Raw genomic sequence first — 115,343 nt, 5'->3', positions numbered from 1 at the left:
TTGTCCTAATCCAATAGAGGCTCCAATAATTCCTAAACTTTTATCTCTATCTACATCATATGTAGTAAAATCTAATTGATATTGATTTGAGGAATAGACAGAAAAAGATAATGATTTTGGTTTTTTACCACCTAACCAAGGTTCTGTAAATGAAAAACTATATGTATTATATGTTCTACTAGATTGTAGACGTAAAGATAGTTTTTGACCATCTCCCATTGGAAGAGGTTTATATGCGTCTTTATTAAATATGTTTTTAATTGAAAAGTTGTTAAAAGATAAACCTAAAGTACCAATAAAAGAGCCACCACCATAACCACCTTGCAGTTCTATTTGGCTTCCACCTTTTTCAACCACAGTAAAATCTATATCTGCAGTTTTGTTTTGGTAATCTGGAACAACGTCTGGTGTAACATTTGCATCAAAGAAACCTAATTGACCAATTTCTCTAATAGACCTAATTATTGCGCTTCTACTAAATAAGTCTCCTGGTTTTACTCTTAATTCTCTAAAAAGTACATGATCATTTGTTTTGTCATTACCAGAAACGGTTACTTTTCTAATACGTGCTTTCTCATCTTCTCTAATTCTAATTTCTACTGTAATAGAATCGTCTTCTACTTTAGTTTCTATTACATTTACAGATGAGAATAAAAATCCGCTATCTTGGTATAATGTAGATAAATCCTCAGAAGTAGGAGATCCATCACCTTTTACACGTTCTTTTAAAACAGCTCCATTATATACATCACCTTTTTCAATTTTTAAAATACGGTTTAAATATTCATCGGTGTATTCTGTATTACCTATAAATAAAATTTCTGCAAATCGGTATTGTCTTCCTTCTTCTAAACCTATATTTATATTGATAGTGTTATCGTCATTCCAAGAAATATTGTCACTTAATATACGAGCATCTCTATAGCCAAGTCTGCTATATTTATCTAAAATACTTTCTAAATCTTCTTGGTATTTTTCTTCAATATATTTTGATCCTTTCCAAAAACGACCAAAATATTTCTCCTTCGTGTTTTTCATTGTTTTTTTTAATTTCCCACTAGAAATAGCTTTATTTCCTGTAAAAACAATGTCTTTAATTTTTATTTTATTTCCTTTATCTATAAAAATAGACATGTTAACAGTGTTAACATCTGCAGTATCTTTCTTTACATCTAAACTTACTTTAGTTTTTAAGAAACCTTTGTCTGTATATTTTTTTGTAAAGTAGTTTCTTGAAGTTACAATTAAGTTGTCTGTAAGCATTGCACCTTGTTTTAACTCAGCGTCTTTTATTAATTCTTTTGCTTTAGATTTTTTCACACCAGTAATTTTAACATGGTTTAATTGTGGTAATTCTAAAACATCAAATTCAAGATAAACAGTGTTTCCATCTATTTTAGAAAGATAAACATCTACATTGCTAAACTGTTTACTTTCGTATAGTTTCTTAATTGCACTTGTTAACTTATCTCCAGGAAGTTTTATGTCTTGCCCATTTCTTAAACCGGTAAAAACTCTAACAGTTTCTTCACTAAACTTTATAAGACCAGTGACAGAGGTGCCACCTAAAGTATACTTTTTCCCTTTTTCAAAAGAAGTGTTATTAGTGGTTTTGATTGAGTCTTTTTCTATTTGTGCGTTTGCATCAAAAGTAAAAAATAGTGCTATAAACACTATTGCAGCAGAAAATAATTTCATATAAAATTTATTCTGTAATTTGTTCGCTTGTTTTTCCAAATCTTCGTTCTCTATTCTGATATTCAATGATTGCATCATAAAAATGCTCTAGTCTAAAATCTGGCCAAAGTATATCTGTAAAATATAATTCAGCATATGCCATCTGCCATAATAAGAAATTACTAATGCGTTGTTCTCCGCTAGTTCTTATCATTAAATCAACATCGGGCAAATTAAATGTATATAAATGGTTATTTATAATATTTTCGGTAATATCTTCAATTAAAAGCTCTTTATTAACAACTTTTTTAGATATGTTTTTGATTGTGTTAACAATTTCTTCTCTTGATCCATAACTTAAAGCAAAAGTTAAAGTAATTTTTGTGTTGTTACTTGTTTGGGAAATAACATTATTTAATACTTTTTGTGCTTTTTTAGGTAAACTCTCGGTGGCTCCAATTGAGTTTACTTTTACGCCATTTTTCTGAAAATCTGGTAATTCTTTTTTAAGTGAGTTTATAAGTAAGCTCATTAAAGCGTCTACTTCTAATTTTGGTCTGTTCCAATTTTCTGTAGAAAAAGCGTATAATGTTATTGCAGAAACACCAATTTGAGATGCCGCTTCTACAGATTCTCTAACAGCAGTAAGTGCGTTTTTATGGCCAAAAATTCTATTCATACCCTTACCTTTTGCCCAACGGCCATTACCATCCATAATAATGGCAACGTGTTTAGGAACTTTTTGTAAATCGATGAGTAGTTTTTTATCCATGTTTTTTTATAATCCTTTTGTATAACAAGCAGGTCTACCAAATGTGTAAATTAGAGAGAATCCTGAAAACATATACCAATCATTTCCTTTTCCTCCAAAATCTAAAGATGATATTTTATCTGTAGAATAATCTAAATCATCTTCAAATGTATATCTAAACTTAGCTTCAATAGAAAACGCTAAATTACCATATAATTTAGATTTATAACCAATTCCTATTGGTACTGCATAGGATGTTTTATTTGCGTAAATATTTTCTATTGGAGAAGTTGTAGAAGTTTGAGATTTAATATATTTATAATTAAAAGCTGCGAATTCAAACAAAATATAAGGAGTCCAAGTTTTATCAACCGATGATAAATCATATTCATAAAAATTGTATTCCATTCCTACTGCCAATTCGTTTATTGTATTAGAGAAATTTAAATTTCTATTTACTTTAAAATCTGTTTCTGCATCAGCATCATTTCCATGTATTGGTAAATAACTATACGTTGCTCTTAAAGCAATTCTAGGATTCTTATTATACTTAAAAAAAGCGGCTCCTGCTAATCTGTTTGGATATATGTAATTTGTTCTACCAATATCTCCAACATAGTTTGATCCTCCAATAAAAAGACCAACCTCATATTCTTGCCCCAACAAAAGTGAAGTGAAGCTAATAAATGCGATAAATAATATACTTTTTTTCATTCTAAAAATAGCTGGCAAATATAGGTGTTTCAGTTTGCTTTATAAGGTTAATATTCAGTCTTTTTTGAATAACAACTATTTTAAAGTTTTATTGTAGATAATGCGTTAAAGGTTGGTTTCATTTCTTGTGTCTTCTCCCCATAATAACTTACTGCGTAAGGTTTTTAAAAAAGATTGGTTATTTAGTAAAATAATTTTTATCGTAAATGCTGCTTTTTCTAAATAAACAATGGTGTTTCCTGGAACAGATGTAATTCTAGAATCTAATGAAATTAAGAAATCTTTTTCCCTAGAGTTAATTTCTAATCTAATTTTAGTGTCATCTGAAATAACCATTGGTCTTGAGTTTAAATTATGTGGCGCAATTGGTGTTATCACCAGGTTTTTAGAATCTGGCGAAATTACGGGTCCATTACAACTTAAAGAATAGCCTGTAGAGCCTGTTGGTGTTGCTATAATTAAACCATCTGCCCAATAATTTGTTAAATATTCATTATCTAAACTGGTATTAATACCAATCATAGAAGTGGTGTTTTTTCTTGCTATTGTAACTTCATTAAGCGCAAAGTTTAATTCAGAAAAACTTTCTAATTCGGGTACTGTTTTTATAGCTAATAAAGAGCGTTCTCGTATCGAATACTCGCCTTTTAGAATAAGGGCTATGCTTTCTTTAATTTCATCTTTTTGTATGGTTGCTAAAAAACCTAATCTTCCTGCATTTATTCCTAAAACAGGAATTCCTAAATCTCTAATATAAGTTACAGCTCTTAAAATTGTACCGTCTCCACCAATTGTAAACATTGCATCAAAAGTGGTGTCTAAATCTTTAAAGTGAGAAAAAGTTAAATGTTTTTTCTCTAAGTATTTACCTTCTCTAAGTAAATTGTAGAACTGTTCTTCAAAAAAATAGAGAATATTTTTTTCTTCTAATACTTCTAATAAAATCTTAATTTCTTTTTCTGCAGAAATTGAATATGATTGGCCGTAAATCGCTACTTTTTTCACACTATTGTTGTTTGATTAAAGACTTACATTTCTAAGTACTTCTGTAAGTAATCTGATCTGTTTTTTAAATCCTCTAGATAAATATCATTCTCATGAGAAGAAATTATTTTATAATCATACCTTCTAAAAGTTTGAATAATTTCGTTTATTTCTTCAGAAACTATTTTTAAGGTAATTTGAACAAAATCTGTTGTTTTATTAGAAATATATAAGCCTAATAATTTGCCACCACTTGCTTCAACAATTTGAGCAACTTTACCCATAGAGTAATCATTTATTAATTTTTCTACAATTAACGTTTCACTTTCTTCAATCATAAAAGGGCTTGTAGAAAAAACATCTAAAACATCGCATAAATCATAATAACCAATATAATTTTTATCCTTGTTTAAAACAGGAATAATGTTAGTGTCATTATCAGCGAAAATTTTTAACAATTCTAAAACAGTTGCTTTTTCATCAGCAAAAAATGAATTTAACAAATAGGCATACGCAACCAATTCACCCTCTTTATTTTCAATTGTTTGTATATCACTTTCAGCAAAAGAACCTAGTAATTTATCGTTTTCGATTACAGGGAAATGTGTAATAGGATAGTTCCTAAATATTTTTTGAGCACTCTTTACACTGTCTTTTAAGCGAAGTGCTTTTATTTCTTTTAATATGTAATCGTTCATGTTCATTCTTTACGAATATAAGATAAAATGAATTAATAATACCAGTTATATTTTTGTATTTTACACAAAGAGATTCAATTATTTTAAAGCTAGTTTAAGTAAAAAAGAGCACCATCATATATGTTGTAATTCACTCTAAAGTAACAAATGGATTTAAAAGAAACAATTTATGTACAAAATTTGAATGTGTAATTGGTATAATCTACCTTTGCAAACTAATTTTAGACAATGACAAAGTTAAGTGTAAATATTAATAAAATAGCAACTTTACGAAATTCTCGCGGAGGAAATGTGCCAAATTTATTACAAGTTGCCACAGATATTCAAGATTTTGGAGCAGAAGGAATTACCATTCACCCAAGACCAGATGAAAGACATATAAGATACCAAGATGCAAGAGATTTAAAATCTGTTGTTACTACAGAATATAATATTGAAGGAAATCCGATACAAAGTTTTATAGATTTGGTCTTAGAAGTAAAACCAACGCAAGTTACTTTAGTGCCAGATGCTGTTGATGCAATAACATCAAATGCTGGTTGGGATACAATTACGCATCAATCTTTTTTAAAAGAAGTAATTGAGGAGTTTCATAAAAACGGAATACGAACTTCAATTTTTATAGATGCTGATTTAAATTTGATAGAAGCTGCTGCAAAAACAGGAACTGATAGAATAGAATTATATACAGAACAATTTGCAAGCGAATTTGAAAAAGGAAACTTTGATGCTGTAAAACCATATACAGAAGCTGCAATTTTAGCACATGAATTAGGTTTAGGAATTAATGCTGGGCATGATTTAAGCTTAGATAATATTAAATTCTTTAAAGAAAATATTCCTAACCTTGCTGAAGTTTCTATCGGACACGCTTTAATAACAGAAAGCTTGTATTTAGGTTTAGAAAATGTAGTAAACATGTATTTACATCGACTTAAGTAGTTTTCAGTCGCAGGTTACAATTTTAAGTACAAGATTAATAACTATGATTTTCTATCTAACTATGTGGTTAGAGAATAAAAACAAAATGTATCCTTGATTGCAGTCGAGAGGTTAATTTAAATTTGGACTGCGCTCAACCTGACAAAAAATATAAAAATGCCAAATAATCCAATATTACATTCAACTATAAAAGGAGAAGGAACTCCGTTGTTAATTTTACACGGATATTTTGGAATGAGTGATAATTGGAAAACACTTGGAAATAAATTTGCAGAAAATTTTGAAGTCCATTTAATAGATCAAAGAAATCACGGAAGAAGTTTTCATTCAGATGCGTTTAATTATGAAGTTTTAGTAGTAGATTTATATACTTATATAAAACACCATCAATTAGAAAATGTGAATTTAATTGGTCATTCTATGGGAGGGAAAACAGCAATGTTATTTGCTGTAACGTATCCAGAATTATTAAATAAGTTGGTCATTGTAGACATTTCTCCAAGAATGTACAAACCACATCATAATGCAATTTTAGCAGGTTTAAATTCGGTTGATTTTTCTATTCAAAACTCTAGAAGCTTGGTTGATGAAAAATTATCAGCATTAATTTCAGACTTTGGTATTCGTCAGTTTTTAATGAAAAACCTTTATTGGAAAGAGAAAGGACAATTGGGATATCGATTCAATTTAGAATCGTTAACAAATAACAATCCAGAGGTTGGCGATGCATTGCCTTCTTTTACTCTTTTTGAAAAAGATACGTTGTTTCTAAAAGGAGAAAAATCAGATTATATTACTGAAAATGAAAGACCTATTATAGAGGCACATTTTCCGAACTCAAAAATTGTAAAAATTGCGAATGCAGGTCATTGGTTGCATGCAGAAAATGCTAAAGATTTTTATAGTGAAGTTGCTGGTTTTTTGGGCTAATTCGCAAACGGTTTTGTATCAGGTTAGTTGCGTGTTTTAAGCTACTAATTTTATATGGTGTTAGCACCTTTACTTCTCAATCCATTGAAATCCATGTAGTCTAAATTCACCTCTATTTTTTAAGTTCAGTATTAGTGGTGTAGAATATGGAAATCCACGGAAGTCTGTTCCTCTAATGATAATGTTTTTTGAATTAGTTTCTTTGCCAAATTTTTTTAATTCAAACTCGTCTTTTTCAATACTCTGAATCGCAATTATTGACGTATTAAAAGGTTCTTGAAATGTGAAATCATCTTCTTGAGGATGATTCATTATTATTATAACTTTCTGATTATTATTGGTCAATGAATCAAGTTTATTCCCAAATGTAAATTCAATATTTGCACCTGGGTTGTTTTCTAATTCATCAAAATCGTAGTCTGGGTAATCAGTAGACTCCAATTTAGATTTGGATATTCTAAAGAACTTATCAGTCCAAAAAGTACCTTTTAAGCCTAAATCAATTATAGATTGTGCTTCATTCTTCGTTAGAGAAAATTTAGTTAAATCTTTAAGTTCAGGAACTACATCTGAAGGACGATGAACAAGGCAAACAATATCAAAATTTTGTTCCTGAGCCATTTGGTCTTTTCCTTTGTTAAACAAGAATACTATTAGAAGGCCTAGACTAATCGTAACAATTGTAATCCCAAGATGTTTATTGTTGAATTTATTGTCCGAAATGATAAGTAAGTAAAAATTGGCAAATAAAGTTCCGGAAAGCCAACACAAATGTAAAGGAAAACTGAAAGCACCAATCCAAGGACCAAAAATCAGCCACATAATCAAAATGAATAGAAATGATTGCAGAATTGAGTAAACAATAGTTAGAAATAGTCCAATTCCAGCATTAACCTTGGAGAAAATTGTTTTAATAATTTTTACGAGTAATAGTGAAATTGCAGAAAGTATTAATGAATAAAATGCAAAGGCTTGAATGTCGCCTTTACCATATCCATCATTACTAATTACATTAGAAGATGCAACGAGAGTTGAGACTATTGTCAGTATTGATAAATATAGGATTTTATATTTCAAGGTATTGGTGCTAACTTAAGACGATTATGAAGTCGTTTTAACGTTTTGTAATCATAGATAGCTAAGTTATATTTTTTTACCTTCAGAAACAAACCAAATAAAACAAGAAACTTTATCTTTGAATCTTTAATTTTTCAATCTTTTAATAAAAAAAGAAAAATGAACATAGAAAACGCTCAAGTACAAGTAGACGATTGGATTAAAACGCATGGAGTTCGTTACTTTAACGAATTAACCAATATGGCGCAATTAACAGAAGAAGTTGGTGAAGTTGCACGTATTATTGCAAGGCGTTATGGAGAGCAAAGTGAAAAAGAATCTGATAAAAATAAAGATTTAGGAGAAGAATTAGCAGACGTGTTATTTGTAGTTTTGTGTTTAGCAAATCAAACAGGAATTAACTTGCAAGATGCTTTTGAAAAGAAATTAGATATTAAAACAAAACGCGATCATGATCGCCATCATAATAATCAAAAATTAAAATAATGAGTTTTTTAGAAAAAATACAACAACCCGCTTTTTGGTCTAACTTTTTAAAAATTACAATTCCTTTTTTTATAGTTGTTACTGTAATTTCTTTATTGATTAGTAGTTATAAAGAAATTTTTTCAGGAGATTTTGCAACCGTTTCAAGTATAAATTTTGATGATGGTAAATGGGTAAATTTCTTTGGATTTAAATTGATTTTCAGTGTCTTTTATGGTTTCTATTTAACCAATAAAAAAATGAAATAGTAAATTTAAATAAATAAAAAAAGCGGCTTAAGGCCGCTTTTTTTTATTATGATACAAATTCTAATCCAATTGAATCAGATCTATATCACTAGCTTTTACCTTTCTATTTAATTCTTTTACTCCATTTGTAAATAAGGCATTTAGTTTTACCAATTCAATATCGATTTCTTTTGTAATTTCATTTTTAAAATCGATTGCTTGTTGCGTAGGAGCGTAGTTCCCTATTCTAGTTAAAGAGTTTAAATGCGCTAACTTATTATTCAATCTAATTGGAAAGTTCAAAGGATCTTGTCCACTTTTAGACTTTGTTTGATATAAAGTTTCTTCTATTTTAGTTAAATCTTTTACCAAAGTATCGGCAAACGTTAACAATGCCTTGTACTTTTCTTTGTCTTTGATAGATTTTTTCAATACCCCCACTTGATTGCGAACTTTGGTTACATTTTTTAATGCTTTGTGAATTTCAGTCATTTTTGTGTTGATTTCATTAATGAAATCAAATTGCATTTTCATGTCATTTTCAGTAGCTTCTGAAGTAGGGTTGCTTAAAATATTAAAATTCTGATACACCTTCTCATCATTCACAGACAATTCAGCTTTATAAGTCCCAGGTAATGCCATAGGTCCATCTAAAGAAGCCCACCAGAGAATCATTCCTTTTACTTTCTCTGCACCGGGATACATCATGTTCCAATAGAAAATATTATTTCCATCTTTAATCTTTAATACTTCCTCTTTCTTTTCTTTGTTTGGTTTTGTTGTATATTTTTTGATGAGGTTGTCATTCAAATCATAAAAAGATAGTGCAATGGTATCTTTTTTATTTTCTTTTTTGATAAAATAATTTACGGCAACTCCACCCGCATGGTTTGTACCCGCAGTTCTCGAAGTTTTACCGTTTCCTCCACTCATATTATAGGCATCTTTTGGTTTGTATAAAACTACATTTTGTTTTAATAAAGACGAATTTAGTTGGTGTAAAGGTGTTAAATCGTCAATAATCCAAAGAGATCTACCTTGTGTTGCTGCAATTAAATTATCATTTTTAATAGCTAAATCTGTAATAGGTACAATAGGCAAGTTTTGCTGAAAGGATTCCCAGTTCTCACCATCATCAAAAGAAACATACATTCCTTTTTCTGTTCCTGCATATAACAATCCTTTTCTTTTAGGATCTGCTCTTAAGGCTCTTGTGAAACTTTCTTGACCGATTCCGTTTGTAATTTTTTTCCAAGAATCTCCGTAGTTCTCTGTTTTGTAGATATAGGGTTTGTAATCGCCAGATTTGTATTTTGTGCCAACAATATAGGCGCTTCCTTTTATAAACGGATTCACTTCAATAGCATTAATCATTGTCCATTCTGGCATTTTTTTAGGTGTTACATTGGCCCAAGTTTCGCCATTATTTTTAGAAATATGTACCAATCCATCATCAGAACCTGTCCAAATTAAACCTGGTTCTAGAGTAGATTCTGTTGCTGCGAAAATAGTTCCGTAATATTCTACACCTGTATTGTCTTTGGTAATTGGACCACCAGATGCACCTAAAGTACTGGGGTCGTTTCTTGTTAAATCTGGACTTATTAATTTCCAAGATTGCCCTTCATTTTCTGTTACATGCAAATGATTAGATGCTGCATATAATTTCTTTTTATTATTTGGTGAAAAGAAGATTGGGAAATTCCATTGAAAACGATATTTAAAATCTTCTGCTCCGTGACCCATTGGATCGTCTGGCCAAACATTTACCGCTCTTGTTTCTCCTGTTTTGTGATTCTTTCTAGTTAATAAACCACCATAACTTCCTCCATAAACAATTTCATCATTTAATGGGTCAACCGCAATATGAGCACTTTCTCCTCCAGCAGTAGTTTCCCAATCAGATGTGGTAATAAACCTTCCTGCAGTTCTGTGCGAAATACGAATAGTAGAGTTGTCTTGTTGTGCCGCTAAAATTCGGTATGGAAAATGATTGTCCGTGGTAACTCTATAAAATTGAGAAGTAGGTTGATTGTTCATGGTACTCCAATTTTCACCAGCATCAAAAGAAACTTGTGCGCCACCGTCGTCACCAATAATCATTCTTTGGTTATCCTCTGGTGCAATCCATAAATCGTGATGATCTCCGTGGGGGGCATTGTAAGTGCTAAATGATTTACCACCATCTGTAGATTTATGATAGCGAACATTTAAAACATATAAAATATCTTGATCTTGTGTATCTGCATACAAACGCGTGTAATACCACGCTCTTTGTCTTAATTTTCTTTCAGAATTAATCAGTTTAAAAGTTTTACCAGCATCTGTAGATTTGTAGATACCTCCTTTTTCATTTTCTATTAAAGCCCAAACTATATCAGAATTTACAGGAGAAACGGTTACGCCGCTAATTCCCCAAATTCCTTCTGGTAAGCCTTTATTTGCAGATATATTTGTCCAAGTTTCTCCTTCATCGGTGCTTTTCCAAAGTGCAGAACCATCGCCACCAGAAGATAAACTATAAGGAGTTCTTCGAACGTTCCAAGTAGTAGCATATAAAATTCTAGGATTATTTGGGTCGATTATTAAATCTACAACTCCTGCGTTTTCATTTGAAAACAATACTTTTTTCCAGTTTGCGCCACCATCTATAGATTTATAAACACCTCTTTCTTGAGTTGGTTTGTACAAATCGCCCATAACGCCAGCAAAAACAATATTAGGATTTTTAGGATGAACTCTCATTCTAGGAATGTGACGAGAATTTTTTAATCCAATGTGTTTCCATGTTTTTCCTGCATTTTCAGATTTCCATATTCCATCTCCAGAAGAAACATTTCCACGAACGGTTTTTTCTCCCATTCCAACATAAATAACATTGTTGTCTGATTCAGAAACTGCTACTGAGCCAACAGATCCTCCAAAAAATCCGTCTGAAATATTCTGCCAAGTATTACCAGCATCCGTTGTTTTCCAAACGCCACCGCCTGTAGCACCCATGTAAAAAAGATTCGCTTTATTGGAAACACCAGTAACTGCAGCGCTTCTTCCTCCTCTGAAAGGCCCAATATTTCGCCATTCTACAGCACTAAAATATTCGTCAGAAACTTTGGTAGATTTTTTTTGTGCAGTAACTTTGACATTTGCTGATAGAAACAAGAAAATTACTAGAAAATAGATTTTTTTCATGATGGTAGTTGTAAATTTGAAGGTTAAAAATAGGAATTAAAATCAATTTTAGGATGGACATATTGTTAAATGTTTTAGAGGATAAAAAAATAAAGGAAGAAATTACAATTTCTGGTTCTAAAAGTGAATCAAATAGATTATTAATTTTACAGAATATTTTTTCAGAAATTTCAATTAAAAACTTGTCAGATTCAGATGACTCTGTGCATTTGCAACATGCACTTTCTACAAATGAAGAAATTGTAAATATTGGTCATGCAGGAACTGCAATGCGTTTTTTGACTTCTTATTTTGCGGTTAAACAAGGTAGAGAAGTGGTGCTTACTGGTTCTGAAAGAATGCAAAACAGACCTATTGAAATTTTAGTAAATGCACTAAGAGATTTAGGCGCAGAAATATCTTATGAAGCAAAAGAGGGATATCCGCCAATTAGAATAAAAGGAAGAGAAGTTACAAAAGATAAAGTGCAGATAAACGGTAATGTTAGTAGCCAATACATCTCTTCATTGTTACTAATTGCATCTAATTTACAAAACGGATTAGAAATAGAGTTATTAGGTAAAATAACCTCAATTCCATATATTAATATGACATTGAGTTTGTTAAATCAATTAGGAATTAAAACAAGTTTTGAAGGTAATTTTATTAAAGTTTCACCTACAAAATCAATTAATAAACAAACTATTGTTGTAGAATCAGACTGGAGTTCTGCAAGTTATTTTTATTCAATTATTGCATTGGCAGAAATTGGTTCAGAAATAAAATTATCAGCATATAAAAAAGAAAGTTTACAAGGAGATTCTTGTTTGGCAGAAATCTATCAACATTTTGGCGTAGAAACTATTTTTGGAGCGCATACTATCCTATTAAAGAAAGTAAAGAAAAGTAATAAAGATACCTTAGAAATCGACTTAAAAAATGCGCCAGATATTGCACAAACGATTGCAGTAACTTGTTTTGCAGAAGGAATTTCTTGTAATTTAACAGGTTTACATACTTTAAAAATTAAAGAAACAGATAGATTAGAAGCTTTAAAAGAAGAATTAACAAATTTAGGCGCAAATATTTCTATAACTGATGAAAGTTTACATTTAGAAAATTCATCAGAAATAAACAAAAATATTTCTATTAAAACCTATAACGATCATAGAATGGCAATGGCTTTTGCGCCTTTGGCACTTAAAGTTCCTATAAAGATTTTAAAGGCAGAGGTAGTTACCAAATCATACCAGAAATTTTGGGTAGATATGAAGCAATTAGGAATTAAAATTGATGAACTGTAAATTAAACAGTTAAACACTTGACAACGCCTATTCCGATATCGTATATTTGCGGCTTTTATAGGAAAACATAGATTTATGAAATTATCACATTTTGAATATGAGTTGCCAGAAGAATTGTTAGCAAAATATCCTGCTGAACATAGAGATGAATCTCGCCTAATGGTATTAAACAGAAAAGAAGGTACTATAGAGCATAAGCTTTTTAAAGACGTTATAGATTACTTTGAAGAAGGTGATGTTATGATGTTAAATAATACCAAAGTCTTCCCTGCAAGAATGTATGGAAACAAAGAAAAGACGGGTGCTAGAATTGAAGTTTTCTTATTAAGAGAACTAAATGCAGAAAATAGATTGTGGGATGTTTTAGTAGATCCAGCAAGAAAAATTAGAATTGGAAATAAGTTGTTTTTTGGTGAAGATGATAGCTTAGTTGCAGAAGTTATAGACAATACTACTTCTAGAGGTAGAACATTACGTTTCTTATATGATGGAAGTTATGAAGAGTTTAGAGCCAAATTATTAGAATTAGGGCAAACTCCATTACCAAAAAAAATAGGTAGAGACGTAGAAGCAATTGATGATGAACGTTATCAAACTATTTTTGCAAAGAATGAAGGAGCTGTAGCAGCACCAACTGCAGGTTTGCATTTTTCTAAACATTTAATAAAACGTTTAGAAATTAAAGGAATTGATTTTGCTGAAATGACGTTACATGTTGGATTAGGAACTTTTAGTCCAGTAGAAGTAGAAGATTTATCTAAGCATAAAATGGATTCTGAGCAAATTGTTATCTCTGAAGAAACAGCAGCTAAAATTAATAAAGCTAAAATAGAAAAAAGAAGAATCTGTGCAGTTGGTACAACTGTTATGAGAACTATTGAGTCTTCAGTATCTTCAAAACAAGAATTAAATCAATTTACAGGTTGGACAAATAAATTTATTTTCCCTCCTTTTGAGTTTAGCATTGCGAATTCAATGATTACTAATTTACATGAACCAAAATCAACTTTAATGATGCAAGCAGCTGCATTTGCAGGGTATGATTTTTTAATGGAAGCATATAAAGTAGCTATTAAAGAAGGGTATAGATTCTCTACTTATGGAGATGCAATGTTAATTATATAACCTATAAAAATTCAAAAATTAAAGACTGACAGTTTCTAATTGTCAGTCTTTTTTTATTTGAACGTTACCATAAATGGTCGTGTTTGGAGTTTCTCTTTTTATGCTGAAAAAAGTTCAGTTTATAAAAGGTTAAGAATATGAACAGTTATTCGAACAGCTTCAATTGCTAACACGTGTGTACTTGCAAAGAACAGTAATAACCTCAAATTATATGTGTACTTTTGCAATTGTAATTTTTTTCAATCTTTTAATAATTTTATTTTGACTAAAAAGAAAGACATTAGGGCTTTAAGCAAAGAACAATTACGTGATTTTTTTGTAGAAAATGGTGATAAATCATTTCGTGGAAATCAAGTTTATGAATGGCTTTGGAGTAAGTCTTTACATACTTTTGAAGACATGACTAACATCTCTAAAGAAACTAGAGAAATGTTAGAAGCAAACTTTGTTATAAACCATATCAAAGTAGATTCTATGCAAAAAAGTAAAGATGGTACTATTAAAAACGGAATAAAATTACACGATGGTTTTGTTGTTGAATCTGTTTTAATACCTACAGAAAAAAGAACAACAGCTTGTGTTTCTAGTCAAGTTGGTTGTAGTTTAGATTGTCTATTCTGTGCAACTTCACGTTTAAAAAGAATGCGTAATCTAAACCCCGATGAAATTTACGATCAGGTTGTTGTTATAGACAAACAAAGTAGATTATATTATAATAAAAAATTGACCAATATTGTTTTTATGGGAATGGGAGAACCATTAATGAACTATAAAAATGTGATGAAATCGATAGAAATGATTACATCGCCAGAAGGTTTAGGGATGTCTTCAAAAAGAATTACAGTCTCTACTTCTGGAGTGCCAAAAATGATTAAAATGATGGCAGATGAAGAAGTGAAGTTTAACTTAGCAGTTTCTCTTCATTCTGCAATCGATGAAGTTAGAACTTCAATTATGCCTTTTAATACTACTTTCCCGTTAAATGATTTGCGAGAATCTTTAGAATATTGGTACGAAAAAACAAATAGAGAAATTACCTACGAATACATTGTTTGGAAAGGGATTAACGATCGTAAAGAAGATATAAAAGCATTAGTAGAATTTTGTAAAGCAGTGCCTTGTAAAGTAAATTTAATAGAATACAACCCTATTGATGATGGTGAGTTTCAGCAAGCGAGTAATTCTGCAATAAACAATTATATTTCTAATTTAGAAATGCATGATATTACTGTAAATGTAAGAAGAAGTAGAGGTAAAGATATCGATGCAGCTTGCGGGCAGTTGGCAAATAAAACTTAATTGATTCATTTTTTTATGATGATTTCCTTTTATAAAAAGAAATAGATTTTAATTAAAATATTGTTTTCTCAAAAATAAACAATTGTAATTTATTTATTACTTTTGATATCTTATGAATCTAGTTGAACACATTAAACTTCCCATTCTTAAAGAAATGGAACTCTTTGAAGAAAAGTTCAAAGAATCTATGCTTTCTAAAGTTCCTTTATTAAACAGAATTACCTATTATATAGTTCGTAGAAAAGGAAAGCAAATGCGACCAATGTTTGTTTTTTTAGTTGCAAAAATGGTTTCTAATGGTGGTTTTGATGAAAGAACTTATAGAGGAGCTTCTGTTGTAGAATTAATTCATACTGCAACTTTAGTGCATGATGATGTTGTAGATGATAGCAATATGAGAAGAGGTTTTTTCTCTGTAAATGCACTTTGGAAGAATAAAATTGCTGTACTCGTTGGAGATTTTTTATTATCTAAAGGATTATTGCTTTCTATAGATAATGAAGATTTTGATTTACTAAAGCTGATTTCAATTGCTGTTCGTGAAATGAGTGAAGGCGAGCTTTTACAAATAGAAAAAGCACGTAAACTAGATATTACTGAAGCAATTTATTTTGATATTATCCGTAAAAAAACAGCCACTTTAATTGCTGCTTGTTGTGGCATTGGAGCTGCTTCTGTTGGTGCAAATAAAGACACAGTGCAACAGATGCGAAAATTTGGAGAATACATTGGTATTGCATTTCAAATAAAAGATGACTTGTTTGATTATTCTGATGAAAAAATTGGAAAGCCTACAGGAATAGATATTAAGGAACAAAAAATGACGTTGCCTTTAATTCATACTTTAAATACGTGTTCTAAAAAAGAAAAAGCTTGGTTAATCAATTCTATAAAAAAGCACAATAAAGACAAAAAAAGAGTAAAAGAAGTAATTTCTTTTGTAAAAGAAAATGGCGGAATTGAATATACAATTACCAAAATGTATGATTACAAAAAGAGGGCAATTGCAATTTTAGAAAATTATCCAGATTCTGAATATAAGAAGTCTTTACTTGCTATGATAGAGTATGTTGTAGAACGTAAGATTTAGTATTTACAATTTACTTTTTTAGCGTTTCTTCTTTTATAATTCCAATAATTCCTCAATAAATTTTCTTGAATTAGATAATCTAGGTACTTTATGTTGACCACCTAATTTGTTATTGCTCTTTAACCAACTATAGAATAAACCTTCATTAGCTTGATGCACCTTTGGAGCCATTAATGTAATATTCAAATAACGTTTTGCTTCATAATCTGAATTAATAGATTTTAAAGCATTGTCTAAAACTTCAGAAAAATAACCCATAGATTCCGGCTTTTTACTGAATTCAATCATCCATTCATGTCCACCTTTTTCTTTTCCTTGCATAAAAATTGGGCCAACAGTATAATCAGTAATTGTAGCTTCAGTTTTTTCACAAGCGAGCTTTAAAGCATCTTCAACATTTTCAATATTTAATTCTTCACCAAAAACGTTTATATAATGTTTTGTACGACCTGTAATTTTAATGCGATAAGGATCTAAAGATGTAAAACGAATGGTATCACCAATTAAATAACGCCATAAACCACCATTTGTAGTAATAATTAAAGCATAATCTATCTCTTTTTTAACATCAGCAAGTATTACTGTTTTAGAATTTTCGCCTTTGTATTCGCTCATTGGAATAAATTCATAGAAAATTCCGTAATCTAACATTAACAATAATTCTTTTGAATTATCGATATCTTGAATCGCGAAAAAACCTTCAGAAGCATTGTAGATTTCATAGTATTTAAAATCTGCTTTTGGAATCATTTTTTTGTACTGTTCTCTATATGGATTGAAGTTTACACCTCCATGAAAATAGACTTCCAAATTTGGCCAAACTTCTAAGATATTTTCTTTTCCTGTTCTATCTAAAACACGGTTTAGTAAAACCAACATCCAACTTGGTACACCTGCTAAACTAGTAATGTTTTCATCAATAGTTTCATCAATAATTGCATCCATTTTCACCTCCCAATCGCTCATTAAAGCAACCTCTTGACTTGGAGCTGAACTAAAATCAGCCCAAAAAGGCATGTTTTCTATAATTATAGCAGATAAATCTCCAAAATAAGAGCCATTGTCTTGATACACCTCAGAGCTTCCGCCCAATCGCAAACCTTTACCCGTAAACAACTGCGTATCCGGATTGTTGTTTATGTAATTACACAACATGTCTTTACCTGCTTTCATGTGGCAATCTTCAAGCGCATCTTCAGAAACAGGAATAAATTTACTTTTTGCATTTGTGGTTCCGCTACTTTTTGCAAACCATTTTATATCTGTTGGCCAAAATAAATTTTGTTCGCCTCTTCTACAACGTTCAATTAAAGGTTCAAAAGTTTCATATTTTTGAATAGGAACATTAGCTGAGAAATCTTCATGATTTTTAATGGATGAAAACCCGTTTTCTTTACCAAATTCCGTATTCTTAGCTGTGTTTAAAAGCCTAAGCAGTACTTCGTTTTGTACATCAATAGGATATTTTAAAAACAGCTCTATTTGATGTTCTCGTTTCTTTAAAAACCAAGAAATTATAGAATTGATAATTTGAAACGCCATAGAAATTCGTAAGTTTGTTTAGTTCGATTTTAAAATGAAAATACCATTAAAATCAAATACTAAAAGTAGTAAAATATTTTATATGAAGTACCAAGGAGTTTTAAAAAAAATGCTGACTGAAAATGCAGAAGAAATTCAGTATTATTTAGATATGAAAACTGATTTTATAAATATGAATCAGTTGTTAAACAAAGAAATAGCTATCAATTTTGTAACGTACGAATGTTTAAATTGTCATTTAGAAAAAGAAATTTATAGAATGGGGTTTTGTAAATCTTGCTTTTTTGATACTCCAAATGCAGGAGATTGGATTATGAGACCTGAATTAAGTAAAGCACATTTAGGAATCGAAGATAGAGATTTAGCGTATGAACAATCGGTGCAATTAAAACCACATATTGTGTATTTGGCAAATTCTAGCAATATTAAAGTTGGAGTTACCAGAAAGCAACAAGTGCCAACACGTTGGATAGATCAAGGAGCACATGAAGCTATAGAAATTGTTGAGGTTCCTAATAGATATTTAGCAGGAATAACAGAACTGGCTTTAAAAGACCATGTTGCAGATAAAACCAATTGGCGAAAAATGCTAAAAAATGATATTGAAGATGTAGATTTGGTGGAGTGGAGAGATAAATTAAAAGCGTTTATCCCAGAGGAAGCTAAAGCGTATTTTATAGAAGATAATTCTGAAACACATTTAAATTTTCCGGTGATAAAATATCCTGTAAAACCTAAAAGCTTAAATTTGAAGAAAACACATAACTATAAAGGGAAATTAGTCGGAATTAAAGGTCAATATTTAATTTTTGAAGACGAAACCGTTTTTAATGTAAGAGCTAATGAAGGTTTGGTGGTTTCGATTGAAGTTTAAATAAATGAAACAAGTAGGTAATAAAAATAAAATTTATTCTTCGATTAAGAAACCGAGAAATATAGTTTTCATCATTTTTATGCTTGCATCTTTAATAATTGGAATATTAGATGATACTATAGAAATAATCATTATTATTTATTTTGGTTTCTTTTTACTTGGTAAAACTATAGGTTGGATAATTAATTTAATAAATCGATGAAAAATAATTTACTAAAAGTAGCATTGGCACAAATTTCACCAGTTTGGTTGAATAAAGAAAAGACACTTGAAAAAATTGAGAAATCAATAGTAGATGCTTCAAAAGAAAGTTGCGAACTCATTGTTTTTGGTGAAGCATTATTACCAGGTTATCCATTTTGGGTTGCTTTAACAAATGGCGCAGAATGGGATTCTAAAACTCAAAAAGAAATTCATGCACATTATGTTCGTAATTCTATAACGATAGAAAAAGGCGAATTAGATTCCGTTTGTAAATTAGCAAAAGAAAACAATATTGCTATTTATTTAGGAATTATAGAACGTGCACAGAATAGAGGAGGACATAGTATTTATGCATCTTTAGTCTATATAAATGAAGAAGGAGAAATAAAGTCTGTTCATAGAAAATTACAACCAACGTATGATGAACGTTTAACTTGGGCGCCAGGAGATGGAAATGGTTTGCAAGTGCATCCTCTAAAAGAATTTACAGTTGGTGGTTTAAATTGTTGGGAAAATTGGATGCCTTTACCAAGAACAGCTCTGTATGGTTTAGGAGAAAATTTGCACATTGCTGTTTGGCCTGGAAGCGACCATAATACCAAAGATATTACACGATTTATTGCAAGAGAATCTCGTTCTTTTGTTATTTCAGTTTCTAGTTTAATGGCTAAATCAGATTTTCCAAAAGAAGTTCCTCATTACGATAAAATTGTAAAAGATGCTCCAGATATTTTAACAAATGGAGGTTCTTGTATCGCATCTCCTAATGGAGAATGGTTAGTAGCACCTGTTATTAATAAAGAAGGATTAATAATTGAAACTTTAGACTTTAATAGGGTTTTAGAAGAGCGTCAAAATTTTGATTGTGTTGGACATTATTCTAGGCCAGATGTAACTAAATTACATGTAAACAGAGAAAGACAAAGTACAGTTTCTTTTGATGATGAATAATTGTTAAGACTTCGCTTTAATCAACTTTTCTAAAATTCTTTCTACACCAAAATCATTATTGCTTTCTGTGGCGTAATTAGCAATTTCGGTAATGTCTTTGTGTGCATTTTTCATAGAGAAACTAAAATGAGCTTCACTCATCATTTCTATATCATTATGATAATCGCCAAAAACAAGTGTTTCTTCTTTAGTAACTTTTAGAAGTTTTTGTACTTCTCTTAATGCAGTTCCTTTATTGGCTTTTTCATCAGAAATGTCTAACCAATTTTGTCCTGAAATTTTTAATAAGACCTCCTCTTTTAAATGTTTAATTTCTGGATAAATATATTTTTCTGAAGATTCATAATGATAAATTGCTATTTTAAGAATAGGAGTTTCTCTAGCAACTTTCATTAAATCATCAACAATATTATAACTGCGATAGTATTCTTGAAATAACGAAATAAATTTTTGATCAGTGGTTTCTATAAATGCAGTGTCTTTAGTACAAAGTACAATGTTTGCATTTTTAATATTTCTTAAAACTGGAATTATATTAATTATTTTTTCACGGTTAAGAGAATTTAATAGTAAAACAGCATCTCCATTTTTTGCAATTGCACCATTTTCTGCAATTACAAGAATATCATTTTTTATAGCAGATAATTTATCTACAATACTATTGTATTGCCTGCCGCTAGCAGCAGTAAAATAAACGTTATGTTCTTGTAATTGTTTAAATAACTTAAAAAAAAGAAGACTCACTTCTCCTTTGGAGTTTAGTAGCGTTCCATCCATATCAGAAACTACTAATTTAACTTTTGAAAGATTCATTTATTAAATTATTAAATTCTTTTTGTAGAGTTTCTAACCACTAAATCTGTTTTAACTACAATAGTTTGTGGTTTTTTCTCTTCTGTTTTTTTATCTAATCTATCAATCAACATTTTTGCAGCTGTTGCTCCCATAATTTCACCATGTTGACTTACTGTTGTCATTCTTGGGCTAGAATGTCTTGCTAAAATTCCGTTAGAGAAAGAAATTACAGAAAAGTTTTCAGGTATTTTATGTCCTTTCTTTATAGCAACTTTCATTGCTGCAATTGCAGAAGATTCATCTGTTGCAAGAACACAATCAATTTTATTATTTGCAAAAATTGGCGTTAAAATACTTTCGTAATTTTTGTAATCATCATCTATATTAATAATAAGGTTTGTGTCTACAGGTAAGTTAGCGTCTTCTAAACCTTTTAAATATCCTAAATTTCTTCTTTTACCAATTTCTAAATTACTAATTGTAGAAATAAAAGCGATATTTTTATGCCCAGATTTTACTAAGTGTGCTACAGTGCTTCTTGCACTATCAAAATTATCTGTTACAACTTTGTCACAATCAATATTTTCAGCAACTCTATCAAACATTACAATTGGAGTTCCATTATTAATTGTTTCTTCAAAATGTTTGTAATCATTTTTTACAATAGTTTCTTCTGATAGCGATAAAATAAAACCATCTATACTTCCATTAGAAAGCATTTCTATTATTTCTACTTCTTTATTAAAAGATTCATTAGAAATACAAGAAATAATTTTATATCCTTTTTCATTTGCTACTTTTTCTATACCGTTAAAAACTTGGGCAAAGAAATAATTTAGCATATTTGGAATGATAATTCCAATCGTTTTTGTTTGTCTATTTTTTAAGCTTAATGCATTAAAATTAGGTTTGTAGTTTTTCTCTTTTGCAAACTTTTGAATCTTCTCTTTTGTGCTTACACTAATTTCATAACTATCATTTAAGGCTTTTGAAACCGTAGAAATAGATACATTAAATTCTTTTGCAATGTCTTTTATGGTTAGTCTCTTCATACTTGAAAATAATATAAGTGCCTAAAATACAAAAATCTTGTCAGAAAAGAAGTTGTAACTAATTATTTTACTTTATTATAACGTTTAGAGATCGGTTTTACTTCGTAAATTAAAAATGCATATAATATAAAATACTCTAAACCAATAAACCATAAGTTTTCTTTCCAAGGGAGATTGGCATACGCTTGATAACTTAAAATCATTATAAAACTCCAAATTAGTGGAAATCGATATTTTGTAAAGACAGATAAAATTAAAGGTGTTGCCAAATACCAGGGATGAACCGTTGTGGCAGTAAAATAATAAAAACACAACCCAAATAATGACGCCGTAATTAATTGAGGTAACGTGTCATTTTTTCTAAAAAAAGTAATGATTAGAAGAAAACCAATAGTTAAAAAAGGGGTTATTTTTCCAATAATTGCAATTTCATTATACCCCGTAATTAAATAGCCAATTTTTCTAAAAATGTAATAAAAACTTGCATTGAATTCAAATTTGCCAAACCATAACCCTACAGAATTGGAGTAATTATCTATGAATTCAGTTGAATAAAAAGGAAGAAATAAAATGATTGTAGTCGTAAAAATAATAAAGTAAAAGAAGGCTAATTTTTTAATTCCAGAAAACCAAGAGGCTGTGTTTTTAATAAACCATTGATAAAATAAGGGCAAAAATAATAAAGGAATTAGTTTTACAGAAATTGAACACGCAATTAAAATTGCAGCAAAAATCCATTTTTGTTGATGTAGTTTATAGAATGCCCAAATAAGAAAGAATAACATTACAGGTTCAAAATGTAAGTTTCCTGTCATTTCTATAATGATAAAAGGATTTAAAACATACCAAAAGATATTTTTAATAGGAAGGTGTAGTCTCTCAAGTAATTTTTTTCCAAAATAAAGAATTCCAATATCTGCAAGAATTATTAAAATTCTTAAGACTACTACAGATCCAAAAATACTTTTGCTTGCAAACAACGCAGTAATTAAAAAACACAATTGGTTTATTGGTGGGTAATTGGTGTAATGGCTTGCATTCATTTCACCCATTCCATTAAATAGATTAGCTGTTTCTGCAATTGGATTTAAACCTTGTTGAATAAATGTTTCTGGTAATGATAAGTAAGGGTTAAGTCCTTCTAAAATCATTCTTCCATCCCAAATGAATCGGTAAAAATCTTGAGACAAATTAGGGATTGCAAATAAGAATACAAATCTAAAAAGGATTGTTAATCCGACTAAAGTAGAAAAATTGATGTCCTTAGATTTTATCAAAAAATAAAAACAAGAGAATAAAGAAACCCATAAAAATAAGAGGGTGCCAAATGCTGTTCTTTCTAAAAAATAGGCAAAAATAAAATAAAGTATTGTACTAACTGTAATTAAAAAAATAGACTTGTATTTATTAAAAAAAGACATTATGCTTTAGAAAATATTGATTTGAAGAACACGTAACCAAATCCAAAGAAAAGCATTAAATGAAATGGGAATAAACCAAAATCACCACCATTATCTCCAACAATAAAAGCACTATACATTCCAAATACAAAATACAAAGCTAAAAGACCTTCCAAAACAACATGAGCGGAAGGTTTTTTGGTAATGTATTTGTTGTTTTTCCAACCGTCTTTTCCTGTTTTAATATTAAATTTTGGAGTTCTTACAAATTCACTTTTTTTACCAAAATGACCTTCTAAAACGGCAATAGTATTATGTAAAGAAAAACCCATCGCAATTGAAAAGAAAGTGAGAAATGATCCAATATATTTTATGAATTTCACAAATCCTCCGCCATAAATATTTTTAAACATATGCCAATAACAAACAAAAAATATGAGAGAGCTAACTACGAAAAAACTCATTACATAAAAGTAAATTTTAAGATGCGCATATTCATTTTTAATATACAACATTGGTATACTTAACACTGCTACTAAAAATATAAATGTAAACATTGAGCTGTTTAGTAAATGTAATAAGCTATGAATCTTTGTTTTAAAAGAGACGTTTTTACTTGTAATTACGCGTCTCATCATTTTTTGAAAATTCTCTGCACCCCCTTTATTCCATCTAAATTGTTGAGACCTTGCAGCGCTAATTACAACAGGTAATTCTGCAGGAGTAACCACTCCTTCTAAATATTTAAATTTCCAATTTTTTAATTGTGCTCTGTAACTTAAATCTAAATCTTCAGTTAACGTATCTCCTTCCCAATTTCCTGCATCATAAATACATTCTTTACGCCAAAGACCAGCTGTTCCATTAAAATTAATGAAATGTCCTTTACTATTTCTACCCACTTGTTCTAGTGTAAAATGAGCGTCTAAGGCAAATGCTTGAATCTTTGTAAGTGTAGAGTAATTTCTATTTATGTGTCCCCAACGAGTTTGAACTACACCAATTTCTGAATCTTTAAAATACGGTACAGTTTGAAATAACCAATCTGTTTGTGGTAAAAAGTCGGCATCAAAAATAGCAATGAATTCTCCTTTTGCAATTTTTAACCCTTCTTTTAAAGCACCAGCTTTAAAACCTTCTCTATTGGTTCTTTGTATGTGTTTAATGTCAATTCCTAATTCTTTAATTTTTTTGATATGTTTAGAAGTTGTTTCTACAGACTCATCAGTAGAGTCATCTAAAACTTGAATTTCTAATTTATCTAAAGGATATTTTATTTTTGCTATGTTTTCAAGTAATCTTTCCATAACATACAATTCGTTATAGACGGGAAGTTGAATTGTTACATAAGGAATTTCTTCTGGGTTATTAAAATCGAATTTGATAGAATTATCAACTTTTTTATTCGCTTTTATATAATTTGTTAATAGGTTTAATTGCGCCAATGAATACATGAAAATGAGCAGCAAAGAAATTGAGTAAATGACAATGATGATGTATGTTAGTACCATTATTTAAAACTGTATTTAAAGATCCAACCTAAAATTTTTACACCAGCTAAAACACTTCCTTTAACTGTTCCAGATACTTTTGAAACGCCAATTCTATTTCTATATTTCATAGGTACCTCTGTATATGTCATTCTTTGTTTTAAAACTTTTAATTGCATTTCTACGGTCCAACCATACGTTTTATCTTGCATATTTAGTGCTAATAATTGGTTGTATTTAATTGCTCTAAACGGACCTAAATCTGTAAATTTTGCACCAAAAAATAATTTCATTAAAAAGGTTGCTAACCAATTACCAAAAATTTGCTGTGGTGTCATAGCTCCTTGTTCTCGTAATTGTTTTATTCTAGAACCTATTACTAAATCTATGTTTTCATTAATAATAGGATGAATTAATTCTGATAATTGTTCTGGGTAATCAGAATAATCGCCATCTAAAAAAACAATAATTTCAGGTTTTATTTCTTGTTTAGCAATGTATTCCATTCCTTTTAAACAAGCAAATCCATAGCCTTTTCTATTTTCTTTTAAAACAGTTGCTCCTGCATTTTTTGCGTTAATTTCTGTATCATCAGTAGAATTATTACTAATAACAATCACTTCATCTACAATTTTAGGAATATCATTTATAACTTTAGCAATTGAATCTTGCTCGTTATATGCTGGAATAATTACTTTTATTATTGAATTCATTTATCTTAAATCATTAAGACGATTCTCTTTTTTAAAAGAGGAATAGTCTGTCCATTCTTTTAACCTTTTACCGTTTTTAAATTTTGAAGCTTTTATTAATTTATGCTCTTTATGAATTAAGCTAAATTCGTTTTTTAATTGATAATGATGTTCTATTCCTAGCTATTTATTTTTTTGCAAAAATACCAATAATTGTCTTCTAAATACTCTTTAAAACGACCTTCTTTTTTATTCTTGTTTTTATTAATTTAATTTGAAATTAGAATTAAAAATGTTCTTAAAAAAGAAAGGGATAATATAATTTTATTGATTGTATATATTTACAATCAGAGTACTAAATTATACGCTGTTTTTTTCACCCAAATACAACTTAATATTGCCAACTTATTTCTTTTTAACCAACTCCATTAAATCAACATCATTTCCTAATAATATAGTTGTTGGATTAATTCTTCCTTCTTCTGGTCCATTTTCTAATTTTAAAACTCCTCTTGGGCAAACTGCAGAACAAATACCACAACCTACACAGCTAGAACGTACAATGTTTTCTCCTTTTTGTGCGTAAGCTCTAACATCTATTCCTTGTTCACAATATGTTGAGCAGTTTCCACAAGAAATACATTGTCCGCCATTTGTAGTAATTCTAAATTGAGATTTAAAACGTTGTACAAAACCTAAGTAAGCTGCTAAAGGGCAACCAAACCTGCACCAAACACGATTTCCAAAAATAGGGTAGAAGCCAGTACCAATTACACCTGCAAAAATAGAACCTATTAAAAAGCCATAAACATCTTGTATTGTTTGTGTCTTAATACCTAAAACTTGGTTTGCTCCAGAAAAGAAAGTGTACAATGCAAAACCTGTCATAACTAAAGCAAAAATTAAAACAGTATGAATTACAATTCGTTCTACTCGCCAAGAAAGTAAGGTTTTGCTAGAGTTTTGTCTGTATGGATCTCCCAGAGTTTCTGCTAATCCACCACAACCACAAACCCAAGAACAGTACCATCTTTTTCCGAAAAAATAAACCATTACAGGCACCACAACTATTGTTAAAACTACTCCCCAAACTAAAATGAATAACCCAAATGAACCACTAGAAAGTAATTCGTCTAAATTCCATTTAAAGAAAAAATCATAATCTAAAGGAAATGCATTTTTAAAATCATACCATGGTTTTTCAAAACGGACTAAAATTTCTGGAATTAAAAAGGCAAATACAATTTGGAAAAATAAGACAGATGTTGTTCTTAAAATTTGATATTTATTATTTCTATATTTTACATACATTCTAACAGCCATAACTGTCATAACTGTACAGTATAAAAAACCATACAAAAACCACTGACTTGCCAAATTACCACTAATAAATTCACTTATAGGATCTACTAAATACACCCAGTTTACAATAAAATCTGGGTAGAAATAAAGTAAAATATAAAAACTAACTAAAAAGATAAAGGCAAACCAACCAATCCAACCTCGGTTTGTTGCTGCATTTAGAAAAATACCATCGTTTTTTATTCCTGGTGGGCCTAATATTATAATGTCTGGAATGATAAACATGAGTGCACCAATAATTCCTAAACCAAAAGATAAAAACCAATATAGACCTCTGTTTTCAGGAACGCTTCCTATGCCAGAAGCTTTAATAAATTGATAAGACAAGCTATGAGGTTTGTCCCAAATAACTTTGTCCCATTCACTGTTTTTTTTGTGAACCTCATTAGCAATTTCTTGAGCTGAGATAATTTCTTTGGATAATTTAAACTGACTAGAAAACTCTTTGTCTATTACTTTATTTTTTAATGAATTAATGAACCATTCACTCTTTATGTCTTTACTTTTTATTATAGCTTCAAACGTATTTGAAGTTACTTTAAAATCTCCTATAAATAATAGGGAAGTAAATGCTAATAATCCTATTAAAAAGATAATTAAACCAGTATTTTTAATTGCTTTCATATCTAAACTCTATTAAAAATTCTTTTCCAGCTTTTCTTTTTTAACTGAATATTAGTATTGTTTTCTTTGTTGAATTTAGCTACAATTTCAGCTTCGTGAAGTTTGTAAAATTCAGGGTCAAAATTGGCATCTGCTAAATGTTCTAAAACAAAAGCGATAGATTTACTATCTGTTAACCAACTGTCAAAAATTTCATGGCGCATTCTAATTCCAAAAGTGTTAATTCCTAAAAATTGATTAGAATGGCTATCATAAGAAATGGTAATACATTTTTTATTGTTTGGGTGTTTCCATTGAAAATAAAGCTCGGTATCTTTTTTGTTTCTTTCACTAAAAACCCAACCATATGTTTGGTATTCGATGTCTAAAAACTTTGCAGAATTAAACCAGTTTCCAGGTTTATATTCCGTTTTTTTATTACAAATAGTTTGTGCTAAAGCTTCTCCCATCATTCTACCAGTGTACCAAACTGCTTCAATATTTCTTCTTTGCCCAATTGCTTGTTGTTGTTCTGCACAATCTCCAATTGCGTAAATGTCCTCTATATTAGTTTCTAAATAATGGTTTACTAAAACACCTTTTTTAGTATCAATTTTACTTTTTTTTATGAAATTTATATTTGGTGTAACACCCGCTGTTAAACCTACAACATCACAAAAAATCTCTTCACCTGTTTCTTCAATAATTATGGATGTCACTTTTCCAAATTCATCAGATTTTATCTCTTTTAAATTTGTGTTTAAGCGTAAATCAATATGATGTTCTTTAATGTGTTTGTTAATCATTTCAGATTCTTGAGCAGGTAAAACACCGTTCCAAAAACTTGCCTCGCGAACTAAGAAAGTAACAGGAATATCTCTACTTCTTAGCATTTCTGCTAATTCAATACCAATTAACCCACCACCAACAATTACAGCTCTTTGGCATACTTTTTTATTTGGTGCATATTTTTCTAACTTTTCTAGGTCTTGTTTATGATACATTCCCATAACGCCATCAGAATCTTGCCCTGGCCAACCAAATTTATTAGGTTTGGATCCTGTGGCAATAATAAGTTTATCGTAACTTAAACTAGTGCCATTTGTAAACTCAAGAATTTTATCATCCGTATTAATATTGCCAACAAAAGCCAGTATTAGTTCTATGTTGTTTTTTTGCCAAAACCAGTCTTCATAAGGTTGTGTATGTTTAAATTTCATATGGCCCATGTATACATACATGAGCGCCGTTCTTGAAAAGAAATATTTAGTTTCTGTAGAAACGATGGTAATTTTTTTGTCAGAATTTTTTCTAATATGTCTGGCAGCAGTTACGCCAGAAATTCCATTACCAATAATAACAATATGCTCCATAGTTGATTGATTGTTGCTTTTATGTCGAAGCGAAAGTTAAGAACTTAATCGCAGAAACTAATTTATAATTATTATAAATAAATAAGGGGTGCTATTTTGTAAGTATTTAATACTTATTAAGACTTAAGTTATAATTAAAAAAAACAATATAAGTCAATTTTATTTAATGAAAAAAGCACTATCTACCCTTTTGGTTCTAATCATTTTAATTAACAGTCTACAATTATTTTCTCAAGAGAAAATAGCTAACAATAAAAGTAATATTCAAAACCTATACAACCTCTAAATGGTTAGATAAAGAGCAATGGGATATTCAGTTTTTTAACAATTTATATACGCAAAATAAAAAAGCAGCTGCTAATGGTGAACATATTGCTATTAAAAGAGAAAATTACTTTACAGCAACTTTAGATGTTTTTACGGGAATATCAAAAAATAATAGATTAAATATTGGTTTGCTCTTAGAATATAGATCTAATACGATTAATGGAGAAAGTGCAACTTCTGTTTTTAGTTTAAGAAACGAAGCGAGTTCAAGAAATGGACTTTAATCTTTTGTACCCGCTTTAAAATGGCAACCCTTATAAAGTATTGGTAATTTCTCTATACAAAGTTCATTTCACACTCCTATTAATTAAGAAGAGACTGATGTAAATGGTGTTTGCTTGGATCAAACAGCGTATTTATTTCAAAATAGATTTTTTGGTAATTACACATTACCAAATGGAGTTTGCAGTTATTTACGGAGTTAAATACAGCATATAATTTTGGTGATGAAGCTAGTTTTGCAAACAAAACATTAGTAGTAGCTAGGGGTGTTTATGAGTTATTTTATAAGTGATACAGTTACCATTTTGGGATTTGTACAACATTATCAACGTTTTGGAGATTTTACTTCTTTAGGTTTTGGCGCAAAATATCAATTAAATGAAACGTTGAATCTAGAAGTACTATATAGCAAGTTTGTGAGAGGTACAGATAATGGTTTAGGACAAAGTTTTAACATTGGTTTAAGAGCATTGTTTTAGTATAATTGTATTTTGTGAGCTGATATGAAAATACAAAAATTTCTTTTACTATTTCTGCTCTTGCAATTTTCTTGCAAAAGTCAAACTAAAAAAATTAATGGAATCAGTTTTGTAGCATCTAGAGACTCTATAAAAGCCAATCATATAAAACCAGTAATAATGGCACAAGGAAATTATGTTTCTTTGATGCCTTTTGGTTTTATTAAAGATTTAACATCACCTATAATAACCCATAATTCAGACAGGCAATGGTTTGGTGAAACTCAAAATGGGTTATTACAATATGCTAAAAGTTTTCAAAAAGAGAGCTTTAAAATTATGGTAAAACCTCATATTTGGGTTTGGAGAGGTGAATTTACGGGTGATATAGAAATGGATTCTGAAGAGAAATGGGTGATTTTAGAAAACGCATACACAGAATTTATTTTAACATATGCGAAGGCTTCTCAAGAACTAAATGCTGATATTTTTTGTATTGGAACAGAATTAGAAAAATTTGTTACAAAAAGACCTTTGTATTGGCAGGAGTTAATAAAAAAAATAAAAAAAGAGTTTAAAGGGAAACTTACCTATGCTGCAAATTGGGATGAATTTAAAAGAGTTCCTTTTTGGAATCAATTAGATTTTATAGGTGTTGATGCCTATTTTCCTTTAAGTGATAAAAAAACACCTTCTGTGCTAGATTTTGAAATTGGTTGGAAACCACATAAAGATGAAATCTTAAAAATTCAAAAACAATTTAATAAACCTGTTGTTTTTACTGAATTTGGGTATAGAAGCGTAGATTTTAATGCAATAGCGCCATGGAAATCAGATCGAATAGATGGTAACATAAATCTAATGGCGCAAGCAAATGGTTTTCAGGCAATTCATAATCAATTCTGGAAAGAAGATTGGTTTGCAGGAGGTTTTATTTGGAAGTGGTTTCATAAACATGATGAAGTTGGAGGAGCAGATAACAATAGGTTTACCCCACAAAATAAGCCTGCAGAAAAATTAATGAAGAAGCTTTATAATAAATAAATTATGTTTTTAAATATGATATTAATCGTATTTTACATTTAAGATTCATGTTAAATTTGTAAAGAACTAATAACTTGAAATTCATGAAAAAAATAATTGTTCCTATAGATTTTTCAAAACACTCAGAATTTGCACTAAAAGCAGCAGCTCTTTTAGCAAAAAAACACAATGCAGAAATTTATGCATTACACATGCTAGATATTCAGTTTGTTAACTTATCAGAAAGTGAAAGTTATGGACAAGAAAAAGCCGTTTTCTTTTTAAAAATGGCAGAAAAAAGAATAAAGAGATTCTTACTTAAAGACTATTTAAAAGAGGTAAAAGTGTTTCCAATTATACAGCATTACAAAGTTTTTAGCGATATTAATTCTATTGCCAAAGATGTGAATGCAGATTTAATTATTATGAGTTCTCATGGAGTTAGTGGTTTTAAAGAATTTTTTGTTGGTTCTAACGCAGAGAAAGTAATTAGACATTCAGAATTACCTGTTTTAGTTATTAAAAATGATTTAAACGATGTTGTTTTTAAAGATGTTGTTTTTGCTACAAGTTTGTCTGATGAAACAATAGAGGCCTATAAAAAAATGCTAAAAATCGTAGCCCTTTTAGAAGCTAATTTACATATCTTATATGTAAATTTACCTAATGAAGATTTTCTTTCTACACGAGAAATGGAAAAAAAAGCGAATGAATTTTTACTTGAAGCAGAAGGGAATACAAATAGAATGAAAGATATTAGTTTTGTTTCTGATAGATCAATAGAAAAAGGAATTTTAAATTTTTCAAATTTAGTAGGTGCAGATTTAATTTCTGTAATTACACATGGTAGAAAAGGATTATCTCATATTTTTGCAGGAAGTATTTCTGAAGATATCACAAATCATTCAACACTGCCAATTTTGACTTTTAAAATTTAAAATTATAAATGAAGATTACACATTTTTTATTACTTATAAGTATTTCAATTTTATACTTTTCTTGCTCAGAAGATAATGATGTAACAGTTTCTAGAAATTTACAAGGATATTTAGATGAAAACGCTACTACTCAATTTGGTAATGTAATTGCTTGTGCAGCAAGTGCTGATGGGAATACAAGTTTAACCTATATTTTTTATTATCCAGAAGAAGGCGCTTCTGACATTAGATATTATGAAGCAGATATCTCAATAACAGATCAAAATGTTTTTTCTAATTATAAAAGACAAATTTTATCGGAAACAACTGTTTTTGGAGGGAAGTTAAATCGCATGTCTCGCTCTAGTTCTGTTGAGGGTTGGTCTATTGTAACCTATGTTTTAGATGGAGAATTACAGGTGTCAAATCCAATTAGATTAAAGAGCTTAACAAGAACCACAGAATGGGAAGAGGAGATAACCATTGAGTTTCCAGAAACATTAACTCCAAAATTTACATGGACAGATGGTACTTATGCAGAAAATAATATTTATTTTCAAGTAATAACAGCAGTAGAAGAAGCTGCTTTTATCTCAGGAACTTATACAACAGAAAAAACTTTTCAGTATTACGATACTTCAAATGTAGTTTTAGATATTAATACAGAAATGCCAGAAAAATTAGTTGAAGATATAGAATACGACTTTACACTTATGGGGGTTAGTGAAGATAATTGGGTTAATTTGATTATAGAAAAACCCTTTGTTCCAAGAAATTTAGAAGAATATATAAATGTAAATTCAACAAGAACTTTAGATCAAGTAAATGCTTTTGCAGCAAGTGCAAATGGTAATAATTCACTTTCTTATATTTATTATTATCCAGAAGATGGCGCTAGGTTAGTAAGGTATTATGAGACAGATAATACAAGTGTAGATAAAAATGATTACGCTAATTATAAAAGAAGAATTTTAACAGATGCTTCCTATTTTGGTGCAAAATTAAGAAGAATTTCACGTTCAGGTTCAGAAGAAAGTTGGTGTATTGTTGTTTATTTTACTGAAGGAAAGTTGCATCTATCTGAACCAATTAGATTAAAAAATCAATCAAAACCAACAGAATGGACAGATGATGTAACTATCAACACAGAAGAAAATTTAAAACCTAAATTTACGTGGTTGGATGGAGTCTATGCAGAAAATGCAACCTATTTTCAAGTAGTTACAGATAGTGATGTTTCTTTCTTATCAGGCACATTTACAACAGAAAAAGAGTTTCAATATTCCGTTACTGAAGGTTTTAATACACTTAATACCACAACACCAGAAAGTTTAATTTTAGATGCGGATTATAATTTTACAATGATGGGAATTAGTGAAGATCATTGGGTTAATTTATATATCAAAGAAACTTTTACTGCTGAATAATGAACCTAAGAAATCTTTTTCTGATTTTTTTAGTTTTATTTTCGATAGCTACCTTTTCACAAGAGAATACAATTGGTGAAGTAAAAATTAAGGGAGCTAAAAAAACAAATACTTTATTTTTAAAGCAATTACTAAGAACAAAAAAAGGAAGAGTTTTAGATTCTATTGCTTTACAAAAAGATGTAATAAGACTTAAAAGATTGCCCGCTATTAGTGATGCGTATTTTCAAGTTTTAAAAGCAGAAAACAATACACATACTGTTGTAATTAATTTAGAAGAAAACGGAACTTTAATCCCTACTATTAATATTTGGACCACCACTAATAAACTGTTTTCCTATAAAATAGGATTGTATGAATACAACCTCTTTGGAAAAAACATCACCTTAGGTGGTTTCTATCAAAATAATGGTTTTGATTCTTATGGTTTAAATTTTAGAGCACCTTTCCTTTTTTCTAAAAGATGGGGTTTAGCGTTGAATTTTAAAAATTGGAAAAGTGAAGAGCCTCTTTATTTTGGGAATGAAACTGCAAATTATGTATATAATAATGTTTCCTATGAAGTTTTAGGAATGCATAAATTCAATTTTAAAAACGGACTTAATTTTGGTGTTACTTTTTTTTCTGAAAAGTATCAATATTTAACGGGAGCAACAGCCCCAGAGATTCCGCAAAAACTAGATTTAAATAAAGTGCTTTATAAACTAATCTATATTCATAATAATTTAGAGCATCACTATCAATATTTAAGCGGCTTTAAAAATGTTTTACACACCCAATTTGTAACTGCTAACAATAAATTTCAAGAAAATTTCTTTATTGCTTGGTATGATGTTTTTTATTACAAAAGAATAAGAGAAAGGGGTAATTGGTCAAACAGAGTGCGTTTTGGCTTATCTTCTAATCAAAATTCTCCTTTTGCTCCCTTTGCATTAGATAACAATGTTAATTTACGAGGTGTTGGTATTTTGGTAGATAGAGGAACCGGAAGTTTTGTGTGGAATACAGAATATAGACAGACTATTTATGACAAGAAATGGTTTGCAATTCAGACCAATATTTTTACGGACCTTGGTACTTGGCGTAATCCTGGAGGTGAAATAAATGACTTTTTTCAAAGTAAAAACCTAAGAGTATATTCGGGTATTGGTATGCGCTTTATCAGCAAAAAAATATACAATGCTACTTTTAGAATCGATTATGGATTAAGGCTTTCTAATAATATAAGTAATTCTAAAGGTGGTTTTGTCTTTGGGGTTGGGCAATATTTTTAATGGTAATTTAATATTAGATTCTTTCAATTTCAAAAGAAACAATTAGTTTTGCCAAAAATGAAATTAAGATGAGAACTTTTGCAGTTGGAGATATTCATGGAGGCTTAAAAGCTTTACTTCAGGTTTTAAATAAATTGGAATTAAAAGATGGAGACACCCTAATTTTTATGGGTGATTATGTAGACGGTTGGGGTGAATCTGCACAAGTAGTTGAGTTCTTAATTGAGTTATCTAAAAAGCTTAACTGTATTTTTATCAAAGGAAACCATGATGTTTGGTGTGAAGATTGGTTAAAAAAAGGAGACGTAAACCCTTCTTGGTACATGCATGGTGGTAAAGAAACCATGGAAAGTTATGAAGGTTTTTCTCCTGAAGAAATAAAACAACATCTTCACTTTTTCGAACACTTGCCTTTATATCACTTAGATGCTCAAAACAGGTTATTCTTGCATGCAGGTTTTACCTCTTTACATGGTGTAGAAAAAGAGCAATTTCAAGAACTTTTTTATCTAGACAGATCTTTATGGGAAATGCTTTTGGTAATGGATAAAAGCATCACAAAAGACTCTTTGTTTTACCCTAAAAGAATACAGCATTATAAAGAAATTTATATTGGTCATACGCCAACCACTAATTATAATGAACCTTCACCTATAAACATTGCCAATGTTTGGAATATTGATACAGGAGCCGCTTTTAAGGGAAGGGTAACAGGAATCAATATAGATACTAAAGAATACTTTCAAAGTGATACTTTACCTGCTTTGTATCCTGATGAAAAAGGGAGAAATAACTAGGGCTTTTAGCTGTTAGCGGTTTACCTCGGAATGACATAACTATATACATTTAAAAACAAAATTTCAATTAAAATGTATAAGGTGTCAAATCATTCACTACATTTAAAGTATAATTCAAAAGAGAAATCTTAAAACAAGATCATTATGGCAAAATCGCAAGATTCAAAGAAAAATGTAAAAAAAGAACCAGCAAAAACGACAAAAGAAAAAAAGGCTGCAAAATTGGCTAAAAAAGCAAATCGTACTTAATAGCTTAACTATAAATTAAGAAAAACCACTCCTTTTAGAGTGGTTTTTTAATTAAAAGCAAGTATCTTTAGGTACTTAAAAAGAATATAATACGTTTAAAATGATGGATATAAAATTAGCAGTGCTCATAGATGGAGATAATATACCTTCTGCCTATGTAAAAGAAATGATGGAAGAAATTGCGAAGTATGGTAACCCAACCATAAAACGTATTTATGGAGATTGGACCAAGCCACATTTGTCTAAATGGAAAAACATGTTGTTAGAAAATGCCATTACACCTATACAGCAATATGGATATACAACAGGTAAAAATGCTACCGATTCTGCCATGATTATAGATGCTATGGATATTTTATATTCAGAAAAAGTAGATGGTTTTTGTTTGGTTTCTAGTGATAGTGATTTTACGCGTTTGGCAACACGTTTACGTGAAGCAGGAATGAAAGTATATGGTATTGGCGAAAAGAAAACACCAAACCCATTTATTGTAGCGTGTGATAAATTTATTTATATCGAAATTTTAAAACACCAAACTTCAGAAAACGATACTCCAACTGCCGAGACAACCACTACCACTAAAAATAGTTATGATAAAATAACGCAGAAAGAAATTCGATTTATAGCTTCAACCATAGATGATGTTTCAGATGATGATGGTTGGGCATTCTTAGGAGATGTAGGTAGTTTGCTGCAGAAGAAACAACCAAATTTTGATTCTAGAAATTATGGTTTTCAGAAACTAACACCTTTAATTAAATCAATTCCTGATTTTGAAGTAGAAAGAAGAGACACTACAAAAGGACGCATGAAACTCATTTATGTAAAGATTAAAGAGGTTAAAGCAAAGGGGAGAAAAAGGTAAAATTATAGCTGTCATTGAGAGGAGGAACGACGTGGCAATCTCATGAATAAAACTACAAACAAACAGATTACTTCGTCCTTACATCCTTGCAATACTGCTATAGCACTTCAATCACTCCTTTAAACAAGGCAATCATTTTAGGTTCTGCTTTACCAGCAATGGCAATGATTTCTGTAATATCTACAGGGTGTAAATTTTTTGGATCGCATTCATCAGTCAGCACAGAGATAGCAGCACAAGGCAAGTTCAGTTGTTTGGCAACAATAACTTCTGGCACTGTACTCATACCTACAGCATCTGTTTCTAAAATTTGCAACATTCTATATTCTGCTCTGGTTTCTAGCTGAGGTCCTAAAACACTTGTGTAAACTCCTGTGTGCAATTGTATGTTTTGCGCTTTGGCAACGGCTACCATTTTATTGTTAATTTCTTTAGAATACGGTTCAAGTAAGTCGGCAAAAATAGTACCAAAAGTATTGGCTCCTTTAAAAGCTAATGGCGAACTTCCTTGTAAATTAATATGGTCTTCAATCAACATTAAATCGCCTTTTTTATAGTTGAGGTTAATAGCGCCAGCAGCATTTGAAATCAGTAAATTTTTAATTCCTAAACCTTCTAAGGTTCGAATTCCGTAAGTTACTTCCCAAGGTGTATAGCCTTCATATAAATGAAAACGACCTGCCATTACAATCACTTTTTTACCAGATAAGGTTCCGTAAATTAATTTTCCAGAATGAAACTCTACGGTAGCTACTGGGAAATTAGGAATGTCTGCATAGGCAATTTCTGTATCTATAGAAACTTCATTTACTAATTTACCCAATCCTGTTCCTAAAACAATTCCTATTTCTGGACTTGTAATTCCTTTCGATATTAAAAAATCGATAGTTTCTTTTAGTTGCTGTTGTTTTTTCATTTGTGTCTTACTTTAAAAAATGCTGAAAGGCAGGATGATGTTCTATATCTTCAAAAACATCTACATCATTCAATTCTTGTAACAAATGTACTTTTTTATCTGTTAAATCGTCTAAAGTATCTTTTCTAACTGTTTCTGTTCCCCAATTTTTATTTTTGAAGATATTTTCTTCGAGAGATTTCATGCCTAAAAGATAATAGCCACCATCTTCTGCAGGACCTAAAACAACCTCATTTGTGTCTAATTTTTGAAAAGCGTTTTCAATATTCTCAGTTGTTAAGTCATATAAATCGCTACCAATAATCATCACTTTTTCATAGCCTGCAGCAAAACTTTGCTCGAAAGCATATTGCATCCTAATACCTAAATCTTCGCCAACTTGTTGGTGTTTTTGATAGCTATTTTCATCCCAAATATCATCCTTTCTAATTTTAACGGAATAATAGACTGCTTTGTCTGAGGTTACTTTAGCAGAAATGTTCTGTGTTTTTTGTAATAAAAACTTATAGATTTCTAGGGCAGTTTCATCGCCAACAGTTTTTGCTAAACGCGATTTTACTTTCCCTAGTTCTGGGTTTCTGGTGAAGATTAATAGTACGTTTTTGTTTTTTGTTTTCATATTTTATACCAAGTATAAAAGAGAGGTTTTAATCGTTCTTGCATCATTCATTTCGAAATTACATTTTAAATTATCGCTTTATTACGAAGGTGAAAAAGCAATCTTAGAAATTTAAGTTACCCTCTAAAACGAACCTATTTTATTATTTTTTAAAATAGAATTTGACCACATAGCATCATAGGAAATATAGTTTATGCTGCCTGTGGTTTTGTTTTCCAAATTTATATGTATTGTAATTTCTGAAACTGCCAATTGCTATTGCTTACTGAATAGCGTCTACTCATATACTTTCTTCCCTTTCTTCAACCATTTACTCCAATATTTATTAAACGTATGCACTTTTTCCGTCTCGTTTCCTAAACTATCAACGACTTGAAAGTTGTTGTTTTTCCACTCGAAAATTCCTCCGTATAAATTATACACATTGGTGTAGCCTTCTTTTATCAGTTTATCTGCAACAATTTCAGAACGAATTCCTAAAGAACAATACACTACAATTTTGGCATTTTTATCTTGTGGCAATTTGGTTAAAGTTTCTTTTAAATTAAAAGCATCATAACCAACATAGAGCGCATCTTTTAAATGACTAACGTTGTATTCTTTTGTTTCTCTAGCATCTAATAAAATTGCTTTTGTAGTTGCTAACGTGTCTACAGATATATAAGGAACGTTATTCTTGTTGAATTGGTTCAGTAATTTATCCAACTTTTTTTGACCAAAAGAAACTGAGCTTATCAGCATAAAAAGTAAAAGTATTTTTTTCATCCTTTAAAAGTTGTAATTATATATTGATATAGAGATTCCTCAATCGTTCCTTATTTCGGAATGACAAAACTTAAAACTCACAACCAATAACTAAAAACTAAACCTAACAACATCCACCACCATCATAATGAAAAGTAGATTCTGAAAAGTAAATATCATCTCTTCCTAAAGCTTGCAAAGCAGCAGTAGTTTTATCACAGATTGCTAAAGGTTGATTTTTCAATAAAGTATGTCCTAAACCATCATCAAAATAATCTTCATCACCATAATAAATTGCAGCTCTACCTGTAAAAATACAGGGTCCATCTGCAGGCATTGGGTCTTTAATGGCAGCAACTTCAATCGATTCTATATAGATTAATTCTTCTGTTGGGTAACTCTTTGGGTCTAAAATTCTGTAGGGCTTTCTTGCTCTAATTTCAATGGTTCCAAAACCAGCATCTGTTAACGCTTTTACATACTCTGCAATCGATAAACTTCCGCTTAAACACAGCGCACGTAAACGTTCGTCATTACGTAATTCATCATTCATTGGTTGCTCACAAGTAGGATCACTCATTACCAATTTTCCATGAGGCTTTAAAACTCGGTACATTTCTTCAATCGCTTTCTTTAAATCATCTGACTTAAAAATATTGAATAAACAGTTTTGAGCAGCAACATCAATAGAATTATCTTCCACTGGTAAATCCATTGCATCTCCTTTACGTAAATCAACAAAATCACTTTTAAACCAGTCATTTTGTTCTTCTGCAATAATAAAATTCTTGCGAGAAGCTTCTAACATTTCATCAACAACATCTAAACCAATTACGCCGCCTTTATTTCTATTGAAATAAGCAAACTGAAGTAATTCCATTCCACCTCCAACACCTACATACAACATTTTAGGGTTGTTGGTTAAATCTCTTGCATGCACAGTAGAACCACAACCGTAATTCATTTCTTGCATGATTCTTGGGATTTTAAGACCTGGTAATTCCCAAATAGGGTTTGTAGTGCAGCACAAACCAACATCTGGTGTTAAGGCTGCTTCTTTATATACATTGTGTGTAGTTTCTAAATAACTCATGTTTTCTATTTTTTATGTTAATGTGATAACACGTTAACTTTGTTTTTTATTGATAATTTATGCAACAACTCCCTGGCAACTACTTCCTGCACCAGCAGTACATCCATAGCAATGTTGGTTGATAATAATGTTTCTGTCTTGCAACAAATCTTCATTATAATCTGAAATGTGTTTTACTTTACTGGCAACTTTTAAATTCAACATCTGATTAAAATCGCAATCATACAGCCAACCGTCCCAACTTACAGAAAGTGTATTTGTACACATTACATTTTCTACAGCAGCAGGATTGTAAGCATCTACTAAAGAATACATATACTCTTCGTAGTTTTCTGAGGCGATTAAATAATCTAAAAAGCGACTAATAGGCAAATTTGTAATTGCAAATAAACTATGGAAATCAATATTAAATTCAGATTTTAAAGCTTTTTTGAAATCATTTTCTAAAGCCATTTGATCTCCAGGTAAAAAAGCACCTGAAGGGTTATAAACCAAATCTAGCTTTAAATCAGAGCCTTCTAAACCATAACCAACAGCATTTAATTCTTGTAAAGCTTTTATTGATTTGTCAAAAACGCCATCTCCACGTTGCTTGTCGGTTTTTCCACGTGTCCAATGAGGCATAGATGAAACTACGTGTACGTTGTGCTTTTTAAAGAATTCAGGCAAATCGTGGTATTTTTTATTAGCTCTAATAATTGTTAAGTTAGAGCGCACAATAAAATCTTTAATTCCTGCTTTGGATGCTTCTTCTACAAACCATCTAAAATTAGGATTCATTTCTGGAGCGCCACCGGTTAAATCTAACGTGTGTGCTTCTGTTTTTTTGATGACTTCTAAACACTGATTCATGGTGTCTAAAGTCATTATTTCTTTACGATCAGGACCCGCATCTACATGGCAATGCGAGCAAACTTGGTTGCACATATAGCCTAAGTTTATTTGTAAAACTTCTAATTTCTTAGGACGTAAAGGAAACTGATTGGTTTCTTTTATTTTAGCAGCAAAAGTGGGTAATTCTCCATTCGCAAAAATACCTTCAGAAAGAATTTCCATCTGACGAGACGTATTTGCAATGTCGTTATTTCTTGCTTTTAATGATTTCTTCATGCTGAACTTGTTTCAGTGTCTTTTTATTAATTCTAGCTCTTGATTTTTTATCAAGAAAAAAGATTTACGTTATTTTTTAGGTTCACAATTTATTGTGAATAAGTGACCTCTAAAGTTTGGCTTTTTTAGACACCCATTTTCGTTGGCATAAGCGATTCACACATTTTGTAAAATAGATTCCTGTTTTCACAGTAATAAGCGATCGCTAAAATTTTGCTAAAAAAAAATTAGCGTCTGCTTACATTTCTAATTTATTCACTTTATTCATCATTTGCACTCCATGAACTAAGGTTGCGCCACTTTTTATAGCTGCTCCAACATGTATTGCTTCCATCATTTGTTCTTTTGTAATTCCTCTTTGTAAACCGTCTTTTGTATAGGCATCTATACAATAAGGGCATTGCTCTGTATGTGCAACTGCTAAAGCGATTAAAGACTTTTCGCGAGCCGTTAAAGCACCTTCTTCAAACACTTTTCCATAATAGTCAAAGAACTTATTTCCAAGCTCAGGACTCCATTCTGTTATTTTACCGAATTTTCTTAAATCGGCTGCGTCATAATAGTTTTTAGACATGGTGTTTTTTTTATTTCAGATGAAAAATAAAGGTACTATTTTCCGTTTAAAGTCCAGTTATATTTTAGGTAACTAATTTTTGCTTTCGAACTAATTTCTGTGTCAGAATAGGTATTTAAAAAATCGATTACGGAACCATTTTTGGTAAAATCGTCTTTAAACCAATCGAAAATCGAAGAAACTTGTACTTTACTTGTAGAAATTTTATTTCTTGATGCATCATTAATGAATTCTTTCATTAAACGTGTTAATTCGGTTTCTATGTTTTCTTCTGTAAAAGCTTTGTTGCCTAATTTAGGACAAGAGCCCGAAGCACAATTTACCCCTACGTGAATTTTTGGATCAAACAATTTCTCACGCAAAATTTCATGTTCTATATGGTCTAATGTATACGTTTCTCCACCCACTTTAGCAAAAGGAATTTTCCAAGCAGATTTTCCTTCTTTTTTAATATCCATAATGCTTTTTAGAGGGTAATTTTCTAAAATTATTTTGATAGTATATGCGTTGTAAGCATTTATCCAAAATGCTTTTTGTTTGTTTTCTGACCAAGAACTTGCTGGAGCCGTTTTTTCTAAATAAGAAATGTAACTGTCTAATTTAGCCTCGTCATTTTTGAATGAGATATAATCTACAATTCCGTCTTTGGAAACGTGTTTTTCTAATAGACTATTAAAAATGGATGTTTGTGCATAACCTTGTGAAAAAGTAAGGAGTATTATAAATAATAAAAGTATTTTTTTCATTGTATGTAATTTCTATTTTTTTAGACGAAAGCTTTTTTGTTTAATTACAAAAAGTACACCATAAATTAGTCAGTAATTTCTTCGTTATTTTTCAGGTTGAATTTTCTTTTAAATAAATAGACAACTCCATATAAAACGGGTGTATCAAGTGCAGCGATAATTACCTTAAAAAGAAAACCACTTATAAGTAAACTAGTAAAAATAGACCAAGGTAAAATTTTAAATGAGCACAATAAAAACACGACCGTAAAAGTATCTATAAATTGAGAGGCAAACGTTGAGAAGTTATTACGCAACCATAAGTGTTTTCCTTTTGTGATTTTTTTCCAGAAATGAAAGATTTTTATATCTATAAATTGTGCAAATAAATACGCTATCATAGAAGCAAAAACGGCTAAAGGTGATAAACCAAAAACTTGATGGAAAATTTCATCATTGATAGGAGAGCTGTCTATAGCTGGTGCAAAATCTGCTACTAAAATAATTAACATTGAAAAGAAGGATGCAAAGATTCCTGCAATTACTACTTGATTTGCTTTTTTCTTACCATAGATTTCTGATAAAATATCTGTGATTAGAAACGTAATTGGATAGGGTAAAATTCCTACAGAAATTTCAAAACGATATAGACCAAAAGGTTCCCAATAAAAAAACTTTTGAAAAATTAAATTTGATGCAACCAAGGAAGCTATAAATAAAGCAGCTAGGATAAGATATATTTTGTCTGCTAATTGTTTGTCTTTTATTGTCATAGAACAAAGTTAGTTAATATTCTATCAGTTTATAAAATAGCTTTGAGTAGTTTGGTAGGTTTAGCCCCGATTGAAGCATTTGTTTGAGCTCTTTTTGTTTTTACAAAAAAGCGAGTGCGGAAAGCGGGATTAGCTTCCAATAAAAATGATTATTTTTGCGCACAATTAGACAGTTAAACAAATCAACAATTAAACAAAACTAAATGAAAGCATATATTTTTCCGGGTCAAGGAGCGCAATTTTCAGGAATGGGATTGGATTTATACGAAAAATCGCCATTGGCGCAAGAATACTTTGAAAAAGCGAATGATATTTTAGGGTTCTCTATAACAGATATAATGTTTGAAGGAACTGCGGAACAACTAAAAGAAACGAAAGTTACACAACCTGCAATTTTCTTACATTCGGTAATTTTAGCCAAAGTATTAGGGGATGCTTTTCAGCCAGAAATGGTGGCAGGACATTCTTTAGGAGAATTATCTGCTTTGGTTGCAAATGGAGTTTTAACTTTTGAAGACGGATTAAGATTGGTTTCTAAACGTGCGTTGGCAATGCAAAAAGCATGTGAAGCGCAAGCGTCTACAATGGCAGCAGTTTTAGGATTGGAAGATGCTGTAGTTGAAGAAACGTGTGCAGAAATAGAAGGAGTAGTAGTGGCAGCAAATTATAATTGTCCTGGACAATTAGTGATTTCTGGAGAAGTGGAAGCAATTAATAAGGCGTGTGATGCTTTAAAAGAAAAAGGGGCAAAAAGAGCATTGGTTTTACCAGTTGGAGGTGCATTTCATTCACCATTAATGGAGCCTGCAAGAGAGGAGTTAGCTGCTGCAATTGAAGCAACTGTTTTTAGTGAACCAACTTGCCCAGTGTATCAGAATGTTACAGCAAGTGCGGTTACAGATCCTAATGAAATTAAGAAAAATTTAATGATTCAGTTAACTGCTCCAGTAAGATGGACGCAGTCTATACAAGCAATGATTGCTGATGGAGGAACTGAGTTTGTAGAAGTTGGACCTGGTAAAGTTTTACAAGGTTTAATGCGTAAAATTGATAGAAGTGTTGCTGCAAGTGGAGCCGTATTAGCAGAATAAGAAAAGATATAGAAGTGAAAAATCCCGCTAAATTTAGCGGGATTTTTTGTTTTAAAAATGATGAACTTAATTCTTTATTGGTTCTTGTCTCTTGTTTAATAAAATGGGTTCTCCGTACCCCAACTCCTTCATCCTGTCTAGTTGTGTTTCTGCATCTCCAACAACCAACCAAATCATTTTATTAGGATTTACGTATTTGTTAGCCAACTCTTTAATTTGCTCTTTCGTCATATTATTTACCAACTCTTCTCTGTCTTTTACATAATTTTCATCTAAACCATAATTACTAATGTTTGCTAACATTCTTAATTTTGATCCAGCAGTTTCAAATGCTCTCGCATTACTTTTTATTAAGAAGCTTTTTGTAGTTTCTAGATCTTTATCAGAAAATGTAGTAGGATATTCTTCTAAAATTTTCTTCACCAATTGAGCAGATTCTAATGTAACATTAGATCTTACTCCACTAGAAATAGTAAAAGCCCCTTTTGCTTTTGTGCCAGAAAAACCAGATCTAATTCCGTATGTATATCCTTTTCCTTCTCGTAATTCTTGTGTTAATCTAGACGCAAAACCACCACCACCAAGAATGTAGTTCATTACAGAAGCAGCATAAAAATCTTTATCTGTAGCAGCTAATGCAGGTGCACCAAATTGTAAAACAGATTGTTTTGCATTTGGGATGTCATAAAAATAAACAGCCGGTTTTGTTGGTGTTTCGGGTGTTTTATATTCAGGAATTGTTACTTCTTTTGCTTTCCAATTTGTATTTAAATCAGATAAAGAAGCCATCATTTCTTTTTCAGAAATATCACCTACAACTAATATTTTAGCAACTGATGGTGAAATATAACTGTTATAAAAAGCTTTTATGTCTTCTAATGAAATTGATGCTACAGAAGAGATGGTTCCTAAATTGTTTTTAGAACGAATATTATCTTTTCCGTAAATTAATTCATTGTACGCATTTCTTGCAACTGAATTTGGGCTAGCTTGTTGTTGACGTAAATTAGCAATGGTGGCTTTTTTAAGCAAATCAAATTCTACAGCATCAAACCTAGGCTCTAATAGTATTTCTTGAGCTAATGCTAACGTTTTATTGTAGTTTTTAACTAAAGTTGTTCCGCTTAAAGTGATGTTTTCTTTGTTAGAAGATATTCTAATAGAAGCCCCTAATTCTTGAATTGCTTCTTCTAATTCTTTTACAGTCTTATTTTTTGTGCCTTTATTTAATAAGGAAGCAGTTAAATTTGCAACCCCTAATTTATCCATAGATTCTAATAATTGTCCGCCATCAATAGTTAAATTAAAACGAACTAAAGGAACTTCGTTATTTTGTATTCCGAATATTTTAAGACCATTTTCTAAACTACCTCTATATATTTTGGGAACTGCTAATGAAGGTTTTACTCCATAAGGAGGTTCTATACTTCTGTCAAATGAAGAAGGGGTTTTTTCATAGGAAGCGGAAATTTTAGGATCGAACTTTTCTTCTGCACCAACAATAATTTTTTCTTCAACAACATCTGCTAATTCAGAGCCTTTTAAAGCGAGTTCTGCACTATTTTTAGGAACAAAACTGGTTGCTATGTAATTTTTATTTTTAATGTATTTGTTATAAACACGCAATACATCTTCTGTTGTTACTGCTAAAGTTCTTTTAATATCTTCTTTTACAAAACCAGGATTACCTGTATACGTGTTGTAAGAAGCCAATCCAGTTCCTTTTCCTAAAACACTAGATAAACTACTGTAAAACTGAGTTTCTTGTCCTGCTTTAATTTTATTTAAATTTTTTTCAGAAATCCCTTCAGCTTCAAATTTCACGAATCCTTTTTCAATTCCTGTTTTAACTGCATCCAAATTTTTCTCTGTAAAAGCTCTTACAATTACTTGTGTTTGACCTGCTAATTCTGAAGTGAAATTAAACATAGTTGTAGATGAGGTTAGTTTTAAGTTGTCTACTAGCACTTGATTTAATGGAGCCGATTTGCCCTCTGTTAAATACTGTGTCAACACTTCTAAAGCATATGAATCTGGATGATATGATTCTACTGTAGGCCACACCATTGTTAATTGAGGAACTCTTGCAAAATTATCTTCATAATACAAGAACTTAGTTTCCTTAACAACTCCAGGTCTTTTTTCTAACGCAGGAATTTCATCACCTTTAGGGATTTCATCAAAATATTTATGAACCCATTTTGTAGCTTGCTCAATATCTATGTCTCCAGATAATACCAACGTAGCGTTATTAGGAACATACCATTTTTTAAAAAAGGTTTTAACATCTTTTAAAGTCGCATTTTGTAAATCTTCTAAAGAACCAATAACTTGCCAGTTATACGGATGGTCTTTTGGATATAAATTTTTACCAATTACATATTGGTTGTGTCCATAAGGTCTGTTGTCTACAGATTGTCTTTTTTCGTTTTTAACAACTTGTTTTTCTTTTGCTAAAACAGGGTCTGTAACTGTATTTATAAACCAACCTAATTTATCTGCTTCTGCCCAAATCATTTTTTCTAAAGCATCTTTTGGCACTGTTTGTAGGTAATTTGTTCTGTCTCTTGATGTAGATCCATTAGCACCAGAACCACCAATTCTAGCACTCATTTTATCTAAACCACCTTTTCCTAAATTTTCTGATTCTAAGAATAATAAATGTTCAAATAAGTGAGCGAAACCAGTTCTTCCTTCAATTTCTCTTGCAGAACCAACATGTACCATTAATTCTACAGCAACTACTGGGTCTGATTTATCTATATGAAAAACAACATTTAGTCCGTTTTCTAAGGCTATTTTTTCATAATTAATACTAAGTTCTGGGGTTTTTTCTTTGGAAGAATTTTCACAAGCAATAAAAGAAACAATTGCTAAAAAAGTAATAAAGAGTTTTTTCATAATGGTTTGATTTTCAAATACCGAAATTACTAAAATGAAATAGTTTATAATGTTGACATATTGTTAAATAAACAAAAAAAAGTCTCAAATTCTTGATTTGAGACTTCTGACTATCATTTAAAAATAGTTTTTACTTCTGTTGCAGTTGCCATTTCCAAGAAGCTTCTAAAGCTTCTTCTAAACTTTTTTCTGTCTTCCAGTTTAATTCTTTGTTAGCAATAGTAGTGTCTGCATACGCCGCAGTTATATCACCTTCTCTTCTTGCAACAATTTTATAATTTAATGTTTTTCCAGCGGCTTTTTCAAAAGCATTAATTACTTCTAAAACTGAACTTCCTGTTCCAGTACCTACATTAAAATACTCAAAAGCTTCTTTGTTGTTTTTGTTGATTAATCGCTGTAAAGCAGCAATGTGTGCTTTTGCTAAATCTACTACATGAATATAATCTCTTACGGCAGTTCCATCTACAGTATCATAATCGTCACCAAAAACAGATAATTCATCGCGCATTCCTGCAGCAGTTTGTGTAATATATGGAATTAAATTCTGAGGAACCCCTAAAGGAAGTTCTCCAATTTTTATAGATGGATGCGCACCTATAGGATTAAAATAACGCAAAGCAATACTATTTAAACCATGTGCTTTACTTGTGTCTCTTAAGATTTCTTCACCAATTTGTTTTGTGTTTCCGTAAACAGATTCAGCTTTTTTTACGGGTGCTTTTTCTGTAATTGGTAATTCATCTGCTTGACCATAAACAGTACAAGAAGAAGAGAAAATAAAGTTATCTAACTTTCTATCTCTCATTTCTTGTAATAAGTAGACAAGTGTGCCTAAGTTATTTTCATAATAATCTAAAGGCTTGCTCATGCTTTCTCCTACAGCTTTAAAGGCTGCAAAATGAATAATTCCATCTACTTTATTATTGTCAAAAAAGTTTTTCACATCACTTTTTACACGTAAATCAATTTGATGAAAGCCGGGTTTAATTCCTGTAATTTCTGTAATTTTATCTAAAACACCAATTGTTGTATTTGATAAATCATCAATAATTACAACTTCAAAGCCTTTGTTTTGAAGTTCAACAACAGTATGAGAACCTATAAAACCTAATCCACCAGTTACAAGAATTTTTTTCATGTTTTTTATTTAGTTAACGAAATCTAAAATCGTTTTTGTGATGAATTCTAATTGGTCAGTATCTAATTCTGTATGCATTGGTAATGAAATTACCGTTTTAATTAATGTATTTGTTACTTTAAAATCATCTTCATTATAACGTTCATCTTTATATGCCTTTTGAGCATGTAAAGGAACAGGGTAATAAATGGCATTTGGAATGTTATTTTCTAATAAGTGTTTATGTAATTCATCTCTTTTCCCATTTGTAATCTGTAATGTATATTGATGAAAAACATGGCAATCACAAGTGTCACAAATTTCTCCACAAGCACTTGTAGTAGGTGTAATAATATGCGTGTTTTTTGCAAATGCATTGTTGTAAAAACGTGCTGCATTTCTTCTAGCGTTACAATAAGAATCTAATAAAGGTAATTTCACTTTTAGAACAGCTGCTTGAATAGCATCTAAACGAGAATTTACACCAACTACATCATGATAATAACGCGTATACATTCCGTGATTTACAATTCCTCTAATAGTATGTGCTAATGCATCATCATTTGTGAAAATAGCACCACCATCTCCATAACAACCTAAGTTTTTTGAAGGAAAAAATGAAGTTGTACCCACGTTTCCTATGGTTCCAGCTTTCTTTTTTGTTCCGTCTTTAGAAGTGTAATTAGCTCCAATTGCCTGAGCATTATCTTCAATTACATAAAGATTATGTGCTGCAGCAATTTCCATAACAGCATCCATGTTTGCCACTTGTCCAAATAAATGAACAGGAACAATGGCTTTAGTTTTTGGAGTAATGGCTCTTTTTAAAGCATCAATATCCATATTAAAAGTGTCCGCTTCAACATCTACTAAAACCGGTGTTAATTTTAACAATGCAATAACTTCTACAGTTGCTGCAAAAGTAAAATCGGCAGTAATTACTTCATCACCTTGTTCTAATCCTAATCCCATCATTGCAATTTGCAAAGCATCTGTGCCATTTGCACAAGGAATTACGTGTTTTACATCTAAATATTTCTCTAAATCGGCTTGAAATTCATGAACCAAAGGTCCGTTTATATATGCAGAAGTATTTAATACTTCTTGAATAGAAACATCAACAGTTTCTTTTATATGTTGATATTGACCTTGTAGGTCAACCATTTGAATTTTTTTCATCAATTAAATTTTTTGCTATACAAAAATACAAATTATATTTCTGTTATCTTTGATGAAAACCAAACAGAATTTAATGAAATTTCTTAAGAAAAGCTTAAAAATTGTAACGCTGCTTCTTGTACTTGCAATAATTTGCTTATGGATTTATAGTAAAACCTTGCACCCAAATTATAACGGAGAGGTTGAAATTGAAAATTTATCAGAAAAAGTAACTGTTTATTTTGATGAAATTGGTGTTCCGCATATAAATGCAGAAAATCAAAAAGATGCGTACACTGCTTTTGGGTATTTACATGCACAAGATAGATTGTGGCAAATGGAAGTGATAAGAAGAATTTCTGCAGGAAGATTGGCTGAGGTTTTTGGGAAGAAATTAGTGCCAACAGATAAATTTTTCTCTGGTTTAGGAATTGAAGAAGCAGCGATAAAAACCATAGATAATTTAGATAAAAATTCTGAAGTGTATCAATTAACGTTGGCGTATTTAGACGGAATTAATCAATTTATAGAAAACGGGCCAACACCAGTAGAATTCTTTTTAGTTGGCGTTGAAAAAGAAAAATATACCATAAAAGATGTTTATAATGTATTTGGTTATATGGCTTTTAGTTTTGCTATAGCACATAAAACAGACCCGCTTTTAACAGAGGTAAAAGAAAAATTAGGTGAAGCTTATTTTGAAGAACTCATGGGTTCAGAGGTTGAAAACTTAACGCTTATAAAAAATGAAAAGAACCCAGAAATAAGAGCAGCGTTTTCTAAAGCGATGAATAATTTATTTGAAGAATTACCAATTTCTCCATTTATAGGAAGTAATTCTTGGGTAATTGGCGCAGAGAAAACTAAAAACGGAAAAGTAATTTTTGCAAATGACCCTCATATTGGTTTTTCTCAACCTTCAGTTTGGTATCAATCTCACATAAAAACTCCAGATTATGAAATGTATGGTTTTAACTTGGCGTTAACTCCGTTTCCGCTTTTAGGACATAATAGAAATTATGCATACGGATTAACAATGTTTGAAAACGATGATGTAGATTTTTATATCGAACAAAATAATCCTGTAAACTCAATGGAATACAAAACTGCAACAGGTTTTGAAGACTATAAATTAATTGATAAAAGAATTAAAGTAAAAGAAGAAAAAGATATTGTTTACAAAGTGAAAGTGAGTAAACATGGGCCAATTATGAATGGTTTAATAGACCATTTAAAAGAGGAGAGACCTATTGCCATGCAATGGATTTATACCAAGTTAAATAATCAATTATTAGAAGTTGGTTATGATATTTCCCACGCAACTAATTTGTCTGAATTTAAAATAGGGGCAAGTAAATTACATGCGCCAGGTTTAAATATGATGTATGGAGACGCCAAAGATAATATTGCTTGGTTTGCATCTGGAAAATTGTATAACTACAGAGATTCGTTATACACAAAAACGTATTTAAATGGCGCTTCTGGGAAAGATGAAATTGTATCCTATTTAGATTTTGAAGAGAATCCGCAAGCTATAAATCCAACTTGGAATTATGTATATTCTGCAAATAATCAACCAGATTCTATTGCAGGAAAGTTATATCCTGGGTATTATTTAAATGAAGACAGGGCAGAAAGAATTGTACAACTTTTAGAACCAAAAAATGATTGGACACAAGAAGATGTTGCAGAAATGATGTATGATGTAACATCACCAAATGCGCCAATTATTGTTGCTGATTTTGTGAAGTCAATTCATAAAAAGGATTTAACTGTTAGTGAGAAAAAAGCAATTTCAATCTTAAAAAATTGGAAAGGTAATTTTGATAAAGAAGAAGTTGGCCCCGTAATTTATAACAGAATGGTGTATGAATTTCAGAAAAACACATTTGCAGATGAAATGGGTAAAGGGTATGCTCAATTTGTGAATACGCCCTTTGTAGAAAAAATGTTGCCAGTACAAGCGAAAAGAAAAAATTCTGTTTGGTGGGATAATATTTCTACCAAAGATAAAATAGAAACTAAAGAAGAAATTGTTACAAAATCTTTTAAAAATGCGTTTTCCTTTTTAGGAGATCAATTGGGTGAAAATGTTGAAGGTTGGGCTTGGAAAAGAGTAGTTTCTGTGGAGTATAAACATGCTTTAGGTGAAGTTGCTTTATTAAGAAAGGTTTTTAATGTTGGTCCTTTTGAAACAAAAGGAGGAGATCAAGTAATAAATAATCAGATTTATGATATTGATTCAACAGGAGTTTACAAAGTAAAAGCGGGGCCTTCAACAAGAAGAATTGTAGATTTTTCTGATGTAGAAAATAGTTTAGGTATTTTGCCAACTGGCCAATCTGGAAACGTTTTTAGTAAATATTATAAAGACCAAGCGAAAAAATATTTACAAGGTAAATTTGTAAAAATGAGACTGAATCAGTCTGATATTATGAAAAGCGAAAATGTGTTAATTTTGAAGCCTAAGAATTAGAATAAATTATTTGTAGACATAAATAAATATATTAATACCTATAAAAATTATTGTAACTATTACATTGTTAAAATCATGTCCATGAGCATCATAATGATCTTTTGATTTTTCTAGACCAAAGACATATTCTTTGTATTTAAATTTTGGTTTTTTGAAAATAGTTCTCCAAACTGTTCCGTAAATCCACCTTATTGTTCCTCCAATAAGATTACAAAATAGCCATAAAATTCCTTCGGAAAAGAGTTCTTCCATAATTAAACCTCTTTATAAACTTCTTCAAAAGGAATTCTAAAACGTTCTCCATAAATTCCTTTTTCGGTTCTTATTCCGCAAGAAACAATCATGTTTATCTCTGCTCCAATTGGCAAACCTAATAATTTTTTAACGCGCCAAGTGTCAGAGCCTTCCATAGGGCAAGTGTCATAACCATTTGCTGCCATAGAAATCATGAAATTTTGTGCTGCCAAGCCACAGGTTTTGTGTGCAACAATTCTCATGTCACTTTTTCTAACTTCTCTGTACATCGGTTTAAAAATTCCGATTACTAAAATCATCAAATATTTACCGAAGCCTAAGATTCCTAAAAACTCAGCATACGCAAAAGGAATTATTTTTCCATAATAGTTTCGTGCCACTTTTTCTCTACTAGATTGTTCTGATTTCGGATTATTTTTTCCAAAATTAGCATCCATAAAAGCTAAATTGGCTTTCGCTCTTTTCTTCCATAAATCTTTTCTTGTAACAAAGACAACTAATTGTTGCGCTGTTTTTGCTGCATTTTGGTTGAAACAAAAAGGAGCAATTTTTTCAATAATATCTTTAGAAGTAATATGATAAAATTCCCATAATTGCATGTTGCTGCTATTGGGAGCTAAACTTGCTTGTTTAATGCACTTTTTCACAATAGAAGTATCAATTTGTTTATCAGCATCGTAAATTCTTACAGACCGTCTATAATTTATAGCTTCTGATACTGTTTTTTCTTTTTGAATCATTTATAGGTTTAAATTATGTCCACTTTAATAAAGTGCGTAAATTCTTTAACTTGTTTGTGTAAGGTGCATATCTAATTGGTAAATCGAGCCAATTACCTCTTTTAACAACGCCTTTGCTATGTGTAAAAGTATCAAATGTATGTTTACCGTGATATCCTCCAATTCCGCTTTCTCCAACACCACCAAAAGCCAATCTATGATTTACAAAATGGACAGTAGTATCGTTAATTGTTCCTCCTCCAAAAGAATATTTTGCAATCATTTTTTCTGCATAATTATTTTTTGTAGAGAAAATATAGAAAGCCAAAGGTTTATCATATTTAGAAATTATTTTATCTATCTTTTCTTCGCTTTCATAAGAGATTAGCGGTAAGATAGGTCCAAAAATTTCACCTTTCATTACTTCGCTATCTATAGAAGGTTCATCTATTAGAGTTGGTGAAATATAATAGTCTTCACTATTTGTTTTTCCTCCAATCAAAAAGTTTTCATTCGATAACATTGAAGTTAATCTATTAAAGTTTTTAGAATTTATAATTCTTGGGAAATCAGCAGATTTTTCAGGGTTTTCACCATACGCTTTTTCCAGCTCTTCTTTAAAAAATTGAACAAAATCTTCTTTTACAGAAGTATGAATTAATAGATAATCTGGCGCAATACAGGTTTGTCCACCATTGACAAATTTACCCCAAACAATACGTTTTGCAGCCAATTTAATGTTTGCACTTTCATCTATAACGCAAGGGCTTTTTCCTCCTAACTCTAACGTTACTGGCGTAAGATATTCTGCAGCTGCTTTTGCAATAATTTTTCCAACAGAAACACTTCCTGTAAAGAAAATATAATCCCAACGTTGTGCCAATAATTCTGTAGAAATTGCTACGCCGCCTTCGATTACTGCAACCTGTTTTTTATCAAAAACAGCTTCAAGAATTTCTTTGGTAATTGCGGTTGTATGTGGTGTTAATTCCGATGGTTTTAGTACTACCGTATTTCCTGCTGCAATTGCTCCAATTAATGGTGCAAATGCTAATTGATACGGGTAGTTCCAAGGAGATATTATTAAAACGGTTCCAAAAGGTTCTTTGTATATTTTTGCTGATGAAGGGAAGTTTAAAAGTGAAGGTAAAACGCGTTTAGCTTTTGCCCAAGAATTTAGGCTCTTAATTGTCATTTTTAACTCTCCTAAAACAATAGAAGTTTCAGTTAAAATAGCTTCATATTCCGGTTTTTTAAAGTCATTATATAGTGCTTTTATAATGTCAGATTCTCTTCTAATAAGTTCTTTTTGTAGCTTTTTTAGAATCTCTTTTCTAAAAGAAATGTCTTTAGTTTTTTGAGAAGAAAAAAAGTTTTTCTGCGCTTGTAAAAGGTTAGGGATATTCATAAAGAATTAAATTTTTTGTAGTTTCTTATTCATCAAATTAAACCATAAAGGAGGTATTAAAGCAAGAATCATCATTCCTGGATAACCAGTAGGCATTTGTGGACTTTTTGGCAATGTTTTTAAGAGTTGATAATGTTTGCTTCCGTTATAATGATGATCTGAATGTCTTGATAAATTAAATAGTAAAACCTTGCCAATTATATGGTCAGAATTCCAAGAATGAACTTGTTTTACTCTTTCATATCTTCCGTGTTCATTTTTATTTCTTAGTAAGCCATAGTGCTCAATATAGTTAACAGTTTCTAACTGAATAATACCAAAAATGGCAGCTCCAATAAAAGCGAAAAGCACAAAGGTTCCGAAGAAATAATAAATACTTCCTAATAACAGTATATTACAAATAGTATAAATAATCATCTTGTTTTGATGGTGAAACCAGTTTTTTCCATCAGTTTGTAAACGCTTATTTTCTATTTTCCAAGCTTGTAAATAACTTGAAAAATGAGAGCGAAAATAGAAGAAATAGATAGGTTCATTTTTTCTTGCAGTTGCAGCGTCTTTTGGTGTTGCAACATTAAAATGATGCCCACCATTATGGTAAGGTAAAAAGTGCGTATTTAAAGAAGTAAGTAGTAATATTTCACCAATTAATTCATCAAATCGGTTGTTTCTATGTCCTAATTCATGACCAACATTTATCCCTAAAACACCACACATTAATCCCATAGAAAAAACGCGTCCAATAATTTCTGAAGTGGTTAAACTAACTTCTTGAATTACATGAAAGAAAAGCCACAAAAAGCCAATTTGAATTGGTAAAGTGATGTATAAAATGTAGGTATATAGTTTGTTTTTTTTCTCTATTCTCTCTTCTTCTTTTGTTAAATTTTTCTTGTCTGGTTGAAATAAAAACTCCAATAAAGGTACAAAACCAAAGAAAACAATTAGCGGTAAAAAGGTAAGCCATCCTATAGAAATAAAAGAGATGTAAATGGTAATAGGTAAAATAATTATTGCAAGGTATTTTAAAGCTTTCAATGTGAGTTAGATTTCTCTAAATATACAAAAAATTAAGAACAAGCGTTCCAAATGACTTCATTGGGAACAGGAGCTTCTATGTGGATTAATTCTTTTGAAACTGGATGTGTAAAATCAATTTTTCTTGCATGTAAATGAATGCTTGCATCTTTATTGCTTCTTGGAAAACCATATTTTAAATCGCCTTTAATAGCGCTGCCAATTGCAGATAATTGGGCTCTAATTTGATGATGTCTTCCTGTTTCTAAATCAATTTCTAAAAGAGCATAGTTGTCTAATTTTTTAATTGTTTTATAATGAAGAATTGCTTCTTTACTGCCTTCAGTTTCTTTATAGAAAACTGTAGATTTATTGTTCTTCGGGTTTTTCTTCAGAAAATTAATTAAAGTATCAGTTGCTTTTTTAGGTTCATTTTTTACAACTGCCCAATATGTTTTATTGATCGTTTTATCACGGAGCATTTTGTTTAAACGTGTTAACGCTTTTGTAGTTCTTGCAAAAATGATAATTCCAGAAGTGGGTCTGTCTAGTCTATGAACAACGCCTAAAAAAACATCGCCAGGTTTGTTATATTTGTCTTTTATGTATTCTTTTACAACATCACTTAAAGGTTTGTCGCCAGTTTTATCGCCTTGCGTAATATCTCCAGAGCGTTTATTTACAATAACAATATGATTGTCTTCAAATAAAACCTGTAAGTTTTCTTTAGTAGATTGCATGTTGATTATTTAAAATCTTTAGCAACATCTTGATTAACGCCGTCTATAAAGTCTAAAAATTCTTTTCTACCAAGTCCTTTAGAGGATGAGGTTAAAAATGTCATTGGTAACGTTTCCCAGGTATTTAGTAATTTCTTTTTGTAAGAAGTAATTTGTTTGTTTAATTTAGAACTTCCTAATTTGTCTGCTTTGGTAAAAACAATACAAAAAGGAATTTGATTGTTTCCTAAAAACTGCATAAACTCAAGATCTATTTTTTGAGGATCGTGTCTAGAATCAATTAAAACAAAAGTACAAACCAATTGCTCTCTTTCTTTGAAGTAATTTTCTATAAAATATTGAAATATTGTTCTTTTCTTTTTTGAAATTTGAGCATAACCGTAACCAGGTAAATCAACTAAAAACCACTCATCATTAATCATAAAATGATTTATAAGTTGCGTTTTTCCAGGTTTCCCAGAAATTTTAGCTAAATCTTTACGCTCCATTAACATATTAATTAATGAAGATTTCCCAACATTAGATCTTCCGATAAAAGCGTATTCTGGTAATCTGTCTTTTGGAGCTTTAATAACATTACTATTGCTCATTATAAACTCTGCAGATTTTATTTTCATTTAATGTGTTCTTTTATTTTGGAAATTTCTCTCTGCGAGTGTTATATCTTTCTAGAAGTAAACCAATTTTGAAGAATTTTGTTAAATTCTTCTGGTCTTTCCATCATTGCAGCATGGCCACATTTATCAATCCAAAATAAATCTGAATTTGGTAGTAGTTTTTGGAAATCAATTGCAACTTCTGGTGGAGTAACGTTGTCTTGTTTTCCCCAAATAAGACAAACTGGAATTTTCATTTCTGGCAAATCATTTGCCATATTATGTCTAATTGCACTTTTTGCAATAGCGAGTGTTCTAATTACTGAGCTTCTGTCGTTTACAATCTCAAAAACATCATCAATCATTTCTTTTGTCCCAATTTCTGGGTCATAGAAAACAGCTTTCGTTTTTTGCTCAATGTATTCATAGTTTCCTCTTTTAGGAAAACTATCTCCCATTGCTTTTTCATACAAACCAGAACTTCCTGTAAGCACCAATGCATTTACTTTTTCTTGGTAATGTTTTGTGAAGTATAGGCCAATATGCCCACCTAAAGAGTTTCCTAATAATATAGCCGAATCAATCTTCTTGTATTCTAAGAACTCTTTTAAAAAGTCTGCTAAATTCTTAACATTTGTTTTTAGAAGTGGAAGAGAATATAGTGGTAATTCAGGGATTAAAACTTTGTAACCATTGTTAGAAAAATAATCAAAAGTAGCGCCAAAATTACTTAAAGCCCCCATCAATCCATGTAAAATAATGATTTCGGGTCCTTCTCCTGCCTCAGCATAAGTAAATTTTCCTTCAGTTTTTAACTTGTCTGTCATTGATTTTTCTTGATTTTACTCAAACGCAAATGTAGTTCTTTTTTCTTTAACTAAACATCGTTTTTGAAATTCTAAAATTCATTTTCTTGCTTATTGAGTGTCTTGAAATTGTTAATAAAAGCTATACTTATTAACAAAGTGGTAAAAAGTGGTAAAAAGTGGTAAAATTTATATATTTTTGATATCTATTAAAACCATTTTGTAAGTGATTAACCTAATTGGTACATATGAGTGTAAAGCAGATGCTAAGGGGAGATTGATGTTTTCATCAGCTTTCAAGAAGCAATTGCACCCAGTGTTGCAAGAAGGTTTTGTTGTTAAAAGAGCTGTTTTTCAACCTTGTTTGGAGTTGTATCCAATGAAAGAGTGGAATCTGATGATGGAGAAAATAAACAAACTAAACAGGTTTGTAAAAAAGAACAATGATTTTATTAGAAGGTTTACTGCAGGTGTTAAGATGGTGGAGTTAGATGTAACTGGAAGAATATTGATTCCTAAAGATTTATGTGAATTTGCAGGTATTAAGAAGCAAATAGTATTGTCTTCAGCAGTAAATATTATTGAGATTTGGGATAAAGAAAAGTACGAAAAAGCAATAGGTGATGCAGCAGTTGATTTTGCTGATTTGGCAGAAGAAGTAATGGGAAATACAGATCTAGATGAATTATCATAGTCCAGTTTTATTAAAAGAAAGTGTAGATGCATTAGCAATCAAAGAAGATGGAATTTATGTTGATGTGACTTTTGGGGGAGGAGGTCATTCAAGAGAGATTTTGAAAAGACTTGGTAAAAACGGAAAATTGTTTGGGTTTGATCAAGACCCTGATGCATTGGGTAATATAATTGATGATGCCCGTTTTGTGTTAATTCCAGAAAATTTCAGGTTTGTTTCTAGGTTTTTAAGATTTCATGGAGTTAAAAAAGTGGATGGAGTTTTAGCTGATTTAGGTGTTTCTTCTCATCAATTTGATGAAGCAGAAAGAGGTTTTTCTATTCGTTTTGATGGTGACTTAGATATGAGGATGAATCAAAAATCTAAAGTATCTGCAAAGCAAATTATTAATAGTTATTCTGAAGAGAAATTAGCAGAAATATTATTTTTGTATGGAGAGTTAAGAAACTCTAGAAACATTGCAAAGACAATTGTAGAGGAAAGAGCAAATAATAAAATTGAAACAAGTTTTCAGTTAAAGGAAGTGCTAAAAAAGTACTTGCCAAACGCAAAAGAACATAAAATATTAGCTCAGATATTTCAAGCAGTTAGAATTGAAGTGAACGAAGAGTTAGATGTTTTAAGAGAGTTTTTAGAGCAAATTCCTAATCTATTAAAAGAGGAAGGTAGATTGAGTGTAATCTCATACCACTCTTTAGAAGATAGATTGGTTAAAAGATATATAAGGACAGGATTATTTAGTGGCGAGCCCGTGAAAGATGTTTTTGGAAACACAAGAGAACCGTTACAAAAAGTTGGAAAATTAATAGTGCCTACCCCACAGGAAATTAAGCTAAACAATAGGTCTCGTAGTGCTAAATTGAGAATAGCAACCTTAAAAAAATAGCATGTCTAAGGTTAAAAAAAATGTTTACGATTTTCTGAGAGGGAGTTTTCTTACGGATGAATCGGCATTTAAAAACTGGAAGATTATAATTTTTGTAGTTGCACTTCTTTTGTTTATGATTTCAAGTGCGCATCGTGCTGATAAGAAAGTAATTAAAATATCAGAGTTAAATAAAAAGAAAAGAGAATTAAGAGCTGAGTATGTAGATATAGGAACCATATTAATGAGAATGAAAATGGAATCTAATATTAGAGAAAAAGCTAAGAAAAGAGGGTTGAAACCTTCTGAGTCCCCTCCAAAAAAAATTAAAGTAACCTATAATAAAGACTAAAATAAATTGGCAACTCATAAAAAAAGCATCCTTACAAAATTCTACTTGGTAGCTGCTTTAATGACTGTCTTTTTGTTAGCTGTAATTTTTAGAGTTGTAAATATACAATACGCTCAAGGAGAAAAGTATAGGAAATTATCTACAGAACTTACTATAAAGCAAGATACTATTTATGCTAATAAAGGAAATGTATATGCTGCAGATGGAAATTTATTAGCAACATCAATGTCTCGGTTTACTATTAGGATGGATGTTGTTGCTGTGAATGATATGGTTTTTGAAAAAAATATTGTTGCATTATCTAAAGAGCTTTCTAAAATGTTGGGTAATACCTCGGGTTATTATCAAGGTAAATTAAGAACTGCAAAAAAGAGAAGAAACAGGTATTTGTTAATTGCTAGAAATATTGGGTATACACAGTATCTAGAAATGAAGCAATTTCCAATTTTCAAAAAAGGAGTTTATAGAGGAGGTTTTATAGCAGAACATAAAACAGTAAGAGCTCATCCTATTGGTAAGATTGCAGAACGTACAATTGGCTATGATGATTTTAGAGGAGAAGCAGGAATTGAAGGAGCATTTGCAGATTATATGCAAGGCGAAAATGGTTTGCGTTGGAAGCAGAAAATTGCTAAAAATCAATGGAAGCCAATTAATGATGTAAATGAAAAGGAGCCAATTGATGGACACGATATTATTACTACAATAGATGTAAATATTCAAGATATTACGCATCATGCATTGCTAAGAAAGTTAGAGTATTTTGAGGCAGATCATGGTTGTGCAGTAGTTATGGAAACTGCAACTGGTGAGATTAAAGCAATTTCTAATTTAGGAAGAACCTCTAAAGGAACTTATTATGAGAAAAGAAATTATGCGGTTTGGGAAAGTCATGAGCCTGGTTCTACATTTAAGTTAGCAAGTTTAATGGCTGCTTTAGATGATAAAGTAATAGATACATCTACAATTGTAGATACAGAAAAAGGTAGAATTTACATTCATAATAGAAAAATTGAAGATTCAAAAAGAGGTGGTTATGGTAAGATTTCTGCAGCTAGAGTATTTGAAGTATCTTCTAATGTTGGAATTGTAAAGTTGGTAAGAAAGTATTATGATGATAAGCCACAAAAATTTATTGATAAATTAGAAAAATATGGTTTTACAAAACCAATAGGTTTTTCTATTAAAGGAGAAGGAATACCATATGTTCCAAATCCAAAAGATAAAAGCTGGAGTAAAATTTCTTTAGCATGGATGTCTTGGGGTTATGGAGTTTCTGTTACACCAATGCAAACTTTAATGTTTTACAATGCTGTTGCTAATAATGGTATAATGGTAAAACCAAGATTTATAAAAGAATTAAGAAGGCATGAAAAAATAGAAAAGGTTTTTAAAACGGAAGTTGTTAACCCTAAAATAGCTTCAGAGGAGACCTTGATTAAAATTAGAAAAGTGATGGAAAATGTTGTTGTTAAAGGGACTGCAGAGAATATTTATTCTTCTAATTTTTCAATGGCAGGAAAAACAGGAACTGCAAAAAAATACATTCCTAGACATAAAAATGAAAAAGGAGAAACAATTTATGGTCATTATTCTACCAAACATTATGTAGCTTCATTTGCTGGTTTTTTTCCAGCGGACAAACCAAAATATTCTTGCATTGTGGTTATTCATGATCCAAAGAAAGAAAAAGGATATTATGGTGCAGTAGTTGCTGCGCCAGTTTTTAAAGAAATTGCCCAAAAAATATATACAACAACACCTATCGATAACCAATCTGTAGATGATAAAACTGAATTTACTTCTATTGAAAACCAGTATTTAAGGTATGATAATTTACTAAGTAAAACCTACAATGAAGTTCCTAATGTAAAAGGAATGTCTGGTATGGATGCTTTGTCATTATTAGAAAATATTGGTTTAAAAGTAAAAGTGTCTGGTGTTGGTAAAGTGGAATTTCAATCACTAAAAAAAGGAGAAAAGTTAGTTAAAGGAGCAACAATTATTTTAAAACTTTCATAAGCTGAAAAATTTAAGAGACATATTATATCAGGTTTCAATAAATCAAGTATTTGGTGGTACCAATGTTGAGGTTCAAAATCTTGTTTTCGATTCTAGGAAAGTGGAAAACAATGATGTTTTTATCGCTCAAAAAGGATTTTCTGTTGATGGTCATCTGTATATTGATAAAGCAATAAGTTTAGGAGCTACAGCAATTATTTGTGAAGATTTTCCTGAAGAAAAAAACGAAGGAATTACCTATATCCAAGTTGCTGATGCAAATGTTGCTTTGGCAATTATGGCTTCTAATTTTTATGAAAACCCTTCTTCTAAAATTCAATTAGTTGGTGTTACAGGAACAAATGGTAAAACAACAATAGCATCACTTTTATATCAGTTATTTAAAAAAGCAGGTTATAAAGTTGGTTTACTTTCTACAGTAAAAATAGTGGTTGATGAAACTGAATTTAAGGCAACACATACTACGCCAGATTCGGTTACAATAAATCAGTATTTAGATAAAATGATTGATGCAGGAGTAGATTTTTGCTTTATGGAAGTGAGTTCTCATGGAATTCATCAAAAAAGAACAGAAGGACTAACTTTTGTTGGAGGAATTTTCACAAACCTTTCTCATGATCATTTAGATTATCATGACACGTTTGCAGAATATAGGAATGTAAAAAAATCATTTTTTGATTCTTTGCCAAAATCAGCTTTTGCTTTGGTGAATATAGATGATAAAAATGGCAACTTTATGTTGCAAAATACAAAAGCAAAAAAGAAAACATATGCTTTAAAAACACTTGCAGATTTTAAAGTAAAGATTTTAGAAAAACAACTTTCAGGTACACTTTTAAATGTAGATGGAACTGAAGTTTGGACAAAGCTAATAGGTGAGTTTAATGCGTATAATTTATTAGCAATTATTGGTACAGCAGAATTATTAGGATTAGAAAAATTAGAGGTTTTAACAATTGTTAGTGCGTTAGAAAGTGTAAGTGGAAGATTTGAATATGTAATTTCAGAAGACGGAATTACTGCAATTGTAGATTATGCACACACACCAGATGCACTTAAAAATGTGCTTGAAACGATAAGTGATATTAGAACTGGAAACGAAAAAGTGATTACAGTTGTTGGTTGTGGTGGAGATAGAGATAAAACGAAAAGACCAAAAATGGCACATATTGCTTCTCAATTAAGTAATCAAGCAATTTTTACTTCAGACAATCCAAGAAAAGAAGATCCACAAACAATTATTGATGAAATGGAGGTTGGAGTTTCTTCTGAAAATTATAAAAAAACATTGTCAGTTTTAGATAGAAAACAAGCCATTAAAACAGCTTGCAAATTCTCTAAAACAGGAGATATCATATTAATTGCGGGGAAAGGACATGAAGATTATCAAGAAATAAACGGAATTCGTACTCACTTTGATGATTTAGAAGTGGTAAAAGAATGCTTTAATCAATTAAAAAAGAACTAAAAATGCTGTATTATTTTTTTCAATATTTAGAAAGTCAGTTCAATTTACCTGGGGCAAGTTTATTTCAATTTATCACATTTAGAGCAGCAGCAGCTTTTATTTTATCCTTGTTAATTTCTACAATTTTTGGTAAGAGAATTATCAACTTTTTAAGAAATCAACAAGTTGGTGAAACTGTAAGAGATTTAGGATTAGAAGGCCAGAAGCAAAAATCTGGAACACCAACAATGGGTGGGATTATCATTATTATGGCAACCTTAATACCTGTATTGTTATTAGCAAGATTAGATAATATTTATGTTATCATTTTGCTGATTACCACTGTTTGGATGGGCTTAATTGGTTTTTTAGATGATTATATAAAGGTGTTCAAAAAAGACAAAGCAGGTTTAAAAGGAAAATTCAAAGTTTTAGGTCAAGTTGGTTTAGGATTAATTGTTGGCTCTATGTTGTATTTTAATGATGGAGTTACAATAAAAGAGCAGTTACCAGCAGAGCAACAAATTGTTCAAGCAAATGGAAGAAAAACTGTTTTTGGAGAAGCTCATAAATCTACAAAAACGACCATTCCGTTTTTAAAAGATAATGAGCTAGATTACTCTAAAGCCTTAAGTTTTTTAGGAGAAGGATATGAAAAATACGGTTGGATAGTATTCATTTTTATAGTTGTATTTATTGTTACAGGAATTTCAAATGGAGCAAATTTAACAGATGGAATTGATGGTTTAGCTGCAGGTTCATCAGCAATTATAGTAATCACTTTAGCAATATTTGCTTGGGTTTCTGGAAACATAATTTTCGCAGATTATTTGGATGTTATGTACATACCAAATTCTGGTGAAATGACTGTTTTTGTACTTGCCTTTGCTGGTTCTTTAGTTGGTTTTCTCTGGTACAACACGTATCCTGCTCAGGTTTTTATGGGAGATACAGGTAGTTTAACTATTGGAGGAATAATAGCAGTAATAGCAATAGCAATTAGAAAAGAATTATTGCTACCAATTTTAGCCGGAATATTTGTGGTTGAAAACCTTTCTGTGATTATGCAAGTTTCTTGGTTTAAGTACACAAGAAAGAAGTTTGGAGTAGGAAGACGAATTTTTAAAATGTCGCCATTACATCATCATTATCAGAAATTAAGTTACCACGAGAGTAAGATTGTAGTTCGTTTTTGGATTGTAGGAATTTTACTTGCTGTGTTAACAATTGTTACTCTAAAGTTAAGATAAATGAATCGTTTAGTAATTCTTGGTGGAGGAGAAAGTGGTGTTGGAACCGCAATTTTAGGAAAGCAAAAAGGATATGATGTTTTTGTTTCTGACAAAGGCAAAATAGCAAAAAAATACAAAGAAGTTCTTTTAAATAATGAGATAGATTTCGAGGAAAAAAAGCATACTGAGGCTAAAATTTTAAATGCTGATGTGGTAATGAAAAGTCCTGGAATCCCTGATAAAGTAGTGTTAGTTGAGAAATTGAAAGAAAGTTCAATTCCTGTGATTTCAGAAATTGAATTTGCAGCAAAATTTACAGATGCTACTATTGTTGGAATTACGGGTTCAAATGGAAAAACTACCACCACAATGCTATTGCATCATGTTTTGAAAAATGCAAAACTTAATGTTGGAGTTGCAGGTAATATTGGCGATAGTTTTGCACAACAAGTTGCTGAAAATAATTACGAAAATTACGTGTTAGAATTAAGTAGTTTTCAGTTAGATGGAATTGAGAATTTTAGTCCTCATATTGCAATAATTACCAATATTACACCAGATCATTTAGATAGGTATGAATACAGTTTTGATACATATATCGCCTCAAAATTTAGAATAACAAAAAATCAAACAGTGGTCGATTATCTCATTTATGATGCAGATGATGAAGCGATTAATAAGTGGTTAAATAATAATAAAACGCTAGCGAAATTAGTTCCGTTTTCACTTGAAAAAGAATTAGAATACGGAGCATATATCAAAGAAAACAATATTATCATCAACATAAATAAAGACAAATTTAACATGCCAATATCAACATTATCATTAAAAGGAAAACACAATACAAAAAATGCCATGGCAGCAACTATGGCAGCGCAATTGCTAAAAGTTAGAAAAGAGGCAATCAAAGAAAGTTTAGAAGATTTTGAGGGAGCTGAACATCGTTTAGAAAATGTTGCGAAAATTAGAGGTGTAGAATATATTAATGATTCAAAAGCAACAAATGTAAATGCTACATTTTATGCATTAGAATGTATGGATAAAACTACAGTTTGGATTGTTGGTGGAGTAGATAAAGGAAATGATTATAATGATTTGCTTTCTTTAGTAAGGGAAAAAGTGAAAGCTATTGTCTGTTTAGGTCTTGATAATGATAAAATTAAAAGCACTTTTGGCAATGTGGTTGATATTATTGTAGAAACTGCAGGAGCAGAAGAAGCTGTAAAAGTTTCTCATAAATTGGCAGAAAATGGAGAAGTAGTTTTATTATCTCCAGCTTGTGCAAGTTTCGATTTGTTTGATAATTATGAAGATAGAGGGCGTCAATTTAAAAAAGCAGTTAGAAGTCTTTAAAAAAAGAAGCCCATTCCAACCTTCCCAAAAAGAAGGAGTTGGCATGTTTGATAAGAAATGTTGGGTGTAGCAATATTGAAAAAAAATATTTTAATAAAATACAAATAGACACAAGAGTGTTTCTCTCCTTTGGAGAGATTAAGAGAGGCTAATGAAAACGATTTTTCAACATATAAAAGGAGATAAAACCATTTGGGCTATTGTAGCTATTTTGGCAATATTTTCATTTATGCCAGTTTATAGCGCAAGCACAAACTTGGTGTATGTTGTGGGTTCAGGTTCTACATTTGGCTATTTAGTAAAACACATGGTTCTGTTAATTATGGGTTTTGCAATTATTTATGGAGTTCATAAAATTCCATATAGATATTTTTCTGGAGGATCTGTTTTAATGATACCAGTAGTAATTGTATTATTAGTTTTTACACTCGCACAAGGAACTATAATTGGAGGCGCAAATGCAAGTAGATGGATTCGTATACCGTTTGTTGGTATTGGTTTTCAAACATCAACTTTGGCAGGTTTAGTATTAATGGTTTATGTGGCTAGATATCTAGCAAGAAATAAAGAAAAAGCAATAATTTTTAAAGAAAGTTTATGGCAACTTTGGTTGCCTGTAGCGGTTATTTTAATATTGATTTTACCAGCAAATTTTTCTACAACAGCTATCATTTTTACTATGATTTTGATGCTGGTTTTTATTGGAGGTTACCCAATAAAATACATTAGTTTTATTTTAGGCGTTGGAATTGTAGCGTTATCGTTTTTTGTTTTGATAGCGAAAGTCTTTCCAGATGCAATGCCAAATAGAGTTCAAACTTGGCAAAGTAGAATTGAAAGTTTTTCTCAAGAAGGAGGAAAAGAAGCGTATCAAGTAGAAAAAGCGAAAATAGCTATTGCTACTGGAGGTCCAATAGGTTTAGGACCAGGAAAAAGTGTTCAGAAGAACTTTTTACCACAATCGTCATCAGATTTTATTTACGCAATTATTGTTGAAGAATTTGGCTTATTGGGAGGTTTTGTAATTGTATTTATTTACTTTTTATTGCTCTTTAGAATTTTTGTTGTGATAAGAAAAACAACTACAATTTTTGCAACCTTGTTGGTTGTTGGTGTTGGATGTCCTATTATTTTTCAAGCAACGATAAATATGGCTGTTGCCACAAATTTATTTCCTGTAACTGGGCAAACGTTGCCTTTGATTAGTAGTGGTGGTACTTCTATTTGGATGACCTGTTTTGCATTGGGTATGATTTTAAGTGTAAGTGCATCAAAAGAAGAAACAGAAGAAGATATTTTAGATGATAACCCTTTAGATATTTTGCATGAAACAATCGATTAATATATTAATTTCTGGAGGAGGAACCGGAGGGCATATTTATCCTGCAATTGCGATTGCAAATGAGATAAAGTTGCGTTTTCCTGATACGAATTTTCTGTTTGTTGGTGCAAAAGATAAAATGGAAATGGAGAAAGTTCCACAAGCAGGATTTGAAATAAAAGGATTATGGATTTCAGGAATTCAGCGAAAACTAACAGTTGATAATTTATCATTTCCTTTTAAGTTGATGAGTAGTTTATGGAATGCATCAAAAATTATAAAAAAATTTAAGCCAGATATTGCAATTGGAACTGGAGGTTTTGCAAGCGGGCCAACTTTAATAATGGCAACAAGAAAAGGGATTCCAACTTTAATACAAGAACAGAATTCTTTTCCTGGAATAACGAATAAACTATTAAGTAAAAAGGTAAATAAAATTTGTGTTGCGTATGATAATTTAGAGCGTTTCTTTCCATCATCGAAAATAATAAAAACAGGAAACCCTGTACGCCAAGATTTGTTGTCTATTCATAATAAAAGAGAAGACGGAAAAGCTTTTTTTAAATTAAATAAAACTAAAAAAACAGTTTTAATACTTGGAGGCAGTTTAGGTGCAAGAAGAGTAAATCAATTAATAGAAAGTAATTTAGGGTTCTTTAAAAGTCAAGAGGTACAAGTAATTTGGCAATGTGGTAAATTATATTTTGATGAATATAAAAAATACACTGAATTAGATAACATTCAAGTGCATCAGTTTATAAATAGAATGGATTTAGCATATGCTGCTTCAGATATTATTATTTCTAGAGCAGGAGCAAGTTCTGTATCAGAATTATGTATTGTTGGTAAACCAGTAATTTTTATACCATCGCCAAATGTAGCTGAAGATCATCAAACAAAAAATGCAAAATCAATAGTAGATAAACATGCTGCAATTTTATTAAAAGAAGCCGATTTAGCCACTTTTCCTATCGTTTTTGAAACACTTTTAAAAGATGAAGGAAAGCAACAAAGTTTATCAGAAAATATAAAAGAATTAGCGTTGCCAAGTGCAACAACAGATATAGTTAACGAAGTAGAAAATTTATTAAATAAGTGAATTTAAAAAATATACATAACGTTTATTTTGTTGGAATTGGTGGTATAGGAATGAGCGCAATTGCTCGTTATTTTACTGTGAATGGGAAGCAAGTTGCTGGTTATGATAAAGCACCCACTAACATTACTGCGTCTTTAGTAGATTTAGGTGTAGAAATTCATTTTGAAGATTCCTTAAAAAATATTCCTATTTCTTTTTTGAATAAAGAAAAAACGTTGGTAGTTTTTACACCAGCAATCCCTAAAAACAATATAGAATTAAATTATTTTCTAGAGAATAATTTTACCATTTTAAAAAGAGCAGAAATTTTAGGAAAAATAACTGGAAACACTTTTTGTCTAGCAGTTTCTGGAACCCATGGTAAAACAACAACATCGGCTATTTTAGGCCATATTATGCAGCCAATTAAGGCAACTTCGTTTTTAGGCGGAATAGCAGAAAACTATAATTCAAACTTAATTCTTGGAGAAGATAAAATTTCTGTTGTAGAAGCTGATGAGTTTGATCGTTCCTTTTTGCAATTGTCACCAAATATTGCATGTGTAACTTCTATGGATGCAGATCATTTAGATATTTATGGAGAAGCCGAAGCATTAGAAGAGTCCTTTGTAGAATTTACAAATAAAGTTTCTGACACGTTAATTGTTGCAAAAGGTTTGCCTTTAAAAGGGTTAACATATGCTGTAAATGAAGATGCAGATTATAAGGCTTTTAATTTAAAAATTGAAAGCGGAAAATATATTTTTGATGTCCAAACTCCTTCAGCAATTATAACCAATATTGAATTTCATTTACCAGGAAAGCATAATGTAATGAATGCTTTAGCTGCGTTAGCAATGGCAGATGTTTATGGCATTCCTTTAGAAAGTATCAAAAAAAGTTTGTCAACTTTTAAAGGTGTAAAAAGAAGGTTTTCGTATAAAATTAAAACAGAAAATTTTGTATTAATAGATGATTATGCACATCATCCAACAGAAATAAATGCGGTAGAAAGTTCAGTGAGAGAAATGTATCCTGATGAAAAAATTTTGGTAGTTTTTCAGCCACATTTATTTTCTAGAACAAGAGATTTTATAGATGATTTTGCTTCTGCATTATCTAAGTTCGATGAAGTGTTGTTGCTGGATATTTATCCTGCAAGAGAAAGCCCTATTTCAGGAGTGAATTCTGAGTGGTTGTTTGGTAAAATAGATTGCAAGAATAAAAAATTAGCAAAAAATAATAATTTAGTAAAAGTTATTAATAATTCAGCAGCAAAAGTGGTTGTAATGTTAGGTGCAGGTGATATAGGAATGATGGTAGATGATGTAGTAAGTAAACTCATAAAAACTGAAAAACATGCAATTTAAAAGGTTTTTAAAATATTTGTTATTCCTAGTGTTAATAGTCATTTTAGGCTTTTTATATAGTTTTTCATCAAAGAGAAATGAGGAAAAAAAAGTGACTGAAATTATTGTGGAATTTGAAGCTGGAGAGAATAGTTTTTTAACCCATTCTATGGTTGATAAATTGTTAATACAAAATAACAAAACGGTGCAAAACCTAGCAAAATCTGTGATAAATTTATACGGTTTAGAGAAGAAAGTGGCCAAAAACCCTTATGTTGAAAATGCATCCGTTTTTTTAACGATTGGAGGTCAGTTAAAATCTACCATAAAACAACGAACACCTGTAGCAAGATTCATTTCTAATAAAGAATCTTATTATGTTGATAAACAAGGTGTAAAAGTACCTTTGTCAGATAATTATTCGGCAAGAGTTATGTTGGTTTCTGGTGTTGAAAATGATGAAGATATTAAAGAAATTTTGCCTTTGATATCCGTAATTTTAGCAGATAGTTTTTTGCAAAAAGAGGTGGTAGGAATTCATAAAAGTGCTGATGAAGAGTATCAATTTTCCATGAGAAGTGGAGATTATAAAATTGATTTCGGAAGATTAACGAATATCGATGTGAAATTTAAGAAGTTAAAAGCGTTTTATAACAAGACATTTTTAGACAAAACAATAGAGAATTACAAAACGATTAATGTAAAATATCACAACCAAGTTGTGTGCACAAAATAGATCAAAATGGAAAACAATAAAATAGCTGTTGGTTTAGATATTGGTACAACCAAAATTGTTGCCATGATTGGTCGTAAAAATGAATACGACAAAATTGAGGTTATTGGAATCGGAAAAGCTAAAAGTTTAGGTGTAAAACGCGGTGTAGTGAGTAATATTACACAAACCATACATTCTATTCAACAAGCTGTAGATGAAGCAGAAAGTGTTTCTGGTGTAAAAATTGAAGAAGTTGTTGTAGGTATTGCTGGACAGCATATTAGAAGTTTACATCACAGTGATTATATCACAAGAAATAATGCAGATGAAGTAATAGATGAAGATGATATTGAAAATTTAGTAAATCAAGTTCATAAGTTGGTCATGTTACCTGGAGAAGAAATTATTCATGTGTTACCACAAGAATTTAAAGTTGATTCTCAAGCTGATATTAAAGAACCAATAGGAATGTATGGTGGTCGATTAGAAGCTAATTTTCATGTTGTAGTTGGGCAAGTTTCATCAATAAGAAATATTGGACGATGTGTAAAAAGTGCAGATTTAGATTTGGCAGATATTACTTTAGAGCCTTTAGCATCAGCATCAGCAGTATTAAGTCAAGAAGAAAAAGAAGCCGGAGTTGCATTAATTGATATCGGTGGTGGAACAACAGATTTAGCCATTTTTAAAGACGGAATCATTCGTCATACTGCCGTTATTCCTTTTGGAGGAAATGTAATTACAGATGATATAAAAGAAGGTTGTTCAATTATTGAAAAGCAAGCTGAATTATTGAAAATTAAATTTGGTTCTGCATGGCCAGGAGAAAATAAAGAAACAGAAATTGTTTCTATTCCTGGGTTAAGAGGTAGAGAACCAAAAGAAATTACGTTAAAAAATCTTTCAAAAATTATACATGCAAGAGTTCAAGAAATTATTGAGCATGTGTATTTAGAGATAAAAAATTACGGACATGAAACTGCAAAAGGCAAATTAATTGCAGGTATTGTTTTAACAGGAGGTGGAGCTCAATTAAAACACTTACGCCAGTTAGTAGAATATATTACAGGCATGGATGCAAGAATTGGATATCCTAATGAGCATTTAGCAGGAGATTCTGATGATGCATTATCAAGCCCATCTTATGCAACAGCAGTTGGATTGTTAATAGAAGGTTTAAATAGTGATTCTAAAGAAGAGGAAGAGATTGAAGAATCTGTAAAAGAAATTTTAGATGAAACTCAAGAAGATGAAATTTCTGAAGTAAAACCGGTAGTTGAAGAAAAACCAAAGCCAAAAAAGAAATCATTTTTCGAGAAATTTACAGAAGGTTTAAAGGATTTTTTAGACAACGCAGAATAGAAATTTAGAAAGCAATATTGTTTAGCAAGAACAATATTCAGTGAGAATAAATAGTAAAAGGAAAAATTAAAATATAAAAGTTACGTTATTATGAGCACAGAATTTGATAACATTTCATTTGACATGCCAAAAACACAGTCTAATACCATTAAAGTAATTGGTGTTGGAGGCGGTGGAAGCAACGCTGTAAACCATATGTTTACACAACATATTAAAGGAGTAGATTTTGTAATCTGTAATACAGATTCTCAAGCTTTAGAAAACAGTCCTGTTCCAAATAAAATACAATTAGGAGTGAACTTAACTTCTGGTTTAGGAGCGGGAGCAAACCCAGAAGTGGGGGCTCAGGCTGCTAAAGAAAGTATGCAAGAGATTCAGCAAATGTTAAATACCCAAACAAAAATGGTATTTATTACAGCTGGTATGGGAGGTGGTACTGGTACTGGAGCAGCTCCAATTATTGCAAAAATTGCAAAAGATATGGATATTTTAACTGTTGGTATTGTAACAATGCCATTTCAGTTTGAAGGAAGAAGACGCTCTAAACAAGCTCAATTAGGAATCGATCAATTGCGCCAAAATGTAGATTCTTTAATTGTAATAAATAATAATAAGTTACGTGAAGTTTATGGAAACCTAGGTTTTAAAGCTGGTTTCTCTAAAGCGGATGAAGTTTTATCTACTGCTTCTAAAGGAATTGCTGAAGTTATAACACATCACTATAAACAAAATATAGATTTACATGATGCTAAAACAGTACTTTCTAATAGTGGAACTGCAATTATGGGTTCTGCTAAAGAAGAAGGTAAGAATAGAGCTAAAAATGCAATTGTAAAAGCATTAGATTCTCCTTTATTAAATGATAATAAAATTACAGGAGCAAAGAATGTTTTGTTATTAATTGTATCAGGAACCAATGAAGTTACTTTAGATGAAATCGGAGAAATTAACGATCACATTCAAGATGAAGCAGGTTATGATGCAAACATTATTATGGGTATTGGTGAAGATGATAAGTTAGGAGATGCAATCTCTGTAACAATTGTTGCAACTGGTTTTGCTGCAGATCAACAAAGTACAATTACAAATACTGAAGTAAAGAAGATTGTTCATACGTTAGAAGATGAGCAAAAAGCAACCTATGATTTTTCTGATAAAACCATTTCTAAAACGCCAACATTAGATATGCCAATTTCTAATAAAGTTGAAGAAAAGATTATTCATGTTTTAGAAGATGATGTTCAAGAAGTTTCACCAAAAATGGATTTAATTTCAACTTCAGAATTTATTACAGATATGCCAGTTTCATACGATGAAATTTCACTTGAAAAGGTATCTGAAGAAGATTTTATTATTACTAATATTACTCCTGTTGAAGAAATAGTAGAAGAAGAGCCTCAACAGATACAAGCAGATTTATTATTTGATTTACCTCTTAATTCATATACAGAAGTAATAGAAAAAAATGAAATTCGTTTTAATTTAAATGAAGAAACTGCAACAAATGCAAACGATATTGAAGTTTTTGGAGCAAAAGAAGTCGCTTCTGAGAAAAAAGAAGAAGAAACACGTTATGTTTTAGAAGATTTTGATGCCCAACCAACAATAGGTAAAAGTTCAAGAATTATTGAAACAAAAATTGTTGAAGAAGAAATTAATTTCGAGTTAAAAACGGCACAACCACAAGTAGAAATTAATGAGATTGCAACTAGAAGTGAAGAAGTTTCTCCTTTAGATTTAACGATAAGTGAATTACAAAAGAGAGCAGAAGAAAGACGTAAAAAGATGAAAGGTTTCAACTATAAGTTTAATGATCAATTAAACAAAAACATAGATGAAATAGAGCGTCAGCCTGCATATAAAAGATTGGGTGTAGATTTAGATGTAAATTCATCTATAAGTAAAACCAAAACATCTATTAATACAGATAATGACCAACTAGATTTTAAATCTAATAATTCATTTTTACATGATAATGTAGACTAGTCAGCGGCACAATAACTTTTTAAATTTCTAAAAACCACATCAATAAATGATGTGGTTTTTTTTATTTATGACTATTCGCTTATCATTATAAAAATGCCGTTTGTCTATATGTTTTCGCTAATAAACTTACTTTAATGTTTTTAAATTGATGTTTTTAATAATTTTGCCCAAAAAAATAGAAAGAAATGAAAACAACTTTACAATTACAAAAAATTAGAATTTTATTCTTTTTTAGTTTAATAGTAAGTGCTACAATTAACGCACAAAGCGAACCTTTTAATTGTGATTATAATGCCTATTTATTTCAAAGAAATGATGTATATGCTTTAGATTTAGCTTCAGGTAGCTCTTATTTGGTGTCAGAAAATCTCACGGAAGGAAGTATTAATGCAGTAGGTTACAATCCTGCTGATGGATATATTTGGGGAGCATTAAGTACACCGAGTAAAACGATTGTAAAAATTGGAAAAAACTTTCAAGTAGAAACTTTTTTTATAGATGAGTTGCCAGATTCAGGAAGATATATTGGAGATGTAAGTTCTGATGGAATTTATTATGTAAAAGGAGGAGGTACTGAATATTCTAAAATTGATTTAAACCCAGAATCTTCTTCGTATACTCAATTTATAAGTAGTGAAACTTTATCAAAAAGTATTAGTATTCATGACTGGGCCTTTAATTCAGTTGACGGTCATTTGTATACAGTTGAAAAAAAAACAAATCATTTATATAGAATTAATGCAACTACTAGTGAAGTAGTAGATTTAGGAGAAGTACCAATCTTATCAGGTTTGAATTATACATACGGAGCTGTTTATTTTGATGTATCAGGAAGGTTTTATGTGTCTGCAAACCAAACAGGAACGGTATACGTAATTCAAAATGTACAATCTTTAAATATTGGTGATACGTTAGATTCTAACCTATTTGCATATGGGCCATCAAGTAGTTTAAATGATGGAGCAAGATGTCCAACAGCACCTGTTCCTCAAGAAGATTGTATAAATGGTGTTGATGATGACGGAGACGGATTGGTAGATTGTGATGATCCTTCTTGTTCTGGTGTTGCAGCTTGTCCTGTTCTTGTACCACAAGTTTCTAGTGGTAGTGATGGAGGTTTAGAAAGTAATGACCGTCTTTCTCAAAAAATTAATCAAAGAAATTATTTAAGAATAAAAGATAATTATAAGTTTGATAAGGTAAATGCTAAAAGAGTAGAAAAATCTAAAAATTACAAAAAAACAGCAGTAAAAAGTGGTAATTTTAGTTTGATTGATTTAATTCCTTTAGATGTAATTACTGGTGCTACAGCAGTAGAGTCTTCACCATCAGATTTAATAGCAATTACAAATGCAACAGAACTATATTCTGTAGATTATGTGAAAGGCAATGAAACAGTTGCTGTTGTTTTAGCAACAAAAACTGAAAACGGTGTGTATGAGCATACAAAATTTATTTGCGATAGATTATTAGGTGCAGAATTATTATCGGTTTCTACAATAGAATTATTTGGAGAAGAAAGTGAAGAAGGCGATGGCGGTGAAGGAGGTGTACAGTTTATTAAATCTATTATAAAAAACAGCAATGGTACTAAGGAATTTGTTTTAAGTTTTTCTGGAAGATTGGCAAACAATGAAGCAAATTTTGAAATAGATAGTCACTGGAATATTGATAAATATGAGGCAGGTGCTACTTATTATAATTTTCAAATTTGGACTAATAGTATAGATGATTTACTAACTTTAGGTCAAGAAGCATTAGCTTTATTTGATGTTCAGAAACCTATTTCAAATTACAATACATCAAGTCCACCACCTGTATTTGTTAAAAAAGGTGCATATATAAATGGAACTTTAGAATTAGAGTTAATAAATGTAAGAAAAAGTAGAAGCGTAGTTATTGATGCAGGGTTTAAAAGAACAGAAACTTCAGATACAGCGTATTTTAATCAAACTGTAGCATTAACTGGAAATTACATTGAAACGTTGGTAATTGAAACAGGAAATATTTTTGATATTGGTTTTAGAATAGAAAACGAGTACAATTTAACCCCAGATGATTTATTTATGTCTGATGGTGTTTGGGGAAAAGATGATTCTGCTACAGGTACAACTGTTAATGAGTTTACAATCACTCAAAATGATAACATTTATACAGGAAGTGGTTATAGAGTAGAAAGAAATATTTCTTTAAATGCAACTACAAGTGAATATGTTTCTGCCTTTAGATCATTTACACCAAGATTTACTGCTGTAGATTTATCTGAATATGATGTTTTAGAGTTAGATGCAAATGGAACAGGAGATCTAGAAATAACAATTATTAAAGAAGGTATAGGAGCTTGGGAAAATCAATATAGAACAACAATAAAACTTAACGAAACTGAAAGTCATTATGCAATTCCTTTTGCACATTTTGTTTCTGCAACAGAAGGAGTTTTAGATTTAAATGATGCGGTAAATATTGTTTTTACAATGTCTTCTGATGGAGTAGAAGAGGTGCTAAAAGTTATGAATATAAAAGATATTCAGTTTACGCAACAAGTTTTAGGAGTAGCTTCTGAAGTTATTGCACAAAATGAGGCATTGTTAACGCCAAACCCAATGTCTTCTAATTCGCAATTAAGTTTCTATTCTGAAGTTGATGCGAATACAGGTATTGAAATTTATAGTTTAACGGGTGCATTATTAAAAAAGATAGAAGAAAATACTGTAATTGGAAATAACAAAATTACGATTCTAAAGGAAGGCTTAAGTTCTGGATTATATTTTGTTAAGATAGGAAATGATTACAGAAATTATAAAACGATAAAACTGATCGTAAACTAAGGGTAAACTCTCTTATTTTTTATAACAATATTTCATAATTTTAAATTAATTATGAAATATTGTTATTTTTTTTCTCATCGGGGTAAACCATTAATCCTGTAAAATATTGTTTTTTAAGATTTTCCTAACTTTTAGTTCTGTAACATTTTTTTTTTGTGTCGTCTATTTTATATAATCAATTAAATTAAACACCATGAAATATTTGCAAACATCAGCAATTGAAGAAAGAGGGATTTTAACTTCTATTTATAAACAACAGATAAAAAAAAGTGTAAGATTAGAGAAGTCTAAATCATTGTCTAGCATAAAATCTTTAGTTTTAAATCACCATGGAAAAATAGAAAGTCAGACCGGAACAATTTTACAAGTTTCGTTATTTGCTTTTTTGATTATTATGACAATATCTTAAAATACGACTAAATAAGAATGAATAAATTAGTTTGCAAATATACTTGCGTGAAGGATTGAAGCATTTGTTTGAGCTCTTTTTTAGGCTAAAATAAATTCAGCATAAAAAAAGCGAGTGCGAAAAGCCTGACCTAAAAGGGCACGCCAAAACAAAAAAAATCTCACATCAGCACTGTGAGATTTTAATATTTATTTGTTTACGTTTTTAACTTAAAGCTTTTTTAATTCTCTTAATTGCTTCTCGAATTTGTAATTCTGAAGCTGCGTATGATAATCTGATACAGTTTGGAGTACCAAAAGCTTCACCCGTTACCGTGGCAACATTTGCTTTTTCTAGTAAGAATAAAGAAAAATCACTTGCATTTTCTATTTTTATTCCATCAAAAGTTTTTCCGAAGAAATCAGAAACATCTGGAAATACATAAAAAGCACCTTCAGGAACATTTACTTTAAAGCCATCAATTTCTCTTAATAAACCAATTACGATGTCTCTACGAGTTTTAAACTCATCTACCATATATTGTATTTTAGAAACAGGTGCTAAAACGGCTGTAATTGCTGCTCTCTGAGCAATACAGTTAGTTCCAGAAGTAATTTGACCTTGCATTTTTGTACATGCTTTAGCAATCCATTCTGGTGCACCAATGTAACCAACTCTCCATCCTGTCATAGCAAATGCTTTTGCTAATCCATTTACAGTAATAGTTCTGTCATACATACTTTCAATTGCAGCAAAACTAAATGGTTTTGAATCGTAATTTATATGTTCATAGATTTCATCTGATAAAATGAAAATCTGTGGGTGATTTTCTAAAACTGCTGCCAATGCTCTATACTCAGCTTCACTATAAATAGTTCCACTTGGGTTGTTTGGCGAGTTAAAGAAAATCATTTTTGTTTTAGGCGTAATTGATGCTTCTAATTGTGCTGGAGTGATTTTAAAATCATTCTCTATAGAAGAAGGAATCTCTACATACGTTGCTTCACACAAAATAGCTATTGCAGAGTAACTTACCCAATAAGGAGCTGGTAATAAAACTTCGTCTCCTGGGTTTAATAATACTTGTGCAATATTTGCAATAGATTGTTTTGCACCTGTAGAAACTACTACTTGACTTGGTTTGTATACTAAATCATTATCACGTTTAAATTTTACGCAAATAGCTTCTTTTAATTCTAAGTATCCATCTACTGGAGAGTATGAATTGTAATTTTGATTGATAGCTTCAATTGCAGCATCTTTAATAAAATCAGGTGTATTAAAGTCTGGTTCTCCTAAACTTAAGCCGATAATATCTTTTCCTTCTGCTCTTAATTCTCTTGTTTTAGCAGCCATTGCTAAGGTTTGAGAAATAGGTAAACTGTTAATTCTGTCCGATAATGGATGTTTCATTTTTACTGGTAGTTGATATTGTTTATTTATGCTAATTCTGGTTTTTTTCCTAGAACACCTAAATGTCTAAAATGCTCTACAACTGCTTTACGCATTGTTTCATATTCGTTATAAGGCAAATTAAATTCTTTAGCGGTTTCTTTTACAATTTTAGCTAATTTATCATAATGGACATGAGATATATGTGGAAAAATATGATGTTCAACTTGATGATTTAAACCACCGGTATAGAAGTTTACCAACCAATTACTAGGTGCAAAGTTAGATGTTGTATATAATTGATGGACTGCCCAAGTGTGTTCTAAATTTCCATCTTTATCTGGAATTGGCATTTCTGTATTGGGTACAATATGTGCCAATTGAAAAACCAAACTTAAGATCATACCTGCAGTATAATGCATTACAAAAAATCCAACTAATACTTTCCACCATGCAATGTCTAAAACTAATAATGGTAAAACAATCCAAAGTGAATAATAGACAATTTTTGAAATTATTAATTTCGTCCATTCCATTTTTGGATTTGGAAATTTCCCGTATGATAATTTACGTTTTAAATATCCATGCATTTGTTTAACATCTGTAGTTATTGCCCAGTTTATGGTTAATAACCCATATAGAAAAATGGAATAATACTTTTGAAGTTTATGAATTTTAAGCCATTTTGTGTGCTTAGAAAAACGAATAATTCTACCTGCATCAATATCTTCATCATGGTCTTTTACATTGGTAAACGTATGGTGTAAAACATTGTGTTGTACTTTCCAATTATATACGTTACCAGCTAAAATGTAAATGCTGCTTCCCATTAATTTATTTACCCAGTTTTTGCTAGAAAATGAATCATGATTACTGTCATGCATTACATTCATTCCAACTCCAGCCATTCCAATTCCACTTAAAATAGTCAGAATTAAAAGTGCCCATTGAGGCATAGAAACGGTAAGTATTAAAATAAAAGGAACTAAAAAAAGTGAAAACATTAAAGTTGCTTTTGTGTACAATTTCCAGTTTCCTGTTCTCTTTATGTCGTTTTCTTTAAAATATGTATTCACTCTTTTATTTAAGGTTTTAAAGAACTTCGCTTTATCTACCCTCGAAAAGTTTATTGTTTTCATCTATATTGTATATAATTACAAAAATATGCTTTTTAAAATATCTTTACTTAACAAACGTTAGAATTTGTTGCTAATTGTTTGTTAACAATAACTATTTTTGCAGTTGAAACTTTTTTATGGAAATTATACAAAAATATTTTGATAACCTTACAGAGAAACAACTGGCACAGTTTTCTAAACTTCAAGAATTATACCAAGATTGGAATTTAAAAATAAATGTTGTTTCTAGAAAAGATATAGATGAGTTGTATTTACGTCATGTATTACACTCTTTAGGGATTGCAAAAATAATACAATTTAAACCAGGTTCTAGGGTAATGGACGTTGGGACTGGTGGGGGGTTTCCTGGTATTCCGTTAGCAATATTATTTCCTGAAACACAATTTCATTTGGTAGATTCTATTGGTAAGAAGATAAAAGTGGTAAACGAAGTTGTAGCAGGTTTAGGCTTAGAGAATGTAAAAACTACTCATGGAAGGGTAGAAGACGTAAATGAAACGTATGATTTTATTGTAAGTAGAGCTGTTGCACAAATGGAGACTTTTGTACGTTGGAACAAAGGGAAGATTGCTAAAAAGCAAAACCACGATATAAGAAACGGAATTTTATATTTAAAAGGTGGAGATTTAACAGAGGAGTTAAAATTATATACTTCTGCAACCATTTATGATTTACCAGATTATTTTGATGAAGATTTCTTTGAAACAAAAAAAGTGGTTCATTTAGGTATGAAGTTTAAATAATATTTTAAAAAATAGAAGAAGTTGTTTTTGAAGTAAATTTTTCTAAAAACAACATTCCTTTATAAGAGTTCCCATTTTGATTTAATTTAGGACTCCAAACAGTAATGCAATATTTGTCTGGATGAATGGCTACAATTCCGCCACCAACGCCACTTTTACCGGGTAAACCCACTTTAAAAGCAAATTCTCCAGACTCATCGTAAAAACCACAAGTAATCATAATCGCATTTATTCTCTTGGCTTGACTCATAGTAAGTACTCTATTTCCTTTATGAGTTGTATAAAAATCATCTGCTAAATAAAGAGCTATTTGAGAAAGCTCTTTGCAACTCATTTCTATAGAACAGATATGAAAGTAAAAATCTAAGACTTCATCAACATCATTTTTAATGTTTCCAAAAGACTTTATAAAATTACAAAGTGCAGCATTTCTATAACCAGATTTTTTTTCTGATTGTGCTACTTTTTCATTATAATTTAAAGTAGTATTGTTCGCAATCTCTTTACAGAAATTTAAAAAATCTACTTTCGGATTTTTTAAATGACTTAATAAAACATCACAAATTACAATTGCACCAGAATTTATAAACGGATTTCTAGGTTTACCAAGATTTGTTTCTAATTGTAGTAAAGAGTTAAAAGGGTTTCCTGAAGGCTCAACATCTACACGATTCCATAAATTTTCGCCTTCTAATTTATATGCCAAGGTTAATGAGAGAATCTTAGAGATACTTTGTATCGAAAATTTTTGATCAAAATCACCGATTCCAAAATTTTCTTTATCAATCGTTGTAATGTTTACGCCAAAACTATTGGGTGAGACGAATGCCAATTCTGGAATGTAATTAGCCACTTCACCAATATCATCAACGTTTTTTAAATCATAATAAATGTCTTCAATTATTGTTTTATAATTTTCCATCGATAATTAATAGTGTTAGTGATAACAAACTTATAATAAAAGGAGGCAACAAACAACATAAAGTCTAAATCAAAAAAAAAGGAATTACATTGCTGTAATTCCTTTTTAAATTTATAATTATAAGATTCAGAAACATACTGAAACAAGTTCAGCATAAAGGTTCAGTATTAGAAATTGCTATGCAATTTCTACAAACAAACCTTCATCTGTTTTAGAAACTTTAGCAACGTTATTTTTAGTTAAACCTTTAATTGTTTTATCCCATTTCTTGTTAGATAAACCAGATTGAGCTTTTAACTCATTTAAATCAATTTTTTCAGCTTTTTCAATAATTGCTAAAACAGCTTTCTCTTCATCATTCAATTCAACAGAAACAGTTTTCTTTTCTGGTCTCATTTGAGGGAAAAATAAAACTTCTTGTATTGATTGATTGTTTGTTAAAAACATAATAAGTCGGTCCATTCCAATACCCATTCCAGAAGTAGGAGGCATTCCGTATTCTAACGCACGTAAAAAATCTTCATCAATAAATTCTGTAGCTTCATCATCTCCTTTTTTAGCTAATTTTAATTGATGCTCAAAGCGTTCACGTTGGTCTATTGGGTCGTTTAATTCTGAATATGCATTTGCAATTTCTTTACCACAAACCATTAATTCAAAACGTTCTGTAAGTTCAGGGTTTTCTCTGTGTTCTTTACAAAGCGGAGACATTTCTTTAGGATAATCAGTAATAAAAGTTGGTTGAATGTAATTTCCTTCACATTTTTCACCAAAAATTTCATCAATTAATTTTCCTTTCCCCATTGTTTCATCAACAGGAATATTCATAGATTTTGCTGCTTCTCTAATTTCATCTTCTGTTTTTCCAATAATATCAAAACCAGTAAAATGTTTTATAGAATCTGCCATTGTTACTCTTGCATATGGCGCTTTAAAATCAATTTTATGTTCACCAAAAGTAGCTTCAGAAGTTCCATTTACTGCAATTGCACAATGCTCTAAAAGTTGCTCAGCAAAGTCCATCATCCAATTGTAATCTTTGTAAGAAACATAGATTTCCATGGCTGTAAATTCAGGATTATGGGTTCTGTCCATTCCTTCATTTCTAAAGTTTTTAGAGAATTCATAAACCCCATCAAAACCACCAACAATTAATCTTTTTAGATATAATTCGTTCGCAATTCTCATATATAAAGGAATATCTAAAGAATTATGATGTGTAATAAAAGGTCTTGCAGCTGCGCCACCAGGAATTGGTTGTAAAACCGGAGTTTCAACTTCAAAATAACCAGCGTCATTAAAGAAGTTACGCATTGCGTTAAACAATTTTGTACGCTTTACAAATACTTCTTTAACATGCGGATTTACTACTAAATCTGCATAACGTTGTCTGTAACGCATCTCAGGATCTGTAAAAGCATCAAAAGTAACACCATCTTTTACCTTAGGCATTGGTAAAGGTTTCAGTGCTTTAGAAAGCAATTTAAAACCTTTTACTTTTACTGTTTTTTCACCAACTTTAGTGGTAAATAATTCTCCTTCTACACCAATAAAATCTCCTAAATCTAATAATTTTTTAAAGACAACATTGTACAGAGATTTATCCTCACCAGTACAAATTTCATCTCTATTAAAATACAATTGAATTCTACCTTCACCATCTTGTAATTGTGCAAAAGAAGCTTTTCCTTGTATATTTATAGACATTAATCTACCAGCAATTACCACCTGTTTATTTTCAGTATACTTTTCCTTTATTTCTTTAGAATTTGTATTTAATGGGTACAAATCTGCTGGATAAGGATTAATGCCTAATTCGCGTAGTTTAGATAGCTTTTCTCTACGTACAACTTCTTGTTCTGATAATTGCATTTGATGTCTTTGTTTTCTTGTGTTTATTAAAGGTTGCAAAGATACAATCAATTGAATTAATAGACAATTGAGAATAAAATAAAAAAGCACGAGTTAATTTGCGAATACCCAAAAACGTTGTATATTTGCCAGCTGCTTTTTGTTAGAGCAGCATTTAGTTGTGTTGTTTTGGCACTTTAGTAAAAGTGTCGTGGTTTTGTTAACCAATGGAAAGCTTCCCTTAAATGGGACGCTTTTTTTTTACCCTGAATTTATTTCAGGGTCTATAAATTTATTTCAGGATCTCATATACTTTTTTTTAGAAGCTATTTCCCGCTTTTCGCACTCGCTTTTTTTATTCTAAAAAAGGAATAAAAAAGAGCTCAAACAATTGCTTCAATCGGGGCTAGACTCTTCTGCTAGTTATTTGTAAAACCTATGTTTTTCTAACTATTTATTTTGGCTTGTCATTCCTACGTAGTAAAGAATCCTAAAAAAATAAGTTTGTCTTTTAATCGTGCTATAAGTTAGCAAACAGGTGTAGCCCTGATTGAAATGACATCCTTTTTATAGCCTTTTAAACAAGCGTCATTGCGAGGCACGAAGTAATCTCTTTCTTATATAGAGATTGCCACAGTTTACAAAAAAGTAAACTTCGCAATAATAGCATAAAAAGATATAATGTAAAGCAGGAAATAGCTTCAAAATAAATTTACTTTAAGCAATCAATAAATGAAGTTTAGATTCCTGCCTGCGCAGGAATGATAAAATACTTAAAAGAAAACACTTTTATATTCCCAAAAAGTAATAAAGAATAAAACTAGATAAACAACAGCTATAGAAAACTTGATTGTTGCCGAGACTAAAAAGCCAAGAAAAGCACCAAAAGAAGCTTTAATTGCTCTGTTTGTATCTTTGCTGTCAAATAGCAATTCTCCTATTAATGCACCAAAAAAAGCACCAATAAGAATTCCAAAAGGAATTGGTATAAAGAAGAAACCGATAAAAAGTCCAATTGTAGTTCCATAAACGCCATATTTACTTCCGCCAAAACGTTTTGTTCCCATTGCAGGAATAAAATAATCGAGTACCCATATGAATAGTGCAACTGCTAAAGTTATACCTAAAAAAGTCCAATCCATTGGTATAATTTTAGTTAAATGCAATAACAATAAACCTACCCAACTTGTTAAAGGTCCAGGTAAAATTGGTAAAAATGAGCCAATGATTCCAAGACAAACAAAGACGAAGCCTAGAAGTAGTAAAAATATATCCATAGTAATTTTAATAATTATACTAGCGTAAGATTCTATAACAGCAACAGTTTTCTAAAGATAAGACGAAAATAGAATACGTTTGTTACAAGTATTATTAACTAAATAATTAGTTTAAACTAATTATTTAGTTATATTTGTATCGTAGAACTATAAATTTAGTTAAAAAAATGAGCAAACAATTAACAAAGGCAGAAGAGCAGATTATGCACCTTTTATGGGATTTTAAAGAAGCTTCTGTAAAAGAAGTAATTGATAAATTACCGGAACCAAAACCAGCATATAATACAGTTTCTACAATTATTAGAATTTTAGAAAATAAAGAATTTGTAGGTCATAAACCTGTTGGGAGAGGGTTTATTTATTATCCAATAGTTGAAAAAGAAGCCTATAGTAACCAGCGTTTACATAAATTAATGAACGGTTATTTTGATGGTTCTTTTAAAAGTATGGTTTCCTTTTTTGTAAAAGAGAATAAAATGGATGTTTCTGAATTAGAATCTATTTTAAAGGAAGTCAATAAAAAAAAGTAGATAGTAAACAGTTTTCAGTTTGCAAAATCTGTCATTCCGTTGAGTAACGAAGAGGAATCTAATTTTAGATTTCTCATTCGTCTAAAAAGACCCATTTCGTAATGAAATTAAAATAAAAGCGATGATAAATTATATTTTACAAGTCATATTATTTCAAATGTTTTTTTTGGCTATCTATGATTTATTTCTAAGTAAAGAATCATTTTTCACTAAAAACAGATGGTATTTAATTAGTACTCCAATTCTATCTTTCATTTTACCATTTATTAAAATTCCGACGTTTCAAAAAGCCGTTCCTGAAGAGTTTATTATTTATTTACCAGAAATAGTTTTATCACCGGAAAAAGTGATTCAAGAAACGAATTTGTATCAATCTATAAATTATGCAGCTATTTTATTTTGGTTAGGAGTAGGCCTTTTCTTTATGCTGTTTTTAATAAAACTATATAAGATAGCTACTTTAATTAGGAAATACGAAGTTGTTAAAAAAGCGGATCATACGTTGGTTATAATTCCGAATCATACGAAGGCGTTTTCTTTTTTTAACTTTATTTTTTTAGGAAAAGAAATTCCAATTTCTCAACAAGCACAAATTATAGAACACGAATTGGTGCACAGTAAACAAAAGCATTCTTTAGATTTATTATTCTTCGAGTTTTTAAAAATTATGATGTGGTTTAACCCAATGATTTTTATGTATCAGAAAAGAATAGCCTTATTACACGAATATATTTCTGATGAAGTAGCCGCAAAATCAGAAACAAAAGAAATTTATATCAACAATTTGCTATCCAACTTTTTTCAGGTTGAAAACATTGCGTTTGTCAATCAATTTTATAAACAAACATTTATTAAAAAAAGAATTATTATGATGAAAAAGACACAATCAAAAAAAATGAATCAGTTAAAATATTTAGTTTTGATTCCTGTATTAGCAAGTATGCTTTTTTATACTTCTTGTGCTTCAAAACAGATAAAACAAAAAGTTTCAACTCTTGAAAAAAGTTTGTCTGAAGAAAAGATTCGCAATGAAATACATATAAAAGAAATAGTTGCAGTTAATAAATTATTAAATGATTCTATAAGTAAATTAAACAAAGAAATAGAGCTTATAGAAAACATGGATAAATTTAAAATGAAAAAGCTCAATGAACTTTTAGCAAATAGGGTAAAAGAAAGAATAAATTCTGACGGTTCAGTTTCAATTATGTCCATAGATAAAGCACCAACTTTCCCTGGTTGTAAAACAGGAGATAAAGATTGTTTCTCTAAAATGGTGCAAAAACATTTTGGTGAAAATTTCAATAGTGATTTACCAAATACTCTTGGTTTAGATTCTGGTAGAAAACGAGTTTTTGTTGGTTTTTCAATTGATAAAGAAGGTAATGTTGTAGATGTAAAAGCGAGGGCACCGCACTTAAAAATTAAAAATGAAGTTATTAAAGTGATGAATACATTGCCAAAAATGATTCCAGGAGAAGACAAGGGTGAAAAAGTGAAAGTAAAATATTCGATTCCGTTTACATTGATGATAAAATAGATTTCTATGAAGTAGAAGGTTTTAATTGTATTATTATTTATTATTGTAAAAGTCGGGGCGTAAACCTCGACTTTTTTTATAACTTAAGTTTTTAAAAGTAAGAATAAAAGAAGTTAAAAAAAGCTATTTACTAAGAGGATAAAGTTTAGATTAAGAACTCAACAAATTTTAGTAAATTCACACTTTAAATTAAAATATGTTTTTTCGTGTTTTTTCTTTTTTAATCTTTATCGCTTTTTGCACTTCGTGCGATAAATTATCATTCAATAAAAATGAGAATACTCAAGTTTTAGATACAATTGTAGATTTTTCTTCTGTAGATGTTTCACCGTCTTTTAAACTGTGTGATTCTATTATTGATAAAACTAAAAAAACAGCTTGTTTTAGAGTCGCAATTCATCAAAAAATAGGAGAGGAGTTACAGCAATATTCATTTACTATTAAAGATGCTATTTCTGAAACGGTATTTGTACACCTGCTAATAAACTCTAATGGAACTATTAGCCTTGAAGAAGTTCAATCTTCAGAAAACATCAAAATACAATTGCCAGAATTAGATAGTTTGTTAAAAGTAAGTGTACTAAAATTACCTTCAATTTATCCTGCTATAAAACGAGGAATTCCTGTAACTACAAAGTATAAATTACCAATAAGAATTCATTTAAAAGAGTAAGCTTGCCAATTCCAATTAAAGTAGGAATGACAAGCTTAATATAAAGTAGTATAATTTATAGCTAAAATTAATTTAGCATTTTCCAAAGTTTATCTTTTAATTCTTGCAGTCCTTTTTGTGCTATAGATGATATAAAAATACTCTCTACGCCTTCAGGTAACTCTTTTGCAATTTCTGCTTGCAACTCATCATCTAACATATCAGATTTAGAGATAGCTAATAATCTATCTTTATCTAATAATTCTGGATTGTGCTGTTTAAGCTCATTTAAAAGAATATCATATTCTTTATTTATGTCATCACTATCTGCAGGTACTAAGAAAAGTAGCGTTGAGTTACGCTCTATATGACGTAAAAAACGATGACCTAATCCTTTTCCTTCAGCAGCACCTTCAATAATCCCAGGAATATCGGCAATTACAAAAGTTTTATGATTTCTATGTTCTACAATTCCTAAATTGGGTTTTAGCGTTGTAAAAGCGTAATCTGCAATTTTTGGTTTTGCAGCTGTTAAAACAGACAATAATGTAGACTTTCCTGCATTTGGGAATCCTACTAAACCTACATCTGCTAATAATTTTAATTCCATTCTAAACCACCCATCAGCTCCATCCATTCCTGGTTGAGAATAACGAGGTGTCTGATTTGTAGAAGATTTAAAATGCCAGTTTCCTAGTCCACCTTTTCCACCACGTAATAAAACTACTTCTTTTTGGTGTTCCGTTATTTCTAGAATAACTTGATCTGTATCTGCATCTTTAATAATTGTTCCTAAAGGAACATCAACATAAACATCTTGTCCATCTGCACCCGTACTTCTACTTGCACTTCCAGAACCACCACCATCTGCCCTAAAATGTCTTTTAAACTTTAGGTGAAATAAAGTCCACATATTTTTATCGCCACGTAGAATAATATGACCTCCACGTCCACCATCTCCACCATCTGGACCACCTTTAGTAATAAACTTCTCTCTATGTAAATGCATAGATCCTTGACCTCCTTTACCAGAAGTTGCATATACTTTTATATAGTCAACAAAATTTCCTTCTGTCATATTTTTTTTATTTAGAAATTAGATTTAAAATACTTAACAGCCAATGGCTATCCTTCTTTTAATTTTAAATCTTCAGTCATTTTTTCTGTGTATGTGTTTATCTCTTTAAACGTACTTATTAATTAATACTTAAACGTTTTATAAAGTATCAAAGACTTTAGCTAAACGTGTTGTAATTTCTTCAATAGAACCAACACCATTTAAGCCATAGTATTTACCTTGAGTTTCAAAATAATCTTTTAAAACAGCTGTTTTAGTATTGTACTCATTAAAACGATTTCTAATTTTACTTTCATCAGTATCATCTGTTCTTCCACTAGTTTTACCACGTTCTAATAAACGCTCTACTAATTTGTCTTCTGGCACTTCTAATGCAACCATTCCATTTATTTGTTCTCCTTTCTCTGCTAAGAAAGTATCTAAAGCTTCCGCTTGAGATTCTGTTCTTGGAAAACCATCAAAAATAAATCCATTTGCTTTCGCATTTTTTTCTACCTCAGCTTTTAGCATATTTATGGTTACTTCATCAGGAACTAAATCTCCTTCATCCATATATTTTTTAGCCAATAAACCTAATTTTGTTTGGTTTTTGATATTGTATCGGAATACATCTCCAGTAGAAATATGTACTAAATTATACATATCTTTTAAAAATGTTGCTTGAGTTCCTTTTCCTGCACCCGGAGGTCCAAATAATACAATGTTTTTCATTTTTGGTTGTGTTGTTAGTTGGTAAATTGCTGGGTAATTTCTTCCTAAGTTGTTGTAATCTAATCCGTAACCAACAATAAATTTATCTTCTATACTTTTACCTATATAATCTATTGGAAGTTCTTTTTTGAAAACATCGGGTTTAAAAAAGAGTGTAGCAACTTTTAGTTGTTTTACGTTTTTGTTTCTAAAGATATCATAAATTTCTTGCAAGGTTGCTCCTGTGTCTATAATATCTTCTAATATAATAACAGTTCTGCCGGTTAAATCTTCATTTATACCAACTAATTGTTTTACTTTTTCTGTTGATGTAGTTCCTTCATAAGAAGCTAGTTTTACAAAAGACACTTCGCAATTCCCATCAAATTCTCTAATAAAATCAGCAGCAAATAAAAAGCAACCATTTAATATACCTACAAAAATAGGGACTTCCTCTTTAGGTAAATCAGCTTTTACTTGCCTCGCTAAAGTTTTTACAATAGTAGCTATTTCATCCGCATTTATAAACGGTTTAAAATAGAGATCGTGAAGTTTTATTATTTTCATCAGTTTGCAAAGATAATGTCTTGTTATTGAATGAAAAAACCGTTTTGAAGATATTTCAAAACGGTTTTAATTTATTTATAAAGAGAACTATTTGTTCTTTTCTTCTTTTTTAGTAGTATCATACATAATTGGTGTTGCCACAAATAATGATGAATAAGTACCAACTGCTACACCTACAATAAGAGCAAACATAAATCCTTTAATTGAATCTCCTCCAAAGAAGAAGATGATTAACATTACTAATAATGTTGTTAAAGAGGTATTTATTGTTCTTCCTAAAGTTGAGCTTAATGCTTTGTCTACAACTTCACTGTATTTCCAATTTGGATGAGAACCCGTAAACTCTCTAATTCTATCAAAAATTACCACAGTATCATTTAATGAATAACCAACAACCGTTAAGATTGCAGCAATAAATGATTGACCTATTTCCATATCAAAAGGCATAAACTTGTAAAAGATAGAGAATACACCTAAAACAATTAATACATCATGAAAAACTGCCGCTACAGCACCAATTGAGAAAGATACTTTTCTAAAACGTAATAAGATGTATAAGAAAACTACTAATAGTGAACCTAAAACAGCCCATAATGCTGATGTTTTAATATCATCTGCAATGGTAGGTTCTACTTTCATATAACTCATTACTCCACTTCCTTCTTTTTCAAAACCTGGCTTAAAGTCTTCATAGGTAGTTGTTCCTAAATAAGATTTTAACCCTGTAAATAAACTATTTTGAACTTGGTCATCTACATTTTGTCCTTCTTCTTCAATTTTGTAAGCTGTAGTTATTTTTAATTGATTATCAGAACCATATGTTTTTACTTCTGGTGCACTACCAAATGCATCTTTTAATGTTGAAGCTACTTCTGTTGCGTTCATTGTTTGATCAAAACGGACAACATAAGAACGACCTCCTTTAAAATCTACACCTTGTTTTAATCCAATAGAAAAAATAGAAATAATTCCTGCAATAATAATTCCTCCAGAAATAACATAAGCAACCTTACGTTTCTTTAAGAATTCTACATTAATATTTTGGAACCATCCTTTAGAAATAGTAGTGTTAAAAGTTAAGTTAGCCCCTTTGTCAGTAGCTCTGTCTATTAATATACGTGTAATAAATATAGCCGTAAATAAAGAAGTTAAAATACCAATAATTAATGTTAAAGCGAAACCTTTAATTGGTCCTGTTCCAAAAACATATAAAATGATACCTGTTAATAACGTAGTAATATTTGCATCTATAATTGCAGATAGCGCTCCTTTAACAGAGAAACCTTCTTCTACAGATTGTTTTAAACCTTTAGTTTTGAATAAACCTTCTTTAATTCTTTCGAAGATAATTACGTTTGCATCAACAGACATACCAATTGTTAAGATAATACCAGCAATACCGGGTAATGTTAACACAGCGTTGAAAGACGCTAAAACACCAAAGATGAATAAAATATTTACTACTAATGCAACATTAGCATATAAACCTGCTTTACCATAGTATAAAATCATCCATGCTAAAACTAATAAAATAGCCAAACCAAATGATAAGAATGAAGCATCAATTGCTTCTTGACCTAAAGAGGGTCCAACAACCTGTGCTTGAATAATTCTTGCTGCTGCAGGTAATTTACCAGCCTTTAATACAGTTGAAATATCTTCTGCTTCTGAAATAGTCATTGTTCCTCCAGAAATTGAAGTTCTACCACCAGTGATTGATTGGTTTACAGAAGGAGCAGTATACACATAGTCATCTAAAACAACGGCTACAAAACTACCAACATTATCTGCTGTCATTTTAGCCCATTGTTTCGTTCCAGAACTATTCATGGTCATACTTACTTCAGGTTTGTTTAATTGGTCAAACACTTGAGAAGCATCAATAATTACATCACCTTCAATAGTAGCAATATCTTTTCTGTTTCCTTTTATAGCATATAAACCAATTAAGTCAGAACCATCAGCTCCTTTATTAGATTTGTAATCCCATAAAAATTTAACGTATTTTAATTCGTTTGGCAATAATGCTCTCACTTCTTTTTTACCAAGTAAGTTATTTACAGTAGCAGTATCTAAAACTCTAGCTTGTGCAACTAAAGAACTTAGTTGTTGTTGAGATTGTGCAACATTTGGATATAAATAAGTGAAAAGGTTTTTCTGAGTAACACTTGTAGAGTCTGCAGATTCTCCTAATAAATCATCAATATCGTCTGTTTTTGTAGTGTCTTTTACTTTCTCTACAAGAGAATTATCTTTTAAAAGTTCAGCAACTTTAGTATTTGCTGTAAAGAAATAATTCTGAACATCTGCATTTGTATATACTTCCCAGAATTGTAATTCAGCTTTACTAGTAATTAAACGAGTTACACGTTCAATATCTTGAGCTCCTGGTAATTCAATCTGAATTCTACCAGAATTTCCAATTCTCTGTATGTTTGGAGAAGATACTCCAAACTTATCAATTCTACTTCTTAATACTTCAAAAGCAGTACCAATAGAACTGTTAATTTCTTTTTGTAAAGTTTCTTTAACAGTAGCGTTTTCTTCGTTAAAAGTAATTTTTTCATTTAAAGCTTTCGTTCCAAAAATAGCAGGATCACTTAATTTTGTCGTTCCAGCAACTTTTTCAAACTCTTCAAAGAATAAGTCTAAATAAGTTGAATTACTGTTCTTTTGTCTGTCATCTGCAGAAGATAAAGCTTGGTTAAAAGCACTATTTTGAGAATCGTTAGAAAGGCTTTTTAAAACTTCTTTTACAGAAACTTGTAAAATTGCGTTTATACCACCTTTTAAATCTAAACCAAGATTCATTTCCTTGCTTCTAACATCATCAAAAGTGTATTTAGTAATACCTAAATCAATAACATCTTTGTTTGCAACACTGTCTAAATAATTTCTTTCTAATTTAGCTTTCTGTCTTGCATTTTTATCAATACCTTTTGTATTTGCATATACTTTTGCATCATCTTCAATCTTGTTAGCGAAAAATGTAAATGATAATTGATATAAACTCACTAATCCAAAAAGGATTGCGAATAACTTAATAAGTCCTTTGTTTTGCATGTTTTTTATTTTATTGTCAACTTTTTTTTAAAACGAGCAAATATATAGTTTCTCGTAAAACCTGACAATTATTTTTGTTGATTGTTGTTTACTATAATGAGTATGATACTCATCAATTTAAAGAGGTTGTAAAAAATGTAAATGAATACATTTTTTAGCTAATGTAGTATTTGGGCCCAGCTCTAACTTCTGGTTCTTTGTAAGAAGTTCTATCCTTTGTAAAAGGATTATTTTTGTTGATTTTGTAAGCAATTTTATAAAGTTGATCTGTTTTGTATTGTTCTGATTTTTTTACAAGAGCAAAGTAATTTACAGTTGTCAATCTATCAGAATTATACTTAATTTCAAATACAAACTTGTAATCTGAATTTGATATATCCGTTTCGTCCGTTAATTCATGGATGTCAATATTGTAATTAGAAGAATTGTTGTTTTTTTGGTTGTTTTCAGAATTCTGATTTAAAACTAATTGATTCTTCTCTACGAGTACTTCTTTAACATTATCTATATGAACAGCACTATAGTAAGAAATTTTTAAAGTGCCTTTTTTTGTTTTTTTGATTACAATATTTGCAACGCCAACTTTTAATAATTTTTCTTTTACTTCTGCAATTGTATTTTCAATATCCTTTTTGTTGATTTTATAATCAACAAATTCTAGAATAATTTCTTGATTTGGTATTGAAACTTGCTCTTGGAATGCTCCAAAATAAATCAATAATAAAAATAAAGTACTAATGTACCATTTTGCTTGCATGTGCCAAATATATAAAAAAGATTGCTTCCTGCTTCTGAAATAAACAATCTTATTTAACAATATAAGTTGTTAACTTAATTTTGATATCTGCAATTTTTTAGGGCAATAACATTATAATTTTATGGAGTTCTAAAATTGACTATATTTAATCGCTGAAATAGATAAAATAACGACACATAAATTATAAATATGGCACATTTAACAGATATTCAAATTGCACAAGCAAATAAGATTCAACATATAACAAAAATTGCTCAAAAACTGAACATTGATGAAGATGATTTAGAAATGTATGGTAAGTACAAAGCCAAACTTCCTTTGTCTTTAATTGATGACAAAAAAATAGAAAACAACAATTTAGTTTTGGTAACAGCTTTAACTCCAACTCCTGCCGGAGAAGGAAAAACAACCATTTCTATTGGTTTAACAGAAGGGTTAAATAAAATTGGTAAACAAGCAACTGTCGTTTTACGTGAGCCCTCTTTAGGTCCTGTTTTTGGAATGAAAGGTGGAGCAGCTGGAGGAGGTTATAGTCAAGTTGTACCAATGGAAGATATCAATTTACATTTTACAGGAGATTTTAACGCAGTTGAAAAAGCAAATAATTTATTGTCTGCTTTAATTGATAATAATATTCAAAGCAAAACAAATAACTTAAATATAGATCCAAGAACTATTCTTTGGAAACGAGTTATTGATATGAATGACAGAGCGCTGCGTGATATTACTATTGGACTTGGAGGAACAGCAAATGGAATTCCAAGACAAGATGGTTTTAATATAACACCAGCTTCTGAGGTAATGGCTATTTTATGTATGGCTTCGGATTTAGATAATTTGAAGAAACGATTAGGGGATATCTTTATCGGATTTACGTTTAAGAACGAACCTGTTTTTGCGCGTGATCTAAAAGCAGAAAATGCAATGGCTATTTTATTAAAGGATGCTATAAAGCCTAACCTAGTTCAGACTTTGGAAGAAAATCCGGCAATTATTCATGGAGGTCCTTTTGCAAATATAGCGCAAGGAACAAATACAATTATTGCTACAAAAATGGGGCTGTCTTTATCTAATTATGTTGTTACAGAAGCAGGATTTGGTGCAGATTTGGGTGCAGAAAAATTCTTGAATATTAAATCTGCTTTCGCAAACTTAAACCCTAAATGTGTTGTTTTAGTTGCAACAATTAGAGCTTTACGCCATCATGGAGGAGCAAAAACAGAAGAATATAATACGCCAGATTTAGAAAAAGTTACTGTTGGTTTTAAAAACCTTGAAAAACATATAGAAAATATAAGGAAATTTAATATTGAACCTGTTGTAGCAATTAATTCATTTTTTTCAGATTCTGGTAAAGAAGTGGATTTTGTAATAAAAAAATGTGCAAGTTTAGGTGTGGAAGCTGTTTTGTCTGAAGGATGGGAAAAAGGAGGTGAAGGAACAATAAGTTTAGCAAAAGCAGTTGTTAATGTTGTTGAAAATAAAGCCACTCAATACAAACCTTTATATGATTGGAAATCACCAATAACAGATAAAATTGAAATAATTGCTAAAGAAATTTACGGAGCTAAAAATGTTGAATATAGCAAACAAGCACAATTAAATTTAAGAAGAATTAATAGATTAGGATTTAATGATTTTGCAGTTTGTATGGCAAAAACACAAAAATCTTTTTCAGATGATGCTACTTTAATAGGAAGACCAGAAGGATTTACGGTTACTGTTAGAGAAATAGAAATAGCTGCAGGAGCACAGTTTGTAATTCCTATTTTAGGTAAAATGATGAGAATGCCTGGGTTACCAGCAATTCCTGCTTCAGATAAAATGACGATTGATAATAATGGTGTTATTTCTGGGTTGTCTTAAAAAAGAGAGTTGAGACTTTATTTAGTGTGTTTAAAATTCTAAATAAAGTCTCTACTTAAGTATTTATGAAACAGTGTTATTCATTTTTTAAAATTAAAGTAACACTTAGCCTTATTTCTCCATAAGAAACCTCCTCGTTTAGTTTTTCGTAAATTGGTTTCAATTCCACCTTTCTATCTAATTTATTAAAAGCAATTCGAACTTTATCTACAATTTCTTTAGTTACATATTTTTCTAATTCAACTTCTTTTCCTTCGGAATATAATTGAGATAAATGTGAAAAAATAGTAGTAATTGACAAACTTCTTTTTTCGGCAATTTCTGTTGCGCTTAATCCTTCTTTATATAAAATAAAGGTTTTATCGGTTGTTGGGGTTTTTCGTGGTTTTGATACACTTTTAAATTTGCGAATCACTTGCATGAACTCCTCACCGTATTTTTCCATTTTGTTCATTCCAACTCCGGAAATAGCCAAAAATTCATTTTCAGTTACAGGAAGTTGGCTTGCCATTAGTTTTAAGGATTTGTCATTAAAAATGATGTAAGCGGGCACTTTTTCTTCTTTAGAAATTGCATATCTAATTTTTTTGAGTTCTGTAAATAAGTCTTTATTCGTGTCGTTTCCAGTTGTTATTTTTGCTACTTTTTGTTGCTTCTTTTTATCGGAAGGACTTGTAGGGACTGTTAATCGTATTGTCTTATCACCTTTTAAAACTTCCCAACCAATTGGTGTTATTTTTAGGGCAGAACTTTCTGCATACATAATTTCTATGAGTCCTTGATTAGCCATTTGAATTACATAATCTCGCCAATCAAAAAAACTAACATCCTTTCCTATGCCATACGTTTTTAGGTTAAAATACTGTTTTGTATGAATATCTGCATTGTTGCTTCCTCTTAACACATTAATTAACATGGTTATGCCATCTGTTTGTCCCATTCTTGCGATTCCTGAAAGCGCTTTTTGGGTTAAAATAGTGCCTTCAAAATCTTTAGGAGGGTTTTCGCAAACATCACAATTGCCACAGTTATCAGTAAGATGCTCTCCAAAATAAGACAATAATATCTTTCTTCTACACGATTTAGCTTCTGCAAATTGAAGCATTCTATTTAATTTTTCTTTTTGCATAACGCTATTTGCTCCACCATCTGCAAATTGGCTATAGAGAACAAAATCTCTCATATTATAGTATAGTAGGGTTTCGGACGGCAGTCCATCTCTTCCTGCTCTTCCTATTTCTTGGTAATAGCCTTCGAGGTTTTTGGGTAAATTATAATGAATTACAAAACGAACATTCGATTTATCAATCCCCATTCCAAAAGCGATGGTGGCAACAATTATTTTTGTGTCATCATTTATGAAATCGGTTTGTGTTTTTTCTCTTTCTTCATGATTCATACCAGCATGATAAAACGCAACAGAATGTCCTTCTGCTTTAAGGTAACTGGTTACCTCTTCTGTGTTTTTTCTACTTAAACAATAAATAATACCGCTTTCATTTTTTCTTCGTTCTATAAAATTGACAATTTCTTGTAATTTTTTCTTTTTTTGTACTTGCCCTCTTACCTCTATACTTAAGTTCTTTCGATCAAAAGAAGAAATAAATAATTTTGAGTTTGTTAAGCCTAGTTGTTCCTCTATATCTTTCCTTGCAGATTTGTCTGCAGTGGCAGTTAACGCCATAAAAGGTACCTGTGGTAACGAATTTCTAAAGACTTTTAATTGTGTGTATTCAGGTCTAAAATCATGTCCCCACATACTTACACAATGCGCTTCATCAATAGCAACTAATTTTATGTTTAATTGTTTTAGCCAAGTGTTACGAACCGATATTAACTTTTCTGGGGATAAATACAACAATTGTAAATCTCCTTTAATAGCCCTGTTGATTACTTCGTTTTCTTCTTGAGGGGAAATGGAACTGTTAAAAAAATCAGCTTTTATTCCGTTTGATTTTAGGGCTTGTACCTGATCTTTCATTAGTGAAATAAGTGGAGAAACTACAATTGTAATTCCATCAAAAACCAATGCAGGAATTTGGAAACATATCGATTTTCCACCGCCAGTTGGCATTAATACAAAACTGTCTTTTCCATCTATTGTTCGATTGATAATTTCTTCCTGTAACGGACGAAAATTCTCATAACCGAATACATTTTTTAAAACAGTATGTGTTTGTTTTTTCATTTTTTCAGTACTTCAAGGTGTAAACACATGTATTGAGGCTCTTAATATCTCAAAATTGCACATTAATGTAATTAAACTCAGATAATATGACTCTAAATTCAATGAATAATGACATCGTAATTTTTAGTAAAAAAAGAGAATTAAAATGAGGGATGCTGTTCAGCTTTTAGTTCTCTTCAGAAATTGCGTTTAATAAGTATTAGAATTAAAAAAAGCCTCAAAGAAAATCTTTGAGGCTTTTAAGTTATATAAGGTCTATAGAACGTTTTACAATTCTAATAATCCATTTGTTGCTTTAACTCCTTCAGCAGAAGCTGTTAAATGTGCTTTTTCAGCATCACTTAAATTGATTTCAACAATGCTTTCAATACCGTTTTTACCTAAAACAACAGGTACTCCAATACATAAGTCATTTAAACCAAATTCACCTTCTAATAAAGTTGAACAAGGGAATATTTTTTTAGTATCACAAGCAATTGCTTGTACCATAGCTGAAACTGCAGCTCCAGGAGCATACCAAGCAGAAGTACCTAATAAACCTGTTAATGTTGCACCACCAACTTTAGTGTCTTGTAGAACTTGTTCTAATCTTTCTTCAGAAATAAATTCTGAAACAGGAATAGAGTTTCTTGTAGCTAAACGAGTTAATGGAACCATTCCTTTATCAGAGTGACCTCCAATAACCATTCCATCAACGTCAGAAATAGGTGCACCTAATGCTTCCGCTAATCTGTATTTAAAACGAGCAGAATCTAAAGCACCACCCATTCCAATAATTCTATTTTTTGGTAAACCTGTAGTTTTATGCACTAAATAGGTCATTGTATCCATAGGATTCGAGACAACAATAATAATTGTATTTGGAGAGTGCTTTATTAAACTAGCAGAAACCATCTTTACAATACCTGCATTAATTCCAATTAATTCTTCACGAGTCATTCCTGGTTTTCTAGGAATACCAGATGTAATTACGCAAATATCAGAATTTGCAGTTTTAGAATAATCGTTTGTGCTACCAGTTATTTTAGTGTCAAAACCATTTAAAGAAGCAGTTTGCATTAAATCCATAGCTTTACCTTCGGCAAAACCTTCTTTAATATCTAAAATAACAACTTCAGAAGCAAAATCTTTAATAGCAATGTACTCTGCACAACTAGCACCTACGGCACCTGCACCAACAACTGTAACTTTCATATTTTTAATTTTAAATTATGTTCAATTTTTGAGACACAAAAATACAATTTTTTAGACAAGTGTTTTGTTAATTTAAAGCAAAAAAAAGACAGCTAAATTAGCTGTCTTTTTTTATTCTATTTTATACGTCTTATCTAAGGCTAATAGCAATTCCTAAATTTGCCGTATTGTATTCCTGTAAGGTATAACTGCCAAATATTTTAAGAAAAGGTAAACTTATTCTAGTACCAATAGTTGTTCTAAAACTACCTGTATCAAATTTAGAATCAATAGGGTCTGTTATTGTTCTTGACAAAGGACCATAGTTTAGTGTATAATCTCCCAACATTTTAAGTGTAGAGTTTCCAGCTCCATAACCAATTCCACCATATAAATTCAGGATAGGAAAATTTAAGGATGCAATTGCTTGAACGGTGTAAGAATTCAATTTAAATTCTGCTAATCCGTCTTGAACAGCGATATCTTCATTACTTTGTATGTCATATTCTACATTCATTGTTGTGTATGCAGCAAGCAAAGAAACGTGCAATGGAGTCGCACCTAAAGGGCCAAACCAATTTGTGATTTCTTTTTTTAAGCCAACACCAAATAAACTTCCTTTTACGTCCTCTGTACCCACTTTAGGAACTAAACGTAAACTGATTTCAAAGTTTGCAGGCAAGCCTAAGCTTAATTGAACTGCTGGTGCAGGGATAGCGCTTAAAGGTAGACTTTCTTTTACGCCTCCAGGAGCATTAAAAGCTGTACTATAGGTTTCTCCATCTTCTGTAAAATTAATGGTAGTAAGTGGTTTAGTGTCTTCTGACCCTGCCACAGTTGCAGCAGTAATACTACCTCCTGTAGCTTGATTAATAGAAGTTAAACCAGATAATGTGAAAATTTCATCTTCTTCTGGCACTAATGATGCATTTAAGCCAATTGAAAGATCAAAGCCTAAAGTTTTATGAACTTTTGCTGTATGGTACCAACCGTTATTCATACCGTAAATTAAACCTTTCATAGCAGGGTTAATGTAGGCTTCAATTAATTGAACGCGATCATTTTTGTCTGCTAGAAGATACCCTTCAAAACCGTCTTGAGCTTTTGTGTTGAATGTTAGGACGAAAGCACCTAAAATAATTAAGATTGATTTTTTCATTTAAATGGTTTTATATTATTGAAGACCAATAAAAGTTAGAGGTTAAGTAGCTAAGTTATGAAATTATGTTAAAAGAGTTTGTTTTTTGTTGTAAATAGTGACAAATAAATTTCAGCAATAAAAAACCCCAATTTTAAGTTGGGGTTTTTTGTTACTATTTAAAAGGTTATTAGAGACTACACATCTATATTAGCGTATTTAGCATTTTTTTCAATGAATTCTCTACGAGGTGGAACTTCATCTCCCATTAACATAGAAAAAACTCTATCTGCTTCAGTAGCATTGTCAATAACAACTTTTCTAAGTGTTCTAAATTCAGGGTTCATGGTTGTGTCCCATAATTGATCTGCGTTCATCTCTCCAAGACCTTTATATCTTTGGATGTTTACTGTGCCGCCAAATTTTTGAGCAATTAAATCACGTTGATTATCATCCCAAGCATATTCTCTCTTCTGCCCTTTCTTTACTAAATATAAAGGTGGAGTAGCAATATAGATATAACCTTGCTCTACCATTTCTCTCATATATCTAAAGAAGAAAGTTAATATTAAGGTAGCAATGTGAGAACCATCTACATCGGCATCACACATAATAACTACTTTATGATATCTTACTTTTGATAAATTTAAAGCTCTTGGGTCTTCTTCTGTACCAATAGAAACACCTAAAGCTGTAAACATGTTTTTGATTTCTTCGTTTTCAAAAACTTTATGTTGCATCGCTTTTTCAACATTTAAAATCTTTCCACGAAGTGGAAGAATAGCTTGAAAATTACGATCTCTACCTTGTTTTGCTGTTCCACCTGCAGAATCTCCCTCAACTAAGAAAATTTCACATTGTGATGGGTCAGTTTCTGAACAATCGGATAATTTACCAGGTAAACCACCAATACTCATTACTGTTTTACGCTGCACCATTTCACGTGCTTTTCTTGCTGCGTGTCTTGCTGTAGCTGCTAAAATTACTTTTTGAACAATAATTTTTGCATCATTAGGGTTTTCCTCTAAATAGTCCGTTAACATTTCTGAAACTGCTTGCGATACTGCAGAAGTTACTTCTCTATTCCCTAACTTTGTTTTAGTTTGCCCTTCAAACTGAGGTTCTTGAACTTTTACAGATATAATTGCAGTTAAACCTTCTCTAAAGTCATCACCAGCAATTTCAAATTTTACATTTTTAAGTAATCCAGAATTATCAGCATATTTTTTTAACGTTCCAGTTAAACCACGTCTAAAACCAGATAAATGCGTTCCTCCTTCATGGGTGTTAATATTATTTACATAAGAATGTAAGTTTTCTGCGTAAGATGTATTGTACACCATAGCAACTTCAACAGGAATTCCGTTTTTCTCACCTTCCATAGAAATCACATTTGCAGTTAATTGCTCACGTGTAGAATCTAGGTATCTAATGAACTCAGGTAAACCTTCATCACTATGAAAAGTCTCTGTAGGAAAACCACCTTCATCATCAGTAATTCTTCTATCAGTTAAAGTAATTGTAATTCCTTTATTTAAATAAGATAGCTCACGCATACGTGTAGCCAAAGTATCATAATTGAATTCTGTAGTTTGTGTAAATATTGTCTTATCTGGTAAAAAAGTTACAATAGTTCCTGTAAAATCTGATTCTCCAATTGTTTTTACTGGGTATAATGATTTTCCTTCAGAATATTCTTGTTGCCAAACTTTCCCTTCTTTATGAACGGTTGCTGTTAAATGTTGTGATAATGCGTTTACACAAGAAACACCAACACCATGTAGTCCTCCAGAAACTTTATAAGAATCTTTATCAAATTTACCACCAGCACCAATTTTTGTCATTACAACCTGTAATGCAGAAACGCCTTCTTTTTTGTGAATTCCTACAGGAATTCCACGTCCATTATCTTTAGTGGTAACAGAATTATCTTCATTTATGGTAACATTTATTGTATCACAATAACCACCCATTGCTTCATCAATAGAGTTGTCTACAACCTCGTATACTAAATGGTGTAAACCTCTAGTGCCAACATCTCCAATATACATAGATGGACGCATTCTTACATGCTCCATTCCTTCTAATGCCTGAATACTGGAAGCATCATAACTGTATGTTTTTTTTTCTTCGCTCATTATAAAAGTGAATTAATTAAGTTTTATACTTATAAAAAAATCGTCATAACAGACGAAATTTCAATGCACTCAAATTTACGATTTTTAAACTTTATTTAAAAGCTTTTCAGGTGTGGATGCCTTAAATTATTAACATTTGTTAAAAAGAAGAAAGTGGCTTAAAAAGCTTAAAACAGATTTTAAAATGGATATATAAATTTTTATTTCAGTTTTTAAATTGAAAAATTAAAAGAATGTCTCAGGAGTTATTTTTTTGATAAAGGTGGGTAATGAAAAAATCCTGCAAAAAGCAGGATTTGTAATATTTATAGATAAAATAGGTGTTTTTAAAAAATTAGATTTTTGTGTTAATTATTCTAACATTCATTTCTTCTACTTTTTTTGCTGATAGAGGAGAAGGTGCATTAAATAATAAATCTTCAGAAGAACCTGTTTTAGGGAAAGCCATAACTTCTCTAATAGAAGCTTTTTTCTCTAAAATCATCATCAACCTGTCAACTCCCCAAGCAATTCCTCCATGAGGTGGCGCTCCATATTGAAAAGCCTTATACATGGTTCCAACACTTTTCATCATTCCTTCTTTATCATAACCCATATTTTTATAGGTTGCTTCTAAAATATCCGCTTTATGGGCACGAACAGATCCTCCACCAATTTCATATCCATTTAAGATTAAATCGTATTGTTGAGCGATAATTGTTCCTATTTCATCTTTATTACCCTTCATATGTTTTTCTAAATCATAAATTGCTGGCATAGAAAAAGGATTGTGCGTAAATGTCCAACGGCCTTCATCTGTTTTTTCAAACATAGGAAAATCTACAACCCAAGCTGGTCTTAATTCTTTAGGGTTAATTAGTTTTAATAATCTACCCATTTCTTGACGAACAGCATCTAGCGCTTTATTTGCAGTTGCATAATCTGCAGCTGAGAAAAATACAATATCACCAATTTGGGCATCCGTTGCTTTAATAATATTTGCAGCTATTTCTTCGCCTAAAAATTTAATAATTGGAGATTGTAAATCATTTTCATTTACAATAATATAAGCTAAACCTCCAAGTCCGTTTTGTTGTGCAATTGCAGTCAGGTTTTCAATTTGCCCCTTAGACATACGTTTGTTACCTTGTTCTTTCGCAGAAACTTTAATACATTTTACAATTCCACCCTCTTCAATAGGTTTACTAAATACCTGAAAAGTTGTGTCTTTTACAATACCAGTAATATCTTGCATTTCTAGACCATAACGTAAATCGGGTCTATCACAACCATATTTATCCATAGCATCTTTGTACGTTATTACTGCAAATGGATGTAAAATCCATTTTCTACCATATATTTTCTTCACTACTTCATTAAACATTTTTGTGTTTAAATCTATAATTTGTTGCATACTTGCGTATGCCATTTCAATATCTAATTGTGTAAATTCTGGTTGACGATCTCCACGTGAATCTTCATCTCTAAAGCAACGAGCAATTTGAAAATATTTTTCAAAACCACCAACCATTAACATCTGCTTAAACTGCTGCGGTGCCTGTGGAAGTGTGTAAAAAGATCCTGCTTGTTTACGAGTTGGTACAATAAATTCTCTTGCACCTTCATCCGTTCCTGCTGTTAAAATTGGAGTTTCAATTTCTAAAAACTCTTCTTCATCTAAAATATCACGCAGTAATTTTATAACCTTGTGACGGTTTACAATAGATTTTCTTACTTCATCATTTCTGTGATCTAAAAACTTGTACTCAAAGCGAATCATTTCATTGCTTTTAGCAGCTCTTTTTATTTCAAAAGGTAACGTTTTAGAAAGATTTAAAATTTCTAAAACAGCAGTTTCTAATTCAATTTTTCCAGAACGTAAACCTGCATTATAATCATCTTCTTTACGTTGAACAACAACTCCAGTAACAGAAATTACAGATTCGGGTTTTAATTTTACTAATTCATCTAAATTAGGGAAAGACTCTCTACTTAAACGAACTTGAAAAATTTCATTACTAGAATCACGTAAGTCAATAAAGATTAATTCTCCATGATCACGAACACTTGCAACCCAACCAGATAATGTTACTTGCTCAGTAATTGAAGCTTCTGATAATTGAGAAATTTTATGTGTTCTATATTCTTCTTTAATAATTAAAGGTATTTCTGGAAGTATTTCTTCTTCTTTTACTTTATTTATTGAAGTAAGACTATCTTCTTTATCTTCTTTATCTTCTTTATTTTTTTCTAATTTTTGTTGAGTTTCATTAGAAGAAAGTGCATCTAAGATTCCTTGTCTAATTACTTTTCCGGAAGCTCCTTTACCTACAATTGCAATAATTTTTCCTACAAGAATACCTGCTTTACCTTGGTTTCCTGCTTTAATATCATTTGCAATTGCTATATTTTCTGATAGTACTTTTTGAATTGCTTCTGTAATTTTATCTTCAGAAATTGTATTGTCTTCAAAATATTTTTTATAATCAAAAGTGCTATCCTTTAAATAAGAAGTAATTGCATTCTGAATCAATACAGCTGTAATTTTTTCAGCTTTAAATAATTGAAAAATCTCAATAAGATGCGCTATGCTATTAATGTTTGCATATTCATCTGCATGAATATTATTTACTAATGTTTTAGCAACAAATGAAGGATCTTTAATTGTATTGTTAATTGTAATAAAAGTTTCTGAACGAACTGCATCTGCAGTAAAAAACTTAGCATCTTGCGGTAAAACGCCACCTTTAATTAAAATAGTTTCAACTGCATGAGGTAAAACATTTGTATCTACTTTAATGCTATTTACAACCTCTTTTATAGCTACAAAAGGTAAATCTGGTTCAGAAATAAAACGATAATCTGCTTCAAATTCTTTTTTACGCATTGTTTTAGTTTGCTTTAAATCAGCATCCCATAAAACAGTTGTTTGATCTGGTCTAAATTCTTTATTTTCAATGAAATAATTTAGTTGCTTTTCAATTTCTTCCTTTAAAGCATCCACCATAAACTTAAACGAGTTTAAATTTTTGATTTCAGTTCTTGGGTTTAATTCATATGTTCTTTTCTTGCGAAGAGAAACAGAAACATCAGATTTAAATTCTCCTTTTTCAAGATTTGCTTCAGAAATCCCTAAATTCTGAACAATACGTTGAATGTATTGTGCATATGTTGATGCATCTTCTATATTTCTGATACAAGGTTCTGTAACAATTTCAATTAATGGTACACCTGCTTTATTAAAATCAACTAAAGAAACTTTCTTTTCGTGCATTAATTTTGCAGCATCTTCTTCAATATGAACCTGCGTTAAATTTACAGTAAATTGAGTTCCATCATTTCTATAACAAGAAACTTGTCCATCTGGAATTACAGGATTATGAAACTGCGTAATTTGAATATTCTTTGGATTATCTGGGTATTCATAATGCTTTCTATCCCAAGAAATAACTTCATTAGAAAAAGTAGATTTCACAGCTTTTCCAAAATAAATAGCTTTTGTAATTGCTTCTTTATTTATGGATGGTAAAACACCCATTTGCCCTGTACAAACAGCACATATATTTGTGTTTGGTGTTTCAATTTCTTGATTAGGACAAGAACAAAACAACTTGGTTTTGGTATTTAATCGAACGTGTGTTTCTAGCCCAATTACCAACTCTAAATCGTGGGCTTTTATTGCCGCATTTAATTGTTCTAATTCCATTATATTGTATCTTTTAAGAAGTTAGCAAACTTCAAAACCAATTCTTCATTATTTTTTGCTGCCGTAATTTGCAAACCTGTAACGGTTCCTTGAGGTACCGTTAATGTAGGTAGTTGACCAAGACTAAAACCTACAGTATATGCATCTGATAAATACATTGCTAAAGGGTCTTTTAAACTATCTCCTATTTTTGGTGGAGAACCCGGTGTTACTGGTGACAATATGATATCAACTTCTTCAAAATCTTTTTTAAAGTTTTCAGAAATTTGATCTCTTAAGGACAAGCCTTTTAGATAAATTTCATCAGAAAATCCTTGAGATAAAACTTGGTTTCCTCCAACAATTCTACGTTTTGTCTCTTCAGAAAAATTTTCTGAACGTGTTATAGAATAGGTGTCTTTTAAATTTTCTCCTTCAATTCTATTTCCATAATTTGTACCGTCTAAACGAGATAAATTGGAAGCAGTTTCTGCCATTGCTAGCGTATAATATGTAGAAACTAAAATATCAGATTTAAAGAAATCTAATTCTTTAACTTCAATTCCAGTTGCTTTAATTTTTTCGATACTTGCTAAAAAATCAGCTTTAACCTTAGTGTCAATTGCTTCATTTTCAATAAAACTTTTAAAATAACCAACGGTTTTTATTGTGTTATTACTTAAAATTGATTCTTCTGTAATTTCTTCTGAATTGATTGTGGTTTGATCTTTAATGTCTTTTCCACTCATCACATTTAAAACAATTCTAATGTCTTCAATAGATTTGGCTAAAGGACCAACACAATCTGTAGAGGAAGCATATGCCATTAAACCAAAACGAGAAATACGACCGTAAGTTGGTTTTAAACCATAAATATTGTTGTAACCTGCAGGTTGACGAATAGAGCCCCCAGTATCTCCTCCAATAGAAAAAACAGTGTAGTCTTTTGCAACATTTACTGCAGAACCACCACTAGATCCTCCTGCAACTAATTCTGGGTTTATAGCATTTTTTACTGCTCCAAAAATGGTGTTTTCACTAGAAGAACCATGACCAAAACTATCACAGTTTTCTTTTACTAATGGGATGGCACCTGCGTCTAATAATTTTTGAATTGCAGTTGCTGTGTAAGCAGACTTGTAGTTTTTTAACATATTAGAACTTGCAGTGGTAAAAGTTCCTTGTAACATGTAAACATCTTTTATTCCAAAAGGAATACCTTCTAATACCCCTATTTCTTTACCACTAGCAATTTTAGCATCAACTTTTGCAGCCAATTCTAAAGCCATCTTATCTAATAAAGAGTTTACTGTGCTATAGGTGTTTTCTTTTAGTAAGTTAAGTTTTTCTTGAACCAATTCTGTACAAGATATCTGTTTAGACACCAATTGTTGGTGTATTTGTTTTATTTGAGAATTCATGTTAATCTTCTATAACTTTAGCAACAACTAAATAACCATCTTTCTCGTTCGGGAAATTTTCTATAATAATTTGCTTTTCAATGGCCGAACTTTCTATTACAACATCTTCTCTTAAATCATTTAAAGACACTCCGTTATTATTGACATTATTCAAAGAATTATTATTTGTATGTGCATTTTTAATTACATCAAATAATTGATTTACCGCTTCTGACGGTTTTGCTCCTTTAATACTCGACAATATGTCGACTGTCATTATTTTATTCATGTCTTTTAATTTAGCTTTCAGGTCAAAAATTTAAGCTGGCAAAAATACGAAAGTTTTGTCAGGCAATAAAAGTGTTAAGCCTAAAAAATACACCAACGACTTTATGTAAAATCATTGGTGTAAATAATTAATTCAAATCTTTTAAACAATATGTTTATTAGCGACACAAAATAAAGAAATTTAGTTGTTATTTTAAATTTAAAAATCACTTTTGATTATAATAATGAACTATTATGTGTTTTTTAGTTTAAAAATGAAACTATATATTTATTTTAAATGAATATTATTTATTTTTGTTAGTTTGATGAAAATATATATAATAAAATTTGCTATAATAGAAATAGGTTTCTACATTTGTAATTCATTATGAAAAAGAATACAAACAATATTTGGTGGTGGAACTCTCTTATAAAATAAGTGAGAAAAAACCTATATGTATATAACATAACAAAAAAGGCTTATCTCACGATAAGCCTTTTCGCTTTTTATTAAGCATCATTAAGAGAAGTTTACAACAAAGTAATCTCTTTATAAACAAACAGATTGCCGCAGCAAATGAAAAATTTGCTTCGCAATGACATAATCGAAGAATGAAGAAAATACATTTTAAATCTATACATAAAACTAAAATGGCAGATACAATTACTCCTGTAGGATTGTACTTGCGTTTTAGAGATAAATATGCAAATACGCTTTTATTAGAGAGTTCAGATTATCACAGTAAAGAAGAAAGTTTTTCTTTTATTGCAATTGAGCCAATTGTTACAATGAAGGTAGATAATTATCAGTTTTCTGTTTCTCATAAAGGAACACAAATTGATGAACAACCTATCGATAAAAATTTTTACCAGTTATTTGATAAATTCACAGGTTCAATTGATCTAGATTGTCCTGCCGAATTAAAATCATTCAATGGTTTGTACGGGTACACAACTTTTGATTCTGTTCAATATTTCGAGAATATTCAATTTAAAAACAAGAGAGCACCTTCTGCAATTCCAGAAATGCAATACAGTTTTTACAGATTTATTATTGCCATCAATCATTTTAATGATGAAATGACGTTGATAGAAAATATTGAAGAAGGAACTGAATCTCGCATTAAAGAAATTCAAACTATTATTGATGCGCAAGCTTTCAATACTCAGAAATTTGAAATTGTAGGCGAAGAAACTTCAAATGTTACGGGAGAAGAATTTAAAGAATATGTAAAGAAAGCAAAATCACATTGTAAAAGAGGCGACGTTTTTCAGTTGGTATTGTCACGCCAATTTCAACAAAAATTTAAAGGCGATGAGTTTAATGTTTATAGAGCCTTACGTTCTATAAATCCATCACCCTATTTGTTTTATTTTGATTATGGATCATTCAAATTAATGGGTTCTTCGCCAGAAGCACAGATTAAAATATCAGCTGGTAAAGCAACTATTAATCCAATTGCTGGTACTTTTAGAAGAACTGGTGATATGGCAGAAGACCTTAAATTAGGTAAAAAATTATCCGAAGATAAAAAGGAAACTGCAGAACACGTAATGTTGGTAGATTTAGCACGAAACGATTTAAGTAAACACGCCAATAATGTTACTGTAGAAGTTTTTAAAGAAGTACAATATTTTAGCCACGTAATTCACTTAGTTTCTACGGTTAGAGGGCAAATTAAAGGGAATCCAATTAAAATTGTTGGAGATACTTTTCCTGCTGGAACTTTAAGTGGCGCGCCAAAATACAAAGCAATGGAGTTGATTGACAAATATGAAAATCAAACACGAGGTTTTTACGGTGGTGCTGTCGGAATTATCGGTTTAGACGGTTCTGTGAATTTAGCAATTGCTATTCGTTCTTTTGTTAGTAAAAACAACGTATTGTATTCACAAGCAGGTGCAGGAATTGTTATTCATTCAGACGAAGAAAAGGAATTACAAGAAGTAAATAATAAATTAGCAGCGTTAAAGAAAGCGTTAATTTTGGCAGAAAATATTTAAAAACAGCATTTCGCTATTAGCTTCTTAGCTAATAGCCAAAAGCCAAAAGCTTTAAACATGAAAATATTAATACTAGACAATTACGATTCTTTCACCTATAACTTAGTTCATATGGTGGAGAAAATTACAGGAAATTTTCCGTCGGTTTTTAGAAATGATGAAATCAGTATTGCAGATGTTGCGAAGTACGATATGATTATGTTGTCTCCAGGACCTGGAATTCCAGATGAAGCAGGAATCTTAAAAGAGGTGATAAAAACGTATGCAGGAATAAAACCAATTTTTGGAGTTTGTTTAGGATTACAAGCAATTACAGAAGTTTTTGGAGGGAAAATAATTAATTTAGAAGATGTTTTTCATGGTGTTGCAACAGAAATGAAAGTAACAGATATAAATGCGACTATCTTTAAAGATGTTCCAGAAACCTTTATGGCGGCACGTTACCATTCTTGGGCAGCAACAGATGAAGGTTTTCCAGAAGAAATACAAGTAACAGCAAGAGATGAAGATGGTTTAATACAAGCAATTGAACATAAAATATTTCCAATTTCTGCGGTTCAATTTCATCCAGAATCTATTTTAACAGATGTTGGTGAGCAATTGGTTAGAAATTTTATCAATAGTGTAAAAAAGTAATGTCATTAAGAGAGAAACGAAGTAATCTCATTTTTAATTAAAAGATTGCCACATCAAATTATCATTTGATTCGCAATGACAAGTAAGAATTATGAAAGCAATTTTAAACAAATTATATAATCACGAAAGATTGTCTAAATCTGAAGCAAAACAAATCTTAAAAGAGATTGCTGCAGAAAAATACAATGACGCTCATTTAGCCTCTTTTATGACCGTTTTTATGATGCGCCCAATTACAGCTGATGAACTTTCTGGTTTTAGAGATGCGTTAAAAGAACTCTCTATAAAAGTAGATTTATCAGATTATAATACCATTGATATTGTTGGAACTGGAGGGGATGGAAAAGATACGTTTAATATCTCAACGTTAACCTCGTTTATTGTTGCAGGAACAGGACAAAAAGTAGCAAAACACGGTAATTATTCTGTGTCTTCACAGTCTGGTTCTTCAGATATGTTAGAAAGTTTTGGGTACAAGTTCACAAATGATGAAAACATATTAAGAGCACATTTAGAGAAAACAAATATTTGTTTCTTACATGCGCCAAAATTTCACCCAGCAATGAAAGCTGTGAGTCCAACAAGAAAAGCATTGGCGTTAAAAACGTTCTTTAATATGTTAGGTCCTCTGGTAAATCCGAGTTCGCCAAAAAACCACATGTTAGGAACTTTTAATCTAGAAATTGCACGTTTATATAATTATATTTTACAAGAAGAAGATATTAATTACGGAATTATTCATGCGTTAGATGGTTATGATGAAATTTCATTAACAAGCGGATTTAAATTCTTTACTAAAAACGGAGAACAAATTATTAATCCAGAAGATTTAGGGCAGAAAAAAATTCAGCAATCAGAAATTTTTGGAGGAAACTCGGTTGCAGATGCCGCAAAAATCTTCAAATCTATTTTAGAAGGAAAAGGAACAGAAGCACAAAATAATGTGGTGTTAACAAATGCCGCTTTTGCTTTAAAAATTGTTGATGAAACAAAAAGTTTTGAAACAGCTTTTAACGAAGTAAAAGAGTCGCTTTTTGGATTAAAAGCAAAACAAACATTAGAAAAATTAGTAAGTCTTTAAGATGAAAAAGTTCTCGATATAATTTTCTCAAAAAATCGAAAATCACTCGAACTGACAGAACGAAATTCACGTGCTGTCACATGGAGTGAATTTGTGAAGAATGAATAAATTAGTATGGAGATGTTTTAATAAATAGTAATAATGGCAAAAAAGAAAAAGAAAAAGAATTTAATTCTAATTATTCCTGCTTTTCTAATGATGGGAGCAGCAATAGGTATTCAAACAAAAGATATTTTAAAACAGGCCTTAATTGGTTTGGTTGTAGGAATTATAATTTACTTTTTTCTAAAGTACAGAAATAAAAAATTAGATAATTAACAATTACGAATTATTAATTACGAGTGGTGAAAAATGATAATATAATTCAGATTAAAAGCTATGATTTTGCAGTTAGAGTGGTTAAATTATATAAACATTTATCACAAGAAAAGAAAGAATTCGTATTAAGTAAACAGTTATTACGTTCAGGCACTTCAATAGGAGCAAATGTTGAAGAAGCCATTGGAGGACAAAGTAGAAAAGACTTTTTTGCTAAATTAACAATAGCATATAAAGAAGCAAGAGAATCTCATTATTGGATTCGTTTATTAAAAGATACCGATTTCTTAACAGAAAAAGAATCAGTATCATTATTGAAAGATATTGAAGAAATTTTAAAAATTATCGGAAGTATTCAAAAAACAGTTAGAAACACAAATTCGTAATTCTTAATTTAGAATTCATAATTATTGATATGACAATACTAGATAAAATAATAGCATTTAAAAAGAAGGAAATAGCTAAGATTAAAGCAGAAGTTCCGGTTAAAAAATTAGTTGAAAGTCCACTTTTTAGTAGAGAAGTTATCTCTTTGAAAAAATCTTTGTTAGAGGCTGGTTCTACTGGAATTATTGCAGAGTTTAAACGTCAATCTCCATCCAAAGGAATTATTAACGACAAAGCAACAATTGCAGAAGTTACCAATGGCTATTTAGACGCAAATGTAGCTGCGCAATCTATTTTGACTGATACTTCGTTTTTTGGAGGTACAATGGCAGATTTAATGGAAGCAAGAGTTATTAATCAACAAAAACCAATTCTTAGAAAAGATTTTATTGTTGATGGATTTCAGATTGTAGAGTCAAAAGCAATTGGTGCAGATGTAATTTTATTAATTGCCTCTTGTTTAACTGCAACAGAATTAAGGAACTACGGAAACTTAGCAAAAGATTTAGGTTTAGAGGTTTTGTATGAAGTGCATACGCAAGAAGATTTAGATAAGATTAACGATTTGGATAATAAAATCATCGGAATTAATAATAGAAATCTGAATACTTTTGAAGTTGATTTAGAGAATTCTATCAAATTAGCAAATCAAATTCCTGATACTTGTTTAAAGGTTTCAGAAAGCGGAATTTCTGATCCAAAAATTATTACTGGACTCAAAGAATTTGGATTTCAAGGTTTTTTAATTGGCGAAAACTTTATGAAGGAAGAAAACCCAGGAGAAGCTTGTCAAGAATTTATAAGTCAAATACGCTAAAAAGTGTAAGTGTAGAATTGTTTATTTTTGTAAAAAAAAACAATTTAGAGTTTGAGTAAAAAACAATACCCAGTTAAACAAATAAACTATTAAACCATAAAAAGAATGAAGCTTAAGGTTTGTGGAATGAAATATGTGGCAAATATCCAGGAAGTTGCAGCATTGCATCCCGATTATTTGGGGTTTATTTTCTACGAAAAGTCAAAAAGAAATTTTGAAGGTATTATTCCAGAACTTCCAAAATCAATAAAAAAAGCAGGTGTTTTTGTTAATGAATATCCAGAAATTGTAATTTCTTTAGTAGAAGAATATCAACTAGATGCAATTCAATTACATGGAGATGAATCTGTAAAATATATTAAAGATTTAGAAAGCCAGTTAGCAGAAAGAAGAGCGTTGTTTATTGAAGAAAATAAGCAGATAAAAAAGAAAAAAAATCAACATTTACTATCTGATGAAAAAGTTGAAATCATCAAAGTTTTTGGAATTAAAGATGAATTCAATTTTGATGTTTTAAAACCTTATTTAGAGGTTGTAGATTTCTTTTTGTTTGATACAAAAGGAAAAGAAAGAGGAGGGAATGGAACAAAATTCGATTGGTCTGTTTTAGGAAATTATCCTTTTAAAAAACCTTTCTTTTTAAGTGGAGGAATCGGGTTAGAAGATGTTGAAGAGGTTCAAAAAATAATGAAATCTAATTTACCTATTTATGCATTAGACGTAAATAGTAAGTTTGAAAGTAAGCCAGGAGTAAAGAAAATAGAAGAATTAAAAGAGTTTAAAAAGAACGTCATTACGAACATAGTGAAGTAATCTACTTATTAATTAAGAGATTGTTTCGTTCTTTGCAATGAAAGAATATTAGAAAATATGAAATCAAAATTTCACCCAGATGAAAACGGATATTTTGGACAATTTGGAGGCGCATTTATTCCAGAATTATTGTACCCGAATGTAAAAGAATTAGCAGATAATTACATCCAAATTATCGAATCAGAAGAGTTTCAGACAGAATATAAATCATTGCTAAAAGATTATGTTGGTAGACCAACACCTTTATATTTAGCAAAAAGATTATCAGAAAAATATGGTGCTCACGTTTATTTAAAACGCGAAGACCTATGTCATACCGGTGCGCATAAAATTAACAATACTGTTGGTCAGATTTTAATTGCTAAGAAGTTAGGTAAAACTAAGATTATTGCTGAAACAGGTGCTGGGCAACACGGAGTTGCAACAGCTACAGTTTGCGCATTAATGGGACTGGAATGTACTGTTTTTATGGGTGAAAAAGATATCGTGCGTCAGGCACCAAATGTTACTAGAATGAAAATGTTAGGAGCAAAAGTAGTGCCTGCAACCAGTGGTTCTAAAACCCTTAAAGATGCAACAAACGAAGCAATTCGTTATTGGATTCAGCATCCAGAAACTTTTTACTTAATCGGTTCTGTTGTTGGTCCTGCACCGCATCCAGATATGGTAGCACGTTTACAAGCTATTATTTCTGAAGAAATAAAATGGCAATTAAAAGAGAAGACAGGAAAAGAAAATCCAGATACAATTATTGCTTGTGTTGGAGGAGGTTCTAATGCTGCTGGTGCTTTTTATCACTATTTAGATGATGAAGATGTAGAATTAATTGCTGTTGAAGCAGCAGGTTTAGGAGTCAATTCTGGAGAAAGTGCTGCAACTTCTCAATTAGGGGAAGTTGGTATAATTCATGGAAGTAAAACTATTTTAATGCAAGATGAATATGGGCAAATAGTTGAGCCTTACTCTATTTCTGCAGGATTAGATTATCCTGGAGTTGGGCCTTTGCATGCTTTTTTGTATGAAATTGGTAGAGCAAAATTTATGAGTGCAACAGATCAAGAAGCGTTAGATGCAGCTTTTGAATTGACGAAGATAGAAGGAATTATTCCTGCTTTAGAAACGGCTCATGCATTGGCTGTTTTGCCAAAAATAAAATTTAAAAAAGATCAAGTTGTAGTGGTTAATTTATCGGGTAGAGGAGACAAAGATTTAGAAATTTATACAAAATATTTAGAAGACTAGGTTATGAATTCAATTCAAGAATTATTTCAGAAGAAAGGTGAAAATTTATTATCTATCTATTTTACTTGTGGTTATCCAAAGTTAAATGATACGACTAAAGTAATTTCAGCATTAGAAAAAAGTGGCGTAGATTTTATTGAAGTAGGTTTGCCTTATTCAGATCCTTTGGCAGATGGACCTACGATACAAGATAGTAGTCAGAAAGCATTAGAAAATGGAGTTAACTTAGATATCATTTTTGAGCAATTAATGATGATTAAAGACACCAATAAAACACCATTGGTCTTAATGGGGTATTTAAATCAGATGCTAAAATATGGTGAAGATAAGTTCTGTAAAAAAGTTGTAGAATGTGGAATTGATACGCTGATTCTTCCAGATTTACCAATGGTAGAATTTGAAAATCATTATCAATATTTATTTGATAAATACGGAATTACAAATGTTTTTTTAATCACTCCTCATACTTCAGATGAAAGAATTAGAAAGATAGATTCTTATTCAAAAGCATTTATTTATGTGGTAGCTTCTGCATCTATTACTGGTGCAAAAGGAGATATTTCTAATAATCAAATTGCTTATTTTGAAAGAATAAAAAATATGAACTTACAAAGTAAGTTAATTATAGGGTTTGGAATTTCAGATAAGCAAACATTTACTACTGCATGTAAATATGCAAATGGAACTATAATTGGTTCTGCTTTTATAAAATATTTAGGAAAAAAAGGCACAAAAAAGGTGGATGATTTTATCTCACCAATTTTAAATTAATTCTAGTTTATTGTGGTAACAACTTCAATAACACCATTGGCTCCGCGTAAGCCGTAAATTGCGGTTTCAGGACCTTTTAAAATTTTAACGGTTTTTATAGTAGTTGGAACAATAGCTCCAAATGTATCTTCATCTACTGGAACGCCGTTTAATATAAATAATGGTGATCTGCTGCCACTCCATGATGAATTACCTCTTATTGATATTACATTTGTGGAAGTAATATTAACGCCAGAAACTTTACCTCTTAAATAATCATAAATATTTCTGAATTGGATTGGATCTACTATTTTTTCATAATTAGTATCTGACACATAATTATTAGAGTTTTTTGTGATGTTAATGATTATAGAATTTTTACCATCATACTTTACACTCTTTGCACCTAGTAAAGGAGAGAAAGCTGTAATTTCTTTTGGTGCTTTTTGTAGTTTTATTTTAAAATAACCAGCTGAATTTGCAACTCTTGCTTGTTTAATATTATCTATTAAAATAAGAGCACCAGGAATCGGTTTACCTTCACCATCTTTTACTAAAACTGTTAACTTAATAACTTCTTTTGGAGTTTTTTTTTGAGAAAAAATATTAACGGTGAATAAAATTAATACTAAAAGAAATAATTTTTTTATTGTTTTCATAGCGGTTTATTTTTTAGGTTATTCATCAGAAATAATTCCTATTATTTTAGAATGGTTATCTAGAAATAAAGTTAACAATTTATTAATAGTTTTTATTAAAACAGTAATTAAGTTTTTGTTAATTTTTTTCTATGACTAATTTACCTTTTCCCATTTAAAAATGTTGAAACTGATATTGTTTTTGGAACCTCATTTCTATTAATTTTTATAGCCTCTTGATTTAAAATCACAAAATCACAAAATCACAAAATCACAAAATTATAAAATTACAAAATCAGCAAACTTACCAACTCAATACTACCTTTTTCTTCTTCTTCTTCTTCTTCTTCTTCTTCTTCAAAATTAGTGCCAGCAGCCAGATTGTCATTCCTTTTAAGGTTTCTTCTCTACTTAAGGGGT

99 protein-coding genes (2 of these 99 only partly in view) are annotated in these 115,343 nt (G+C 30.6%); 48 read left to right on the top strand and 51 right to left on the bottom strand.

The window, feature by feature from the left end; all coding sequences use genetic code 11:
- From bamA to BTO04_RS07385, 5 genes are all read right to left on the bottom strand, one after another.
- Positions 1 to 1,698 carry the 5' portion of an outer membrane protein assembly factor BamA gene (gene bamA, locus BTO04_RS07405; RefSeq protein ID WP_087565352.1) on the bottom strand. The gene continues 807 nt to the left of window position 1, outside the view, so only the first 1,698 of its 2,505 coding nucleotides appear in the window; the start codon lies at positions 1,696 to 1,698; the stop codon falls past the left edge of the window.
- 7 nt (positions 1,699 to 1,705) lie between these two features.
- Entirely contained in the window at positions 1,706 to 2,449 is a 744-nt protein-coding gene (locus BTO04_RS07400; protein ID WP_087563894.1) for an isoprenyl transferase, read from the bottom strand.
- Positions 2,450 to 2,455: 6 nt separating this feature from the next.
- Positions 2,456 to 3,142 (bottom strand): DUF6089 family protein, encoded by a 687-nt coding sequence (locus BTO04_RS07395; RefSeq protein ID WP_198342130.1) that lies wholly within the window; start codon positions 3,140 to 3,142, stop codon positions 2,456 to 2,458.
- Positions 3,143 to 3,247: 105 nt separating this feature from the next.
- A complete protein-coding gene (locus BTO04_RS07390) occupies positions 3,248 to 4,147 on the bottom strand; it encodes an NAD kinase (protein WP_087563893.1) in 900 nt (299 codons plus the stop codon).
- Positions 4,148 to 4,170: 23 nt separating this feature from the next.
- Positions 4,171 to 4,824, bottom strand: a complete 654-nt coding sequence (locus BTO04_RS07385) for a CBS domain-containing protein (protein WP_232455970.1) — start codon at positions 4,822 to 4,824, stop codon at positions 4,171 to 4,173.
- 228 nt (positions 4,825 to 5,052) lie between these two features.
- Here BTO04_RS07385 and BTO04_RS07380 point away from each other — a divergent pair, with 228 nt between their 5' ends.
- On the top strand, positions 5,053 to 5,766 hold the full coding sequence (locus BTO04_RS07380; protein ID WP_087563891.1) for a pyridoxine 5'-phosphate synthase: 714 nt from the start codon (positions 5,053 to 5,055) through the stop codon (positions 5,764 to 5,766).
- A 156-nt stretch (positions 5,767 to 5,922) separates the two neighbouring features.
- Positions 5,923 to 6,696, top strand: coding sequence for an alpha/beta fold hydrolase (locus tag BTO04_RS07375; RefSeq protein ID WP_087563890.1), 774 nt, complete (start codon positions 5,923 to 5,925; stop codon positions 6,694 to 6,696).
- 69 nt (positions 6,697 to 6,765) lie between these two features.
- On the opposite strand, the gene BTO04_RS07370 is transcribed toward BTO04_RS07375, so the two are convergent.
- Entirely contained in the window at positions 6,766 to 7,773 is a 1,008-nt protein-coding gene (locus tag BTO04_RS07370) for a hypothetical protein (RefSeq protein WP_087563889.1), read from the bottom strand.
- Between the two features lie 159 nt (positions 7,774 to 7,932).
- Between BTO04_RS07370 and BTO04_RS07365 the strand changes: the two genes are divergently transcribed.
- Positions 7,933 to 8,259, top strand: a complete 327-nt coding sequence (locus BTO04_RS07365; RefSeq protein ID WP_087563888.1) for a nucleotide pyrophosphohydrolase — start codon at positions 7,933 to 7,935, stop codon at positions 8,257 to 8,259.
- A complete protein-coding gene (locus BTO04_RS07360) occupies positions 8,259 to 8,507 on the top strand; it encodes a hypothetical protein (protein WP_087563887.1) in 249 nt (82 codons plus the stop codon). The genes BTO04_RS07365 and BTO04_RS07360 overlap by 1 nt, the downstream gene beginning before the upstream one ends.
- 60 nt (positions 8,508 to 8,567) lie before the next feature.
- Here BTO04_RS07360 and BTO04_RS07355 read toward each other — a convergent pair whose 3' ends face one another.
- Positions 8,568 to 11,675, bottom strand: a complete 3,108-nt coding sequence (locus BTO04_RS07355; RefSeq protein WP_087563886.1) for a glycosyl hydrolase — start codon at positions 11,673 to 11,675, stop codon at positions 8,568 to 8,570.
- Between the two features lie 53 nt (positions 11,676 to 11,728).
- On the opposite strand from BTO04_RS07355, the gene BTO04_RS07350 reads away from it, so the two are divergent.
- The 4 genes from BTO04_RS07350 (at position 11,729) to BTO04_RS07335 (ending at position 16,472) form a co-directional block, all read left to right on the top strand.
- Positions 11,729 to 12,958: a 3-phosphoshikimate 1-carboxyvinyltransferase gene (locus BTO04_RS07350; protein WP_087563885.1), complete on the top strand. Its 1,230-nt coding sequence runs from the start codon at positions 11,729 to 11,731 to the stop codon at positions 12,956 to 12,958.
- Positions 12,959 to 13,033: 75 nt separating this feature from the next.
- Entirely contained in the window at positions 13,034 to 14,083 is a 1,050-nt protein-coding gene (queA, locus tag BTO04_RS07345; RefSeq protein WP_087563884.1) for a tRNA preQ1(34) S-adenosylmethionine ribosyltransferase-isomerase QueA, read from the top strand.
- A 258-nt stretch (positions 14,084 to 14,341) separates the two neighbouring features.
- A complete protein-coding gene (rlmN, locus tag BTO04_RS07340; RefSeq protein WP_198342137.1) occupies positions 14,342 to 15,382 on the top strand; it encodes a 23S rRNA (adenine(2503)-C(2))-methyltransferase RlmN in 1,041 nt (346 codons plus the stop codon).
- Between the two features lie 112 nt (positions 15,383 to 15,494).
- Complete coding sequence (locus BTO04_RS07335; RefSeq protein WP_087563882.1) at positions 15,495 to 16,472, top strand: polyprenyl synthetase family protein; 978 nt, start codon at positions 15,495 to 15,497, stop codon at positions 16,470 to 16,472.
- A gap of 33 nt (positions 16,473 to 16,505) precedes the next feature.
- On the opposite strand, the gene BTO04_RS07330 is transcribed toward BTO04_RS07335, so the two are convergent.
- On the bottom strand, positions 16,506 to 18,014 hold the full coding sequence (locus tag BTO04_RS07330; protein ID WP_087563881.1) for a GH3 auxin-responsive promoter family protein: 1,509 nt from the start codon (positions 18,012 to 18,014) through the stop codon (positions 16,506 to 16,508).
- Positions 18,015 to 18,096: 82 nt separating this feature from the next.
- Between BTO04_RS07330 and BTO04_RS07325 the strand changes: the two genes are divergently transcribed.
- Together BTO04_RS07325 and BTO04_RS07315 are read left to right on the top strand one after the other, a co-directional pair.
- Entirely contained in the window at positions 18,097 to 18,888 is a 792-nt protein-coding gene (locus BTO04_RS07325) for a DUF2797 domain-containing protein (protein ID WP_087565350.1), read from the top strand.
- Between the two features lie 198 nt (positions 18,889 to 19,086).
- Positions 19,087 to 20,043: a carbon-nitrogen hydrolase family protein gene (locus BTO04_RS07315; RefSeq protein WP_087563879.1), complete on the top strand. Its 957-nt coding sequence runs from the start codon at positions 19,087 to 19,089 to the stop codon at positions 20,041 to 20,043.
- Between the two features lie 3 nt (positions 20,044 to 20,046).
- On the opposite strand, the gene BTO04_RS07310 is transcribed toward BTO04_RS07315, so the two are convergent.
- From BTO04_RS07310 to BTO04_RS07280, 7 genes are all read right to left on the bottom strand, one after another.
- Complete coding sequence (locus BTO04_RS07310) at positions 20,047 to 20,856, bottom strand: HAD family hydrolase (RefSeq protein WP_198342129.1); 810 nt, start codon at positions 20,854 to 20,856, stop codon at positions 20,047 to 20,049.
- A gap of 11 nt (positions 20,857 to 20,867) precedes the next feature.
- Entirely contained in the window at positions 20,868 to 21,890 is a 1,023-nt protein-coding gene (locus BTO04_RS07305; RefSeq protein ID WP_087563878.1) for a LacI family DNA-binding transcriptional regulator, read from the bottom strand.
- Between the two features lie 62 nt (positions 21,891 to 21,952).
- Positions 21,953 to 23,311, bottom strand: coding sequence for a mannosyltransferase (locus BTO04_RS07300; protein ID WP_087563877.1), 1,359 nt, complete (start codon positions 23,309 to 23,311; stop codon positions 21,953 to 21,955).
- Entirely contained in the window at positions 23,311 to 24,801 is a 1,491-nt protein-coding gene (locus BTO04_RS07295; protein WP_087563876.1) for a cellulose synthase family protein, read from the bottom strand. Before BTO04_RS07295 ends, BTO04_RS07300 begins: the two co-directional genes overlap by 1 nt.
- Positions 24,801 to 25,493 carry a glycosyltransferase family 2 protein gene (locus BTO04_RS07290; RefSeq protein WP_087563875.1) on the bottom strand — a complete coding sequence of 231 codons (693 nt, stop codon included), beginning with the start codon at positions 25,491 to 25,493 and terminating at the stop codon, positions 24,801 to 24,803. The genes BTO04_RS07295 and BTO04_RS07290 overlap by 1 nt, the downstream gene beginning before the upstream one ends.
- 384 nt (positions 25,494 to 25,877) lie before the next feature.
- Entirely contained in the window at positions 25,878 to 27,458 is a 1,581-nt protein-coding gene (locus BTO04_RS07285; protein WP_087563874.1) for a 4Fe-4S binding protein, read from the bottom strand.
- 2 nt (positions 27,459 to 27,460) lie between these two features.
- Positions 27,461 to 28,810, bottom strand: coding sequence for an NAD(P)/FAD-dependent oxidoreductase (locus BTO04_RS07280; RefSeq protein ID WP_087563873.1), 1,350 nt, complete (start codon positions 28,808 to 28,810; stop codon positions 27,461 to 27,463).
- 821 nt (positions 28,811 to 29,631) lie between these two features.
- On the opposite strand from BTO04_RS07280, the gene BTO04_RS15500 reads away from it, so the two are divergent.
- The 7 genes from BTO04_RS15500 (at position 29,632) to BTO04_RS07245 (ending at position 36,369) form a co-directional block, all read left to right on the top strand.
- Positions 29,632 to 29,838 carry a hypothetical protein gene (locus BTO04_RS15500; RefSeq protein WP_232455969.1) on the top strand — a complete coding sequence of 69 codons (207 nt, stop codon included), beginning with the start codon at positions 29,632 to 29,634 and terminating at the stop codon, positions 29,836 to 29,838.
- A gap of 159 nt (positions 29,839 to 29,997) precedes the next feature.
- Positions 29,998 to 30,861: a glycoside hydrolase gene (locus BTO04_RS07270; protein WP_368356364.1), complete on the top strand. Its 864-nt coding sequence runs from the start codon at positions 29,998 to 30,000 to the stop codon at positions 30,859 to 30,861.
- 83 nt (positions 30,862 to 30,944) lie between these two features.
- Positions 30,945 to 31,778, top strand: a complete 834-nt coding sequence (locus tag BTO04_RS07265) for a universal stress protein (RefSeq protein WP_087563871.1) — start codon at positions 30,945 to 30,947, stop codon at positions 31,776 to 31,778.
- Positions 31,779 to 31,786: 8 nt separating this feature from the next.
- Positions 31,787 to 33,184 carry a hypothetical protein gene (locus BTO04_RS07260; RefSeq protein WP_087563870.1) on the top strand — a complete coding sequence of 466 codons (1,398 nt, stop codon included), beginning with the start codon at positions 31,787 to 31,789 and terminating at the stop codon, positions 33,182 to 33,184.
- Positions 33,184 to 34,458, top strand: a complete 1,275-nt coding sequence (locus tag BTO04_RS07255) for a POTRA domain-containing protein (RefSeq protein ID WP_087563869.1) — start codon at positions 33,184 to 33,186, stop codon at positions 34,456 to 34,458. Before BTO04_RS07260 ends, BTO04_RS07255 begins: the two co-directional genes overlap by 1 nt.
- A gap of 68 nt (positions 34,459 to 34,526) precedes the next feature.
- Positions 34,527 to 35,255 carry a metallophosphoesterase family protein gene (locus BTO04_RS07250; RefSeq protein ID WP_087563868.1) on the top strand — a complete coding sequence of 243 codons (729 nt, stop codon included), beginning with the start codon at positions 34,527 to 34,529 and terminating at the stop codon, positions 35,253 to 35,255.
- Positions 35,256 to 35,607: 352 nt separating this feature from the next.
- The gene (locus tag BTO04_RS07245) at positions 35,608 to 36,369 is read left to right on the top strand and encodes an NYN domain-containing protein (protein WP_087563867.1); all 762 of its coding nucleotides are present in this window, start codon (positions 35,608 to 35,610) and stop codon (positions 36,367 to 36,369) included.
- 97 nt (positions 36,370 to 36,466) lie between these two features.
- On the opposite strand, the gene BTO04_RS07240 is transcribed toward BTO04_RS07245, so the two are convergent.
- The 8 genes from BTO04_RS07240 to BTO04_RS07205 all read right to left on the bottom strand — a co-directional run bounded on the left by BTO04_RS07240 (position 36,467) and on the right by BTO04_RS07205 (position 42,923).
- Entirely contained in the window at positions 36,467 to 37,285 is an 819-nt protein-coding gene (locus BTO04_RS07240; RefSeq protein ID WP_087563866.1) for a purine-nucleoside phosphorylase, read from the bottom strand.
- A 7-nt stretch (positions 37,286 to 37,292) separates the two neighbouring features.
- Positions 37,293 to 37,904 carry a TIGR04282 family arsenosugar biosynthesis glycosyltransferase gene (locus BTO04_RS07235; RefSeq protein WP_087563865.1) on the bottom strand — a complete coding sequence of 204 codons (612 nt, stop codon included), beginning with the start codon at positions 37,902 to 37,904 and terminating at the stop codon, positions 37,293 to 37,295.
- A 276-nt stretch (positions 37,905 to 38,180) separates the two neighbouring features.
- Entirely contained in the window at positions 38,181 to 38,669 is a 489-nt protein-coding gene (locus BTO04_RS07230; RefSeq protein ID WP_087563864.1) for a rhodanese-like domain-containing protein, read from the bottom strand.
- Positions 38,670 to 38,772: 103 nt separating this feature from the next.
- Positions 38,773 to 39,741 (bottom strand): arsenosugar biosynthesis arsenite methyltransferase ArsM, encoded by a 969-nt coding sequence (arsM, locus tag BTO04_RS07225; protein ID WP_087563863.1) that lies wholly within the window; start codon positions 39,739 to 39,741, stop codon positions 38,773 to 38,775.
- A gap of 57 nt (positions 39,742 to 39,798) precedes the next feature.
- On the bottom strand, positions 39,799 to 40,851 hold the full coding sequence (gene arsS, locus BTO04_RS07220) for an arsenosugar biosynthesis radical SAM (seleno)protein ArsS (protein WP_087563862.1): 1,053 nt from the start codon (positions 40,849 to 40,851) through the stop codon (positions 39,799 to 39,801).
- 238 nt (positions 40,852 to 41,089) lie between these two features.
- Complete coding sequence (locus tag BTO04_RS07215) at positions 41,090 to 41,425, bottom strand: arsenosugar biosynthesis-associated peroxidase-like protein (protein WP_087563861.1); 336 nt, start codon at positions 41,423 to 41,425, stop codon at positions 41,090 to 41,092.
- A gap of 35 nt (positions 41,426 to 41,460) precedes the next feature.
- A complete protein-coding gene (locus BTO04_RS07210; protein ID WP_087563860.1) occupies positions 41,461 to 42,171 on the bottom strand; it encodes a DUF547 domain-containing protein in 711 nt (236 codons plus the stop codon).
- Between the two features lie 65 nt (positions 42,172 to 42,236).
- Positions 42,237 to 42,923 carry a queuosine precursor transporter gene (locus tag BTO04_RS07205; protein WP_087563859.1) on the bottom strand — a complete coding sequence of 229 codons (687 nt, stop codon included), beginning with the start codon at positions 42,921 to 42,923 and terminating at the stop codon, positions 42,237 to 42,239.
- Positions 42,924 to 43,126: 203 nt separating this feature from the next.
- Between BTO04_RS07205 and fabD the strand changes: the two genes are divergently transcribed.
- Positions 43,127 to 44,014: an ACP S-malonyltransferase gene (gene fabD, locus BTO04_RS07200; RefSeq protein WP_087563858.1), complete on the top strand. Its 888-nt coding sequence runs from the start codon at positions 43,127 to 43,129 to the stop codon at positions 44,012 to 44,014.
- Between the two features lie 66 nt (positions 44,015 to 44,080).
- Here fabD and BTO04_RS07195 read toward each other — a convergent pair whose 3' ends face one another.
- From BTO04_RS07195 to BTO04_RS07185, 3 genes are all read right to left on the bottom strand, one after another.
- Complete coding sequence (locus BTO04_RS07195; RefSeq protein WP_087563857.1) at positions 44,081 to 46,915, bottom strand: pitrilysin family protein; 2,835 nt, start codon at positions 46,913 to 46,915, stop codon at positions 44,081 to 44,083.
- A 130-nt stretch (positions 46,916 to 47,045) separates the two neighbouring features.
- Positions 47,046 to 48,056 carry a UDP-glucose 4-epimerase GalE gene (galE, locus tag BTO04_RS07190; protein ID WP_087563856.1) on the bottom strand — a complete coding sequence of 337 codons (1,011 nt, stop codon included), beginning with the start codon at positions 48,054 to 48,056 and terminating at the stop codon, positions 47,046 to 47,048.
- 9 nt (positions 48,057 to 48,065) lie between these two features.
- On the bottom strand, positions 48,066 to 49,214 hold the full coding sequence (locus BTO04_RS07185; RefSeq protein ID WP_087563855.1) for a DegT/DnrJ/EryC1/StrS aminotransferase family protein: 1,149 nt from the start codon (positions 49,212 to 49,214) through the stop codon (positions 48,066 to 48,068).
- 73 nt (positions 49,215 to 49,287) lie between these two features.
- Between BTO04_RS07185 and BTO04_RS07180 the strand changes: the two genes are divergently transcribed.
- The gene (locus BTO04_RS07180; protein ID WP_087563854.1) at positions 49,288 to 51,669 is read left to right on the top strand and encodes a penicillin acylase family protein; all 2,382 of its coding nucleotides are present in this window, start codon (positions 49,288 to 49,290) and stop codon (positions 51,667 to 51,669) included.
- 6 nt (positions 51,670 to 51,675) lie between these two features.
- On the opposite strand, the gene BTO04_RS07175 is transcribed toward BTO04_RS07180, so the two are convergent.
- From BTO04_RS07175 to BTO04_RS07145, 7 genes are read right to left on the bottom strand one after another with little or no spacing between them, the layout of a single operon-like run.
- Entirely contained in the window at positions 51,676 to 51,921 is a 246-nt protein-coding gene (locus BTO04_RS07175; RefSeq protein WP_087563853.1) for a hypothetical protein, read from the bottom strand.
- 2 nt (positions 51,922 to 51,923) lie between these two features.
- Positions 51,924 to 52,664 (bottom strand): nitroreductase family protein, encoded by a 741-nt coding sequence (locus tag BTO04_RS07170; RefSeq protein ID WP_087563852.1) that lies wholly within the window; start codon positions 52,662 to 52,664, stop codon positions 51,924 to 51,926.
- Positions 52,665 to 52,677: 13 nt separating this feature from the next.
- A complete protein-coding gene (locus tag BTO04_RS07165; RefSeq protein WP_087563851.1) occupies positions 52,678 to 54,051 on the bottom strand; it encodes an aldehyde dehydrogenase in 1,374 nt (457 codons plus the stop codon).
- A 6-nt stretch (positions 54,052 to 54,057) separates the two neighbouring features.
- Complete coding sequence (locus tag BTO04_RS07160; protein ID WP_087563850.1) at positions 54,058 to 55,089, bottom strand: alkane 1-monooxygenase; 1,032 nt, start codon at positions 55,087 to 55,089, stop codon at positions 54,058 to 54,060.
- Positions 55,090 to 55,121: 32 nt separating this feature from the next.
- On the bottom strand, positions 55,122 to 55,808 hold the full coding sequence (locus BTO04_RS07155; protein WP_087563849.1) for an RluA family pseudouridine synthase: 687 nt from the start codon (positions 55,806 to 55,808) through the stop codon (positions 55,122 to 55,124).
- A 5-nt stretch (positions 55,809 to 55,813) separates the two neighbouring features.
- Complete coding sequence (gene yihA / locus BTO04_RS07150; RefSeq protein WP_087563848.1) at positions 55,814 to 56,425, bottom strand: ribosome biogenesis GTP-binding protein YihA/YsxC; 612 nt, start codon at positions 56,423 to 56,425, stop codon at positions 55,814 to 55,816.
- 41 nt (positions 56,426 to 56,466) lie between these two features.
- Complete coding sequence (locus BTO04_RS07145; protein WP_087563847.1) at positions 56,467 to 57,231, bottom strand: alpha/beta fold hydrolase; 765 nt, start codon at positions 57,229 to 57,231, stop codon at positions 56,467 to 56,469.
- A gap of 205 nt (positions 57,232 to 57,436) precedes the next feature.
- On the opposite strand from BTO04_RS07145, the gene mraZ reads away from it, so the two are divergent.
- The 15 genes from mraZ (at position 57,437) to BTO04_RS07070 (ending at position 76,223) form a co-directional block, all read left to right on the top strand.
- Positions 57,437 to 57,904, top strand: a complete 468-nt coding sequence (mraZ, locus tag BTO04_RS07140; RefSeq protein WP_087563846.1) for a division/cell wall cluster transcriptional repressor MraZ — start codon at positions 57,437 to 57,439, stop codon at positions 57,902 to 57,904.
- Positions 57,891 to 58,790, top strand: a complete 900-nt coding sequence (gene rsmH, locus BTO04_RS07135; RefSeq protein ID WP_087563845.1) for a 16S rRNA (cytosine(1402)-N(4))-methyltransferase RsmH — start codon at positions 57,891 to 57,893, stop codon at positions 58,788 to 58,790. The genes mraZ and rsmH overlap by 14 nt, the downstream gene beginning before the upstream one ends.
- Before the next feature lies 1 nt (position 58,791).
- Entirely contained in the window at positions 58,792 to 59,121 is a 330-nt protein-coding gene (locus tag BTO04_RS07130; protein WP_087563844.1) for an FtsL-like putative cell division protein, read from the top strand.
- 60 nt (positions 59,122 to 59,181) lie between these two features.
- Complete coding sequence (locus tag BTO04_RS07125) at positions 59,182 to 61,143, top strand: penicillin-binding protein (RefSeq protein ID WP_087565348.1); 1,962 nt, start codon at positions 59,182 to 59,184, stop codon at positions 61,141 to 61,143.
- Between the two features lies 1 nt (position 61,144).
- Positions 61,145 to 62,611 carry a UDP-N-acetylmuramoyl-L-alanyl-D-glutamate--2,6-diaminopimelate ligase gene (locus BTO04_RS07120; protein WP_087563843.1) on the top strand — a complete coding sequence of 489 codons (1,467 nt, stop codon included), beginning with the start codon at positions 61,145 to 61,147 and terminating at the stop codon, positions 62,609 to 62,611.
- A gap of 2 nt (positions 62,612 to 62,613) precedes the next feature.
- Complete coding sequence (gene mraY, locus BTO04_RS07115) at positions 62,614 to 63,840, top strand: phospho-N-acetylmuramoyl-pentapeptide-transferase (protein ID WP_087563842.1); 1,227 nt, start codon at positions 62,614 to 62,616, stop codon at positions 63,838 to 63,840.
- Complete coding sequence (murD, locus tag BTO04_RS07110) at positions 63,841 to 65,175, top strand: UDP-N-acetylmuramoyl-L-alanine--D-glutamate ligase (protein ID WP_087563841.1); 1,335 nt, start codon at positions 63,841 to 63,843, stop codon at positions 65,173 to 65,175.
- A 151-nt stretch (positions 65,176 to 65,326) separates the two neighbouring features.
- Positions 65,327 to 66,517, top strand: a complete 1,191-nt coding sequence (locus tag BTO04_RS07105; RefSeq protein ID WP_087563840.1) for an FtsW/RodA/SpoVE family cell cycle protein — start codon at positions 65,327 to 65,329, stop codon at positions 66,515 to 66,517.
- Positions 66,501 to 67,595: an undecaprenyldiphospho-muramoylpentapeptide beta-N-acetylglucosaminyltransferase gene (gene murG / locus BTO04_RS07100; protein WP_087563839.1), complete on the top strand. Its 1,095-nt coding sequence runs from the start codon at positions 66,501 to 66,503 to the stop codon at positions 67,593 to 67,595. Before BTO04_RS07105 ends, murG begins: the two co-directional genes overlap by 17 nt.
- Positions 67,592 to 68,944 (top strand): UDP-N-acetylmuramate--L-alanine ligase, encoded by a 1,353-nt coding sequence (gene murC / locus BTO04_RS07095; protein ID WP_087563838.1) that lies wholly within the window; start codon positions 67,592 to 67,594, stop codon positions 68,942 to 68,944. Before murG ends, murC begins: the two co-directional genes overlap by 4 nt.
- 91 nt (positions 68,945 to 69,035) lie before the next feature.
- Entirely contained in the window at positions 69,036 to 69,659 is a 624-nt protein-coding gene (locus tag BTO04_RS07090) for a cell division protein FtsQ/DivIB (RefSeq protein ID WP_232455968.1), read from the top strand.
- Between the two features lie 6 nt (positions 69,660 to 69,665).
- Positions 69,666 to 71,000 (top strand): cell division protein FtsA, encoded by a 1,335-nt coding sequence (gene ftsA / locus BTO04_RS07085; protein ID WP_087563836.1) that lies wholly within the window; start codon positions 69,666 to 69,668, stop codon positions 70,998 to 71,000.
- 90 nt (positions 71,001 to 71,090) lie between these two features.
- Positions 71,091 to 72,986 (top strand): cell division protein FtsZ, encoded by a 1,896-nt coding sequence (ftsZ, locus tag BTO04_RS07080; RefSeq protein WP_087563835.1) that lies wholly within the window; start codon positions 71,091 to 71,093, stop codon positions 72,984 to 72,986.
- A gap of 185 nt (positions 72,987 to 73,171) precedes the next feature.
- Complete coding sequence (locus tag BTO04_RS07075; protein ID WP_087563834.1) at positions 73,172 to 75,814, top strand: T9SS type A sorting domain-containing protein; 2,643 nt, start codon at positions 73,172 to 73,174, stop codon at positions 75,812 to 75,814.
- A 193-nt stretch (positions 75,815 to 76,007) separates the two neighbouring features.
- A complete protein-coding gene (locus BTO04_RS07070; RefSeq protein ID WP_087563833.1) occupies positions 76,008 to 76,223 on the top strand; it encodes a hypothetical protein in 216 nt (71 codons plus the stop codon).
- Between the two features lie 204 nt (positions 76,224 to 76,427).
- On the opposite strand, the gene BTO04_RS07065 is transcribed toward BTO04_RS07070, so the two are convergent.
- Positions 76,428 to 77,615 (bottom strand): pyridoxal phosphate-dependent aminotransferase, encoded by a 1,188-nt coding sequence (locus BTO04_RS07065; RefSeq protein WP_198342128.1) that lies wholly within the window; start codon positions 77,613 to 77,615, stop codon positions 76,428 to 76,430.
- Between the two features lie 26 nt (positions 77,616 to 77,641).
- Complete coding sequence (locus tag BTO04_RS07060) at positions 77,642 to 78,733, bottom strand: acyl-CoA desaturase (RefSeq protein ID WP_087563832.1); 1,092 nt, start codon at positions 78,731 to 78,733, stop codon at positions 77,642 to 77,644.
- Between the two features lie 116 nt (positions 78,734 to 78,849).
- Here BTO04_RS07060 and rsmG point away from each other — a divergent pair, with 116 nt between their 5' ends.
- Positions 78,850 to 79,476 carry a 16S rRNA (guanine(527)-N(7))-methyltransferase RsmG gene (gene rsmG, locus BTO04_RS07055; protein ID WP_087563831.1) on the top strand — a complete coding sequence of 209 codons (627 nt, stop codon included), beginning with the start codon at positions 78,850 to 78,852 and terminating at the stop codon, positions 79,474 to 79,476.
- A 4-nt stretch (positions 79,477 to 79,480) separates the two neighbouring features.
- Here rsmG and BTO04_RS07050 read toward each other — a convergent pair whose 3' ends face one another.
- The 3 genes from BTO04_RS07050 to BTO04_RS07040 form a co-directional block, all read right to left on the bottom strand.
- Entirely contained in the window at positions 79,481 to 80,398 is a 918-nt protein-coding gene (locus tag BTO04_RS07050; RefSeq protein ID WP_087563830.1) for a glutaminase, read from the bottom strand.
- A 177-nt stretch (positions 80,399 to 80,575) separates the two neighbouring features.
- On the bottom strand, positions 80,576 to 82,270 hold the full coding sequence (gene lysS, locus BTO04_RS07045; RefSeq protein WP_087563829.1) for a lysine--tRNA ligase: 1,695 nt from the start codon (positions 82,268 to 82,270) through the stop codon (positions 80,576 to 80,578).
- A 752-nt stretch (positions 82,271 to 83,022) separates the two neighbouring features.
- Positions 83,023 to 83,526 (bottom strand): DUF456 domain-containing protein, encoded by a 504-nt coding sequence (locus tag BTO04_RS07040; RefSeq protein WP_087563828.1) that lies wholly within the window; start codon positions 83,524 to 83,526, stop codon positions 83,023 to 83,025.
- 167 nt (positions 83,527 to 83,693) lie between these two features.
- Here BTO04_RS07040 and BTO04_RS07035 point away from each other — a divergent pair, with 167 nt between their 5' ends.
- The 3 genes from BTO04_RS07035 (at position 83,694) to BTO04_RS07025 (ending at position 86,269) form a co-directional block, all read left to right on the top strand.
- A complete protein-coding gene (locus BTO04_RS07035; RefSeq protein WP_087563827.1) occupies positions 83,694 to 84,056 on the top strand; it encodes a BlaI/MecI/CopY family transcriptional regulator in 363 nt (120 codons plus the stop codon).
- A 121-nt stretch (positions 84,057 to 84,177) separates the two neighbouring features.
- On the top strand, positions 84,178 to 85,596 hold the full coding sequence (locus BTO04_RS07030; RefSeq protein WP_087563826.1) for a M56 family metallopeptidase: 1,419 nt from the start codon (positions 84,178 to 84,180) through the stop codon (positions 85,594 to 85,596).
- A 196-nt stretch (positions 85,597 to 85,792) separates the two neighbouring features.
- Positions 85,793 to 86,269, top strand: coding sequence for a hypothetical protein (locus BTO04_RS07025; protein WP_087563825.1), 477 nt, complete (start codon positions 85,793 to 85,795; stop codon positions 86,267 to 86,269).
- 67 nt (positions 86,270 to 86,336) lie between these two features.
- On the opposite strand, the gene obgE is transcribed toward BTO04_RS07025, so the two are convergent.
- The 4 genes from obgE to BTO04_RS07005 form a co-directional block, all read right to left on the bottom strand.
- Positions 86,337 to 87,326 (bottom strand): GTPase ObgE, encoded by a 990-nt coding sequence (gene obgE, locus BTO04_RS07020; protein WP_087563824.1) that lies wholly within the window; start codon positions 87,324 to 87,326, stop codon positions 86,337 to 86,339.
- A gap of 138 nt (positions 87,327 to 87,464) precedes the next feature.
- A complete protein-coding gene (locus tag BTO04_RS07015; protein ID WP_087563823.1) occupies positions 87,465 to 88,583 on the bottom strand; it encodes an adenylate kinase in 1,119 nt (372 codons plus the stop codon).
- An 87-nt stretch (positions 88,584 to 88,670) separates the two neighbouring features.
- Positions 88,671 to 91,646 carry a protein translocase subunit SecDF gene (secDF, locus tag BTO04_RS07010; protein WP_087563822.1) on the bottom strand — a complete coding sequence of 992 codons (2,976 nt, stop codon included), beginning with the start codon at positions 91,644 to 91,646 and terminating at the stop codon, positions 88,671 to 88,673.
- A gap of 154 nt (positions 91,647 to 91,800) precedes the next feature.
- Positions 91,801 to 92,403 carry a hypothetical protein gene (locus tag BTO04_RS07005; protein WP_087563821.1) on the bottom strand — a complete coding sequence of 201 codons (603 nt, stop codon included), beginning with the start codon at positions 92,401 to 92,403 and terminating at the stop codon, positions 91,801 to 91,803.
- A gap of 189 nt (positions 92,404 to 92,592) precedes the next feature.
- Between BTO04_RS07005 and BTO04_RS07000 the strand changes: the two genes are divergently transcribed.
- Complete coding sequence (locus tag BTO04_RS07000; protein ID WP_087563820.1) at positions 92,593 to 94,269, top strand: formate--tetrahydrofolate ligase; 1,677 nt, start codon at positions 92,593 to 92,595, stop codon at positions 94,267 to 94,269.
- A gap of 76 nt (positions 94,270 to 94,345) precedes the next feature.
- Here BTO04_RS07000 and recQ read toward each other — a convergent pair whose 3' ends face one another.
- The 7 genes from recQ to BTO04_RS06965 form a co-directional block, all read right to left on the bottom strand.
- Positions 94,346 to 96,457, bottom strand: a complete 2,112-nt coding sequence (recQ, locus tag BTO04_RS06995; RefSeq protein WP_087563819.1) for a DNA helicase RecQ — start codon at positions 96,455 to 96,457, stop codon at positions 94,346 to 94,348.
- A 267-nt stretch (positions 96,458 to 96,724) separates the two neighbouring features.
- Positions 96,725 to 97,651, bottom strand: a complete 927-nt coding sequence (gene mdh, locus BTO04_RS06990) for a malate dehydrogenase (RefSeq protein ID WP_087563818.1) — start codon at positions 97,649 to 97,651, stop codon at positions 96,725 to 96,727.
- A 130-nt stretch (positions 97,652 to 97,781) separates the two neighbouring features.
- Positions 97,782 to 98,789: a DUF6588 family protein gene (locus BTO04_RS06985; protein WP_087563817.1), complete on the bottom strand. Its 1,008-nt coding sequence runs from the start codon at positions 98,787 to 98,789 to the stop codon at positions 97,782 to 97,784.
- A gap of 176 nt (positions 98,790 to 98,965) precedes the next feature.
- The gene (gene gyrB, locus BTO04_RS06980) at positions 98,966 to 100,906 is read right to left on the bottom strand and encodes a DNA topoisomerase (ATP-hydrolyzing) subunit B (RefSeq protein ID WP_087563816.1); all 1,941 of its coding nucleotides are present in this window, start codon (positions 100,904 to 100,906) and stop codon (positions 98,966 to 98,968) included.
- Between the two features lie 334 nt (positions 100,907 to 101,240).
- On the bottom strand, positions 101,241 to 104,591 hold the full coding sequence (gene gatB/aspS / locus BTO04_RS06975; RefSeq protein ID WP_087563815.1) for a bifunctional amidotransferase subunit GatB/aspartate--tRNA ligase AspS: 3,351 nt from the start codon (positions 104,589 to 104,591) through the stop codon (positions 101,241 to 101,243).
- Positions 104,591 to 105,991, bottom strand: a complete 1,401-nt coding sequence (locus BTO04_RS06970; RefSeq protein WP_087563814.1) for an amidase family protein — start codon at positions 105,989 to 105,991, stop codon at positions 104,591 to 104,593. The genes gatB/aspS and BTO04_RS06970 overlap by 1 nt, the downstream gene beginning before the upstream one ends.
- A 1-nt stretch (position 105,992) precedes the next feature.
- Positions 105,993 to 106,247 (bottom strand): hypothetical protein, encoded by a 255-nt coding sequence (locus BTO04_RS06965; protein WP_087563813.1) that lies wholly within the window; start codon positions 106,245 to 106,247, stop codon positions 105,993 to 105,995.
- Between the two features lie 602 nt (positions 106,248 to 106,849).
- Here BTO04_RS06965 and BTO04_RS06960 point away from each other — a divergent pair.
- The 9 genes from BTO04_RS06960 (at position 106,850) to trpA (ending at position 114,306) form a co-directional block, all read left to right on the top strand.
- Positions 106,850 to 108,241: an anthranilate synthase component I family protein gene (locus tag BTO04_RS06960; protein ID WP_087563812.1), complete on the top strand. Its 1,392-nt coding sequence runs from the start codon at positions 106,850 to 106,852 to the stop codon at positions 108,239 to 108,241.
- Between the two features lie 57 nt (positions 108,242 to 108,298).
- Positions 108,299 to 108,877, top strand: coding sequence for an aminodeoxychorismate/anthranilate synthase component II (locus tag BTO04_RS06955; RefSeq protein WP_087563811.1), 579 nt, complete (start codon positions 108,299 to 108,301; stop codon positions 108,875 to 108,877).
- A 91-nt stretch (positions 108,878 to 108,968) separates the two neighbouring features.
- Entirely contained in the window at positions 108,969 to 109,958 is a 990-nt protein-coding gene (trpD, locus tag BTO04_RS06950) for an anthranilate phosphoribosyltransferase (RefSeq protein ID WP_087563810.1), read from the top strand.
- A 141-nt stretch (positions 109,959 to 110,099) separates the two neighbouring features.
- On the top strand, positions 110,100 to 110,276 hold the full coding sequence (locus BTO04_RS15330; RefSeq protein ID WP_198342126.1) for a hypothetical protein: 177 nt from the start codon (positions 110,100 to 110,102) through the stop codon (positions 110,274 to 110,276).
- A 26-nt stretch (positions 110,277 to 110,302) separates the two neighbouring features.
- Complete coding sequence (locus tag BTO04_RS06945; protein WP_087563809.1) at positions 110,303 to 110,662, top strand: four helix bundle protein; 360 nt, start codon at positions 110,303 to 110,305, stop codon at positions 110,660 to 110,662.
- Between the two features lie 29 nt (positions 110,663 to 110,691).
- Positions 110,692 to 111,480 carry an indole-3-glycerol phosphate synthase TrpC gene (gene trpC, locus BTO04_RS06940; protein WP_087563808.1) on the top strand — a complete coding sequence of 263 codons (789 nt, stop codon included), beginning with the start codon at positions 110,692 to 110,694 and terminating at the stop codon, positions 111,478 to 111,480.
- A gap of 105 nt (positions 111,481 to 111,585) precedes the next feature.
- Positions 111,586 to 112,293, top strand: a complete 708-nt coding sequence (locus tag BTO04_RS06935; RefSeq protein WP_232455967.1) for a phosphoribosylanthranilate isomerase — start codon at positions 111,586 to 111,588, stop codon at positions 112,291 to 112,293.
- A gap of 57 nt (positions 112,294 to 112,350) precedes the next feature.
- Complete coding sequence (gene trpB / locus BTO04_RS06930) at positions 112,351 to 113,535, top strand: tryptophan synthase subunit beta (RefSeq protein ID WP_087563806.1); 1,185 nt, start codon at positions 112,351 to 112,353, stop codon at positions 113,533 to 113,535.
- A 3-nt stretch (positions 113,536 to 113,538) separates the two neighbouring features.
- Complete coding sequence (trpA, locus tag BTO04_RS06925; protein WP_087563805.1) at positions 113,539 to 114,306, top strand: tryptophan synthase subunit alpha; 768 nt, start codon at positions 113,539 to 113,541, stop codon at positions 114,304 to 114,306.
- Between the two features lie 2 nt (positions 114,307 to 114,308).
- On the opposite strand, the gene BTO04_RS06920 is transcribed toward trpA, so the two are convergent.
- Together BTO04_RS06920 and BTO04_RS15635 are read right to left on the bottom strand one after the other, a co-directional pair.
- Complete coding sequence (locus tag BTO04_RS06920) at positions 114,309 to 114,944, bottom strand: TonB-dependent receptor plug domain-containing protein (protein WP_087563804.1); 636 nt, start codon at positions 114,942 to 114,944, stop codon at positions 114,309 to 114,311.
- Positions 114,945 to 115,227: 283 nt separating this feature from the next.
- Positions 115,228 to 115,343: the 3' portion of a hypothetical protein gene (locus BTO04_RS15635; RefSeq protein WP_302849208.1), read on the bottom strand. 7 nt of this gene lie beyond the right edge of the window; only the last 116 of its 123 coding nucleotides appear in the window; the start codon falls outside the window, past its right edge; its stop codon occupies positions 115,228 to 115,230.

Source organism: Polaribacter sp. SA4-10 (assembly GCF_002163835.1).
Lineage (GTDB): Bacteria > Bacteroidota > Bacteroidia > Flavobacteriales > Flavobacteriaceae > Polaribacter.
The sequence above is the reverse complement of the archived record's forward strand: the minus strand, read 5'-3'. Positions and strand labels throughout refer to the sequence as shown.

Excerpts from the sequence above, each read along its gene's own strand:
- BTO04_RS07400 (WP_087563894.1), bottom strand. The coding sequence starts at position 2,449 with ATGGATAAAAAACTACTCATCGATTTACAAAAAGTTCCTAAACACGTT.
- BTO04_RS07395 (WP_198342130.1), bottom strand. The coding sequence starts at position 3,142 with ATGAAAAAAAGTATATTATTTATCGCATTTATTAGCTTCACTTCACTT.
- BTO04_RS07385 (WP_232455970.1), bottom strand. The coding sequence starts at position 4,824 with ATGAACGATTACATATTAAAAGAAATAAAAGCACTTCGCTTAAAAGAC.
- BTO04_RS07380 (WP_087563891.1), top strand. The coding sequence starts at position 5,053 with ATGACAAAGTTAAGTGTAAATATTAATAAAATAGCAACTTTACGAAAT.
- BTO04_RS07375 (WP_087563890.1), top strand. The coding sequence starts at position 5,923 with ATGCCAAATAATCCAATATTACATTCAACTATAAAAGGAGAAGGAACT.
- BTO04_RS07365 (WP_087563888.1), top strand. The coding sequence starts at position 7,933 with ATGAACATAGAAAACGCTCAAGTACAAGTAGACGATTGGATTAAAACG.
- BTO04_RS07360 (WP_087563887.1), top strand. The coding sequence starts at position 8,259 with ATGAGTTTTTTAGAAAAAATACAACAACCCGCTTTTTGGTCTAACTTT.
- BTO04_RS07355 (WP_087563886.1), bottom strand. The coding sequence starts at position 11,675 with ATGAAAAAAATCTATTTTCTAGTAATTTTCTTGTTTCTATCAGCAAAT.
- BTO04_RS07350 (WP_087563885.1), top strand. The coding sequence starts at position 11,729 with ATGGACATATTGTTAAATGTTTTAGAGGATAAAAAAATAAAGGAAGAA.
- queA (WP_087563884.1), top strand. The coding sequence starts at position 13,034 with ATGAAATTATCACATTTTGAATATGAGTTGCCAGAAGAATTGTTAGCA.
- BTO04_RS07335 (WP_087563882.1), top strand. The coding sequence starts at position 15,495 with ATGAATCTAGTTGAACACATTAAACTTCCCATTCTTAAAGAAATGGAA.
- BTO04_RS07330 (WP_087563881.1), bottom strand. The coding sequence starts at position 18,014 with ATGGCGTTTCAAATTATCAATTCTATAATTTCTTGGTTTTTAAAGAAA.
- BTO04_RS07325 (WP_087565350.1), top strand. The coding sequence starts at position 18,097 with ATGAAGTACCAAGGAGTTTTAAAAAAAATGCTGACTGAAAATGCAGAA.
- BTO04_RS07315 (WP_087563879.1), top strand. The coding sequence starts at position 19,087 with ATGAAAAATAATTTACTAAAAGTAGCATTGGCACAAATTTCACCAGTT.
- BTO04_RS07310 (WP_198342129.1), bottom strand. The coding sequence starts at position 20,856 with ATGAATCTTTCAAAAGTTAAATTAGTAGTTTCTGATATGGATGGAACG.
- BTO04_RS07305 (WP_087563878.1), bottom strand. The coding sequence starts at position 21,890 with ATGAAGAGACTAACCATAAAAGACATTGCAAAAGAATTTAATGTATCT.
- BTO04_RS07300 (WP_087563877.1), bottom strand. The coding sequence starts at position 23,311 with ATGTCTTTTTTTAATAAATACAAGTCTATTTTTTTAATTACAGTTAGT.
- BTO04_RS07295 (WP_087563876.1), bottom strand. The coding sequence starts at position 24,801 with ATGGTACTAACATACATCATCATTGTCATTTACTCAATTTCTTTGCTG.
- BTO04_RS07290 (WP_087563875.1), bottom strand. The coding sequence starts at position 25,493 with ATGAATTCAATAATAAAAGTAATTATTCCAGCATATAACGAGCAAGAT.
- BTO04_RS07285 (WP_087563874.1), bottom strand. The coding sequence starts at position 27,458 with ATGAAAGCAATTAAAAATACTGGTTTAATTATCTTTTTAATAGGATTA.
- BTO04_RS07280 (WP_087563873.1), bottom strand. The coding sequence starts at position 28,810 with ATGGAGCATATTGTTATTATTGGTAATGGAATTTCTGGCGTAACTGCT.
- BTO04_RS15500 (WP_232455969.1), top strand. The coding sequence starts at position 29,632 with ATGAGTTATTTTATAAGTGATACAGTTACCATTTTGGGATTTGTACAA.
- BTO04_RS07270 (WP_368356364.1), top strand. The coding sequence starts at position 29,998 with ATGGCACAAGGAAATTATGTTTCTTTGATGCCTTTTGGTTTTATTAAA.
- BTO04_RS07265 (WP_087563871.1), top strand. The coding sequence starts at position 30,945 with ATGAAAAAAATAATTGTTCCTATAGATTTTTCAAAACACTCAGAATTT.
- BTO04_RS07260 (WP_087563870.1), top strand. The coding sequence starts at position 31,787 with ATGAAGATTACACATTTTTTATTACTTATAAGTATTTCAATTTTATAC.
- BTO04_RS07255 (WP_087563869.1), top strand. The coding sequence starts at position 33,184 with ATGAACCTAAGAAATCTTTTTCTGATTTTTTTAGTTTTATTTTCGATA.
- BTO04_RS07250 (WP_087563868.1), top strand. The coding sequence starts at position 34,527 with ATGAGAACTTTTGCAGTTGGAGATATTCATGGAGGCTTAAAAGCTTTA.
- BTO04_RS07245 (WP_087563867.1), top strand. The coding sequence starts at position 35,608 with ATGGATATAAAATTAGCAGTGCTCATAGATGGAGATAATATACCTTCT.
- BTO04_RS07240 (WP_087563866.1), bottom strand. The coding sequence starts at position 37,285 with ATGAAAAAACAACAGCAACTAAAAGAAACTATCGATTTTTTAATATCG.
- BTO04_RS07235 (WP_087563865.1), bottom strand. The coding sequence starts at position 37,904 with ATGAAAACAAAAAACAAAAACGTACTATTAATCTTCACCAGAAACCCA.
- BTO04_RS07230 (WP_087563864.1), bottom strand. The coding sequence starts at position 38,669 with ATGAAAAAAATACTTTTACTTTTTATGCTGATAAGCTCAGTTTCTTTT.
- arsM (WP_087563863.1), bottom strand. The coding sequence starts at position 39,741 with ATGAGTTATTTAGAAACTACACACAATGTATATAAAGAAGCAGCCTTA.
- arsS (WP_087563862.1), bottom strand. The coding sequence starts at position 40,851 with ATGAAGAAATCATTAAAAGCAAGAAATAACGACATTGCAAATACGTCT.
- BTO04_RS07215 (WP_087563861.1), bottom strand. The coding sequence starts at position 41,425 with ATGTCTAAAAACTATTATGACGCAGCCGATTTAAGAAAATTCGGTAAA.
- BTO04_RS07210 (WP_087563860.1), bottom strand. The coding sequence starts at position 42,171 with ATGAAAAAAATACTTTTATTATTTATAATACTCCTTACTTTTTCACAA.
- BTO04_RS07205 (WP_087563859.1), bottom strand. The coding sequence starts at position 42,923 with ATGACAATAAAAGACAAACAATTAGCAGACAAAATATATCTTATCCTA.
- fabD (WP_087563858.1), top strand. The coding sequence starts at position 43,127 with ATGAAAGCATATATTTTTCCGGGTCAAGGAGCGCAATTTTCAGGAATG.
- BTO04_RS07195 (WP_087563857.1), bottom strand. The coding sequence starts at position 46,915 with ATGAAAAAACTCTTTATTACTTTTTTAGCAATTGTTTCTTTTATTGCT.
- galE (WP_087563856.1), bottom strand. The coding sequence starts at position 48,056 with ATGAAAAAAATTCTTGTAACTGGTGGATTAGGTTTTATAGGTTCTCAT.
- BTO04_RS07185 (WP_087563855.1), bottom strand. The coding sequence starts at position 49,214 with ATGAAAAAAATTCAAATGGTTGACCTACAAGGTCAATATCAACATATA.
- BTO04_RS07180 (WP_087563854.1), top strand. The coding sequence starts at position 49,288 with ATGAAATTTCTTAAGAAAAGCTTAAAAATTGTAACGCTGCTTCTTGTA.
- BTO04_RS07175 (WP_087563853.1), bottom strand. The coding sequence starts at position 51,921 with ATGGAAGAACTCTTTTCCGAAGGAATTTTATGGCTATTTTGTAATCTT.
- BTO04_RS07170 (WP_087563852.1), bottom strand. The coding sequence starts at position 52,664 with ATGATTCAAAAAGAAAAAACAGTATCAGAAGCTATAAATTATAGACGG.
- BTO04_RS07165 (WP_087563851.1), bottom strand. The coding sequence starts at position 54,051 with ATGAATATCCCTAACCTTTTACAAGCGCAGAAAAACTTTTTTTCTTCT.
- BTO04_RS07155 (WP_087563849.1), bottom strand. The coding sequence starts at position 55,808 with ATGCAATCTACTAAAGAAAACTTACAGGTTTTATTTGAAGACAATCAT.
- yihA (WP_087563848.1), bottom strand. The coding sequence starts at position 56,425 with ATGAAAATAAAATCTGCAGAGTTTATAATGAGCAATAGTAATGTTATT.
- BTO04_RS07145 (WP_087563847.1), bottom strand. The coding sequence starts at position 57,231 with ATGACAGACAAGTTAAAAACTGAAGGAAAATTTACTTATGCTGAGGCA.
- rsmH (WP_087563845.1), top strand. The coding sequence starts at position 57,891 with ATGAATTATCATAGTCCAGTTTTATTAAAAGAAAGTGTAGATGCATTA.
- BTO04_RS07130 (WP_087563844.1), top strand. The coding sequence starts at position 58,792 with ATGTCTAAGGTTAAAAAAAATGTTTACGATTTTCTGAGAGGGAGTTTT.
- BTO04_RS07125 (WP_087565348.1), top strand. The coding sequence starts at position 59,182 with ATGACTGTCTTTTTGTTAGCTGTAATTTTTAGAGTTGTAAATATACAA.
- mraY (WP_087563842.1), top strand. The coding sequence starts at position 62,614 with ATGCTGTATTATTTTTTTCAATATTTAGAAAGTCAGTTCAATTTACCT.
- murD (WP_087563841.1), top strand. The coding sequence starts at position 63,841 with ATGAATCGTTTAGTAATTCTTGGTGGAGGAGAAAGTGGTGTTGGAACC.
- BTO04_RS07105 (WP_087563840.1), top strand. The coding sequence starts at position 65,327 with ATGAAAACGATTTTTCAACATATAAAAGGAGATAAAACCATTTGGGCT.
- murG (WP_087563839.1), top strand. The coding sequence starts at position 66,501 with ATGAAACAATCGATTAATATATTAATTTCTGGAGGAGGAACCGGAGGG.
- ftsA (WP_087563836.1), top strand. The coding sequence starts at position 69,666 with ATGGAAAACAATAAAATAGCTGTTGGTTTAGATATTGGTACAACCAAA.
- ftsZ (WP_087563835.1), top strand. The coding sequence starts at position 71,091 with ATGAGCACAGAATTTGATAACATTTCATTTGACATGCCAAAAACACAG.
- BTO04_RS07075 (WP_087563834.1), top strand. The coding sequence starts at position 73,172 with ATGAAAACAACTTTACAATTACAAAAAATTAGAATTTTATTCTTTTTT.
- BTO04_RS07070 (WP_087563833.1), top strand. The coding sequence starts at position 76,008 with ATGAAATATTTGCAAACATCAGCAATTGAAGAAAGAGGGATTTTAACT.
- BTO04_RS07065 (WP_198342128.1), bottom strand. The coding sequence starts at position 77,615 with ATGAAACATCCATTATCGGACAGAATTAACAGTTTACCTATTTCTCAA.
- BTO04_RS07060 (WP_087563832.1), bottom strand. The coding sequence starts at position 78,733 with ATGAAAACAATAAACTTTTCGAGGGTAGATAAAGCGAAGTTCTTTAAA.
- rsmG (WP_087563831.1), top strand. The coding sequence starts at position 78,850 with ATGGAAATTATACAAAAATATTTTGATAACCTTACAGAGAAACAACTG.
- BTO04_RS07050 (WP_087563830.1), bottom strand. The coding sequence starts at position 80,398 with ATGGAAAATTATAAAACAATAATTGAAGACATTTATTATGATTTAAAA.
- lysS (WP_087563829.1), bottom strand. The coding sequence starts at position 82,270 with ATGCAATTATCAGAACAAGAAGTTGTACGTAGAGAAAAGCTATCTAAA.
- BTO04_RS07040 (WP_087563828.1), bottom strand. The coding sequence starts at position 83,526 with ATGGATATATTTTTACTACTTCTAGGCTTCGTCTTTGTTTGTCTTGGA.
- BTO04_RS07035 (WP_087563827.1), top strand. The coding sequence starts at position 83,694 with ATGAGCAAACAATTAACAAAGGCAGAAGAGCAGATTATGCACCTTTTA.
- BTO04_RS07030 (WP_087563826.1), top strand. The coding sequence starts at position 84,178 with ATGATAAATTATATTTTACAAGTCATATTATTTCAAATGTTTTTTTTG.
- BTO04_RS07025 (WP_087563825.1), top strand. The coding sequence starts at position 85,793 with ATGTTTTTTCGTGTTTTTTCTTTTTTAATCTTTATCGCTTTTTGCACT.
- obgE (WP_087563824.1), bottom strand. The coding sequence starts at position 87,326 with ATGACAGAAGGAAATTTTGTTGACTATATAAAAGTATATGCAACTTCT.
- BTO04_RS07015 (WP_087563823.1), bottom strand. The coding sequence starts at position 88,583 with ATGAAAATAATAAAACTTCACGATCTCTATTTTAAACCGTTTATAAAT.
- secDF (WP_087563822.1), bottom strand. The coding sequence starts at position 91,646 with ATGCAAAACAAAGGACTTATTAAGTTATTCGCAATCCTTTTTGGATTA.
- BTO04_RS07005 (WP_087563821.1), bottom strand. The coding sequence starts at position 92,403 with ATGCAAGCAAAATGGTACATTAGTACTTTATTTTTATTATTGATTTAT.
- BTO04_RS07000 (WP_087563820.1), top strand. The coding sequence starts at position 92,593 with ATGGCACATTTAACAGATATTCAAATTGCACAAGCAAATAAGATTCAA.
- recQ (WP_087563819.1), bottom strand. The coding sequence starts at position 96,457 with ATGAAAAAACAAACACATACTGTTTTAAAAAATGTATTCGGTTATGAG.
- mdh (WP_087563818.1), bottom strand. The coding sequence starts at position 97,651 with ATGAAAGTTACAGTTGTTGGTGCAGGTGCCGTAGGTGCTAGTTGTGCA.
- BTO04_RS06985 (WP_087563817.1), bottom strand. The coding sequence starts at position 98,789 with ATGAAAAAATCAATCTTAATTATTTTAGGTGCTTTCGTCCTAACATTC.
- gyrB (WP_087563816.1), bottom strand. The coding sequence starts at position 100,906 with ATGAGCGAAGAAAAAAAAACATACAGTTATGATGCTTCCAGTATTCAG.
- gatB/aspS (WP_087563815.1), bottom strand. The coding sequence starts at position 104,591 with ATGGAATTAGAACAATTAAATGCGGCAATAAAAGCCCACGATTTAGAG.
- BTO04_RS06970 (WP_087563814.1), bottom strand. The coding sequence starts at position 105,991 with ATGAATTCTCAAATAAAACAAATACACCAACAATTGGTGTCTAAACAG.
- BTO04_RS06965 (WP_087563813.1), bottom strand. The coding sequence starts at position 106,247 with ATGACAGTCGACATATTGTCGAGTATTAAAGGAGCAAAACCGTCAGAA.
- BTO04_RS06960 (WP_087563812.1), top strand. The coding sequence starts at position 106,850 with ATGAAGAAAATACATTTTAAATCTATACATAAAACTAAAATGGCAGAT.
- BTO04_RS06955 (WP_087563811.1), top strand. The coding sequence starts at position 108,299 with ATGAAAATATTAATACTAGACAATTACGATTCTTTCACCTATAACTTA.
- trpD (WP_087563810.1), top strand. The coding sequence starts at position 108,969 with ATGAAAGCAATTTTAAACAAATTATATAATCACGAAAGATTGTCTAAA.
- BTO04_RS15330 (WP_198342126.1), top strand. The coding sequence starts at position 110,100 with ATGGCAAAAAAGAAAAAGAAAAAGAATTTAATTCTAATTATTCCTGCT.
- trpC (WP_087563808.1), top strand. The coding sequence starts at position 110,692 with ATGACAATACTAGATAAAATAATAGCATTTAAAAAGAAGGAAATAGCT.
- BTO04_RS06935 (WP_232455967.1), top strand. The coding sequence starts at position 111,586 with ATGAAGCTTAAGGTTTGTGGAATGAAATATGTGGCAAATATCCAGGAA.
- trpB (WP_087563806.1), top strand. The coding sequence starts at position 112,351 with ATGAAATCAAAATTTCACCCAGATGAAAACGGATATTTTGGACAATTT.
- trpA (WP_087563805.1), top strand. The coding sequence starts at position 113,539 with ATGAATTCAATTCAAGAATTATTTCAGAAGAAAGGTGAAAATTTATTA.
- BTO04_RS06920 (WP_087563804.1), bottom strand. The coding sequence starts at position 114,944 with ATGAAAACAATAAAAAAATTATTTCTTTTAGTATTAATTTTATTCACC.